Raw genomic sequence first — 111,374 nt, forward strand, 5'->3', positions numbered from 1 at the left:
AGAAGGGTCGGCTCTGGCTGAACGACGGGTCATGCATCCGTCTGCGGCCAGAGCGTTCGAACCATGTCTGGTCCTACGACTTCGTCGAAGCCCGGACCCGCGATGGAAGGAAGTTCCGCATGCTCAATCTCATCGACGAGTTCAGCCGGGAGTGCCTGGCAATCCGGGTCGACCGGAGGCTCCGATCGACCGACGTCATNCGATGGAAGGAAGTTCCGCATGCTCAATCTCATCGACGAGTTCAGCCGGGAGTGCCTGGCAATCCGGGTCGACCGGAGGCTCCGATCGACCGACGTCATCGACGTCTTGTCCGATCTCTTCATCCTGCGCGGCGTGCCGGATCATATACGGTCCGACAATGGCCCGGAGTTCATCGCCAAGGCGGTGAGGGAATGGATCGTCGCCGTCGGCGCACAGACCGCCTACATCGAGCCGGGGTCCCCCTGGGAGAACGGTTACTGTGAGAGCTTCAACTCCAAGCTCCGCGACGAACTGCTGAACGGGGAGATATTCTACAGCCTCGCTGAGGCGAAGATTATCATCGAGAGCTGGCGCCGCCACTACAACACCAAGCGCCCGCACTCATCACTGGGGTATCGCCCGCCAGCTCCCGAGGCCATCCAGTGGCCGGCTTCGCCATCCGGAGCCGCTTCGCCGGCCACCCCAGCTGTAGCGACAAGACACGTAATGCACTAAGATTGAAACCGGACCACCCGATAGGGGCAGGCCAAGAGCCGCAACTCCTCGCTAAAGAGCATCGCCAGTGGGCGATTGACGGGTTGCCGCCTGCCGTCACTACAACAGCACGTTCATCGACACGTTCATCGGCACGAACTACCCCAACCACCAGCTCCAACCGTAGGACTTCGTAGCCGAAGGGTTCGAGACTGCACGAAGACCGAAGCTAACAATTCATGAAGCCGCTTTGTACTTAACAGCCTACAATTCCTGTCGTTATACTCGAAGGTGGCGACAGTGGCTCTTGAAAACTCTTAAGCCCCCGCGCAAAAGGAATAGTATGAGTGGAATTGAAGATCTGGACGAAATGATTTTGAAATGCAGAGACCAAAAAGCTCGTGACTACATTAGCGAAGCTGTTGGGAACTACAGAGCAGGATCATACAGATCAGCCATTGTTGCGACATGGATCGCCGTCTGCTTCGACCTAATTGGAAAGCTCCGCGAACTTTCTCTAGCCGGTGATAGCGAAGCCGAGCGGCGCACACGCGATCTTGATGAAATCAACAGAACAGGAGAACTGCTACGCGGTTTAAAGTTTGAAAAAGACATAATCGAAATAGCTTTCAAAATGGAGATGATTTCATCAGTAGAAAAAGTAGATCTACTTCGGCTTCAGCATGATAGGAACAGGTGCGCACATCCATCGCTCAATTCGGAGGGCGAAAAGTATTCACCGCCTGCTGAGCTAGCCAGGCTTCACATTCATTCTGCCGTAAATCACCTTCTGATGCATGAACCTGCGCAAGGGAAGTTTGCGCTTGACCGTCTCTATGCGCAGATAAGGTCGGATTATTTTCCTACAGGTTACGATGAAACTCTTAAAATTTTACAGCATGGTCCCTTAAAGAAAGCGCGTCCGTCCCTACCGAGAAATCTGGCCACGGTCCTGTTGAAGGAGATGTTTAAGGAGCGAACAGATTATCTCCACAAAATAAAGACAATAAATTGCCTCAACGCAATCCATGCGATGCACTTTGAGGAGTTTACGAATGCCATGCACAGTCATTTATCGAAGCAAATAGAAAACATCCTAGACTCTGATCTGCACCATGCGTTCCATCCAATTTGTAAAGTTCAGAACTCGTGGCACGCCCTTGACTTCGCCCAGCGCGATAGACTGTGTCGATATGTCAAGAACCTCCCGCCGATTCACGTTGACGACCTGAACGAACTACTAGCCTTTTCTCCCTTGAAAGAAGCAGCCGCCACCCGGCTAGCAAGGATGAGCTTAGACGAGCTAGATAAAGCTTACTTTATTTGGCTACGCACGGAAGTTATGGATAGGTTGATCGAATTGTCTCTATATTCAAAAGATATCGAATCAGCAAATAAATCAATTCGTAATATATTAATTTACCAAAGTGACCTTACGGAATCGCAAATAGTTCGCTTATTAACTGCTATAAATGAGAATCAATTTCTCGTTGCCAGCGGTGAACTTGATAACCTCATCAAGTGCTTCAGGGATTCCAGCGCTATATCATTTACGCGTCTAGAAGCCACTCTGAGCGAAGTTGGGCTCGAACGTTATCTCGAAATTCCTTTCTAGGCCGAAATTTAGTGGGCATTAGAGAGACATCCTATACCTTGCCGCTAAGACGCTCTAAACATTGCAACCAAATTAGCATCCCGTTCGCAAGCACTTCATTGCACCTCCGAAGTTCCCTCTGCGTAAAACCTTGAAGGAGACGTACTCCTTGTCCACGGCGGGGCCTATGAGCGCCACCTCAATCTCCGTTGGCTGCCCAGCGCATCTGGCATTGATGATGAACCAGCGGCCCGCCGGACGTACTGCTCAGGAAGCAAGTCGAGCCTAGTGGCTGACACGGAGGTGGTATACAAAGCTTGACTTGAAAGAAAAATAATCCAATAAAAACAGATAAATGAAACCGAAATTACCGAGTTTAATCCTCTCTCACAGCACCAGTTTTCCCCACAAAACTGATCTGACCCAAGCTGCGGATTTCCGCGGCTTTTTTTGTTTCTGACATGATGAAAGGCGGGCCGGTTTCCCGGCCCGCCTTTCATCATGTCAAACGTTATCCGATCCGGTCAGTCCACGCGGCCCTTGGCCAGGGCGGATGGCGTCACCATCTTGCGCTGCCACAGGAACAGCGCGACCGCGACGGCCAGTCCGGCCACGTCGCTGACCCATCCGACGGCGATCATCGACAGAGCCGCCCCGATCAGCACGATCCGCATCCATCCGGCGGCATGGCCGAAGAAATAGCCGATGACCCCCGCCGACAGCAGGAACATCCCCAGAAGCGCGGTCATGGTGGCGTGGACGATGTCCAGCGTCTCGCCCTGCATCAAGAGCTCGTGCGACCCGAAGAACATGAAGGGGACGATGAAGGCGGCAAGGCCCAGCTTGAACGCCTCGACCGAGGTCTTCATCGGGTCCGACCCCGCAAGCCCCGCCCCCGCATAGGCGGCCAGCGCGACGGGCGGCGTGATGGCCGACATGACGGCATAGTAGAAGACGAAGAAATGCGCGACCAGCACCGGCACGCCCAGCTGGATCAGGCCCGGCGCCACGACCGCAGCCGCCACCGCATAGGCCGCCGTCGTGGGCATGCCCATCCCCAGGATGATCGAGATGCACATCGCAAAGAACATCGCCAGCAGCTGGTTCTGATCCGCGATCGTCAGCAGCAGCGCCGAAAAGCGCGCCCCCACCCCGGTCAGCGCGATGACGCCAACGATCACACCAGCGGCGGCACAGACGGCCACCATCTGGATCGACATCTTGGCGCCCATGTCCAGCGCCTTGAAGATCTGGCGGGGACCCATCTTGTGGGGCGTCAGCCAACTGACCATCGCGGCCGCGGCCATGCCCATCGCGCCCGCCCGGATCACCGAATAGCCCGCAAACAAGGTATAGATCAGGATGATGATCGGCAAAAACAGGTAAACCTGCTTGATCAGGTCACCGAAACGCGGCAGTTCCGACCGCGGCAGGCCCTTCATGTCCAGCTTGAGCGCCTGAAGATCGACCATGAAATAGACCGACACGAAATAGAGCAGCGCAGGGATGATCGCGGCGATGACGATGTCGGTATAGGGAATGCCCGTGACCTCGGCCATGATGAAGGCGCCCGCGCCCATGATCGGCGGCAGGATCTGCCCGCCCGAGGATGCCGTCGCCTCGATCGCGGCCGAGGATTTGGGGGAATAGCCGACCTTCTTCATCAGCGGGATGGTCAGCGATCCGGTCGACACGACGTTGCCCGCCGAGGTGCCGTTGATCATGCCCATCAGGCCCGATGCAAAAACGGCGACCTTGGCCGGACCGCCGCGTGCCTGGCCCGCGCAGGCAAAGGCGAAGTTCACGAAATAATCGCCCACGCGCGATGCCTGCAGGAAGGCCGCGAAGACGATGAACAGGATGATATAGGTCGAACTGACCGCGATCGGGTCGCCCAGCACGCCCTGGTCGGTAAAGATATAGGTGAAGAACCGCGTCGCGGTATAGCCGCGATGGTTCAGGAAACCGGGCAGCCAGGGCCCCAGGAAGCTGTAGGCGATGAAGACGCCGACGATGGCCACCAGCGCCAGCCCCGTCAGGCGGCGCGTCAGTTCCAGGATCAGCATCACGCCCGTGACGGCCGCCCACAGATCGCCCGGCTGCGCCATGCCCGTGCCCGCCCGCATCCGCAGGGCGCCGACGACGAACAGGATATAGCCCAGGACCGCGACCGAGGCGAAGCACAGCAGCAGGTCGCCCGCATAGATGCGCGCCCGATCGCGCGACGAAAAGCGCCAGCCCGCGACGATGGCGGCGACCGTGCCGATCGCCAGCGGTAGGCCATAGGTGGCGAAACCGAATGCCGGGGGACGGGCGACGCCGGCCACCCACCATGCCAGCCAGGCATAGGCGATGATGACAAAGCCGTATCCGATGCCCATGGCACCGACGCCAAGCAACGCCAGTTCGACCGGGCCACGCTTGGCGGTGGGCGCGGTTTCGTCGGTCTGCGTCAGGGCGGAATAGGTCAGAAAGCCGATGACCAGGCCGCCGCAGACATGGATCATGCGATAGGCCCATGTCTCGAGCGGATAGACGACCATGACGGCCAGGTGAAAGACGGTATAGGCGGCGCAGAGAACGGCGATGATCAGGCCCGCACGGGCGCGGGCGTCGCGTTGGTTGGGGGCCATCGGTTCATCATCGACGCCTTGCGCGATGACGGGGCCGTTCTGCGCCATATGGGCATCAGGTGCGGACATGGGGAACCTCGGGTCCGGCGGACGGCGAGATCAAGCCCCGCGGCCGGTCCGGAATGGGGGAAATGGAAAGGTGCCCCGACGCCACCTGCGGGCGTCGGGGCGGCGGGCATCAGCCGCGCAGGTCGTCGGGGATCTCGATCCCCTTTTCGTCGAAATACTTCACGGCGCCGGGGTGGAACGGCAGGAAGGTGTTCTTGTCGGCATTTTCCGGCAGCGTCTCGGCCGAGGTGGCGTGGATCTGCATCATCGCCGCGTTGTCCTCCATCACCAGCTTGGTGATTTCATAGGCCAGGCTCTCGGGCATGTCGGCATGGGCGATGGCAAAGTTCCACATCGCGACGGTGCCGTGACCTTCGGGGAAGCCCTGGTACATGCCGCCATCGACCTCGAAAGCGGCGACTTCGGGCATCGCCTCCAGGATCTTGCCGCGCTGTTCATCGGTGAAGCCGAAGATGTTGACCTCGTTTTCCGCGGCGATCTGGGCAAAGGCGGAGATCGGAACGCCCGCGGCAAAGGCGAAGGCGTCGATCAGGCCGTCCTTGACCTGGCCCGTCGCGTCATTCGCGCCCGAGAAGCTGATGGTGGGTTCCACGCCCAGCACCTCGAAGAAGCGCGGCCAATAGGTCGCCGCGGTGCCGCCTGCGGGGCCGACCGAAACGCGCTTGCCATCCATGTCCGCGACATCGGCCACGCCCGAGGATTTCAGCGCCACCGCCTCGAACGGGGTCTGGTACATCGGGAACAGTGCGCGCATCGACGAATGCTCGACGCCCGGCGCCAGTTCGCTGTTGCCCGACCAGGCCTCGTATGCGGGGCCCATGGTGACCAGGCCGACCTGGTGGTCGCCGGTTTCCACCAGCGTCGCGTTCTGGACCGGACCGCCCGTCACCTCGGCCGAGGCGTTGACGCCCAGCTTCTGGGTGATCATGCCGGCCAGACCGGTGCCATAGATGAAATAAGTGCCGCCCTGGCTGGCCGTGCCGATCGTCAGGCTGGAGGGCCAGTCGGCACGGTCCTCTTGCGCGAAGGCGGGCTGCAGGGTCAGGGCAGTGGTGGCCGCAAGGGCGGCAGCTGTCAGGAAACGCATCGAAATCCTCCCAGATTCTTGGCGAATGGCCGGATGACCGGCCCATAAGACGTGCGAACAGCTAACGGGCGCCATGCCCTTCGCGCAATGCCGCCATGCATCCGGCGCGGGATAAAACACCGCATCCGGGGGCGCGATGGGTGGAAACGGTAACATCACGCCCGCGCGATGGGTGGATTTCCCCCCACGTCACGCATCGCCATCGACATAATGGGTCTTGTCGATCCGGTATTTCTGCATTTTTTCGTACAGCGATTTGCGCGACAGCCCCAAGGATTCATAGACCGGCTTCAGCCGCCCCCCATGCGCCGCCAGCGTCGCCACGATCACGTCGCGTTCGAACATCGCGACCCGGTGGGCCAGCCGCATCTGGTCGGGGCTGCGATCCTCGGCGGGTTGCAGGGCAATGCCAAGCGCGTGCCGGTCGGCGGCGTTGCGCAATTCGCGGACATTGCCGGGCCAGGGACGCTCGACGATCTCGGCCAGCAGGTTCGGGGGGACGGCCACGGCGGGGCGGCGGTGGCGGGCGGCGGCTTCCTGCACCAGCTTGATGAACAGCAGCTGGATATCCTCGCGCCGTGCCGACAGGGGCGGCACGTTCAGCGTCACCACGTTCAGGCGATAAAGCAGGTCGGCGCGAAAGCGGCCCCGCGCGACCTCGTCGGCCAGGGGCTGGCGCGACGTCGCGATGAAGCGCACGTCCAGCACCCGGTCCTCGTTGGCACCAAGGGGAGAGATCACGCGATCCTGCACCACCCGCAGCAGCTTGCCCTGCACGTCCAAGGGCATCGACCCGATCTCGTCCAGCAGGATGGTGCCGCCGCGGGCATGTTCGAACTTGCCGTATCGCGGGCGCAACGCGCCGGGAAAGGCGCCCGCCTCATGGCCGAACAGCTCGCTCTCGATCAGCGAGGCCGGCAGCGAGGCACAGTCGATGGCGATGAAGGGCTTGCCCGCGCGGGGCGACAGGTCATGCAAGGCGCGGGCGACGACCTCCTTGCCGGTGCCGGTCTCGCCCTCGATCAGCACGTCGGCCTCGGTCGGACCGATGGTGCGCAACCGGCGGCGCAGGTCGATCATCACGTTCGACCGCCCCACCAGCCGCGTTTCCAGGTCGTCCACCTGCCCCGCCGCCGCCCGCAACACGCGGTTTTCCAGCACCACCCGGCGATAGCCCATGGCGCGGGCGGCAATTTCCGCCAGCTGCTGACCGTCAAAGGGCTTTTCGACAAAGTCATAGGCCCCTTCCCGCATCGCCCTGACCGCCAACTGGATGTCGCCATGCCCCGTCACCAAAATCACGGGGATGTCGGCATCAATGTCGCGGATGCGGCGCATCAGCGTCATGCCGTCCATGCCCGGCATGCGGATGTCGGTGATGACCACCCCGGCGAACCCGAAACCCACCCGGTCCAGCGCGGATTGGGCATCGGCCACGTCCTCGACCTGGAACCCCTCCAGGTCCAGGGCCTGGGCGGTGGACAGGCGCATCTCGGCCTCGTCGTCGATCAGCAGAATGCGACCCGCGCTCATGGCTCCTCCTGTTCCAGGGCGGGCAGGTCGATCACGAAACAGGCCCCCTGCCCGTCACGCACCAGCCGCAATTCACCCCCAAAATCCTTGATGATGTTGAACGAGATCGACAACCCCAGGCCCAGCCCGCTGCCGACGCCCTTGGTGGAAAAGAACGGGTCGAAGACGCGGTCGTCCAGCCCTTCGGGAACACCGGGGCCGTTGTCGCGGACGGTGACGCTGACCCGCCCTTCGCCCGCGCGCGCCGTGATGTCGATGCGCGCATCGGGCCGGTCGTCCAGCGCGTCCAGCGCATTCGACAGCAGGTTCACGATCACCTGTTGGAACCGCACCGGCCCCGCCATGACGCAAAGCGGCTGCGGCGGCAGGTCCAGGTTCAGCGCCACCTGCCGCTTGCCGATGCGCCAGGCGATCACCTCCAACGCGTCGCGCATGACATCGTGCAGATCCACGGGGCGCAGCTGGGCGTTGGGCTTGCGGGCGAAATTGCGCAGGGTGCGGCCGATTTCCGTCATGCGGTCGGTCAGGGACAGGATGCGGGCCAGGTTGGCGCGCGTGTCCTGGGGCCGGTCGCGGTCCAGATAGGTCACGGCATTGGCGGCGAAATTGCGCACTGCCCCCAAGGGCTGGTTCAGTTCATGCGACAGGGCCGCCGACATCTGCCCAAGGGCTGCCAGCTTGGCCGATTGCACCAGGTGGCGTTGGGTGCGGCGCAGCTCATCCTCGGTGGCGCGCCGTTCGGTGATCTCGGCGCTCAGGCGGTCGTTCAGCTGGGCCAATTCGCGGGTGCGGGCCTTGACGCGCCCTTCCAGTTGCGCCTGCGCCTCGGCCTGGATCGACAGGCGTTCGCGCAGGCGGGCGCGGCGCTGCACCCAGGCGATCACCCCCGCCAGCACCGCCCCCACGATCAACAACGCCGCCACGGCCCCCTGCAGTGCCTGCCTGCGGGCGGGGGCCGTGTCCAGCAGGACCTGCACCGTCCAGCCCGCCTCGGGCATGGTTTCCGACACGGACACGAATTCGCGCCGGTCATCGCCCGCCTCCAGCCGCAGCATCTGGTGCCCGCTGACCCGGCCGGTCCGGGCCAGTGGCAGCATGTCCAGCGGCTCGTCGTCATAGCGCCGGGTAGCGGCGATCCGCGCGCGGGCCTGCGCCCCCAACGCCCCCAGCGACCGGAACTGCCAGTCGCGTCGGCTGGCCAGAAAGACGATGCCTTCGCTGTCGGTCACGATCATCTCGTATTCGGCGGCGCGCCAGCTGTCCTCGATGGCATCGACATCGACCTTCAGCGCCAGCACGCCCAGGATGCGCCCGCGGTCGCGCACCGGCGCCGCAAAGTAATAGCCGCGCTTGCCCGATGTCGTGCCAAGCGCAAAGAACTGACCGCGCCCGCCCGCCAGCGCCTGCGTGAAATAGGGGCGATAGGCGAAACTCTGGCCGACGAAACTCAGGTCGCGGTCGAAATTGCTGGCCGCCACCGTCATGCCCTGCGCGTCCATGACATAGGCATCCGACAGCCCCATCAGCCGCGTGACATGGCGCAGATAGAGGTTCGCCGCCGCAACCTCGGCGGGGGCGGCATCGGGATGCAGGGCGTTCGACAGGACCGGCGCGCGCGCCAGCAGGTCGGGCAGGCGTTCGTGGCGGGCCAGTTCGCCGCGCAGGCCAGACACCGCCAGCCTCAGGATGTTCTCGCCCTGCGGGATGGTGGCCTTGATGTGCTGACCGGCCAGCCAGCTGCCGCCCTGCACCAGCAACGCCCAGGCCAGGATCAGCGCCAGCCCCAGCGCCGCAAGCCTGCGCCGCCCCAGCCGAGTTGCGGCCTGCCCCATGATCCCCCCCCTTGCATGCGCGGGCCATCTTTGTGCGGCGGGCGGGCGGGGGCAAGCCCCGGTCTTGTCACAGGGGGCGGCGCGTGGAACATTTGAAGGCCAAGAACAAGGCCGCGCCATGACCCAGACCATCACCCTGCCCGACCTGCTGGACCGACTTGCCGTACTGGCCCGGTCCGACCGACGCCAGCTTGTGGCACTGGTCGGGCCTCCGGGGGCGGGCAAAAGCCATGTCTCGGATGCCTTGGCGGCAGGTTTGGCCGAACAGGCGCCGGGGCGGGCCGCGATCCTGACGATGGACGGGTATCACCTGGATGACGGGCTGTTGGCGGCGCGGGGCGACCTGGCGCGCAAGGGGGCGCCCCATACCTTCGATCTGGACGGATTTTCGGTCATGCTGGACAGGCTGGCGGCCGATGACGGGCGGCCGGTGCTGGTGCCGGTCTTCGACCGCGCCCTTGAAATCTCGCGCGCGGGGGCGCGTCAGATCGACGCCGCAGCCCGGCTGATCGTGGTCGAGGGCAACTATCTGCTGCTGGATCGTCCGGGCTGGCGCGATCTGTCGCGGCATTTCGTGCTGACGGTCTTTCTGCAGGTCCCCCATCAGATCCTGCGCGACCGCCTGCTGGCCCGCTGGAAGGACCTGCCGCCCGAGGTGGCCCTGACCAAGGTCGAGGCGAACGACCTGCCGAACATGCGGCTTGTCTGCGCCGAAAGCCGTCCGGCCGATCTGGTCCTGGACAACACCTGAAGGCAGGCCGTCGACAAAGGGCCGCCCCCGCCGGGGACGGCCCATGGCCACGGGTATCGGCGATCAGCGCGCGGTTTCGCGCATGACCTCGCCCTCGGGGCTCAGCTGCAGCATGACCTCCTCGCCGTCGGGATTGGTGGCCGAAACGGCGGCACCCGGACCCTTGCGGCGGAATTTGCCAAGATCGGTATAGCCGGCCTCGGTCAGGCTGGTCGTGACGGCATCCATATCCATCGGGGCTTCGTCGCCCTTCATCATGCCGCGATCGTCGTGACGGGGGCCGCGGGCGTGGTCGCCGTGCTTGCCCTCATGCTTGCCGCCATGCTTTTCGCCATGCTTTTCGGGGCCGCCATGTTCGCCGGGACCGCCATGCCCACCGCGGCCCATGCGGTCGCCATGCATCCGGTGATCGCCGCGGTCATCGTCCCCCCGGCCAAAGCGCAGCAGGTTGCCGTCCATGTCGAACTGCGCGCGCAGATCCTCGCCATCTGCATCCTCGCCGCCGATCATCACGCGGTCGCTGTCCGACATGACGTGATCGATGACGGCGAACTGGGCGGCGATGTCGGAATCACGCACGGTCTGCGGCAGCAGCGTCGCGACGATGTCCTGCGGGACGGCGGTGTCGTCGGTGGCGATGCCGGTCAGCTTGCCCGTCAGGTCGAACATCAGATGCAGTTCTTCGCCGTCCTTGTCTTCGCCCTTCAGGCCCAGCATGTCGCCGCGGCTGTGCAGATCCTCGATCCGGGTCAGCAGGTCGAAGGCTTCGGCATTGCGGATCTCGGCGGGGACGGCAGCGTCCAGCACGGTGGCGGGAACGACCCCGTCATCGGCTTCGAACATCATCAGCGTGCCATCGCGGTCGAACAGCGCCTCGATCTCGGTGCCGTCGGCCATCTCGCCCTCATAGCGCGTCCGGCCGTCGCGGCCCATGTCGGTTTCCAGGTCCTGCAGGTCCAGGCCCTGCAGCAGGTCGGGCATCTGTTCGGCGGCCGGCGTGTCCTGTGCCTGGGCTGCGGACACCATGGTCAGCATGGGCGCGCCTGCGACCAGTGCGATCAGCGCGGCCGAGGATGCGAGTTTGCTCAGCGTCATGTCAGTCTCCTATCGTCTTCTTGCGACCGGCTGTTCCGGCCTTGGACGAATCACGTCTAGCAGGGGGTTGCCGAATGAAACGCCAACGCGCCATTTGGTTTCCATTTCTCTTTCCACCGTCATAATCCCCCGATGATCCGTGCCCTGACCCTTGTGATTCTGACCCTGTTGCCGGCGACGGCCCTGCCCCGGCCCGGGGTCGCGGATGACATGCATCCGCTTTGGGCATCCCCGCCGAAGGCCGACTTCCGACCCCTTCCCCCCCGGCAGGTGGTGCGGGTGGTGACAGGGCGCTATGTCGGGCGACCGATCGCCGTCGAACTGGTCCCGCCCTTCCCCCATGAACAGGACCGGGGCATAGAGCTGGTCTATCAGGTGCGCCTGCTGACCGAGGCGCGCGACCTGCTGGACATCCGGCTGGATGCCCGCCACGGGCGCTTTCTGGACGTGGCGGGCCACGGTCAATTGCAGGCAAGGCGCCCTGCCGCGAAACGATGAGGACGACCCCATGCGCGCTTTGATCGTCGAGGATGATCCGACGCTGGCCGAACAGCTGTCCCAGGCGATGATCGCCGCGGGCTTTGTCACCGACATGGCGCATGACGGCGAACAGGGTGAATTCCTGGGCGCGACCGAAACCTATGACGTGGCCATCCTGGATCTGGGCCTGCCCACCCTGTCGGGGATCGACGTCCTGACGCGCTGGCGCGACCAGGGGGTGGCGATGCCGGTCCTGATCCTGACCGCGCGCGGCGACTGGACCGACAAGGTGGCAGGCTTTCGCGCCGGTGCCGACGACTATGCCGTCAAACCCTTCCGCCTCGAGGAGGTCGTGCTGCGCGCGCAGGCCCTGATCCGTCGCGCGGCGGGCCATGCGCGGCCCATCATCCAGGCGGGCAAGCTGCGGCTGGACAGCCAGCTGGGCGTCATCACCCATGACGGATCGCCCCTGAAGCTGACCGCCTTCGAGGCGCGCATCCTGACCTATCTGATCCACCACCACGACCGCATCGTCAGCCGCACCGAACTCTCGGATCATCTCTACGAGGCCGAGACCGACCGCGATTTCAAATCCATCGAGGTGGTCATCGGCCGCCTGCGCCGAAAGGTCGGCGACGGCATCATCCAGACCCGGCGGGGCGAAGGCTATGTCCTGCGGACCGCTGCATGATGCAGTCGATCCGGGGACGCCTGCTGGCGCTGGCGGCGGCATGGCTGGGCGTGGCGCTGTTGGGGGCGTTCCTGCTGATATCGTCGCTGTTGCATGATTTCGTCACTGACCGCTTCGATGCCGAGGCCGCCGCCATCGCCGACAGCCTGATCGGAGAGCTGGAGGTCGAGGATGGACGCGTCGGCCTGGACGATACCCCCGTGGATGCGCGCTTCCGGCTGCCGCTCTCGGGCTGGTACTGGCAGGTCGAGGCGGGCGATGCGCTGGTCGAGCGGTCGGATTCGCTGCTGGACGGCCGGCTGTCGGGGCCTGCGGGCGACTTCACCGGGGGTGCGGGGCGCGACGCCGACGGCGCGGGCCTGCGCATCCTGCGCCGACAGGTGACGATCCCCGACAGCGACGCGCCCATCGCCATCACCGTCACCGCGCCGATGGCGCAGATCCGCGACAGCCTGCGTCACATCATCCGTCCCCTGGCCGCCGCGCTGGCAGTTCTGGGGCTGGGGCTGGCGGCGGCCAGCCTGATCCAGGTGACGGCGGGGCTGAAAAGCCTGGCGCGCCTGCGCGTCGATCTGGCCCGCGTGCGGGCAGGCGACGCGCCGCGCCTGGCCATGCCCGACGTCACCGAACTGCGCCCCTTGGCGTCCGAGATCAACGCCGCCTTGGACCAGAACGCCGTCCTGCTGTCCCGGTCCCGACAGCATCTGGGCAACCTGGCCCATTCGCTGAAGACGCCTCTGGCGGCGCTGTCGAACGACCTGCCTGCGGATCATGCGGGCCAGGCGCTGATCGCGCGGATGGACCGGCTGATCGGCTGGCACCTGCGCCGCGCGCGTCAGCAGGGCGGCCGCGTTCTGGGCCAGCAGACGCCCATCGCGCCGGTGATCGAGGACATCCTGCTGGTCCTGCGCTGGCCGATGCTGGACAAGGGCATCACCGCCCGCATCGACTGCCCGCCCGACGCCACCTTTCCCGCCGAACGGCAGGACCTGGAGGAGATGATCGGCAATCTGTGCGAAAACGCCGTCAAATGGGGGCGCAGCCGGATGCGGATCAGCGTCGTGATGGGCCCCATCCTGCGCCTGACGATCGCAGATGACGGCCCTGGCCTCGCCCCCGACCAGGCGCCCAAGGCGCTGGCGCGCGGCGGTCGGCTGGACGAACAGGGGCCGTCGGGCGCGGGGCTGGGGCTGGCCATCGTCGCCGATCTGGCGACGCTGCATGGGGGCGAACTGCGTCTGGAACGGTCGGAACTGGGCGGGCTTGCCGCCATCGTGGACCTGCCTGCCTGAAATATTTGCAAAGCCTGTGCGGCATAATTTTACCATTTGATAAAAAATCGGACCTGTGCCAGCCTGATTTGACCAACAGGTGAGCCAGGAGACGAAAATGTCCCAAGCAAGACTGTCGCCCGGTGTCGTACCGGGTCGACTGACCCCCGAACAGATGGCCGCGAATTTCGTCGATGTCGCGCCCCCCTTGGACCGGCACGAGGCGCATGTCGCCGCCGATCGATGCTATTTCTGCCATGACGCGCCCTGCATCACGGCCTGCCCGACCTTGATCGACATTCCGCTGTTCATCCGGCAGATCGCGACGGGCACGCCCGATGCCGCCGCCATGACCATCTTTCACGCCAACATCCTTGGCGGCATGTGCGCCCGCGTCTGTCCCACGGAAAACCTGTGCGAAGGCGCCTGCGTCCGGGAAACCGCCGAAGGCAAGCCCGTCCAGATCGGCGCGCTGCAGCGCTATGCCACCGATGGGCTGATGGCGCAGGAAAATCACCCCTTCACCCGCGCCGACGCCACCGGCAAGCGTGTCGCCGTGGTGGGTGCCGGACCCGCGGGCCTGTCGGCCGCGCATCGCCTGGCCGCCAAGGGCCATGACGTCACCATCTTCGAGGCCCGCCCCAAGCCCGGGGGGCTCAACGAATACGGCATCGCCAGCTACAAGGCCGTGGACGGCTTCGCCCAGGCCGAGGTCGACTGGCTGCTGGGCATCGGCGGCATCACCATCATGAACGACCACGCGCTTGGCCGACAGATCACGCTGGAAACCCTGCAGGCCGATTATGACGCGGTTTTTCTGGGCATGGGCCTGGGCGGCGTCAACGCCCTGCGCGCCACGGGCGAGGATCGCCAGCATGTCACCGACGCGGTCAGCTTCATCCGCGACCTGCGGCAGGCCAGCGATCTGGCCACCCTGCCTGTCGGGCGCGACGTGGTGGTGATCGGCGGCGGCATGACCGCGGTCGATGCGGCTGTTCAGGCAAAGCTGCTGGGGGCGGAAAACGTCACCATCGTCTATCGCCGCGGCCAGGACCGCATGGGCGCCAGCCGCCACGAACAGGACCACGCCACCGCATCCGGCGTGCGCCTGATCTGCAACGCCGCCCCCCTTGCCATCCACGGCAACGGCGCCGTCGCCGAGATCGAGTTCTGCTATACCGCCAGCGGCCCGGACGGGCTGACCCTGACCGAGGACCGCTTCCGCCTGAAGGCCGACCAAGTCTTTCGCGCCATCGGCCAGACCCTGGACGGCACGCCCGAGACGATCATGCTGGAGGGCGGCAAGATCGCCGTCACCGGCCCCGGTCGCACCAGCATCGGCGGTGTCTGGGCGGGCGGCGACTGCACGGCGGGTGGCGATGATCTGACGGTGACCGCCGTGGCCCAGGGCCGCGACGCCGCCGAAGACATCGACGCCCACCTGACCGGTCGCCCCGTCAGCATCCCGGGCTGAGGCCCTTCCCATTCGCGCATGAAAAAGGACGCTGAACATGGCAGATCTGCGCAGCAACTTCATCGGGATCAAATCCCCGAACCCGTTCTGGCTGGCCTCGGCGCCGCCGACCGACAAGGAATACAACGTCCGCCGCGCCTTCCAGGCAGGCTGGGGCGGCGTCGTGTGGAAGACGTTGGGGTCCGAAGGCCCGCCCGTCGTCAACGTCAACGGCCCACGATACGGCGTGATCCACGGCGCCGACCGCCGTGTTCTGGGCATCAACAACATCGAGCTGATCACCGATCGCCCGCTGGAGGTGAACCTGCGCGAGATCAAGTCGGTCAAGCGCGACTATCCCGACCGCGCGCTGATCATCAGCCTGATGGTGCCCTGCGACGAGGACAGCTGGCGCGACATCCTGACCCGGATCGAGGATACCGGCGCCGACGGGGTCGAGCTGAACTTCGGCTGTCCGCACGGCATGGCCGAACGCGGCATGGGCGCCGCCGTGGGCCAGGTGCCCGAATATATCGAAATGGTCACGCGGTGGGTGAAAAAGCACAGCCGCATGCCCTGCATCGTCAAGCTGACCCCGAACATCACCGACGTGACCAAGCCCGCCGAGGCCGCGAAACGCGGTGGCGCGGATGCGGTCAGCCTGATCAACACGATCAACTCGATCACCTCGGTCGATCTGGACCTGTTCGCGCCCCAGCCCACCATCGACGGCAAGGGCAGCCATGGCGGCTATTGCGGCCCGGCGGTGAAACCCATCGCGCTGAACATGGTGGCCGAGATCGCGCGCAACCCCGCCACCGCCGGCATTCCCATCAGCGGCATCGGCGGCGTCACCACCTGGCGCGACGCGGCGGAATTCATGGCGCTTGGGGCGGGCAACGTGCAGGTCTGCACGGCGGCGATGACCTATGGCTTCAAGGTCGTGCAGGAGATGATCAGCGGGCTGCACGATTATCTGGACAGCCATGACATGGAAATGTCGGACCTGATCGGGCGGGCGACGCCCAATGTCACCGACTGGCAGCACCTGAACCTGAACTATGTCACCAAGGCGGTGATCGACCAGGACGCCTGCATCAGCTGCGGCCGCTGCTATGCCGCCTGCGAGGATACCAGCCACCAGGCCATCGCCATGAAACCCGGTCGCGTCTTCGAGGTGATCGAGGAGGAATGCGTCGCCTGCAACCTGTGCGTCGATGTCTGCCCCGTCGAGGATTGCATCACCATGCGCGAACTGGACATCGGAGAGATGGACAAACGCACCGGCATCCCGCGCGGCGAATACGCCAACTGGACCACGCATCCGAACAACCCGATGGCAGCACGGGCCGCGGAATAAGAAAGGGGGGCAGATCGCCCCCCTTTTTCACAAGCCGTAGATGCCCTGGAACTTGTCTTCCAGATAGCTCAGCAGCGGTTCGGGGCTGATCGGCTGGCGCGCGGCCTCCTCGATCAGCTGCGCGGGCGGCAGCAGGCCGCCATGACGCTGGACGTTCTCGCGCAGCCATTCGGTGCCTTGCGAGGCGTCGCCCTGCGACAGGCCCGCATCCAGATCGGGCACGTCCTGCCGCATCGCCTGGTTCAGGCAGCCCGCATAGACATTGCCCAAGGCATAGGTCGGGAAATAGCCGAACAGGCCCACCGCCCAATGGACATCCTGCAGGACACCATTGGCAGGCCGGTCCACCGCCACGCCGAAATCGCGCAGGAAGCGGCTGTTCCACGCCTCGACCAGGTCCTCGGTGTCCAGCCGTCCCGAGATCAAGTCGCGTTCCAGGTCAAAGCGCAGCATGACGTGCAGGTTGTACTGGACCTCGTCGGCTTCGGTGCGGATGAAACCTGGGGTGACGCGGTTCACGGTGGCATGGAAGGCATCCGCATCGGCGATGTTCAGCCCGTCAAAGGCATGCGACATCCGGTCGAACAGCCAGCCGGTGAAGGCCCTGCCCCGCCCCATCTGGTTTTCATAGATGCGGCTTTGGCTTTCGTGTACGCCCATCGACACGCCGCGCCCCAGGGGCGTGAAGGCGTAATCGGGGTCGATCCCCTGTTCATAGCTGGAATGCCCGACCTCGTGGATCGTGGAATAGAGGCAGTTGAACGGGTCCGTTTCCACGACGCGCGTGGTGATGCGGCTGTCTTGCCAGCGGCCGCTGCTGAAGGGATGGACCGCCAGATCCATCCGCCCCCGCGACCAGTCATAGCCGAAGGCGCTGGCACAGCTGCGCGCCAGCCGCATCTGAGTTTCTTGGGGGAAATGTCCCGCCAGCGCCTGCGGCTGGCGTTCGGCCCCCAGCACGTCGTCGCGCAAGGCGACAAGGCGCGGGCGCATCTGGTCGAACAGGCTGGCCAGGCGGGCGCCGGTCATGCCGGGTTCGTAATCCTCCAGCAGGGCATCATAGAGATCACCGCCATCGGCCAGCGCGGCGGCTTCCTCGCGCTTCAGCATCAGGACCTGGTCCAGCGTCGGCAGGAAATCGGCGGGGGCGTCCTTGGCCCGTGCCTCGGCCCAGATGCCCTGCGCCAGGGATGTCAGCCGCGCCAGTTCGGATGCCAGCCGCGCCGGAATGCGGTTGGTGCGCGCGTAATCGCGGGCGATCAGGTCGATGGCGCGCTGGTCGGACGGGGTCACGGGTTCGGCCGCGTCCAGCCATTCGCCGATGCGCGGATCGGTGCGGCGTTCGTGCAGCACCTCCTCCATGGCGCCCATCTCCTCGGCGCGCTGTTCGGTGGCGCCGCGGGGCATCACGGTTTCCTGGTCCCAGCCCAGTCGTTCCGCGACCGAGGACAGCGCCTCGGTCTGGCGCTGGAAGGCAATCAGATCGTCAAGCGCGCTCATCGCAGGGTCCCCCTGATGGATGTTTCAATCGGATAGCGGGCGTGGTGACGCGCCCGAAGGATCAGCGAGAACAGCACCACCGCCCCGACCTGATGCGACAGCGCCAGGTCCAGCGGCGAGGCATGGATGACGTTCATGATGCCCAGGGCCACCTGCGCGGCCACCGCCACGATCATCACGGTAAAGGCGCCGCGCGTGACCTTGTGGGGCGATTTGCGCGACCGCATCCAGACGACGACCGCGAAGATGGCGACCAGATAGCCGGTCATGCGGTGGATGAACTGCACCAGCGCGGGGTTCTCGAAGAAGTTGCGCCACCCCAGCGTGCCGTCCCAGATGGCCGAGGGGATCCATTCCCCGCCCATGGTCGGCCAGCCGGTATAGGTGCGGCCCGCATCGATCCCCGCGACCAGCGCCCCGATCAGGATCTGCAGGAAGGTCAGGTGCAGCAGGCCCGTGGACATGCCGAACAGCTTGGCCTCGCCCGCGCGGCGGGCGCGGATCAGCTCGGCCTCGGATCGTGACAGTTGCAGGGCATACCACGCGATCAGGCCCAGGATGACGAAGGCGATGCCCAGATGGGTGGCCAGGCGATAGGAGGCCACGCGGGTCATCCCCTCGACCAGGCCGGAACTGACCATCCACCAGCCGATGGCACCCTGCAGACCGCCAAGCGCACCGACCGCCAGCAGGCGCGATTTCCAGCCCGCGGGGATGCGGCCCGTCGCCCAGAAGAACAGGAAGCCCACGGCCCAGACCAGCCCGATCAGGCGGCCCAGCAGGCGGTGCGACCATTCCCACAGATAGATGTACTGGAACTCGCTCAGCGACATGCCGGCGTTGACTTCGGTATATTGGGGGATCTGCTTGTAGGCCTCGAACTCGGACTGCCAATCGGCATGGTTCAGGGGCGGAAGGGTGCCGGTGACGGGCGCCCATTCGGTGATCGAGAGGCCGGAACCGGTCAGGCGGGTCGCGCCGCCCAGCGCGATCATGGCCAGGACCATCGCGAACAGCACCATCAGCCACAGCCGGATGGCGCGGCGCGCGCCCTTGGGACGGGCATCGATCATGCCGGTGGTCTGGACGGGACGGCGGGCGGTCGGTTCCGAGACTTCCTGGAAGACGGGGCGCTTGGCCATCGCTTGCTCCTTTGCGTCGGGCAGAGGTTAGGGGGCGCCTATCGGCGGGTCAATTGGCGCAGCACGCCGTGCAGCATCCGCACGTCGCCACGCGTCAGGTTCAGCCGCGACCACATGTTGCGCATGTTCAGGCGCATGGATGCGGCCTTGGTTTCGGGAAAGAAGAACCCGGCCTCGGACAGCTGTTCGTCATAATGGTCGCCCAGACGCTCGATCTCGATCCGGTCGGCCATGTCCTGTGCGTCGCTGCGCCGCAGGTGGGGATGGGGTTCGGGCGGCAGGATGTCGCGCCCGTATTCATAGCCCATCAGCAGCACCGCCTGCGCCAGGTTCAGCGACGGGAATTCCGGGTTGACCGGCACCGTCACGATGGCGTTCGCCCGGGCGATGTCGTCGTTTTCCAGACCCGTGCGCTCGGGGCCAAAAATGATGGCGCTGCGGCCCGGATGGCTGCGCGCCTGTTCCATCGCGGTGGCGGGCGTGTGGACGGGCTTGGTCAGTTCGCGCCCGCGCGCGGTGGTGGCATAGGCGTAATCGATGCCCTCCATCGCCTGCGCCAGCGTCGGATAGACCTTGGCCTGGTCCAGCACCCGCGCCGCTGCCCCCGAGGCCATCGCGACGGCCTTGGGATTGGGCCAACCGTCGCGCGGTTCGACCAGGCGCATCTCGGTAAAGCCGAAATTCAGCATGGCACGCGCGGCTGCGCCGATATTTTCACCCATTTGCGGGCGAACCAGAATAATGACGGGATGACGTTCGATTTGCATGGTCAGGCAGATAGTCCGTCTGGCGGCGCGCGGCAAGCTGCGCTATCTGCGACACAAAGGAGACACGCCATGACCGATGCCTCGCAACTGTATCTGATGACCCCTGCCGGCGCGCAGGCCCATGCCCTTGGCCCCATGCTGGCCGAGGTGATGGACCGTTTCGCGCCCTCCTGCCTGCGCATCCGCAGCGGCGGAGAGGAGGACGAGCTGGGCCGCCTTGCCGACATGGCGCGCGAGATCGCCCATGCCCGCGACGTGGCCGTGGTGATCGACGACCATGTCAAGCTGGCCCTGCGCCACGGGCTGGACGGGGTGCACCTGAACGACGGGGCGCGCAGCGTGCGCTATGCCCGCAAGGAACTGGGCGATGATGCCATCGTCGGCGCCTTCTGCGGCGCCTCGCGCCACGAGGGCATGAACGCCGCCGAAGCCGGGGCCGATTACGTGTCCTTCGGTCCGGTGGGCGATTCCGCGCTCTACAAGAACGAGGTCGTGGACCTGGAATTGTTCCAGTGGTGGTCCGAGATGATCGAGGTTCCCGTCGTGGCCGAAGGCGCCATCACCCGCGACCTGATCGCGCAGCTGTCGCCCATCAGCGACTTCATCGCGCTTGGCCCGGAAATCTGGACCCAGGACGACCCCATCGCGGCGCTGTCGCAGATCTGGGCCTGAGCCCGCCCGACCGGAACGGGGCTGCTAGCTGCCGCGCAGGCGGCTTTCGAACAGCAGCCCTTCCTCGTCCAGGATCGGATGCGCGACCGAGATGAAATGTGCGTTGATGCGCTTGAGGTCGCGCAGGATGTCCAGATGGACCGATGACGTCTCGCGCGTTTCCTCGACCCCCTCGCGCAGGCGGATCAGGTGGCGCTGCGAGGATTGGCGCTCCAGGTTCCTGATCTCGACCTTCAGCTCCATCAGGCGGCGCGCCAGTTCGCTGTCGCGCGTCATGAAGACGGTCTGGGCCAGCCGCAGCACCTCGAAGGTCTGCAGGAACATGGTGTCCAGTTCCTTGTAGCCCTCGTCGGAAAAACGCAGTTGCAGGCCGATCTTCTTGCGGACCTGCACGGCCAGCCCGCGGTCGATGATGTCGCCCACATGTTCCAGGTTGATGACGTAATCCAGGATGTTGATCGTGTGCCGGCGTTCGGCCTCGGTCGCGCCCCGCCCCAGACGCGACAGATAGGTCTTGACCTGCTGCTGTCGCAGATCGACGCGCTGTTCCAGCGCCACCACCTCCTCCAGCGGGGCGTCATCGCTCTTGCGAAAGGCGACGCGGGTCTGATCCAGCATCCGTTCGATGACGTCGCCGATGTCCAGCGCCTGGCGGCTGGCCCCGGCCAAGGCCATCTGCGGGGTTTCCAGCGCGGTCTCCTCCAGCCATTGGGGCGCGTCGTCGCCCTGCTGTTCCTGGTCGGGCAGCAGGCGGCGCAGGGACCGTGTCAGGGGGCGTGCCAGGGGCCAGACCAGCGCCGCCAGCAGCAGGTTGAACCCCAGATGCGCCATGACCGCCAGCCCGGCATAGGGCATGTCCATCAGCGCCTGCCCCGCCAGACCCGCGAATGGCAAGGCCAGCAACGCCCCGCCCGCCCGGACCGCCAGGTTGCCCACCGTCAGGCGCCGCGTGGCGGCCTTGGACTGCAGCGTGGCCAGCACGGGCGGAATGGCCCCGCCGATATTGGCCCCCAGCACCATCACCACCGCCAGCCCCGGCGGCAGGTCCAGCGACAGGACCAGCAGGACGGCGGCCAGCGATGACGAACACATCAGCGCCAATCCGGTCGCGAACAGCAATGCGACGGGCCAGGCCTGGTCCAGCAGAACGATGAAACCGGCCATCGCGGGGGCCGCGCGCAAAGGCTGCGTGGCCGCGCCCAGAAGCGACAGCGAGACCAGCATCAACGCGATCCCGATCAGCGCCCTGCCCGTCCCCGCCCATGTGGCATTGTCGCGCCGCGACATCACATAGCCCAGAAGCAGCAGGAAGGGGCTGATCGCCTCGATCCCCGCCGACACGATCAGCGCCGTCAGCGCCGTCCCGACATTCGCCCCCAAAAGGACGATCTGGGCCATGCGTCCACGGATCATGCCGCGATCGACGAAGGATGCGGTCAGCAAGGCGGTGGCGGTCGAACTTTGCAACCCAAGCGTCGCCACCAGCCCCGACAGAAAAGCCCGCCCCCCGGTCCGCGTCCCCAGCCCGATCGCCGTCTTGAGACGCAGGCCGAATGCCTTGGTGGCGCCATCGCGCACCAGGCCAAGGCCGAACAGCAACAGCGCCACCGCGCCGCCGATCTGGATGAATGCCAGCAAAGAAGCCACTGCGGAACCTTCCCGCCCCGCCGACATCCCGCGTCATCCGGAGCATTTCGGAAAAGCTTGCCGGTTTGCCCGCGCAGGTCAAGCCAAACCACGCCTTCCGCCCAAGGGACGCCGCGATCGCCGTCCTTTTTGGCCAGCCGGCCTGAGCAGGCAGGCGGCCCGATTTCCCCGATGCTGACAAGGCCAAAGCGCAGGGGAGTGCATAAAAGGCCGCAGGATCGGTCGGAATGGTGCCCCATAGACGCTTTGTCGCGGGCGCAGGCTCACCTCAGGGCAGACGGCAAAGGGATCAGCGCTTTTGGTCTGGGGCCGGGTCCAGCCATCGCTGCTCTAGCTCGCCCGCTTCTCCCGAAGTCCATGTTTGTGATGTTTCACGACGCCATATATCAGAAGCGCCACCGTTGCGATCCCGAAGCCGCAGGCGATCGGGCGCTCCAAGAAAATCATCGGATCGCCGCGCGAGATCAGCAAGGCGCGCCGCAGGTTCGTCTCGATCAGCGGGCCCAGCACGAAGCCGAGGAGCAGCAGTGCCGGACTGAAGGCGGCCTGGGTCAGCGCATAGCCGATGACGCCGATCCCGGCCACCATGACGATGTCGAAGGTCGAACCACGCACCGAGTAGACCCCAAGGCAGACGAAGATGATGATCGCGGGGTAAAGCCAGCGAAACGGGATGCGCAGCATCGCCACCCAGATCCCGATCAACGGCAGGTTCAGGACCAGCAGGAACAGGTTGCCGATCCCGAAGCTGATGACCAGGCCCCAGAACATGTCCGGGTGGGCCTCCAGCATCATCGGGCCGGGTTGGATGCCGTGGATCACCAACGCGCCCAGCATCAGCGCCATGATCGGATCGCCCGGGATGCCCAGGGTCAGCGTCGGGACGAAGGCGGTGATCGAGGCCGAATTGTTGGCGGCCTCGGGGCCGGCGACCCCTTCGATGGCGCCCTTGCCAAAGCGTTCGGGCTGGCGGGCGACTCGCCGTTCCAAGGCATAGCTGAGGAAGGAGGAGATGGTCGATCCGGTGCCCGGCAGCGCGCCAAAGAAGCCGCCAAGCGCGGTGCCGCGGGCGATGGGCGCCACCAGCCGGCGCAGATCGTCCCGCGTGGGCACCAGTTCCTGCAGGCTGACGCGGGCGGGCGGGCCGTCATGTTCGGCCTTGCGGATGTTGCCGATGATCTCGGCCAAGCCGAAAAGGCCCATCGCCAGCGCGACCAAGTTGATGCCGTCCAAAAGCTGGACCTGTCCGAAGGTGAAGCGTTGGGCGCCCGAATTCACGTCCGTGCCGACGCATCCCAGGATCACGCCCAGCACCACCATCGCCAGGCTCTTGGACAGCCGCCCCTCGCCGATCGTCGATGCCGCAACCAGGCCCAGCACCATCATCGCCGCGTAATCGGCCGCCCCGAAGCTGGTCGCCAGTTGGCTAAGCCCGCCCGCCAACAGCACCAGGATCACGATCCCCAGCATCGATCCCGCGAAGGACGAGATCATGGCCGTGAAAAGCGCGACGCCTGCCCGGCCCTGCTGGGCCATCGGATAGCCGTCCAGCGTGGTCACCGCCGATTGCGGCGTGCCCGGCAGGCGCAGCAGGATCGACGCGACCGCCCCGCCATATTGCGCCCCGTAATAGACCGCGGCCAACATGACCAGCGCCGCCTCGGACGAGATGTAATAGGTGATCGGCAGCAGCAGCGTGATCGCCGCCATCGCGCCGATGCCGGGCAGAACGCCGACCAGCGTGCCCAGAACCGCGCCCAGAAGGCTGTAGATCAACACCCCCGGCTGCAGCGCAACCGCCAGCCCGTGGACCAGGCCCTCCATCGTCGTCATCGCCATGCCCCCGGCCAGACAGGCAGCGACATGTTCAGCCCCTGCACGAAGACCAGCCAGACCAGCGCCGTCACCAAGACCGTCAGCGCCAGCCGCCAGCCAAGGCCCCGCCGCGGGGCGACGGCACTGGCGATCAGCACCGTCAGCGCCGTCGTCAGAAGGACGCCCAACCCGTCCAGCGCCAGGCCAAAGACCAGCAGCGCCGTGACGACGGCGATGGTCTCGGGCCAGGCGAAGGGGCGGCGTTGGCCGGGCCGGCCCATCGCCGGGATGGCGATCAGGGCGCCCAGCCCCGCAAGCAGCAGCCCAAGCGTCACCGGAAAGAAGCCCGGTCCCATTCGCCGCAGACTGCCCATGTCATAGCTGACCCAGGCATAGCCTGCGACGGCCAGCCCGGTCAGGGCCAGGATCACGCCCCAGCCAAGGTCATAGAGGTCGCGGCGCATCGGCGTTCGGCCCTATTGCGCTGCCTGCACCGTGTCGATCACGCCGCCCCAGAGCGCGGTGTCATCCGTGATCCGCTGCGCCAGATCCTTGGGCGTGCCGGGCTGTGCCTGCCAACCCATCGCCAACAGTCGCTCGCGCACCTTTTCATCGGCCAGAATGGTGTTCAGCTCGGCGTTCAGCCGCTCGATCACGGCCGGATCGGTGGCGGCCGGGGCAATGAACGCGTTCCACAGCTCGGCCCGGAAATCATCGGGCAGGCCTGCGGTTCCCGCGATCACCGGCACGTTCGGCACCTGGGCAAAGGGTTCCGCCGAAGTGACGCCCAGCATCTTCATCTTGCCCGCCTCAACCTGCGGCAGCGCCGCCGAGGGGGCCATGAACCCGCTGTCGATCTCTCCGCCAAGGATCGAGGTCGTGACCTCGGCATAGCTCTGGAAGGGAATGTGGAACAGCTGGACGCCAGTGGCGTCCGAGAACAGTTCCGCCGTCAGATGCGCGCCCGATCCCTCGCCGACCGAACCATAGCTGATCGCCTCGGGCTCGGCGGCGGCTTCGATGAAGCCGGCCAGATCGTCGGCCGGGAAATCGGCGCCCACGGCCAGGACCAGCGGGCTGGTCGCGATCAGCCCGACCGGGGCGATGTCGGCTGCCGGATCATAGCCCAGATCGGGGATCAGCCGCTGCGCCGTCGTCAACGGGCCATTGATGTTGATGCTGAAACTGTCGCCACCGCGTGCCAGCATCTGCTGGACCGCGATCACGCCGCCGGCGCCGGGGCGGTTCTCGACGACAACCGGCTGGCCCAGCGCCTCGGCCAGGGGTTCGGCCACAAGACGCGCAATGGTGTCGGGGGAAGAACCGGCGGGGAAGCCGACAAAGATATGCACCGGGCCCGCAGGCCAATCCTGCGCCATCGCGGCCGAGGATAGGGCGCATCCGGCAAGCAAGGCGGCGGCGACCGCTGCGCGGCGTGTCTGGCGATGGTTCATATGAGGCTCCCCCGAAGAATAATGCTCCGTTTGTTGCCTGTGCCGGCAGGGGCGTCAATGGGGGCGGCAGCGGACAGACGGATGTGGTGCCTCGATGCGCGCCGCACCGATCCTCGATCTGGCCCGAACGACCGGCGCGCACGATGCATGCGGAACCCCCGCTTCGGTCCCGCTCACATGGCCCGTTCCGCGGAGCAGGCGAGGCAGTTTCCCCAAGGCGCAGGACACCGCGAGGTCGCCCGGAATGCGTTTCCGCCTTGCGACAGGACGGATGCTTTGCCCAGCGCCCCGCGTTGCGCCTAAACTCGGGGAACCACCCCGAGGCCAGTGACGAGCGCGTCCCATGTCAGATCTGAAACTCGAAGCGGTACGGAATGCGGATGCCGCACGCCTGGCAGACCTGAGGGTCGAGGCCATGCGGCCAAGCCTGGAGGCCGCCGGAAGGTTCGATCCAGCCCGCGCCAGACGCCGGTTTCTGGATGCGTTCACCGCCAAGGACACAAGGATGATCCGGTGCGGTCGCGATCTGGCCGGGTTTATCGTCGTTCGAAGATGGCCCGATCATCTCTATCTGGATCACCTCTATCTTATCCTGTCGTTTCAAAGACGCGGGATCGGCGGCCACGTGATCAATGCGCTGAAACACGAGGCGCAAGCTCGGATGGTTCCCATTCGCCTCACGGCGCTGAGGGGCAGCCCCGCCAATGATTTCTACGCATCATGCGGGTTCCAGCTGCTGTCGTACGACAGCCAGGACAACCTCTATCAGTGGAACCCTGTGCTCGGCAGCTAGGTGTTGTGCGGGGCGATCTGCGGGACGCCCCCCTGACCGCCGATCCTATCGCCTGGCGAACATCGGCAGGATCAGGCCCCATTCGCTGGCCCAAGCAGGCCCGGTGGCCACGAAACCATGCTTCTTGCAGGCAGCGGTGGCTTGGGCATTGTCCGGGTGGCGATCCGTCGCGATTGCCGGGGTGCCATCGGCACTGATTTGGCAGCCGATGTGTCTGCCCCGTTCCGATGCCGGAACAACCAATGGCGGCCGTTAGAAACGGCCGCCAAAGGCGTCAGCGCGTGTCAGGGTCAGAACAGCAGCGGTGGAATGATCCCTTCGGGCAGGCGCAACGTCATGGCCCAGGTGATGCCGCTGATGAACCCGACCGCCCCCGCGGTCATCAGCACCGCCTGCACCGGTCGGGCCTTGCCGGCGACGATCAGGAATAGCGGGAAGAACAACGCCATCGCCGGCACGAAGCCGATCAGCCAGACCAGACCCACCAGGGCCGCAAAGACCGCCAGATGCATCTCGCGGCCCGACCAGGTCCCCGATACGGCGCCGCTGGCATCGTCGTCGTGGATCTCGGCGACGCGGCCGCGGCGGATGTTGAAGGCGACGCAGAGCGCACCGATCAGCGCCAGCACCCCGATGGTCATCGGAAACACCATTCCCAGAAAGCTGAGGTTGACGCTCTCGGCCAGGCAGAAGGCCGCGACCGCGACCAGCAGCCCCGCGAATGCCATCTGCCGCCCGCGCGTCTGCTGATCGGCCACGTCGCTGGCCCCCTCGCTCGAGACTTCGGCGCCGTAGCGCAGGCCCAGAAAGACCGACACGACGGTGATCAGCGCGATGATGATGACGCCCGGGCGCAGCAGCCAGTCCGATCCATAGAACTGCACGGCCTGGTACAGATAGCCCTCGGCCCCCGGTGCCAGCACGAATCCGATCAGCAGTGCCGGCCGCGGCCAGCCGAAACGGCGCATGTAGATGCCGACGGCGCCCATGATGATCAGCGCCACCAGATCCGCCATCGACCGCGAGGCCTGGAAGGCCGCGAACATGGCGATCATCACCATGAAGGGCGCCAGATAGACGAAGGGCACCTGCGTCAGACGCGCCACCTGCCGGGCCATCAGCACGCAAAGGCCCGCGCCCAGCACGTTGGCCAGGGCCAGCGACCAGATGATGGTATAGGTCAGGTCCAGCCGCGTCTCGACCATGGTCACGCCGGGCTGGATACCCAGCAGGACCATGCCGCCCAGAAACACAGCCATCGACCCCGAACCGGGCACGCCGAACAGCAAAGTGGGAACCAGCGCCCCGCCCTGGCAGGCGTTGTTGGCGCTTTCGGGGCGATGACGCCCCGCAAGTCGCCCTTGCCGAACCGGCTGCGATCCTTGCTGGTCTGGACGACATGGCTGTAGGCGATCCAGTCGACCACCGCCCCGCCCAGGCCCGGCAGCGCGCCGATGACGCAGCCAAGGCTGGCGCAGCGGGCGACCAGCCAGGGATGGCCAAAAACGTCGCGCACGCCGCGCATCCAGCCGCCGCCCAGGGGCGTGCTGTCGGAAATGGCCGTGCCGCGCTTCAGCAGGTCGATGATCTCGGGAATGGCAAAGAGGCCCATGGCCACGACGACCAGGGGCACCCCGTCATAGAGATAGTCGATGCCCAGGGTCATGCGCGCCTCGCCGGTGGCCGGCGCGGTGCCGATCGTGCCGATGACCAGCCCCAGACCCGCGGCGGCGATCCCCTTGGTCAGGCTGCGCCCCGACAGGACGGCCACCATCGACAGGCCGAACAGCGTCAGCATGAACAGCTCGGCCGAGGAAAAGGACAGGACCAGCGGTCGCGCCATCACGATGGCGACCGACAGGACCAGGGCTCCGATCAGCCCCCCGATCAGCGAACTGGTGAAGGCGGCCGACAGGGCGCGGGCCGCCTCTCCGCGCTTGGCCATGGGAAACCCGTCCAGCACGGTGGCCTGGCTGGCGCTGGACCCGGGGATCCCCATCATGACGGATGTGAAGGTGTCGCCGGTGGGAATGACGGCAACCATGCCGATCAGCATTCCCAGGGCGGCGGTCGGCTCCATCCCGTAAAGGAAGGGCAGCAGGATCGACATCCCGGCAATGCCGCCCAGTCCGGGCAGGATGCCCACGATCAGGCCCACAAGGACGCCTACGACCAGGAAGGTCAGGTGCCCGGCGGACATGACCTGGCCCAGTGCCGAAAGGGCAATATCGAACATCGTGGTTTTCTCCCCCCACTTGCAATGCGGCGGGGCCAGGCGGCCCCGCCGGTCGGTCAGAACCGGACGCCGTAATCCTCGGACAGCCAGGTCGTCAGGAATTCGCGGATGGCCGGATCGACGGTCAGCGCGGCCTGCAGCGCGGCATCGGCCTCGTCGCCGACCAGCTGGTCATAGACGCCGATCTCCTCGCCGGCGCGTTCGCGGAAATCCGGGGCCTCGACGATCTGGCGAGCGGCGTCGGCATAGGTGGCGACGACCTCGGCCGGGGCGTCCTTGGGCAGGACCACCATCTTCTGCAGGGAATAGCCCGCGATCATCAGCGCCTTCCAGGCCTCGAAGGCCTCGCCCTCGGGGGCCGTGCCCATGGCGTCGGTATAGAATTCGACGAAGGTCGGCAGGTCCGGGAAGGACGGATCACGGGTCACGTTGCCTTCGGCATCGACCACGCCCATCGAGAACAGCGGCACGGCCTTGCCGCTGTCGACCAGCGGCGCGACGCTGTTGAGATAGGCGGAACTGGTCTGGAAATCGATCCCGGCCTCGCCGCGTTCGAAGGCCAGTCGGCCCGCGCCGCGGCTTTCCATGCCAAAGACCGGACGGATGTTCAGCCCCATCATCTTCAGCGCCAGCAGCACCGGCATCTCCAGCGCGGTCGCGCCCTGGCTGGCAAAGCGGATCTCTTCGGCCTTGAGGGTCTCCAGACCTTCGGGGCCGGTGACGCCGTATTTCGGATCGGCATAGACGACGCCGCCGGTGGGCGATGCCAGGACCGCCGTCCAGTCGGCATAGTCATAGCGCACCCGCGGATCGCCCAGGATCGCGGGATATTGGGTCGAGGCCGAGGTGCCCAGGATGGACAGCCCGTCATCAGTGGCGCGGCTGGCGAACTGGTTCGCGCCGGTGATCGACCCGCCGCCGGGCACGTTCAGCACCACGACATTCGGCTGCCCCGGCAGGGCATGGGCCAGCTGCGGCGCAAAGAAGCGCGCCCAGACATCGGTGCCGCCACCGACGCCGAAGGGAATGGTCCATTCGACGGTCTCGCCGGAAAAATCCTGGGCCAGAAGGGTCTGGGGCAGGGAAAATGCGGCCACGGCGCTCAGCAACGCGGCCCGCAGGGGGTGGGTCAGGTGTCTCATATGGGTCTCCTCCTTGAATGGTGTGATGTCGGGGCGCTCAGGCGACCTGATCGCGCACGTGGACAAAACCGTCGAACAGCCGCCTGGCGGTCCGGATCACCATGGCGCGGGTGACGATGCCGGTGACAGGGTCCTGCTCGATCTCGACCGGTGTCTGCCCCGAGGGGTGCTCGATGACCAGCCGCCGCCGTCCGTCGGCATCCGGCTGCGGCAGCCGCGCCAGACGATGGGCCACGGTTCCGGGGGTGCAGCAGGCCGAGGCGATGCAGACGGCGCCGGTGATCGCCACCGCCGTATGGCAGGAATGGGGCATGAAATAGCGTGCGGTGATCGTGCCGTCGCCCGCAGGCGGGCCAAGCAGGATCGGCTTGGGGATGACCATCTGCGACACGTCCCCGAGGCCCATGCGACGCCCCGCCTCCTGGCGCAACCGCTCCAGCCGTTGCAGGAAGGCGCGGTCGGCGTCCAGTTCCGCCGGCGTTTCGCGGCCCGTCTTGCCAAGAGTGCCGGCGTCCAGCAGCATCGCCGCGACGGCCATGTCCAACAGCGTGACCTCGACGCCGTCGATCACATCGGCGGCCTTCCCCGTCGGCAGCAGCCTGCCTGTCTTGGACCCCGCCGCATCCAGGAACGCCATGCGCACCGGAGCCGCCGTGCCGGGCACGCCCGCGATGGCGGTGTCGCCTTCGTAATCGACCGTGCCGCCGGGGGTCTGCACGATCGCCTCGATCCGCTTGCCGGTGTTCACGTTGAAGATCGTCAGCCGCGTTTCGGGATCGGTGGCCGGGATCAGCCCCTGTTCGATGGCAAAGGGACCGACCGCCGCCAGCATGTTGCCGCAATTGGGCGCGGTATCGACCAGCGCGCGGTCGACATTCACCTGCGCGAACAGGTAATCGACATCCGCGTCGTCACGGGCGCTGCGGCCCACGATGGCCACCTTGCTGGTCAGGGGATTGCCGCCGCCGATGCCGTCGATCTGCAAAGGATGCCCCGAGCCCATCGCCGAGATCAGCATCGCATCCCGCGCCGCAACATCGTCCGGCAGATCGCTGGACAGGAAAAACGGCCCGCGCGAGGTGCCGCCGCGCATCAGGACGCAGGGAATTTTTTGCATGATCTTGGCCTTCTCGGACTGTCAGGGGCAAGTGCCCACGTCTTGGGCACAGGCTTGCCAGAGATGCCGGAATGTGTGAAATGCAATGATCGGAATAATTATTGCGTCATAAACATGAATATAGATCTGGAAGACCTGCGCGCCTTCGTGGCCACCGCCGAGATGCAAAGCTTTCGCGCCGCCGCCGACAGCATCCACCTGTCGCAGCCCGCCCTGACCCGCCGCATCCAGAAGCTGGAGTCGACCCTGGGCGTGCCCCTGCTGGAACGGACCACCCGTCGCGTGTCGCTGACCGCCGTGGGTCGTGATTTCCTGCCACGGGCGCGGCGCCTGCTGGACGATCTGGAAACCTCGTTGATGTCCGTGCGCGAGATTGCGGAACGCCGATCGGGGCTGGTCAGCATCGCCTGCATCCCGACGGCGGCCTATTATTTTCTGCCCGATGTCATCAGCGCCTTTTCCGCCGAATTTCCTGCGATCCGGTTTCGCATCCTGGATGCGGGCGCCAACGAAGTTCTGCAAAGCGTCCTGAACCGAGAGGTCGATTTCGGCATCACCCTGCTGGGCGCGGACGATCCCGAAGTGGCTTTCGACCCGCTGATCGAAGAGCCGTTCCTGCTGGCCTGCCGACGCGACCACGTGCTGGCGGGGCGGCCCTCGGTCAGCTGGGAGGAACTGGCCGATCATCGCTTTGTCACCGTGGGGCGGTCCAGCGGCAACCGCCTGATCATGGATCTAGCGCTGGCGAAGGCGAATGTCAGGCCCCGCCCATTCTTCGAGGTGCAGCACCTGTCCACCTCGCTTGGTCTGGTCGAGGCCGGGCTGGGGGTCGCCGCCCTGCCGCGCATGGCGCTGCCCGCCGGTCCGCATCACACGATCGCCACCGTTCCCCTGACCGCGCCCGATGTCACGCGAACCGTCGGCGTGGTCAGGGTTCCCGGTTCGCGCCGTTCGCCCGCGGCCGAGCAATTCTATGAAATGCTGCTCAACCGGTGGCGGTCCGGGGGGGTAAGATGATGCGAAGATCCAGCAAGCGGGGCGTATCGGCCGACAGCAAACTGCACCGACTGGGCAATCTGATGCAGCGATGCTTCAGCAGGCCAAAGAACGCCAGATCCCTCGCATCCCGGCACGACAAGACCGCCGAAAGCTCGATGGCTGACAACGAATAAGGACACTTACGGTAGCAGATGCATTGGCGCGTGTGCCGACCCGCTCACTGCAAGGCTACGCAGTCTCAGCAATCGATCTTCAGGCCATCCGGGACGCGGCGTCGATTGTCCATCGGCAAGCCGGCGTCCAGAATCATCTCCTCGGCCATCGAATCCGCATTGGGTCCGGCATCCATCAGATGCTGCCAGATATCCCGGACCGCCGGGGCGACGCGGCTCTCGTTCAGGGCACGGGCCGTGTGAAGCCAGACAGCGAGGCCGTCGCTGCTGTCATAGTCGCGCTTCTTGCGCAACGCGGTGATGCTGGCCTGTGCGCTCGACGCGAATTTGGCAACGGCCTCGGATGTCCACCGGGACATCTCATAGAGGTCGCGCCCCTCGGCCAGGTGGAAGGCGGCCCAGAAACGGGCGGCAGCAGCACGGCTTTCGACCTGATGCGGTTTCGCGTCGGCCAGCTTGTCGGCAACAGCCTGCGCCTCATCGACAAGGGCCGCCGTGGCCTTTTCCTTCTGCCATGTGCTGAACATCACGGTCCTTTCCGGATCTGCGGGGTGAAGTGGGGGGCGGCCTATTGCGACAGGTCCTCGACGATTTCGCCTCGGACGCCTTTCAACGGCTCATCCTCGTTGTGTCGAACAAGATATTCATAGGCGGCATCATGGGTATCGAAGACCATCGGGGCGTCTGTCGCGCTGAACGCACGCGCTTCGCGCGTCAGCTTCATGTGAGGTGCCTCACCCATGGCAATGACAAATCCTGGCATATGTTCTCTCCTCGGTGCAGAACCGGCGATATGGGGCATCGCCATCATGGCATCCTGTCTTCTGCAACGCGGACCAGGGCCGAAAGGACCCATCATGTCCGATCTTCACCTTTGCCGTGTCGTCCGCTTTCATCAGCTTGGTGGCCCCGAGGTGCTGCGGCTGGAAAACGAGGAACCGCTTAGCCCCAACCGCATGAGGTTCAGCTGCGGGCCGAGGCGATCGCCCTGAACCGCGTGGATGCGATGTTCCGATGGGGAACCTATCCGGAAAAACCGGCCTTTTCGGCCCGTTCGGGTTTCGAAGCGTCGGTGGCGCGCTTCGAGCCGCAGCCTTCTGGATGGGCTTCGTGACGACCTATGCCGCGCTTGTCGAACACTGCCCGCTCTCGGTGGGGCAATGGCTGCTGATCACCGCAGCCTCCAGCTCGGTCAGCCTGACAGTCATCCAGATCGCGCGCGGTCGTTGCGGCCGTCCGGAACTATCGTCATCCACGGCGCGCTCAGCCCCCAACCCACGCCCTTCCCGCTAAAGGTCGCGCTGCGCCACAGTCTGGCCCTGCCCCCTTGCGCGTCCGGCAGATCGACAATGGGTCACGACCGCCGCAGCAGGGCGCGATAGGCGTCGGGTGTCGTGGACATCTGCTCTTTGAAGACCCTTGTGAAATGGCTCTGGCTTGAAAATCCGCAGACTTGCGCGATCTCGACCAAAGGCGATTGCCCGGCCAACATCGTCTTTGCCCGGGCGATCCTTCGGCTGGTGATCCATCCATGAAGGGGCAGCCCGCGGGTCGCCTTGAACATGCGGTGCAGGTGAAACGGGGACAGATCGGTCAGGCAGGCGATGTCGGCCAGGCGGATCGGCTGGTCAAGATGCGCGTCGATCCAATCGTCGATGCGGTGCAGAAGACGTGCGGGCAGCCCACCCTTCAGGGCGATCTGGCGCGTGCCCAAACGTCCGACCATGTCCGCGACGGCCCCGTCGGCCATCAGCAGGTCCTGCCGCAAGGCGGCGTCGGCCAACCGCACAAGAGGGATGGCAAGGTCGGGGAGTTCGGCAAAGGTCAGCTCGGGCAGGTCCATCCGGCGCGCGTCGCAGTCGTGGATCAGCGCGAAAGCCGCGCGCAGCCGGTCGTCCGGAACATAGAAATGCACGAACCGGAAGGGCGTCGTGATTTCCCATTCGGAGTTCTGACCTTCGGGCATGATGCAGACCGTGCCGGGCCGCCCGGTCCGGGAACCGGCATCCAGCCGCCTCGTACCCGTGCCGCCGTGAAGATAGCAGCTGAAGACGTGACCGTGGGGGGCGGCATAGCTGATCCGGTCGTTGCTGTTTTCCCAGATCGCGACGCCGCTTGCCACGCCCATCGGCATGGCAGCCGTGTTGCGCGCGGCAGGAGAGCGGTCAAGAAAATCGCGGATGGTGGCCATGAGATCTTCTAGCGCCTGCCGCAAAGCCCCGCCATCCAGTCGATCCATTTCGCCGCAAGATCCTGCAACGGCAGACCGCGGGAAGCTGCTAAGCGGACCGTGAAGGAGCCTTCGGCATGAGCACACCATTCCTGTTTACCGCGACCGTCCTGATCTGGGGCACGACCTGGATCGCCATCGCAGCCCAGGTCGGCGAGGTCGCGATCACGGTCTCGATCTTCTACCGCTTCGCATTGGCGGGGGCGGTCATGCTGGCGGGGCTTGTCGTCCTGGGGCGGCTGCGCTGGCCGGCCCGCTGGCGATTTGTCGTGATGCAGGCGCTGTGCCTGTTCTGCCTGAACTTCATCGGCCTCTACATGGCGACGTCGCTGATCCCCTCGGGGCTGGTCTCGGTCATCTTTTCGCTGGCGTCGATCTTCAACGCCGTCAATGCGCGCTTGTTCTTCGGCGACCCGATCAGCGGGCGGATGGTGCTGGCAGGAGCCTTGGGCGTCGCAGGGCTGGCCCTGCTGTTCTGGAAAGACCTCGCCGTGACGGTCGATCTGGCGGCGCTGCGCGGCATCGGCTGGGCGGTGCTGGGAACCATGTTCTTCTCGCTTGGCAACATGGCGTCACGGCGCAACAGCAAGCTGGGCATCACGCCCGTCACGGCCAATGCATGGGGCATGGCGATCGGCGCGCTGTGCCTGCTGCTGATCGTCACGCTGACGGGGCAACCTCTGGGCCTGCCGGAACGGGGCAGCTACTGGATCGCACTGGCCTATCTTGCCGTGATCGGCTCGGTCACCGGGTTCACGACCTACCTGATGCTGGTGGCCCGGATCGGATCGGCCAAGGCAGGCTATGCGACCGTCCTGTTCCCGATCATCGCGCTCAGCGCCTCGACCCTGCTGGAGGGGTATCGATGGACGCCGCCGGCGGTCATGGGCGTGGCCCTTGCCTGTCTGGGCAACATCGTGATGTTCAGCCGGATCGGGCCTCGCTCTGCTCCGCGGGTGGATCAGCCTGCCTCTCGTCATCGGTCGCCAGAGAACAGCTGACTGGTCCCGCGTGGGCACAATGGAGGCTCGCCGAGGCCGGCGCCAAGGACCCCCTCATCAGCCGACATGCATCGGTCGACCGCCATGCGGGGTCGGTCCCCCTAGATGTCCACATAATTCCGCCACGGATGCGCTTCCTTGAAGCCAAGCACGTCGCGGATCTTGCGGTTGGACAGCGGGGCCTCGTCCCTGCCCATGGCCCGTGTGATCGGTGTATCGGGCGCATATTTCGCCAGGAACTCCGCCGTCGGCATGGTGGCGGTGATGGTATCGTTCACCGCGTTGAAGACCTGATAGCCAAGCCCGTCCTTCTGCAGGCAGAGATGCACGATCTCGCCCAGATCGCGCGCGTCGATATAGCTCCAGGCGTTGCGCTTTCGGCTCATCGGGTTGGCCAGGTATGCGGGAAAATCCGCGTATTCATCCGGCTCGACGACATTGCCGATGCGCAGGGCATAGACATCGGCGCCATAGCGCATCGCAAAGGCACGCCCGGTCTTTTCGTTGACCACCTTCGACAGGCCGTAACTGTCCATCGGATCGCTGTCGTAATCTTCTTCCAGCGGAAAGACATGATAATCCTTGTCGCCTTCCGCGAAACAGACGCCATAGGTGGTTTCCGAACTGGCAAAGATCACCTTGCGCACGCCCAGCTTCATCGCCGCTTCCAGCACGTTATAGGTGCCGACGGTGTTCTGCGCGAATGTGGTGTTGTCGGGGTGGATCATCACGCGCGGCACGGCGGCGAAATGCACGATGGCGTCAGGGGCCTTGGGCGGGGCGCCTTCGTCGAAGCCATCAAAGCCGAAATGCGTGGTGAAGGCGTTGAAGACCTGGCCGCTGTCGGTGATGTCCGCGATCAACGTGTTCACCCCGGGCAGGTCGAGCGGCTTCAGATCGACGTTCAGGATCCTGTAGCCTTTCTCCAGCAGATGCGGCACGGCATGGCGGCCGGCTTTGCCCGTTCCGCCGGTGAAGATGATGCGTTTGGTCATGTGTCTCTCCCTCTCCATGCACCCCGCGATGATAGGGCGTCTTCATGCGCTTGGGCCAGTCTTGACCGCATCTGTGCAGCATCGGTGGCAACAGGCAGCACGGCGGCACCACCCCCGGCAACAGCTGTAGCAAGTTGCCCTAAATGGGCCCCAAGCCGCCCGTCTCGACGGCGTTCAGAAAATTCTCGATCTCGCGGGTGCGACGTTCGAAAAGGGCGATTTCGGCGTTCAGGCCCAATTGCCAGGCGATGTCGGTCCGCGTCGGCGCGGCATCCAGATCCTGCATTCGCGCGGCCATGGCCCGGACGTCACGCTGATCGCGGGCCAAGCCCTGCTTGATGATGTCATCCGCCTGGTGGGCGGTCGAGACGGCAATTTCGCCCAGGGACAGCTCGGGGTGATACTGGACGCCCCAGAAGATGCCCCGCCCGTGGCGGATCTCGGCAGCCTCGATCGGCGTATCGGGGTTCGCGGCCAGGCTGAACCCGCCGGAAGGAAGGCGGGTCACCACGCTGGAATGCATGGCCGGTGCGGTCCATGTCGCGGGCCTGCCTTCCAACATCCGATGCCGCGCGCCCGCTTCGGTGCGGGTGATGTCCCGAGCAAAGGCAACCTCGGCGCCGGGACGGCGAGGTCCGGTTTCGCCCCCTGCCGCCACGGCCGCAATCTGCAGGCCCGCGCAGGATCCGAATGCGGGCACGCCCGCCTGGAATACACGCGCCATGAAATGGGCGGCGGCGCGGGCCTCGGCGCTGTCCTTGTGCATTTGAATGGGCGAGCCGGCGAAGACGATGCCCTTGTGACGTGCGATATCCGGACAGGCGTCATCGTCAAAGCAGGAGGCCGTTTCCAGTTCGATCCCGGGGCGCAGCCGGCGCAGGGCCGCGGCATAGCTTTCATGCGACGCCTGCCCGGCATAGCTGCGGCGCTCGTTCTGTTGGGCTGGCGTCTCGCTGGAGACGACAAGAGTGATCGAGGACAATGGTGGGCCTTTCCTGACGGGCACGTCATGGCACAACATCGTGCAGGTCGTTGCGTTCATCGGTGCGGCGATCGGCCACGCAATGTCCGGTATCAGTGCAACACCCTGCTGATGGGTCGCAAAGAATCCCCGCCCTACCGATGCACCGGCCCCGCACGGGGACCGATGATTGACCGTGGATCAGCAGAATGCCCTTTCAGATCCGATGACCGGCATAGGCTGTCGCGGCCAGATGGTCGGATTGTCGGCGCTGAGGACCAATGGTGGCGGTTGATCAGATCGGTCGTCGTGCCTGCCTTGGGGCACGACCCTGGGTCATATCCCTACAGGGCAAGGTTGAATGACGTCAGATCTGCAAGTTTTGGATCACGGCACGAGGGCGACCGCCGTCTTCCCAAAGAAAGGCCAGCGTGATCGGCAGGTGGAAGCGGCGCGGGCCGGCGGCGCCGGGGTTCAACCATAAGGTCGTCTGGGTCTCATCGATGCCAGGTTTATGCGAGTGGCCCGAGATCACGACATTCCACCCCTCGCTATCCGGATCGGCGCTCAGGGCCTTGCGGTCATGGATCATGTGAATGCGCAGGCCTCCGCTTGCCAGGCTGACCGTTTCGGGCAGGGTTTCGGCCCAGGGCCCGCGGTCGATATTGCCGCGGATCGCCGTCACCGGGGCGATGCGGGCCAGAACGTCAAGGTGGGAGGGGTTGCCGATATCACCCGCGTGCAGAATGCGATCGACGCCTTCCAGCGCCTCCAGCGCTTCGGGGCGAAGCAATCCGTGGGTGTCGGAGATGACGCCGATGCGCTCTCCAGATGATGGTTGGCGGAATGACGGCAAACTGCAACTCCTGTTGAATTCCTTGCGCCGGCGCTTCCTCGGCCATGAAGGCAGCGCCATGGTTCGTTTCGGCGGTATCGTCCTGCCAATCTGGGGCATGCCGCTCACCAAAACCAAGGCCGACTTCGACGCCGTGCCGAAGACGGAAACCGTGGCTGCAGGACTAACCGAAATCAGCTTTCGGCAAACCTGGCGCGGTTCGGCGACGACATTTTTCTCCTCCTCATGCGTTACATCCCAACGGAGATAGCGCAATTCCACCAGCACACAAAATACGCTGCATTGTTTCGGTTAAGGCAATCGTCAAGGTGATTTCTCAGCCGCCTCAGACCATATCGGCACCGGCCTCGGAAAGCACGTCATAGACGACCAGATCAAAGCCCAGACAATCCGATGTTTGACCTCAACGCGAGGCCCGCACCATGGATAGGGAGGTGGATGCTGGACGTGACGGGGGAGGTGATCCAACTGAGGATCACCAAGAATCGAGCCATGCAGCAGGGTGTTTGAACCGGCAGCGTCCGGCACAATATCATGCCAGCCGCACAGAGTCCGTTCTTGTCGCTGACGCAGCTCTGCGAACTGCCGATGTCGATTTCTGGCCGCCATTTGAACCGCGACAGTCTTCGCGCGACTTACCGCCTACACGTCAGGGACGCTCGGTTGTCGAATGACAGGGCACAAATCCACCCCCCAACTCGGCCGACAATCAGATGCGTAGCCTGCGCTTGTCAGACAGGTCATGAGAAATGACGGGCTTGAACGAAAAAGCCCAGTCAAGCACCAGGGCGGTGGCTTCAACACCCTGAGGGCACAGAGATGTGTCAGATGTGAAAAACCGTTCCATGCCCCCGCGGATGCCCACGACTGACAACATGCTTCGTCCAGCAAAAGCGGATCAGCAAAACAATTCCATCAGGAATTTTTAGTGGTGCCCGGAGACGGATTTGAACCGCCGACACGCGGATTTTCAATCCGCTGCTCTACCAACTGAGCTATCCGGGCCCCTTTGTGACGCAGCATGCCGCGTCGGGTGAGGCGTATTTACGAGGGGGCGCGGGGACTGTCCAGACCCAAAACCATCTTTTTTCAGTCGGGCCCGTTTTCGTCCGACGATACGTCGTCCAAGGGCGCGCCGGGGATCACATAGGACCCCCGCAGCCACTTGGCCAGATCCACATCCGCGCAGCGTTTCGAACAGAACGGGCGGTATTGCGGGACGCTTTCTTTGGAACAGATCGGGCAGGCCGCCATCATGCCTCTCCGCTGGCCGTGGCAAGGCGCGCCAGGGGCACGCGGTCGCGCTTGCGGTTCAGTTCGTAAAGCCCCATCGCGGTCCAGCCGACCAGCGTGGCTTCGGCCCCCGCGTTGCGGAAGGCTGCGCCCAGGACCTGGTCCAGCGTCGCGCGGTCGCGTTTGGGCATGGGGGCGAAATCGACGACGATCTGGCCGCCCAGGCCCCGCAGCGCCAGCTGGCGCGGCAATTCGCGGGCCAGCGCGATATTGACCTTCAGCCCCGCCGCACCGGAGCTGTCATTGCCGGTGTTCACATCGACCGCGACAAGGGCGCGGGTCTGTTCGATGAAGGCGTCGCCCTGACCCTGAAGGTCGATCCGCGCCGACAGCAGCGCATCGACGGCATCCAGAACGCCGCAGCGTTCAAAGCTGTCCTCGCCCTCCTCGATCGCGTCGGGGGCGGGTTCGGCCCAATCCATCCAGGCCTGTTCCCACGGGGTCGGCGCGTCCAGCAGCAGTTCGGGCTTGCCGGCGGTTTCGGCGCAGATGCCATCGGCCAAGTCCAGCAGCTCGGCCACCTCTTCGGCGATCTCCTGGTCGTCGGCAGTTTCGGCGGCGCTGCGCAGGATCAGGCCGTGGCTGCGATCACCCAAGGCCTGCTGCCCCAAGGCCTGCAATTCGTCGCGGCGATCCTCGATCCGGATCTGGCGCGAAACGTTCACCCCCGGCTTGCCCGGCGTCACCAGCACATGACGACCGCGGAAGATCAGGCGGGTAGTGACGGGGACGGCCTTGCCATCCTCGGCGACGCCTGCAACCTGGACCAGCAGCGGCTTGCCCTCGGCTACGCCCTTGCGGTCGCGCAGATAGCCGGTCTGGCCATCGGGCAGCTGCACGAAGATGCCGCCCTGCCCCTTCATCAGCCTGTCCGCCTGCGCCCGGCAGATGGCACCGGGTGCGAAGGGCGCGACGGCATCGGTGGCCACCAGCAGATCGACCAGCTGGCCATCCTCCATCAGGGCGGCGGCCTCCTGTCCAAAGATGTGACCCAGGACGACTTGGCGGCCTTTCATGAACGTGCTCCTTCGGGGCGGGGATGGATGCCGATCGCGGCCAGCATGGCGGCGGTTTCGGACAGGGGCAGGCCCACGACGGCCGAAAACGACCCCTGGATCCACGGGATGAAGGCCGCGGCCGCCCCCTGGATCGCATAGGCGCCCGCCTTGCCCCGCCAATCGCCCATATCAAGATAATCTTCCAGCGCCTGCGCATCCAGCGACCGCATCCGCACTTTGGTTTCCACCAGGCGTTCCGCGATCCGGTCGCCATGGCGCAGCGCCATCGAGGTCAGCACGACATGGCGCCGCCCCGACATCAGGCGCATGAATTCCCCGGCCTCGGCCCGGTCGGCGGGCTTGCCCAGGATGCGGCGCCCGACCAGGACGGTCGTGTCGCCGGTCAGGCAGGCTTCGTCGGCGTCAAGGGTGATGGCCTGCGCCTTTTCCACCGCCATGCGGCGGACATAGGCACGCGCCGCTTCCCCCGGGCGCGGTGTTTCATCGATATCGGCGGGGCGAAGCGCGTGCGGCGTGATGCCGATCTGCGCCAACAGTTCCAGTCGGCGCGGGCTTGCCGATCCCAGCACAAGCCGGGGTGGGCGCAGTTCGGCCATGAGGCGGCCTCCGTTGGTGGCATCAGCCGTCGCGATGGACGGCTTACTTGAAGCGGTAATTGATCCGCCCCTTGGTCAGGTCATAGGTGTTCATCTCAACCTGAACCTTGTCGCCCGCCAGAACGCGGATGCGGTTCTTGCGCATCTTGCCTGCCATATGTGCGATGATCTCATGGCCGTTTTCAAGCTCGACCCGGAATGTCGCATTAGGCAGGAGTTCTTTCACGACGCCGGGGAATTCGAGCATTTCTTCCTTGGCCATGGTCACTCCATACTTGGCATCCCGCAGGATTCGGGACCGCTGTTAGATGCGTCCGGAACGCGCAGATTTCAAGGCTAAAGCGTCATATCACCGGGCTTGACGGTGGATCGTTGCGTTTTCGACGGTGTCGCGGGCCGCCGCAAGAGCGGTTCCGGGCCGGAAAGGGTCCGGCCGGGCAAGATCCGCAGGCGGCTCGGGCATGGTCACGGATGGCATGGCGGGCGGCATTTCCGCGGTTGGGGACGCATCGCGGGCGCGCAGGCGGATGGCGTGGCACCCCTCCGCCTCGCCAAATTTGCCCGCCGCCAGGACCTGGCCATCGGCGGTTTCCAACCGGGCATCGGTCAGACAGGCGCGCGGCAGTTGCAGCACCCGTCCCGGCGCCAGCGCGCGCAGTTCCGCCAGCGAAACCTTGCGTCGGCACAAAACGCCCACCACCTCGACCGAGGCTTGCTGCATCGGCGCGCCCAAGGTTGGCTTGGCGACCGCGGGAACCGGTGCCGCGACCGGCACAGGGGCCGCGATCGGTTGCGGCTTGGGGGCGGTTTCCTTCTTCGCCTGCGGCAGAACCAGCAGCACCTGGCCCTCGCGCGTATCCGACCCGCCCATGCGCAGATCGAAGGTCAGGCTCCGCAGGGGCTTGTCCTCCAGCATCAGCGAAAGGGGGCGCGGATCGTCCAGCGCGGTCAGGAAGCGGTACCCGGCGATGCCCTGAAAGCCGTCCATGCCCTGCGTTTCCGCCGCCAGTTCGGTCAGCAGCATGTTGATGAAATCGGCGCAAAGCGTCGCGTCGCTGCGGGTCGGGCGACGGCGTTCCAGAATGCGTGCGGTGACGCGCCCAAGGGCCTGAACCTCGATTAGGCTGGCGACCGTCTGCGGACATAGCGTGATCGCGCCCAGGTTTTCCCCCGGCCCCTGCAGCATCACCACCAAGGGCAGTTCGGGCAGCATTTCAGGCAGTTCGGCCAGCGTCATCACGCCCTGTTCGACCTGGACCGACGGGATCGCCAGCCCGTAAAGCCGTTCGGCCGTGCGCCCGATGGCGGTGGCCGCCGCCTTGGCCGGGGTCTGGGGCGGGGCGGGCGGCAGGATGGGCGCACGAAGGGGCTCGGCCTGGCTGCGGCTGCGCAGCATCCGTCGCAGCACCCCGCCCGCCTGTTCACCCCTGTCATCGCTGCCTGCTTCTGCATTGGTCATGTCATGTCCGAATCACGCTGTCCCCTGGCCCTCACTCTGGCCCGTCAGGGTTGAGAAACGGTTAACCGGACCCCGGCCCGGCATCGGACCTGGCGGGGGGACGTTGCGGCAGCAAAATCCGGAAGGCCGCGCCCCCCTGCCCCGGCAGATAGGCGATGTCGCCGCCCAGGTTCAGCATGATCTCGCGGCAGATGGCCAGCCCCAGCCCCGCCCCCCCGGCACGCGCGGGGTCGTTCAGGCGGGCGAATTTCTCGAAGATCAGGGATTGGCGGCCGCTGTCGATGCCGCTGCCATTGTCGATCACGTCGATCACCGCCCCGCCCCCCTGCGGACGCTGGACACGGATGGTCAGGATGGGATGTTCGGCGTCGCAATATTTCCGCGCGTTGCTGATGACGTTGATCAGCACCTGCAGCAGGCGGTCGGCATCGGTGATCAGGCCCAGATGTTCGGATGGCAGGTCGCGATCGATCAGAAAGCCCCGTTCGGGTCGGGTGGCCGATGCCGCGGTGACGGCCCGCGTGATCAGGTCATGCAGGTTCACCACCGAAATCGTCAGCTGCGCCCGCCCGCTTTCCAGAACCGACAGGTCCAGCAGGTCGTCCAGCAGTCGCGTCAGGCGGCCCGCCTCCTGGTGGATGATGCCTGCAAAGCGCTGCCGGTCGGCATCCTCCAGCTGCGGGTCCATCAGGATCTCGGAAAAGGCCCGGACGGAGGTCATCGGCGTGCGCAATTCGTGGCTGATCTGGCTGAGGAACGCGTCCTTCTGGACCGACAGCGCGGTCAGCTTGTCATTGGCCTGATGCAGCTGGCGGGCGGTGCGGGCCAATTCGGCGCGGGCGGCCTCCAGGCGTTGGGTCTCCTCCTTGGCGCGCTGCGCTTCGTCGGCAACCTGCAGCAGGTCCGCCACCGTCAGGGCAACACCCCCCGCCACGCGGTCGATCATCGCATGGGCCGTCGCGGCCCCGATGGACCCCGCCAGCCGCCTCTCCAGCCCGGTCAGGAAACTGGGCGTCAGGTCGGGCAGATAGCCGGTCTTGCCCTGCGCCCGCGCCTCGGCCTGGAAATGGCGCAGGGCGGCGTCGGGACCCCAGATGCGACGGGCCATGGCCAGCAGCGGCTCGGCCCGGTCGTCGGCGCGGTTGGTGCGGCTGTGGCGCAGGGGTTCGATCGCGCTGACGAAGGAAAGGCCCTGGAACCGTTCGACCGGGTCGGGAAAGCCAAAGATCGACACCCCCACGAAGGCCAGCGTGTTCACCGCCAGCGACAGGGCAACGGCCACGGTCCAGGGGTCCATCCCCGGCAGCACCGGCAGATCGCCCCCCACCCCGACCGAGGGCAGAAAGATCAGCCCCATCCACAGCGCGAACCCTGCCCCGATCCCGGCATAGGCGCCCTTGCGGTTGGCGCCGCGCCACAACAGCCCGCCGACCATCGCGGGCAGGACCTGCGCCATGCCGCTGAACGCCACCAGCCCCATCGCGGCCAGCGCCGCAGCCCCGCCCGACGCCTGGTGATAGACCCAACCTGCCGCCACCACAGCCAGGATCGCCAGCCGCCGGGCGTTCAGGACAAAGCCGCGCAGATCGTCGGTATCCTCGCTGGCGGGAATGCGGCGAAGCGCCAGCCAGGCGGGGACCAGCCAGTGGTTCGACACCATCGTGGCCACCGCGATGGCGCAGACGACCACCATCGACGTCGCCGCCGAAAACCCGCCCAGAAAGACCAACAGCGCCAGCAGGTCCTGTCCCGCCGCCGCGGGAAGCGTCAGGACATAAAGGTCGGGATTGGCGCTGGCCGGCATCAGTTCGCGCCCCATCACGGCGATGGGCAGCACGAAAAGCGACATGGCGAACAGATAGGCCGGAAAGGCCCAGCCCGCGACATGCAGGCGTTCCTCGTCGGCGGCCTCGACGACCAGCACCTGGAACATTCGCGGCAGGGTCAGGATCGCGGCCCCCGACACGACGATCAGCGCCGTCCAGCGGTCTGGCTTCAGCAGCCATCCCTGCTGGACGCCGGGGTCCATGCTGGCGCGGTTGATGCGGGCCAGCATGTCCAACGGGCCGTCGGCCAGCCCCCAGATCACGAAGACGCCAAGGGCGATGAAGGCGGCCAGCTTGACGATCGCCTCCAGCGCGATGGCCGTGACGACCCCGTGGTGGCGTTCGTCGGCGGCCAGGTTGCGCGTGCCGAACAGGATGGTGAAGACTGCCAGCCCCGCCGCCACCCACAGCGCCGTGCCGCCAAGCGCGTCCGACCCGCCCATGCCGCGCGGATCGGTGGCAAAGACCTCGAACGACAGGCGCACCGATTGCAGCTGCAGGGCGACATAGGGCGTAGCCGCGATCACCGCGATCAGCGTCACCAGGGCGGCCAGCCGGTTCGACTTGCCGAAACGCGCCGACACCAGATCCGCGACCGAGGTGACGTGATGCATCCGCGCCACCCGCACCAACCGCCTGAGGCCCCACCAGGCGCCGCAAAAGACGATGGTCGGCCCCAGATAGATGGTCACGAACTCCAGCCCCGACCGCGAGGCATAGCCGACCGCCCCGTAAAAGGTCCAAGCCGAGCAATAGACCGACAACGACAGCGTATAGACCAGCGGATGGTCCAGCCAGCGCACCCGCCCCCGCGCCGCTGCGCGGTCGGCGGCATAGGCGACGGCGAACATCAGCGCCACATAGGCCAGGCAGGCGAGGACCAGACCCTCAAACGGCATCGGGGTCGCGGGTCCTGTCGCGGGGCGCATCGGCGGGGTGCAGGGGGTCCTGGCTGGCGCGCAGGGTCGCGGCCTCGGACCGCAGCAGGGCGCGGTGCAGCAGCCAGACCGCGACGATCAGCACCGCCCATGTGCCAAAGATCCAGACCGCCCCCGCCGCATAGGACAGGCTGACGGGCGACCACCAGACCGGCAGCAGCATCAGCAGCATCGCCAGCACCGGCAGGACCCGCGCCGCATCGCCCAGCCTGCGCCTGCGGAACGAGGCGCGTTCCAGGAACAGCGGGCGGTCGCCGGTCATCCCAGCATCCGGCGCACCAGCGCGCGCAGATCGGCATTGTCGAAGGGCTTGGACAGGATCTGGTCGGCCTGCGCGGCGGCGTCGCCCACTTGGCCCCGCGCGGTCAGCATCAGCACCGGCGTCGCGGCAAGGCCAGCGTCCGGGTCGGCGCGCAGATCGGCCAGCACCTCGGCCCCCGACCGGTTGGGCAGCATCAGGTCCAGAATCAGCACGCGGGGGCGGTGGTTGCGGATCGCCTCGATGGCGCCCGCCCCGTCGGCATGCAGGGCCACCCGCCATCCTTCGCGCGACAGGATGAAGCGCACCGCCTCGGCGATGTTGACCTCATCCTCGATCATCAGGATGTCCTGCTGCATCCGGCCCGCTCCTCCCCAGTTCAAGACGGCGGATAATGGGCCGGATCACAAGCCCGTGTCAAAGGTCCCGTTGGGTCGTTCCACCAGGACCGGTTGCGGGACCAGGATCGAGGGTTCCCGCCTTGCGGGGCAAGCCGCCCGCGAACAGATCCGGCAGGCCGGTCCGATGGCAAGGGCATCCGCCGCAATGGGGCCGTCGATGGGGGTGAACAGCATCTGGGCGGTGGTCAGCACCGGCCCGGTTACGCCCCCCGGCTGGCTGCGCGTCGCATGGCTGAGCGTGCGGAACCCGCGCCCGTCCGGCGTGACCACGTCACGCGACAGGGCCACCTGCGGCACCGCCAGCGCCTGATAGAGCGGCAGCAACCCGCAGCTGTCGCCCGGTCGCGGCAGCGGAAAGCCCGGCGCGGCGCGGCGCAGGGTCAGCGCCCCCGACCCGTCGCAGACCAGCAGGCCGGCCCCTTCAAAGCCCGCGGGCCGCAGATCGGCCAGACGGCGCATCACCAGGTCCAGCGGCATCTCCAGTCGCGCGGCCAGCCGCACTGGGTCGGCGCGGGCCTCGGGATTGGTCACGGCCTCGGCCAGGATCTGGTCGGGCAGGATGTCGCGATCGGCGTTCAGCCCGCTTTCCAGCCGCCGCGCCATCCCGCGCGCCGCGTCCGAGGCCAGTTCGGCGGCATCGGATGCGCCCGCGGCCAGCCAGGCCTCGACCTCTTCCTGGGGGGTGGCGGCGCTGCCCTCGGCCTCGAAGCTGTCCAGATAGGCGACCAGCGCCTGCGCGGTCAGGGACAGGCGCTGGCTGTCTTCGTGCAGGTTGCTGTGGAAGCGGCGGCGCCATTCGGGCGAAATCTCGCCCTCCTCGACCAGGATCGCGGCGGTCGAGCGGACAGCGGTGACCGCTGACAGCACCTCGTGCAGCGTGGTCAGCAGATAGGGGTCCTGCGTCATGCGGTCCGACAGGTCCACCAGCTGGCGTTCCAGCCCCCCGGCCCGCCGCGCATGCGCGATCAGCAGCTGGCCCCAGCCCGGAAACCGCGCCAGCAGCTCGGTCACCTGATCCAGTTCGGGGCTGAGACCCGCCGCGACGGGATGGGCGGCGGCCTCGCGCAGGGCCGCGATGCGGACTTCCTCGCGTCCTTCGGCCAGCTCCTCGGCGGGAACGTCCAGCTCCTCGGCTAGGCGCGCGACCAGATCGGCGCTGACGGGGCGGCGGTTGTGTTCGATCAAATTCAGATAGGCCGGCGAGATCCCGACCGCGCGCGCGATGTCGGCCTGCCTGCGCGACAGCGACAGGCGGCGTTCACGAATACGGGTGCCCGTCAGGACGGTCGGCGTGCTGCGTTCATTCATGAAACGGATGTTAGCACGACCCCATATCGCCGCGCATTATACTGCGACATCGTGTCGCCCAGCCAGATCCACAAAGAATTGCCACGCCACGCGCCCCGAACGCGACCCGCGCGTGGCCTGCCATTCGATCGCCTCGGCGCGCAGCTGATCGGGGTCGATGCGCAAGCCATAGGCCGCACAATATCCCGCGATCATCGCCAGATAATCGTCCTGGTCGCAGGGATGAAAGCCCAGCCACAGCCCGAAACGATCCGACAGGGATACCTTTTCCTCGACCGCCTCGCCGGGGTGGATGGCGCTGGCGCGTTCATTGTCGATCATGTCGCGCGGCATCAGGTGGCGACGGTTCGATGTCGCGTAAAGCAGGACGTTGGCCGGTCGCCCGCTGATCCCGCCATCCAGTACCGCCTTCAGCGATTTGTATTGCGTGTCGTCATGGCTGAAGGACAGGTCGTCGGCAAACAGCAGGAAATACCGCCCCGTCGCACGCCCCAGGATCGACAGCAGCCGCCCGACCGAGGACAGATCCTCGCGCGCGATCTCGACCAGCGAGAGCGGCAGGCCGCGGGCCACGCATTCCGCATGAACGGCCTTGACCAAAGACGATTTCCCCATCCCCCGCGCGCCCCACAGCAAGGCGTTATTCGCGCCATAGCCGCGCGCGAATTGCAGGGTGTTGGCCAGAAGCGTGGTCTTGGACCGCTCGATGCCGACCAGCTGGGCCAGATCGACCCGGTCGACGACCGGGACGGGCTGCAGGCGGTCGGGATCGGTGTGCCAGACAAAGGCATCCGCCTTGGTGAAGTCGGGCGATGGAACGGGCGGCGGGGCCAGCCGTTCCAGCGCATCCGCGATCCGGTCAAGCGGCGGACGGGTCACGCGTCATCCTCATCGTCCACCCACAGGCCCTGGGCGCGCAGTTCAGCCTCGCGCTTCCGCTCGATGCGGCGCACCAGCTGGATCGAGATCTCGTAGAGACCATAGACCACGGTGAACAGCACCACCTGCGAAATCACATCCGGCGGCGTTGCGATCGCGGCAAGAACCAGAATCGCCAGCACCGCGTAACGGCGCACCGATCCCAGCCCCGCGGCCGAAACCAGCCCCGCGCGCCCCATCAGGGTCAGCAGCACCGGCAGCTGGAAGCTGAGACCGAAAGCCAAAATGAACTTGGTCGTCAGCGACAGGTATTCATCGACAGAACCCTGGAAGACGATCGCCGCCAAGGGACTGTCGGCCGGAACCCCCGGCGGCACGGCGGCACCGTCATCGGGCAGCTTCAGCGGCCCCTGCTGGAAGCCCAGGAAGAAATCATAGGCCATCGGCAGGATGACGTAATAGGCAAAGGCCGCCCCGATAAAGAACATCACGGGCGAGGCCACCAGGAACGGCAGGAAGGCCGCCTTTTCATTGCGGTAAAGCCCCGGCGCCACGAAACGCCACATCTGATAGGCGATGATCGGGAAGGCCAGCACGAAGCCCCCCAACAACGAGATCCGCACCGCCACGAAGAAGCCTTCCTGCAGCTTCAGCAGGATCAGCCCGCATTCCTGGTTGCGGCTTTCCAGCGCGTGGCAAATGGGCTGCGTCAGGAAGTTGTAGATGGGGTTCCAGACCGTATAGCAGATCACCATCGCCGCGATGAAGGCGACCATCGACCAGATGATCCGGGTGCGCAGCTCGGCCAGATGCTCGATCAGCGGGGCCGAGCTGTCATCCGGATTGTCATCGGGTTGGGTCTTGCTGGCCAATTCAATCGTCTTTCATGTCAGAGCGGCGCACCGCGTGCAGCTGGCGCTGCGGCGCCTCGGACGCTGGCGCGGCCTGCGGTTCAACGCCGGGGGCGACGTCGGATTTGACGGCGGTTTGGACGTCGGACGCAGGCGCGGGGGCGGCCGGGTCGGGAACGGGCGCCATGGGCGCGCTTTTCTGGGGGGTGGGACGCTTGGGGTCCCATTTCTCGAACTTTTCGGTCGCGCGGTCCAGCGCGTCCAACCCAAGCGATTTCTTCGAGGCCAGGTTCTTGACGTCGCGCAGCGAATTCGCCGCCTCGTCCAGTCCGGACCCCTTGGCCGCATCCTCCATGGCCGAGGTGAATTCACGGGCCATGCCACGCGCACGGGCGGTCAGGCGCCCCAGCGTGTGGAACAGGTGCGGCAGATCCTTGGGACCGACCACGATCAGGGCGACGACGCCGATCAGCAGCAGTTCGGTCCAGCCGATGTCCAACATAGGGGACGTGCCTTTCCGGGCTTAGCTGCGGTCGGGGGTGTTCGGGGTCGTGGTCGTCCCTGCGGGCGTGGTGTGGCCTGCGGGCGTGGTGTGGCCTGCGGGCGTGGTCTGGCCTGCGGGCGTGGTGTGGGGCGTCACGTCGCGTGCGGTTTCGCCCGGAACGGCGCGGGGCGTGACGGGGCGTTCGGTCCCCTGTTCGTCGGCGGCCGATTCGATTTCGTCGGTGCCTTCCTTGATGCCCTTCTTGAACGAGGTGATGCCCTTGCCGACCTCACCCATCAGGGACGAGATCTTGCCGCGTCCGAACAGGACCAGGACGACGACCGCGATCAGAAGAAGGCCCGGAAGGCCGATATTGTTCAGCATGACAGACTCCAATGCAGGGTGGTCCGGCCACCCGCGCCCGATATTTAGGCCCATGGGCCAGGAATGCAAAGCCCTTTCGGGTCAGGTTGCGATACCGTTACATCACGCAAGCGCCACGGCGGCGCTTGGCAGCCGTGCCGCGCCGGGTGATAAGGGCGCATGGATATGGCCACTTACATCACCGCCTTCGTCACGCTTTTCGTGATCATCGACCCCATCGGCCTGGCGCCGATCTTCATCGCGCTGACGCTGGACATGGACGCGGCCCAACGGCGCCGCATCGGGCTGCGCGCGCTGTGCATCGCCGCGATCCTGCTGACGCTGTTCGGGCTGGCGGGCGATGCCATCCTGTCGGGCATCGGCATCTCGATTTCGGCCTTCCGCATCGCGGGGGGGCTGCTGCTGTTCCTGACCGCGCTGGACATGCTGTTCGAACGCCGCACCGAACGCCGCGAAGGCAAGGCCGACGAGGAGGAGATCGCCCACGATCCCACGCATGACCCTTCGGTCTTTCCGCTGGCCATGCCGCTGCTGGCGGGGCCGGGTGCGCTGGCCTCGATGATCCTGCTGGTGGGCCAGGGCGAAGGGGTGGCCCATGTGCTGATGGTCCATCTGGTGATGCTGTCGGTGCTGGCCATCGCGATGGTGCTGTTCATGCTGGCGACACCCCTGGCCCGCGGTCTGGGACGCACAGGGACGATGGTCGTCACGCGGCTTCTGGGCATGCTGCTGGCGGCGCTCTCGGTCCAGTTCGTCATCGACGGGCTGCAGGGATCGGGATTGTTCGGATGAGCCCCGACGACATCGCCCGGCTGGCCTTCTATGTGCTGCTGCTGGTGGTGATCGGCGGGGCGATGTTGTTCGAACTGTCGGGACGGGGCGGACGCACCCTGCGCCAGATGCTGGTCTGGGTGGTGATCTTTGCCGGCGTGGCGCTTGGGGCCGATTGGTACATGTCCGCCACCGCCCCCCGCCAGCAGGTCCTGGACGAAGGCACCCGGATCGAGATCCCCGCCGGCCAGGGCGGCCATTTCCACCTTCAGGCGGTGCTGAACGGCACGCCGCTGAACTTCATCGTCGATACCGGCGCGACGCATATCGCCCTCAGCCGCCGTGATGCCGCAGCCATCGGGCTGGACCCCGACCGCCTGAGCTTTGGCGGCGCGGCGGTCACCGCGAACGGGCGCGTCCGCACCGCCGCGGTGACCATCGACAGCTTCGCGATCGGCGACACTGTCGAGCGCGACATTCCGGCCGTGGTCATCGACAGCGAATTGCAGGATTCGCTGCTGGGCATGTCCTATCTGCGCCGTTTCACCACGATCAGCTTTCAGGGCGACACGCTGATCCTGGAACGCTAGGGCCCCCCGTTTCGCCTGTCGGCAGAACACGGCCTCAGGGCGCGGCGCGTTCCGGCCCGTCGTCCCGAACCTGTCTTTCGCAGGCACGGTCAAAGGTGATACCTGCCCCAATGTTCAATTGTATGTTCATAATGAAAAGGCTTATCCTTGGACGAAACTGGGGAAAAAATGGACAACGATCCACTGCTGGCGCACCTGCTGAATTCTGACCTCAAGGAATTGCTGTCGATCAGCCATATCGTGCTGGCCAACAGCCAGGTCACGAACCGCCATATCGAACGCCATTACGACATGCCGGTGCAGTGCTGGTCGACGCTCTATGTCGTCGTGCTGTCGCCGGGTCTGCGGGCGCGGGATGTGATGCGGGTCTTTCCTCGGCCCCAGAACACGGTCAGCCGCGCCGTCAACCTGCTGGAAAGCCGCGGCCTGATCGTGCAGCGCCCCTCATCCGAGGATGGACGCGCCAAACAGCTGTTCCCCACCACGAAGGGCATCGCCCTGTCCGAAGACATCCGCGTCGCCGCCCTGAAGCGGCAGGCCGAGATCTTTGGCGTGCTGACCGCGGATGAAAGGGCCACTTTGCTGACCCTTTGCCACAAGGTGGTGTCGAACCCCGGCCTCTACCGATCCGAGGCGATGCCCGACGGCGACTGATCCGCGACGATCCGCACCGGAATGCCCTTGCTGGCGGGCGTGTCCGAAACCATGTCGTGGCGGTCCAGCGGCGATAGCGGGTTCAGTTCGGGGAAATAACCGGCGATGCATCCGCGCGGCAGGTCATAGGGGATGACCCGCAGCCCCGCCACTTGGCGGGCATCGCCATCCGCACCGCGCAGGGTGATGCGTTCTTCGGCCTGGATGCCCAACTCCCGCATGTCCTCGGGTGACATCATCACCAGCATCCGGTCGCCCTCGATCCCGCGCAGACGGTCGGACATGCCATAGATGGTAGTGTTGAACTGGTCGTTCGACCGCAGGGTCATCAGGCGGAACAGGTCGGCCCCGTCGCCCAGGCCCGTGGCATCCAGATCGCGCGGCACGGTGAAATTGGCGCGGCCGGTATCGGTCTGCCAGTCGCGTTCCCGCGCGGGGTTGCCGCGATAGAACCCGCCGGGCTGGGTCATGCGGGTTTCGAAATCATGGAAGTCGTCGGGATAGGTCGCCTCGATCAGGGACCGGATGCGGGCGTAATCGGCGGTCCAGTCGGCCCAGGCCAGCTTGGGGTTCGCGTCAAGCGTCGCCTCTGCCAAGGCCGCGACGATCGCCACTTCGGATTTCAGATGCTCGGCCGCCGGGCTGCGCTTGCCGGTCGAGGCGTGGATATGGCTGAAGCTGTCCTCGATGGTGACCTGCTGGTTGACGCCGTCCTGCATGTCCTCCTCGGCCCGGACCAGGCAGGGCAAAATCCATGATGACTGGCCCGGCATCAGATGCGTGCGGTTCAGCCGGGTCGCGATATGCACGGTCAGCGGCATCCGCCCCCAGGCCTGCGCCACGCGATCCTGGTCGGGGACGGCACGGGCCAGGTTGCCCCCCAGCCCCACAAAGCCCTGCGCCCTGCCCTCCAGCAAGGCCCGCACGAAGGCGGTGGTGTTCCATCCCTCCTCGCTTGGCGGCTCGATGCCGAACAGGTCGCGCAGGGTGTCGTTGGGCACCAGTTCAGGCTTTTCGGTGATGCCGACGGTGCGCTGCCCCTGCACGTTCGAATGCCCGCGCACCGGCGAACAGCCCGCCCCCTTCCGCCCGATATTGCCGCGCAGCAGCAACAGGTTCACCAGGGCGCCGATGGCGTCCGATCCGTGGACATGCTGCGTCAGCCCCATGCCATAAACGCCGATCACGGCCTTGGACCGGGCATAGCAGACCGCCGTGTGCTGCATCTGCTGGCGGGTCAGGCCGCTGACCCGTTCCAGCCGGGTCCAATCGGTCGCCGCGACCCAGTCCATCCAGTCCTGCAGACCGTGGCAATGCCGGGTCAAGAAATCGTGGTCCAGAACGCCGCCTTCGGTCTCCTCCAGTTCCAGCACATGCTTGGCGATGCCGGTCAGCGCGGCGATGTCGCCGCCAGTGCGCACCTGCAGATAGCTGTCGGCGATTTCGGTCGGCGCGCCTACGGTCATCTGCAGCGGGCTTTGCGGATTGGCGAATTCCAGCAGGCCCTTTTCACGCAGCGGGTTCATCGCGACGATGTGGCAGCCACGCTTGGCGGCCTGCTGCAAGGGATGCAGCATGCGGGGGCTGTTGGTGCCGGGGTTCTGGCCGACATGCAGGATCATGTCGCAATGTTCGAAATCTTCCAGCACGCAGGTGCCGACGGGCGACCCGATCACCTGCTTCAACCCGACCGAGGTCGTCTCGTGGCACATGTTGGAGCTGTCGGGCAGGTTCGTGTGGCCATAGGACCGCGCGAACAGCGCATAGAGATAGGACGCCTCCAAGCCTGCCTTGCCGGATGCATAGAAGGTGACCTTTTTCGGGTCCAGCCGGCGCAGTTCCGCGCCGATCGCCTCGCAGGCCTCCTGCCAGGTGGTCTCGACATAGCGGTCCTGATCGGCGTCATAGCGCATCGGATGGGTCAGGCGCCCTTGGCGTTCCAGATCGTATTCGGACCAGGTGACCAATTCCGACACCGTGTGACGGGCAAAGAAATCCGGCCCGCAGCGCGCCGTGGTCAGATCCCACAGCGTCGCCTTGGCGCCGTTTTCGCAGAATTCCGCGGCATGGGGCTGGGCTGGCTTGCCCCAGGCGCAGGAACTGCACATCGTCCCGCCGGCCTTGTTCTGATGGGCCAGCGTTTCCAGCGCGCCCGGACCTGCCTTGGCCACGTGCCCGACGGCGGCCATTCCCTTGGCGGACCCCCATCCCCCGACCGGTCCATCATATTCGGCAATCCGGGGCAGGTCATCATGGCTCATGGGAAAGGTCCTTCGTCGCTGATGGTAAATGGGCGGCGGGACCTTCGCCCCGCCGCCCTTGGATCATTTCGCCGTCTGGAACGGGTCCGGCAGTTCCGCCAGCACCTTGTCGGGCGTCATCGGGAAGCTGCGCAACCGAACCCCGCAGGCGTTGTAGATCGCGTTCGAGATCGCGCCAGCCGCACCGCAGATGCCCAATTCGCCGACGCCCTTGGCCTGGATGGGCGATGCGACGGGGTCGCGTTCCTCGACGAAGATCACCTCCATCGGGGGAATGTCGCGATGGACGGGGACGTGATATTCGGCCAGGTCGTGGTTGACCAGGTGACCGTCGCGTTCATCGAAGGCCAGCTCCTCGGTCAGGGCGCTGCCGATGCCCCAGACCATGCCGCCCAGGCATTGCGACCGCGCGGTCTTTTCGTTCAGCACCCGGCCGATGCCAAAGGCACCGGTCATGCGGCGCAGGCGCGTTTCGCCGGTGAAGGCGTTGACCGCGACCTCGACGAAGAAGGCACCATAGGTCGCCTGCTGATGGCTGTTCGACGTCTTGCCCGGCTTGATCTGGCCGATCTTGGCGATGTCGCCCGTCAGCAAATCGGTGACGTCGCGCGGTTCGATCCCTTCGGCCCAGGCCTTGCCGTCCTGCAGCTGCAGGTCGTCGGGGCGACATTTCAGACGTCCCGCCAGAACCGAACGGATCGCCTCGCAGGCCCGGAAGACCGCCGAACCCGTCGAGGCCGCGCCGAAGCTGCCGCCCGACCCCGCACCCGACGGCAGGCTGCTATCACCCAGCTCGACCGTGGTGCGGTCGATGGGCTGGCCCAGCATCTCGGCCGCGATCTGGCCCAGGATGGCATAGCTGCCAGTGCCGATATCGGTCTGGTCGCTTTGCACCAGCACCGAGCCGTCGGCCCGCATCGTCACGCGCGCCTGCGCCGGCATGATCATGTTGACCCGCGCCGCCGAGGCCATGCCCGTGCCGATCCACCATTCGCCTTCGCGGCGCTGACAGGGTTTGCGGGCACCCTTGTCCCAGCCAAAGGCCTTGGCGCCCGCATCCAGCGCCTCGGCCAGCTTGCGCGAAGCATAGGGCGTATCTTCGCCCGGCACGGTCGCGGGGATGTTGCGCTTGCGCAGTTCGACCGGATCGATGTCCATCTTGCAGGCCAGTTCGTCCATGGCCGCTTCCAGCACCTGCATGCCCACGGCCTCGCCCGGTGCGCGCACCGAACCCGCCGTCACCCGGCAGATGCGGGCCAGTTCCACCGCAAGGCGGCGGTTTTCCCCGGCATAGAGGAATTGCGTCGCCTGCACGACCGGCTCGGCAAAGCTTTCCTCGGGCAGGTTGCTGACCCAAGCCTCGTGGCCCAGGGCCGACAGGCGACCCTTGGCATCGGCACCCAGACGCACGCGCTGCTTGCTTTCCGAACGGCGCATGATGATCTCGAAGACCTGCTGGCGGGACAGCACGACCCGCACCGGGCGGCCCAGATCGCGCGCGGCGACGGCTGCCGCGATGGCGTCATGCGAAATGCCCAGCTTGGAGCCGAAGCCGCCACCGACATAGGGCGACATGATCTTGACGTTGCGCGACGCCACGCCAAGGCTGTCGGACAGTTCCTTGATGTTATTGCGCAGCATCTGGAAGCTGCCCCACAGGGTCAGCTTGTCGCCATCCCATTCCGCGATCGAAGCGTGCGGTTCCATCGCGGCGCTGGCATGGCCGGGGGTGGTATAGGTCACGTCCAGCGTATGGGCCATCTGCGCCATCGTGGCTTCGATGTCGCCGCTTTCGATCGGCTCGGATCCCGGCTCGGTCTCCTGGCCTTCGGGGCTGAAGGGAACGGCGTCGGTTTCCTCGTAATCGATGCGCAGGGCCTTGGCGGCGGCGGTGGCCTGTTCAAAGGTCTCGGCCACGACCAGCGCCACGGGCTGCATCGGGAAATCGACGATCTGCACGTCCTGCTTGGGGGCCTCGGCGGCCATGCCCTGGGCCGCGCGGCGCAGCATGGCGTCCGCGGCATAGACGCCAAGCACGCCCGGCATGGCCAGAACCTCGTCGCGATGGATCGCGGTGACGCGACCCTGGCTGATGGTCGCGCCGACCAGAACCCCTTCGGCACAGTTGGGGCGCTGATATTCGGCGGCATAGGTGGCCTGGCCCGCGACCTTCAGGGGGCCCTCGGGGCGATCAAGGGGCTTGCCGATCACGCCTTGGCGGGTCTGGTCCAGCATGTTGCGCTGGTCTGGGCGGTCATATGTTCCGAACATCCGTCACACTCCCGTGGCTTCGGCCAGCACCGCCGCAAGGGTGCGGCGCGCCAGAGGGATCTTGAAATCGTTGGCACCATGGCCCTGCGCGTTTTCCAAGAGCAGGTCGGCGGCCTTGTCGAACAGCGCGGGCGACGGTGTCTCGCCGGTCAGCAGCTCCTCGATGCGGGGATCGTGCCAAGGCTTGTGGGCCAGGCTGCCGAAGGCCAGCTGCGCATGGGCGATGCGGCCCTGATCCGTCCGGATCACCGCAGCCACCGACACCAGCGCAAAGGCATAGGAGGCACGGTCGCGCACCTTGCGATAGATATGCTGGCCCTCGACGGGGGCCGGCAGGGTGACGCCGGTGATGACCTCGCCGGGTTGCAGGATGTTCTCATGCTGGGGGGCATCGCCCGGCAGCACATGGAAATCGCGGACGCGGACGGTGCGGGCATCGCCGCGACCGGCGATCACGACCTGCGCGTCCAGCGCCGACAGCGCCACCGCCATGTCGCCCGGATAGGTGGCGATGCAGGCATCCGAAGCGCCCAGAATGGCGTGGATGCGGTTGAAGCCGCCCTTGGCGGCACAGCCCGTCCCCGGTTCGCGCTTGTTGCAGGGCGACTGGTTGTCCATGAAGTAACCGCAACGGGTCCGCTGACACAGGTTGCCGCCCGTGGTGGCCTTGTTGCGCAACTGCGGGCTGGCACCCGCCAGGATCGCCTTGGCCAAAAGCGGCCAGTCCTTGCGGACGCGGTTGTCGGCCGCACAGTCGGAATTGGTGACCAACGCGCCGATGCGCAGCCCGTCGCCTTCGGGTTCGATCAGGTCCAGGCCGATGCGGTTGATGTCCAGCAGGGCGTCGGGGGTCTCGACCTCCAGCTTCATCAGGTCCAGCAGGTTCGTGCCCCCGGCGATCAGCTTGGCGTCGGAACCGACGGCATCGGGCAGATCGGCGGCGCGGGCATAGTCAAAGGCCTTCATGATGCCACCTCTTTGCCCATCGCGTCCTTGATGGCGGCGATGATGTTGTCATAAGCGCCACAGCGGCACAGGTTGCCGCTCATGCGTTCGCGCAGTTCGTCGTCGCTGGGGACAGGGTTCGAGGCGACGTCTTCCGTCAGCGCGCTTGGCCAGTCGGCCTTCAGCTCCTCGATCATGGCGGCGGCGGAACAGATCTGGCCGGGCGTGCAATAGCCGCACTGATAGCCGTCATGCTCGACGAAGGCCTTCTGCAGAGCCGACAGCTTGTCGGGCATGCCGATGCCTTCGATGGTGGTCACCTCGTCGCCGTCATGCATGACGGCAAGCGAAAGGCAGGAATTCACGCGGCGGCCATTGACGTGGACGGTGCAGGCCCCGCATTGGCCGTGATCGCAACCCTTCTTGGTTCCCGTCATGCCCAGTTCAAGGCGCAGGAAATCCAGAAGGGTGCGGCGCGGGTCGCCATTGTAATCGTGATAGGTGCCGTTGACGGCAATCCTGGCTGCGGGTGTGTGCGCCATGTTGGGCTCCTTGAACCGCTTTTGCTGGGTCAGGGGCAACGTGGCGCACAGCCTAGGGTTCCTTGGCCGACAGGTTAAAGATCGGGGTCCCTCTCGGCGCGCACGATCACGGACATTCCGGGGCGCAGCTTGTCCGCTCCGTCCTGGCCGTCATCGATGGACAGGCGCACCGGAAGGCGCTGCGCGATCTTGGTGAAATTGCCCGTCGCGTTCGTTCCCGACAGCAGGCTGTATTCCGATGCCGTCGCCGGCGAAAACGACTGGACCTTGCCGGTGAAGCGGCGGTCCTGCAGCGCGTCCACGGTAAAGCTGATCGTCTCGCCCTCGGTCAGGCCGGTCAGGTTCGTCTCACGGAAATTGGCGATGACCCACAGCTCGGTGCCGACATGGGACACCAGCGCGGTGCCCGGCGTGACGTATTGCCCCACCCTGACGGAAACCTGCCCCAGATGCCCGTCGGTGGGCGCGTGGATGATGGTGTTTTCCAGGTCGATGCGGGCCAGTTCGACCGCGGCTTCGGCGCTGGTGATGTCGGCACGGCGGGCATCCAGCGCTACCTTGGCCGATCGGATGGTCTCGGTCTGGACGTCCAGCTGCGCTTCGGCCTGGGCCTGGGCCGCCAGGGCCTGTTGCAGCGCCAGCTGGGCCTGGTCAGTCGAGGATTGCGAGGTCACGCCCCGGTCCAGCAGCCGACCCGAACGATCCGCCTCGGACCGTGCGGTTTCCAGGCCCGATGCGGCCGCCTCGACCGAGGCCTGGTTGGCGCGGGCCGATGCTTCGGATGACACGATGGTCTGTTCGGCCACCTTCAGTGCGGCATGGGCGGCCTGCAGCTGCGCCTCGGCCTGGGCCAGCTTCTGGCGGGGGATGCGGTCGTCGATGCGCGCGATCACGTCGCCCGCCTTGACGGTGTCGAAATCCTGCACCTCGACCGCGGCGACATAGCCCGAGACCTGCGGCGCGATCGTGGTGACCTTGCCGCGCAGATAGGCGTTCTGCGTCGTGGGCACCGAGGATTGGAACGGCGGCAGATGCCAGGCGAACAGCAACAGCATGACGCCCGCGATCCCAAGGACCAGGGCGATGGCAGTCGGCAGAAGGTTTTCTTTTTTCATGGTTTTGCCCCTGGAATGTCGGTTTGGGCCCGGCGGGCCATCAGGTCGCGCAGCAGATGCAGCAGCAGCATCGCCGCCGCGATCAGCGCCACGAAGGCGGTCAGAAGATAGGCGTCGTCATAGGCCCGGACCCAGGCTTCGGCCGATGCCGATTGCACGACCTGGCTGGTGGCCTGCGCGACGCGCGCGCCGGCATCGGAAATCTGGCCGGACAGCGATGCCGCGCCGCCTGCGATGGCCTGCATGGTCTGCGGATCGCTGGCGGTCAGCTGTTCGGTCAGGCTTTGCATGTGAAAGGCCTGCCGATGCGTGGTGAAGGTCGAGAACAGCCCCGACCCCAGCACCCCGCCAAGGGTCTGGGACGAGATGAAGATGATGACGAAGGACAGCAGGTATTGCGGCCCCTTGGCCAGCGCGATCAGCAGGCCCGACAGCATCGCGGGCGGAATGAACAGCATGCTGGCAAAGCTGACCAGCGCCTGCGACACGATCATCTGCATGGGCCGGGTCAGAGTGCTGGACTGGCTGTCCAGCCAGGACGCGAAGGCGATGATCAGCAGCGCGATCAGGTGGAACCACGGCACGCGGGTGGGCCGCATCCAGGCCACGCAGGCCAGGCCGCCCATCAGGCTGGCCAGGAAGATGATGGCGAACAGCGTCGTCATCTGATCGGGCGCGACGCCCAGCACCGCGAACATCTTGGGCGCACCGGCCGCCTGTTCGGACAGGATCAGGCGGAACAGGAACAGCGTCGCCGTCAGGTGCAGGATGGCGGGCGATGCCAGCCAGCGGATGTCCAGCAGCGGCGCCTTGCGGTTCAGTTCGGTGATGACGCCCAGGACAAGCGCGGTGAAGCCCAGGATCAGCATCCAGCCGATCCACGCCATGTCGGTCCAGTAGTAGATCGGTCCCATGACAAAGGCCGCGATCAGCCCGCCGAAACCGATGGTGATCAGCCCGAAGCTGAGGAAATCCATCCGCTCGATCACCTTCATGCGCGGGATCGGGCGCAGCGGCAGGAAGAACACCAGCATCAGCGACACCATCGCCAGCCCCAGCCCGGTCAGGTGCACCCAGAAGAAGCCCCCGTCCCCGATCAGCACCGGCGAGACGACGCGCGCGATGGTCGTGCCGCCCAGCAGCACCGTCAGCGCCATCGGCAGGCCCAGGCGCATCTTCCATTCCGGGGCCAGCGCCTCCAGCATGTAAAGAAAGCCCAGCGTGGACAGCGGGGCCGCCGCCGCCCCCGACAGCACCTGCACCACCAGAGCCGAGCGGAAATCGGTGATCCAGACCGAGGCGAAGGCCACGATCACATAGACGACGATCCCCAGTTCCGCGAAACGGCGCAGACCGTATTGAGTGCGCACCTTGATCAGCAGCACCGGCAGCGCCGCCCGCGGGATGGTATAGGCGATATAGAGCCAGGCCGATGTCGCCGTCGTCACCCCCAGATCGCCCGCGAGGGGCCCCAGGTTCGTCACGACAAAACCCTGCTGCAGCCCCTGCGACAGGGCGATGACCGCCGCCGCCAGCATATAGGCGACCGCCCAGCGGAACGGCAGCGGCGGATGACCGGCGGGCTGGGCGGCAGGTTGTGCGGACGCGGCAACCGCCTGCGCGTCGGGCTGGTCAGAGCTTGGCTGGGCGGAGGCTGGCTGGTCGGGGGCTGGCTGGTTGCTCATGTCCGGTCCAGATCCTGAATGTTCCGGGTGATCTGGTGCAGAACGCCGGTTGCCTGATCCAGATCCCTGTCGGGAATGCCCTTCAGGATCTCGCGGCGCAGGCGCATGGTGAACTCGACGATCTCGGCGTCGCGCCCGCGATCGGTCAGGAACAGCGCGTTCTTGCGGCCGTCCCCTTCCAAGGGCGCGCGCAGGATGAAGCCGTCCGCCACCAGCGCGTCGATCTGACGCTTGAGCGTCGGGGATTCGATGGCCAGATCGGCGGCCAGTTCGGTCTGGGTGATGCCTTCGTTCCGGGCCAGCGTCGTCAGGACCCGGGCGCGCGACAGCGTCAGCCCCATGTCCCGCGCCCGCCGGTCATAGGACCGGCGCATGTCGCGCATCAGGTGCAGGATCACGTCCAGGATCTGATGGGTCTGGTCTTCTTCGGGGCGGGGCACGGGATCTCCTGTCGCTGGTTGATTAGCCAGCTAAGTAGATTGCCCCACTCGGTCAACACCCGCGCCCCGAAAAAATTGCACGTCATGCAAATCGCGAATGGCCGGGTTGCGCGGCGGTCAGGCCACCAGCGCCTGTTCCTGGTTCCGGCGCGCGCTGTGCTGGGCGATCATCGCGCAGACCAGCAGCTGCGACATGTGATAGACCAGCACCGGCAACACGGTCGCCCCCACCGTTTCGGGCGGGAACAGCGCCGCCGCGATGGGCAGCCCCGACGCCAGGCTTTTGGTCGATCCGCAGAAGAACAGGACGGCGCGATCCTCTATTGGCAGGCGGAAGACGCGCCCTGCCCCGACCATCAGTCCGAAGATGATGGCCAGAAAGACCAGCATGACCGCGATCAGCGCCAGCAACGCCGCCGGAGGGATCGATGCCCAGAGCCCCGACACCGTCCCCGCGCTGAAGGCCGAATAGACGATCAGCAGGATCGCGCCCCGGTCCACGATCAGCGTCAGCGTCTTGCGCGACTTGACGAAGCCGCCGACCCAGGGACGCAGGATCTGCCCCGCCACGAAGGGCAGCAGGATCTGGCTGCCGATGCGCAGCACGGCGTCCAGGCTGACGCCTCCATCCCCGGCATGCAGCACCAGCGCCACCAGCGTGGGGGTCAGCACCACGCCGATCAGGTTCGACAGCGACGCCGCGCAGATGGCCGCCGGCACATTGCCCCCCGCCATGCTGACGAAGGCGATCGAGGATTGCACCGTCGAGGGCAGCACCGACAGGAACAGCAGCCCCATCGTCACCTGCGGCCCCAGCAGATCCCCGAAGACCGCCGCCATCAAGAGCCCGGTCAGCGGGAACATCAGATAGGTCGCAAGGAATGTCAGCCCCTGCAGCCGCCAGTTCAGCATCCCCGCCTTGACCGAAGAAGGGTCCAGCTTGGCGCCATAGAGGAAGAACAGCAGCGCCACCGCCCAATAGGTGACCTGCGACAGCGCATCCGCCGCGATGCCCTTGGCGGGCAGCAGCAGCCCCAGGAAGACGGTGCCCAGCAGCATCAGCATATAGCTGTCGATGCCGATCCGTTTCAGAAATCGTGTCATGCGGTGATCTCCTGTCCTCAGTATCCCAGGGCCATGCCATCCTTGCGGCTGTCGGACCCACCCTCCAGCAGGCCGGTATCGGCACGGATGCGGATCGCCTGCGCCCCGCCCATGGGCGATGTCAGCACATTGATGACATGGCCGCGCGCCGCCAGGTCGTCGCGCACCGCCTGCGGCAGCGTCGGTTCGACATTCAGCCGGCCTTCGGTCGCAAAGCTGCGCGGTTCGTCCATGGCCGCCTGCAGGTCCAGCCCGCGGTCGATCACCGCCGATAGGAAGGCCGCGTGCCCCGTCGCCTGATATTGCCCGCCCATCACGCCGAAGGGCATCACCGTGCGGCCGCCTTGGGTGACCATGCCGGGAATGATCGTGTGCATGGGGCGCTTGCCCGGCGCGATGGCGTTCGGATGGCCGGGGATCAGGCGGAAGGACGCGCCGCGGCTTTGGAACAGCACCCCCGTCGCGGGGTCCAACCGGGTCGAGCCGAAGCCGTGGAAGATCGAGTTGATGAACGAGATGGCGTTGCCTTGTTCATCCACCACGCACAGATAGATGGTGTCCTTGTGTTCGGGTTCGTCCCACAGGGCGGGCGGCATGGCGCGCGTCATGTCGATCCGCGCCCGCAGCGCCGCGATGGCGGGTTCCGACAGCAGGGTTTCGGCCAGCGCCGCGCAATGGTCCGGGTCGCCCAGCAATGCGTCGCGGTGGTGATAGGCCAGCTTGGTCGCCTCGGCCTGCAGGTGGATGCGGTCGGCGGGGGACATGGTCGCGATGTCGAAACCCTCGATGATCTTCAGGATCAGCAGGGCCGCCAGCCCCTGCCCGTTCGGCGGGCATTCATGGACATCAAACCCGCGATAGGATGCGCTGACCGGTTCGACCCATTCCGCCCCATCCGTGGCATCGGCGAAATCCTGTTCGCTGTGCAATCCGCCAAGGCTGCGCAGATGCGCCACCATCCGCGCCGCCGTCGGCCCCTGATAAAAGGCGCATGCGCCATGGGCGGCGATCTCCTCCAACCGGTCGGCCAGCAGGGGCTGGGCATGGCGCGACCCGGCAACGGGGGGCTTGCCATCCGGCAGGAACAGCGCCGCCGCATGGTCGTCACCCGCCACCTGCGCGGCGGCTTCGGCCCAGTCCTGGGCCACGCGCGGCGTCACCGGGTAACCGTTGCGGGCATGATCGATGGCCGGCGCGAACAGCTGCGCCAGTGGCAGCGAACCGTGATCGGCATGCAGGCGGCACCAGGCGGCGATAGCGCCGGGGATGGTCACCGCATGTGCGCTGTCCTGGGGGATGTGATCGGTCAGGCCCGCATCCTTCAGCGCATCGATCGTGGCGGCGGCGGGGGCGCGGCCCGATCCGTTCAGCGCCATGACCTTGCCACCCGCGGGCGCATAAAGCGCAAAGCAATCGCCCCCGATGCCGGTCATCAGCGGATCGACCACGGCCTGCACGGCGCTGGCGGCGATCGCGGCATCGACGGCGTTTCCACCCTGCGACAGCACCGCCAGCCCCGCAGCCGTCGCCAGCGGATGCGAGGTCGCCACCATTGCCTTGCCCGCATAGTTCGAGGGCCTGCGCCCCGAAAGGAAATCGAAACCGTGCATCTGGAACCTCATGGCATTGCGCTTGTCACTTGTATACATATCTTACGAACAGGAATACAATCAACGGAAGTCGCCATGACCGCCAAACGATCCGCCGACCAGATCCATGCCGCCCTGTCCGCGCAGATCGTCGCCGGACAGCTGCGCCCCGGCGACCCCTTGGGCGAAACCGTTCTGGCGGGCCGATTTTCCCTGTCGCGCACCCCGGTGCGCGAGGCGCTGCAGCGTCTTGCCGCCGAAGGGCTGGTCGAACGCGGCCCCCGTCGCGCCTTTGTCGTGCGGCAGATGACCCCCGAGGCGCTGCGCGATCTTTTCGAAGCCTTGGGCGAGATCGAGGCCCTGTGCGCGGGTCTGGCCGCGCAGCGCATGACCGCCATCGCCCGCGCGGAACTGGCCCGGACCATCGATCAGGACAGCGGCGACCATGCCGGCTATGCGGTGCTGAACGCACAATTCCACGACGCCCTGCGTCATGGTGCGGGCAACCGGGTGCTGGCCGGGATGCTGGACGACCTGAACCGCCGCAGCCTGCCGTGGCGCAACGCCCAGTTCCAGACCAGCGCCCGCCGGATGGAAAGCTCGCGCCGCGAACACCGCGCCATCCTGCAGGCCATCATGGCGCAGGATGGCGACCGCGCCGCCGGCCTGATGCGCGACCACATGGCAACGTCCCTGGCGGTGGTGCTGCGCATGATCGCCGAAAGACCCTGAAACCACCCCGGCCCCGCGACGTTCTGCATCTTTGCTCCGACCGAAAGGCCCCCTGCGTGACCCTGGAAACCGACCTGAACACCGCCACCCTGGCCGCAAAACAGGCCGGAGACCTGCTGCTGCGGCATTGGCATGACCGCGGCAGTCTGACGATCGACGAAAAGCGCCCCGGTGATTTCGTCTCGCAGGCCGATCACGGCGCCGAGGCGCTGCTGCGCGATCGCCTGCTCCAGCCCGGCGACGGCTGGCTGGGCGAGGAGACGGACCAGATCCAGGGCAGCCGCCGCTGGATCGTCGATCCCCTGGACGGCACCACGAATTTTCTGCGCGGGATCGATCAATGGGCGGTGTCGGTCGCGCTGGAACAGGACGGCAAGCTGGTCCTGGGCGTGGTCCACGACGCCTGCAGATCCCAGACCTTCAGCGCCATCGCAGGTGGCCCCTTGCTGCTGAACGGTCAGCCCGTCACGCAGCCACCCGTGCCCGCCTTCCACAATTGCCTGTTCGGCACCGGGCTGCCCTTTGGCAACATGCCCCATATCCCCGACCATGCGCAGGATCTGTGCCGGGTGCTGCCCCATTCGGCCGGGGTGCGGCGGATGGGCGCGGCGGCGCTGGATCTCGCCTATGTCGCGGCGGGGCGGCTCGACGGGTTCTGGGAACGCACCCTGCGCCCCTGGGATATCGCCGCCGGCCTAGTGCTGCTGCGCGCTGCCGCCTGCCAGGTCGAGGGATGGTCGCCGGGCGAGGCCCCCGAACGGACGGGCACCGTCATCACCGCGCGAACACCACATTTCGATCGCTTTGCCAAGCTGTTGCGCGACGGGTCCTAGAAAGCGGCGCCGTCGCGACAAACCGCCACATGGATTGACGGCGCGGGAACTTGGCACGATCCGGGACGTTCGCTTTTTCGTGACCACGTAACATTGATGACGGTAGATCATGCGCGCCTATGCTCCGTTCACCTTCGCAGATACGGCTGCGCAATCACCTGACCCGCTGGCACCCGACCTGTCGGAACGCGTTGCGCGGGTCGTCTCGGACCTTCGGTTGGGGTTGCCCGCGATCCTGACGCAAGGGGGCGACCACGCGATGATCCTGCCGGTCGAAACCCTAAGCCCCGCGCGCTTTGCCGCCCTGTCCGGGCATTGCCAGCTGGTCCTGACCGCCTATCGCGCCGCGGCCCTTGGCGTTCAGGAAACCGCGGGGGACGCATCGGTCATCCAATTGCCGCCGAAAGCCGACCTGGATTGGCTGAAGGCCGCCGCCGATCCGCGCCGTCCGTGGACGCAGCCCGCCCCCCAAAGCGCCGCGCAGGTGGCGGGTGACATCCATCATGCGGCCATCAGGCTGGTCAAGCGGGCCGAGCTGGTTCCGGCTGCCCTGGTCGTCACGGGGCCTTGGGTCAGTCAGAACGCCGCGCGCCACGGTTTCGGCACCCTGCCCGCCGCCGACGTGATCGCCCAGCTGGACGCGGCGCGCGACATGCATCCCGTCTCGGATGCGCGGGTGCCGATGGCTGCGGCGTCGGCGGGCCGGTTGCATGTCTTTCGCGCCCCCGATGGCGGGGCGGAACATTACGCCATTCAGGTCGGCACGCCCGATCCCGACCAGCCCGTTCTGGTGCGCCTGCATTCGGCCTGCTTCACCGGTGACGTGCTGGGCAGCCTGAAATGCGATTGCGGGCCGCAACTGCAGGCGGCCTTGGCCGCGATGAACGCAGCCGGCAGCGGCGTTCTGCTTTATCTGAACCAGGAGGGGCGCGGCATCGGGCTGGCCAACAAGATGCGGGCCTATGGCCTTCAGGATCAGGGTCTGGATACGGTCGAGGCCAACCACCATCTGGGATTTGCCGATGACGAACGCGATTTCCGCATCGGTGCCAGCCTGCTGCGCCAGATGGGCATCGATCAGGTGCGGCTGATGACCAACAATCCCGCCAAGATCGCCCGCCTGAGCAGCGACGGCATCAAGGTCGTCGAACGCGTGCCCCTGATGGTGGGCCGCGGCCCGGAAAATTCCCGCTATCTGGACATCAAGGCCAGCAAATCGGGACATATGATGTGAGCGGCGCAAACGGAATGTGGATCACCGCCCCCGACCGCGCCCAGATCCGCCCCGCCGACATGGGCGCGGGTTCGCTGGTCACGACCCTGTTCACGGGCATCAGCCGCGGGACCGAAAGGCTGGTTCTGTCGGGCACCATTCCCGACAGCGAACATGACCGCATGCGTGCGCCGTTCCAGCAGGGCGATTTCCCCTTTCCGGTCAAATACGGTTATTCCGCCGTCGGTCAGGCGACCGAAGGGGCGTATGCGGGGCGGGCGGTCTTTGCGCTCTACCCTCATCAAGACCAGTTCCGCCTGCCCGACGATGCGCTGATCCCCCTGCCCGATGCCCTGCCCCCGGAACGGGCGGTGCTGGCGGCGAACATGGAAACGGCGCTGAACATCCTGTGGGACAGCGGCGCGGGCGCGGGCGACCGGATCACCGTCATCGGGGCCGGGCTTGTCGGGCTGCTGGTCGCGCATCTGGCCGCGCGCCTGCCGGGGGCCGAGGTCACCGTGATCGACACCCAGACCGCCCGCGCAGATATCGCAACCCGCATGGGCGGCACCTTTGCCACGCCCGAGGACGCCCAGGCCGATCAGGACATCGTCATCCATACCAGTGCCAGCCAGGCGGGCCTGGTCCAGGCGCTGTCGCTTGCCGCCCCGCAGGCCACCATCACCGAGGCCAGCTGGCATGGCGCGGCCCAGATCGCGCTGCCCCTGGGGGGCGCGTTCCACAGCAGGCGCCTGCGCATCGTCAGTTCCCAGGTCGGATCCGTCCCGCCCGAACGCGCGCCGCGCTGGACGCTGCGCCGGCGGCTGAGCAAGGCGCTGGACCTGCTGGCGGACGACCGTCTTGACCACCTGATCTCGGGGGAAACGTCGTTCGACCGGGTCGCCGACGCCTATCCCGACATCCTGGCCGATCCGGCCACCCTCTGTCACCGCATCACCTATTGACCCCTACAGGAGCATCTATGTTCGCCGTCGAAGTCCGAGACCACATCATGATCGCCCATTCGCTGCCCTCGCCGACCTTCGGTCCGGCGCAGGGGATGCATGGCGCGACCTTCACAGTCGATGCCGCCTTCTTTGCCGAAACCCTGGACGACGAAGGGCTGGTCGTGGACATGGGCCTTGCCACCGAGGCCCTGGCCCAAGCCCTGTCCCCCCTGCGCTATCAGAACCTGGACGAGGTTCCGGCCTTCAAGGGCAAGTTCACCACGACCGAATTCCTGTGCCAGCAGATCTTCGACAGCCTTGCCAACGCCTCCCGCAGCGGTGGTCTGGGCAAGCATCCCGTCAAGCGCCTGCGCGTGACCCTGCATGAAAGCCATGTCGCGCGCGCCTGGTTCGAACAGGACATCTGACATGGGCTTTTCGCCGGAATGGCTGTCGCTGCGTGAACCCGTCGATCGGCAGGCCCGCGACGACGCGCTGATGCAGCGCGCGGTGCGGGCGGCGGGGCCGCGTCCCGTCATCATGGATCTGGGATGCGGCACGGGATCGACCCTGCGGGCCATGTCCGGTCACATCCCGGCGGGCGCGCAGTGGCATCTGGTCGACAATGACCCGGCCCTTCTGGCGATCGCCCGCGACCAGGTCCGGGATGCCCGGACCCATGTGCTGGATCTGGGCCAGCTGTCGGCCCTGCCCCTTGACGGGGTGACGCTGGTCACGGCGTCCGCGCTGCTGGACCTGATGCCCGCGCCGTGGGTCCGCGACCTGGCGCGGCTGTTGGCCGACCGGGGCATCGGCTTTTATGCGGCGCTGTCCTATGATGGCGTGATGACATGGGACCCGACCCTGCCGGGCGATGCCGAGGCGCGTTCGGCCTTCAACCGCCACCAGCGCGGCGACAAGGGCCTGGGTCCGGCGCTTGGTCCGGATGCGGGCAGCTTTGCCCGGTCCGCCTTCGCCGAGGCCGGCTTCGATACCGCCATTGCCGACAGCCCATGGAAGATCGGCGCGGAACACGCACGCATGCATGAACAGCTGGTCCAGGGCATCGCAGGGGCCGCGGGCGAACAGGGCATGGAACGGGCCGATGACTGGGCGCGCGACCGCATCGCCCAGGGCGGTCTTTGCACCATCGGCCACCAGGATCTGCTGGCATTGCCGTCACAGGACAGGAAGGACTGACCATGGAGGCCATCGAGGTTTCACGCCGTGTCTGGGAACGGCTTCTGGCGATCCGCGATGGCGCATCCTGCGCCTGCTGCGGCAGCTTTTCCGCCCCCGAACGCGCGGCGCTGCAGGTTTACGGTCCCATCGCGCGCCGCGATCTGAGGCCCATCACCGTCGCGCAGGTGGGACAGTCGCTGGACGGGCGCATCGCCACGGCCAGCGGGGATGCGCGCGACGTGTCAGGTCCCGACGGGCTGGCGCATCTGCATCGGCTGCGCGCGCTGGTGGACGGGGTGGTCATCGGCGTTCGCACGGCGCTGCATGACAATCCCCGCCTGACGGTGCGCCTGTGCGACGGCAGCAACCCGGCCCGCATCGTCATCGACCCCCGGGGCCGCCTGCCCGACGATGCGCCGGTCCTGACGAATTGCGGCGCGCGGCGGATCATCGTGCAGGCCGTCGACCGCCCCCGCCCTGCCGGGGTCGAGGTGCTGCCCCTGAGCGCCGATGACGGTCGCCTGGACCCCCGACAGATTCTGGAGGGGCTGCGCGGCATGGGGATCGGGCATCTGCTGATCGAAGGCGGCGGCCTGACCATCACCGGCTTTCTGGAGGCCGGGCTGCTGGACCTGCTGCAGGTTTCGGTCGCGCCCCTGATCATCGGGTCGGGACCGCAGGGACTGACCACCCGGACCGAGGTCCAGACCCTGTCCCAGGCCTATCGCCCCCAGACGCGGATCTTCGGCCTGGGCAGCGATATCGTCTTCGACTGCGCCTTGGGCGCGCAGGCCATCGCGGCGCAGGAACCCGTCCACCGACAGGGACACAGCGCCGCCTGCTAGGGTCTGCTTATTTCATCCGGGCCAAGACGCTGGCGACGATGGCGCCCGAGATATTGTGCCAGACGCTGAAGATCGCCGCCGGAACCGCGGCCACGGGCGAGAAATAGGCCGTGGCCAAGGCCGCCGCCAAGCCGGAATTCTGCATGCCGACCTCGATCGCGATGGCCTTGCGGCGCGTCAGGCTCAGCCCCGCCGCGCGGGCGGCCAGAAAGCCGATCGCATAGCCCAGTCCGTTATGCAGCACGACGACCGCCAGGATCATCAGCCCCGATTCCGCGATTGCCCCTTTCGAGGCCCCCACGACCGCCGCCACGATCAGCACGATCCCCGTGACGCTGACCAGGGGCAGCGCCGGAATGGCCCCACGCACCAGCCCCGGCACCAGCTTCTGCGCCAGAAAGCCAAGCGCCAGCGGCAGCAGCACCAGTTTCAGGATCGACACGAACATCGCCCAGGCATCCACCGGCAGGTATTCACTGGCCAGCATCAGCATCAGGAACGGCGTCACGATGGGCGCCAGCAGCGTGGTGACGCTGGTGCAGGCGACCGACAATGCCGTGTCGCCCTTGGCCAGATAGGTCATCACGTTCGACGATGTCCCACCGGGGCAGCAGCCGACCAGAATGACGCCCGCCGCAACCTCGGGCGACATCGGGATGATGCGGGTCAGGATCACCGCCAGCAGCGGCATGATCAGGAATTGCGACACGACCCCGATGCCCACATCGACGGGGCGGCGGAAGACTTCGGCGAAATCGCGGCCCGAAATGGTCAGGCCCATCCCGAACATGATGATCCCCAAGAGCGGCACGATCCACGGCGTCAGCTGACGGAAGGTTTCGGGCATCACGAAACCCAGCACCGCGAAAAGCAGGACCCAAAGCGCAAATGTATTGCCGACGAACTGTGAAAACCGTGCCAGAACCTTCAAATCACCCTCCTGTCGCGCATGAAACATGCGCCATCCGTTCGGGGCTGGCCTTAGCGGCGCGGTCCGGCGGGCACAACCGGCGATGCGAGCATTGCGGAATATTTTTCCAACTGCATGTGCCCCGCCCGCACCACCTTCGGACATGAAAAAACCGCGCGCCCGTTTCCGGGCGGCGCGGCATCACGTTCCAGCCGGGCGCTGAAATCAGATCTGGCGTTCGGGCAGCTGGACGACCAAGCCGTCCAGATCTTCGGTGACCTTGATCTGGCAGGTCAGACGCGAACGGGCGGGATCGGGCTGATAGGCGAAATCCAGCATGTCCTCCTCCATCGGGTCGCGGGGGGGCAGCTTGTCCAGCCATGTGGGATCGACATAGACATGGCAGGTCGAACAGGCGCAGGCGCCGCCGCAATCGGCATCGATGCCCGGAACGCCATTGTCGCGCGCGCCCTCCATCACGGTCATGCCGGGGCGGACCTCGACGTCGTGGCGGGTGCCGTTATGTTCGATATAGGTAATCTTCGCCATGTCGCTTGTTCCCTTGTTTCCCCGGCCGAGTTAGTCGCTCGGCGCTGATTTGAAAAGGGGCAGCCCCGAAGGACCGCCCCCTTGTCTTGTCATCGGACCGCAATCATTCGGCCGGTTCTTCGTCCTCCGACAGTGTCAGCGCCACGAACAGCGGCTCGCCCCCGCGGCGGATCAGCATCAGGACCGACTTGCGGCCCGCATCGCGCGCCTCGGCGACGCGGTCCTGCAGTTCCTTGATGGTGGTGACCTTCTGCTGGTTCACGTCGGTGATGACATCGCCCGGTGCCAGACCCTTGTCGGCGGCAGCGCCTTCGGGATCGACATCGGTGATCGCCACGCCCCTGGTGTCGCGCGACACGCCCAGTTCCTGCGCCATTTCGGGCGTCAGAGGCGTCAGGGACATGCCCAGCAGGTCGGTTTCGGTCGGTTCTTCGGTGGCCGTGCCGCCGCCGCCTTCGCCCTGGGCGGTTTCCCGGCGTCCCAAGGTCACGTCGATGATCTGGCTCTCGCCCTCGCGCACGATCTCGACCTGCACGGTATCGCCCGAGGGAGCCTCGGCGACGCGGCGCACCAGGCCGCGCGTATCCTCGACGGGCTGGCCGTCGAAGGCCACGATGACATCGCCGGTCTCGAGGCCCGCATCACGGGCGGGGCCTTCGGGCACGTCGGTGATCATCGCGCCGCCCTCGGCGTCCAGGTTCATCGCCTCGGCCATTTCTGGGGTGACGTCCTGGATCATGACGCCCAGCCAGCCGCGGCGGGTTTCGCCGAATTCGCGCAGCTGATCGACGACCTGCGACACGACATTCGACGCCATCGAAAAGCCGATCCCGATCGAGCCGCCATTGGGCGACAGGATGGCGGTGTTCACGCCGATCACCTCGCCGTTCAGGTTGAACAGCGGCCCGCCCGAGTTGCCGCGGTTGATGGCGGCGTCGGTCTGAAGATAGTCGTCATAGGTGCCCGACAATTCGCGATTGCGCGCCGACACGATCCCCGAACTGGCCGAGAAGCCCTGCCCCAGGGGGTTGCCAAGCGCCAGGACCCAATCCCCCACGCGGGCATCGTCGCTGTTTCCGAAGCCCACGAAGGGAATGGCCTTGTCGCTTTCGACCTTCAGCAGCGCCACGTCGGTGTTGGGGTCGGTGCCCACCACCTCGGCGGGCAGGGTTTCACCCGAATAGAACTCGATCTCGATCTGATCGGCGCCGTCGATGACATGGTTGTTCGTCACGATATAGCCGTCGGCCGAAATCACGAACCCGGACCCCAAGGCGTTGGACCGCTGCGGCGCGCGCTGCATCGGACCGCCTTCGGGGCCTTCGGGCATGCCCGGGAACCCGAATTCGCGGAACAGGTCGGAAAACGGACTGCCCTCGGGGAAGGCCGGCCCGCCGCGGGTCGGCTGTGACACGACCGAGGTGGTCGTGATGTTCACCACCGCCGGCGACACCTGTTCGGTCAGATCGGCAAAGCTGCCCGGCATGACCTGCGCGGTGTCGGCCTGGGCGGCATCCATGCCAAGGGGCTGGTTCTTTTCGGCCGCATCCTGCGCCTGCTGGCTGACTTGGGGCGACACGTCGTCATTGGCAGGTTCGGTCTGCTGCGCGCCTGCGTAACCAAGGCCCACGGCAAGGGCCAGCGCCGATGCGGTCATCAGATGGCGCGGAAATAGCGATTTCATGCTGAACGTCCTCATGTTTCGAAAGCAGCAGGGCAGCGCGTGACCGCGAAGCTGCGGCAGAAGTTGAACGCAATTCGACGGAAAGTTGCAAATAAATCACGCTCGCAGCCCGTGAACTGATCGTGATTTATGTTGCAGGAACGGGCGGAGGTTTCCCCCCGCCCGTCCGCTGTTCCATCAATTCGCCGGGGTGGTTTCCTGCGGATCAGCCTCCTCGGGGGCGGCTTCTTCGGGGGTGGCGTCAGGCGCTGGTTCGACTGCCGGAGCATCGTCCTGCGTCTCTGGCTGGTCGTCGGCCCCGTCCGCGGGCGCATCTTGGATCGGCGCCCCGGGGGCCACGATTTCGGATTGCTGCTGCGGCGGGGTCGCCAGGCTTTCGGGAACGGGGGTCAGGCGTACGCCCGCAGCCTCGCCCAGACGGTTTCCCTCGCGATCGGTGACCTCGGGGGTGACCAGATCCTCGTCCTCGGCCTCGGCTTCGGGCCGGGGCGCCGTGACGTTCTGCGCCGAATTGCCCGGCGGCACGGGGGTCGAGGCCGGGTTGGCGTTTTCGCCGCCATCATCGGACAGATAGGTGAAGAATTCGCTGTCCGGCTGGATCACCATCGAGCTGTTTTCCCCGCCAAGCGCCCGCTGATACGAGGTCAGCGACCGGGTGAAGGCAAAGAATTCCGGATCGCGGCCATAGGCGTCGGCATAGATCGCGTTGCGCTGCGCATCGGCCTCGCCTCGGACGATCTCGGCGCGGCGGCTGGCTTCCGAGGTCAGCTCGACCACCGTCCGGTCTGCTGCGGCGCGGACGCGCTGTGCGGCTTCGCCGCCGCGGGCGATCTCGTCTGCGGCCTCGCGCTGACGCTCGGCCCGCATCCGGCCATAGGTGGCGTTCAGGTTCTGCTCGGGCAGGTCGGTCCGGGTCAGGCGGACGTCGATGATTTCCACCCCAAGACCGCCCGAATTGCTGCGGGCCTCGTCGCGGATCTGGTTCATCAGCGTCGTGCGGTCATTCGACAGCACCGTGGTCGAGGGCACGGTCCCCAAGACGCCACGGATGGCATCGACCACGATCGGCTGCAGCCGCTGCTGCGCGGCCTGCACGCCGGCGGCGCCGACGGCCTGACGGAAGCGGACCGGATCGGTGATGCGCCAACGGGCAAAGGCGTCGACCACCAGGCGGCGGTCGTCCAGCGGCGTGACCTCCAGCGGGCTGGTCGGCAGGCCCAGGATGCGCCCGTCATATTTCACGACATTGTCGATGAAGGGCAGCTTGAACCCCAGACCCGGCGTTTCCTGCACGTCGACCACCCGGCCCAGACGCAGGACCAGCGCCTTTTCGCGTTCATCCACGATGAACAGCGACGATGCGGCCACGACCGCCACCACGACCAGTGCCGGGATGGCCAGAACCGAGAGAGCTTTCTTCGCGGATGCCATCAGTTCGTCCCTCCGGTGTTATTGGGTCGCAGCTGATCCAGCGGCAGATAGGGCACGACGCCCTGTCCGGACCCTTCGTTCAGGCCTTCGCCGATGATGATCTTGTTCACGCCACCCAGGACATCTTCCATCGTCTCCAGATACATCCGGCGACGGGTGACTTCGGGAGCGTTCACATATTCCTCATAGATCGAATTGAAGCGCGCGGCTTCACCGGCGGCATTGTTGACCGCCTGGGCGCGATAGCCTTCGGCCTGTTCCAGGGTCTGGGCCGCGTCACCGCGGGCCTGGGCCAGAACGCGGTTGGCATAGGCGTCGGCTTCCTTCTCCAGGCGGTCGCGTTCCTGCTGGGCCGCCTGAACCTCGCGGAAGGCGTCGATGACCTCCTCGGGGGGGTCGGCGCGGTCCAGGTTGACGCGGATGACGTTGATGCCCGACTGGTATTCGTCCAGCGTCGATTGCACGGCCTCGCGCAGGTCGGTGGCGATGGAACCGCGATCACGGTTCAGGATCGGCGCCAGTTCGCTGCGGGCGATGATGTCGCGCATGGCGGATTCGGCCACGGCGCGGATCGTGTCGGCGGGATCTGCCAGGTTGAACAGATACATCTCGGGGTCGCGGATGTTCCAGACGACCTGGTATTCCATGTCCACGATGTTCTGGTCGCGGGTCAGCATCAGCCCACTGTCCATGGGCCCGGCACGGCCCGTGCCGATCTCCGTGGTGCGTTCGTTGGTCACGGACACGACCTCGGCGGTGACGAAGGGCCAAGGGGCAAAATTCAGACCCTCGGTGCCGACGGCGACAGCGCGGCCGAACAGGAACTCGACGCTCTGCTCGTTGGTCTGCACCCGGTAGAAGCTGGAAAATGCCCACAATGCCACCGCCGCAAGGCCCGCGACGGCCAGCGTGCTGCGGTTCAGGCCGAAATTCGGACCCGAAGGACCGCGCCCGCCGCCATTGCCGGTGCCGCCGCCCGTGCCGCGACCGCCCATCAGGACGCGCAGGCGTTCCTGGCCCTTCTTCATCAGCTCGTCGATCTCGGGGCGTTGCGGATCGCCCTGACCGGGACGACGCGGCCCGTTGGGGGGCTGCTTGTCGCCCCATGGTCGGTTGGAAGGCCGCTTGCCGCGATCCTCGTCATCACCGCCGCCGTTTCCTCCGCCGCCTCCGCCCCAGGGGCCCTGATTAGCCATCCGATCGACCTTCTTTCGTTGTAAATTCCGCTAGTTGAAAACTGGGGCGCGCAGGGCAAATGTCAACCCTTGCAGCCCCCCGCCACTGCGGCAGAGGGCCGCGCCCCGCGCGAATGTCAGCCCGGCACGCCGTCATGACGCCGCGAGGGCTGGCGCATCGTCACCAGTTCCTCGGCGGCGGTGGGGTGCACGGCGATGGTGGCGTCGAACTGCGCCTTGGTCGCGCCCATGCCGATGGGGATCGCTGCCAGCTGGATCATCTCGCCGGCCTCGGGGCCGAAAATGTGACATCCCAGCACCTTGTCGGTTTTGGGATCGACCAGCAGCTTCATCATCATCCGCGCGTCGCTGCCCGCGAACATCGACCGCATGGGCCGGAACACGGTCGAATAGACATCCACCGGACCGTGCAGCACGGCCTCTTCCTCGGTCAGGCCGACGCTGCCCAGTTCATGGGGGCGCAGATAGACGGCGCTGGCAACGATGCTGTGATCGACGGTGCGGGGCTTGTTGCCAAAGACCGTGTCGGCAAAGCTGTGGCCTTCGCGGATGGCCACCGGCGTCAGGTTGACGCGGTTCGTGACGTCGCCCACGGCAAAGACCGACGGCACGCTGGTCTGCGACCATTCGTCCACCAGGATCGAACCGTCGGGACCGGTCCTGACCTCGGTGTTCTCCAGCCCCAGGCCCCAGCTATAGGGGTCGCGACCGGTGGCGAACATCACAGCGTCAAAGCGGTCGGTGCTGTCATCGTCAAAGGACACCGTGATGCCGTCGGCACCCTTGTCCAGCCGCGTGGGCGTGATCCCCAGCCGCAGATCGATACCCTGATGCGACAGCTGCAGCGTCGCCAGGTCGCGCGCCTCGCGGTCGAAGCCGCGCAGGACCGCATCGCCGCGATAGGCCTGGACCGTCTCGACGCCCAAGCCCGCCAGGATGGTCGCGAATTCGCAGGCGATGAAACCGCCGCCGACCAGCAGCACCCGCTTGGGCAGTTCCTCCATCAGGAACAGATCGTCCGAGATCATCGCGTGTTCCTCGCCGGGCACGCCGATCTTGGCGGGACGCCCGCCCGTCGCGATCAGGATATGCTTGGCGGTCTTGCGCGTGCCGTCGGCCAGTTCGACCGTGTGGTGATCGGCCAGCTTGGCGCGCTGGTCGTGGACCTCGACGCCCGCACGTTCCAGGCCGGCGCGATAGATCAGTTCCAGCCGGGTCAGTTCGGCATCCTGCTTTTCGCGATAGATCTCCCAGCTGAAATCGCCGGTTTTCGCATCGGGCCAGCCATAGCCCTGCATCTCGGCCTGCATGTTGCCGGCCTGCGATGCAAAGATCATCAGCTTCTTTGGGACGCAGCCGCGGATGACGCAGGTGCCGCCCAGGCGGCTTTCCTCGGCCAGGCCGACCTTTGCGCCATGTTCACCGGCCGCGATCCGCGCCGCGCGCACACCGCCCGAGCCGCCACCGATGACGAACAGATCATAGTCGAAAGTCACGCGTTCATTCTCCTTCGTGGGCCAGCATGTCGGCGTCGATATCGGCATCGCGGGCCAGTTCCACAACCGTGCCGTCGGCGCGGCCGATGATGGCCAGGTCGCAGGTGCCCAGGAACAGCCCGTGTTCGACGACGCCGGGGATGGCCGCCAGCGCGCGGGCCAGCGCGGGGGCATCGGGGATGACCTGCAGATGCAGGTCCAGAATATAGTTGCCTTCATCCGTGATCAGGGCGTCGCTGCCCTGCAGGCGCTGCAGGATGTCGTGTTCACCCAGATCCAGCCCCTCCAGCGCGCGGCGGATCAGCTTGCGGGTGGTCTCGAAGCCGAATTGCAGGACCTCGACCGGCAGGGGAAAGGCGCCGAGCGTTTCCACGACCTTGCCGGGATCGGCGATGACGACCATGCGGTCGCTGGCATAGGCGACGATCTTTTCGCGCAGATGCGCCGCCCCGCCGCCCTTGATCAGGTGCAGATCGGGGTCGACCTCGTCGGCGCCGTCGATGGTCATGTCCAGCCAGCCGATCTGGTCCAGCGTCTCGATCGCGATGCCCAGTTCGGTCGCCAGATCGGCCGTCGCCTTCGAGGTCGCCGCACAGCGCAACGTCAGGTTTTCGGCCTCCACGCGGGCGGCCAGTTCGCGCACCATGATGCTGGCGGTCGATCCGGTGCCCAGGCCCAGCCGCATTCCGTCCTCGACCAGGGCCACGGCGGCCTTGGCGGCGGCCAGCTTGGCCGGATCGACCTGCGATGTTTGCGACATGACGGTTCCCTCGTGGATGGATATGGCGCGCTTATAGGCCATGGCCCGCCAAAGCGCGAGGGGGGCGTTCAGCCGCGTGCCAGCCCTTCGGGCAGGATCACGGTGAAACGGCTGCCGTCTCCGCGCGTGCTTTCGATGCGCAGCCGACCCCGGTGGCGGTTGATGATATGCTTGACGATGGACAGGCCCAGACCCGTCCCGCCCTGCGCCCGCGCCCGATGCGTGTCCACGCGATAGAAACGTTCCGTCAGACGCGGCAGATGCTGTTCCTCGATCCCCTCGCCCTGGTCGGCGACGGTGACGGCCCAGCCCGGACCACGCAGCAGCGGCTCATGGGCGATGCGCGTCATGGTGATGCGGACCTCGGCGCCGCCGGCACCGTATTTGATGGCGTTCTCGATCAGGTTCTGGAAGACCTGCGTCAGCTGGTCGGCATCCCCAGGCAGGCGGACCGGGCCTTCCAGGCCTTCGGTGACGATCCGCAATCCGGCGGTCTCGGCGCGCGGCGTCATCATCGTCACGACACCCCGGATCACCCCGGCCAGATCGATCTGCTTGGAGGGGCGGCGGCGTTCCTCGGCCTGGACGCGGCTCAGCGACAGAAGGTCGCTGATCAGCCGGTTCATGCGGCCCGCCTCGCGCTCCATGATGTCCAGAAACCGGTCGCGGGCGCGGGCATCGTCGCGGGCGGGACCGCGCAGCGTCTCGATGAAGCCGATCATCGCGGTCAGGGGCGTCTTCAGTTCATGGCTGACATTGGCCACGAAATCGCGACGCATCTGTTCGGCCTCTTCGGCGACCGACCGGTCGACGACGGCGATCGTGGCCCCCCGCCCCATCCCCGACGGCAGGGGCGCGACCGTCACCTCGGCCAGGATGTCACGCCCGTCAGCACCGAATTGCGCGCGCAGGGTCACCACGCCCTCGGGCGGCGTCGGCAGGGCGGGATCGGGGGCTGGGGCGGGCATGGCGTCGGGGTTCAGGACCCAATCCACCGCCTGCACGACGCCCGGCTGGCGCAGCACCGTGACAAAGGGCCGGTTCACCAGATCCTTGCCGAACAGCGCCTGCGCCTGGCCGTTGACCGCCACCACCCGCGCGCCGTGATCGACGGCCAGCATGGGCACCGGCACCCCGTCCAGAAACCCCGTCATCCGCCGCCATGCACACATCAGTCGGCCGCCCGCAGCCCGTCGCGGAACCGCGCCGCATTGGCCCGGTAACGCGCCGCCGAAGCCCGCAGCGCCGCGATGGCATCCGGGTCCAGCATCCGGATCACCTTGCCCGGCGCACCCATGACCAGCGCGCCCGCCGGGATCTCTTTGCCCTCGGCGATCAGCGCGCCCGCCCCGATCAGCGCGCCCGCGCCGATGACGGCGCCGTTCAGGACCGTGGCCCCCATGCCGATCAACGACCCGTCCCCGATGGTGCAGCCATGCAGCATGGCGCGATGGCCGATGGTGCAGTCGCGCCCGATGACCAGCGGATGGCCGGGATCGGTATGCAGGCAGCACAAGTCCTGCACGTTGCTGCCGGTACCGACGCGGATCTCCTCGTTGTCGCCGCGCAGCACGGCCCCGAACCAGACCGAGGCCGCCTCCCCCAGCACAACGTTGCCGATGATCTGCGCATCGGGGGCGGCCCAAGCGGATGCCGCGATGCGCGGCGCGATGTCGTCCAGCGTCCAGTTCATCACAGGTCCTCGGCCATCAGGTTCTTGACGAAGCCGCCCAGGCCCGCCTGGCGGTCGCGGCGCAGGCGTTCGGCGGTCAGAATGGCGCGCAGATGCGTTTCCGTCCGGTCCAGATCATCATTGACCAGCACGTAATCGTATTCGGCCCAATGGCTGATCTCGTCCCGGCTTTTCAGCATGCGGCCCGCGATGACTTCCTCGCTGTCCTGGCCGCGGCTGCGCAGGCGCCGTTCCAGTTCCGGAAGCGAAGGCGGCAGGACGAAGATCGACACCACATGCCCGCCAAGCGCCGAAGCGCGGATCTGTTGCCCGCCCTGCCAATCGACGTCGAACAGCGTGTCGCGGCCGTCATTCATGGCCTTTTCGACGGGGCTGCGCGGGCTTCCATAGAAATTCCCGAAGACCTCGGCATGTTCCAGCATCTGGTCGGTTTCGACCAGGGTGCGGAACTGCTGACGCGAGGTGAAGAAGTAATGCACCCCGTCGATCTCGCCTTCGCGCGGGGGGCGCGTGGTGGCCGAGACCGAAAAGCTGAGCGTCGGGTCCCAATCCATCAACCGCCGCGCCAGCGTCGATTTCCCTGCCCCCGAGGGCGAGGACAGGATGATCATCAGGCCCGTGCGGTTCATCATCTTCGGGGTCCTTCGTTCATGTCTTGGCGCTTTGGCAAGGGCATGGCCCAAAGCGCGGGCATCGGTCAACCCCCGGATCGGTCCCCGGCAATGTCGCGGGCATTTGATGCAGATGCAACAATCCGGCTTAACCATCCGTTCATGAAAGGACTGTGCGAATTGCCCGCTTGCGGGTAATCATATGATGCAAACCGGGCGGCACAGGCAGTGCCCGGCAAACTGGTCAGAGGTCATCGGTGCCCGATCGCGACGACACGACGAACACGCCTGCGGGCAATGTCAGGCCGCTGGATGCGGGCCGCGTCCTGCATCTGCAGGATTACGAAACATGCAATCCCGAACGCATCCAGCGCGAGATGCGGCAATATTGGGACAGCCTGCGCATGGGTCGCGCGGTTCCCGCCCGCACGGATGTGGACCCGCGCGGCATCGCGCGGGCGCTGGATTATGCCTTCATCCTGGAACGCATCGCGCCGGGCGCAGGCCGCCTGCGTCTGGCCGGGCGTCATCTGATCGACCTGATGGGCATGGAGGTGCGCGGCATGCCGATCTGCGCCTTTCTGAACACCAGTTCGCGCGGGCGCTTTTCCGATGTTCTGGAAAGCGTCTTCAAGGCCCCGCAGATCGCGCATCTGACGCTGGCCGCGAAATCGGAATATGCGCGCCCCGAATTGCGGGCGCAGATGATGCTGTTGCCGCTGCGATCCGATCTGGGGGACGTGACGCGGGCGCTTGGCTGCCTGATCGCCACGGGCGATACCGGCGTGGCACCCCGGCGCTTCGATCTGGTCGAGGATGAGGTTTTGCCGGTGATCGACGGGGGCGCGACGCTTGCCCCCTCTCCCTCGGTCATGGGATTTGCCGAGGAACGCAAGGGTTTCGCCCCTGCCCCGACCCCGGCGCCAGCCGCCAGCACCCCCGAGGAACGCCGCGCCATGTTCAGGGTGATCACGCCCCGGACGCCTGACGACGACCGGGGCTGAGCCTTCAGGCCGGAACGACCTTGACTGCCCCGTTCTGGGCCGAGAGCGCGATTTCACCCGCCGCCAAGCGCAGCGCGTCATTGCCAAAGACGGTGGCCCGCCAGCCCTTCAACGCCGGCAGGTCGCGTTCGCCGGTGGCGATCGCGTCCAGATCGGCCGAGGAGGCGATCAGCTTGGGCGCGACGCCCGCCGCATCGGCCTTGGCCTTCAGCAGCACCCGCAGCAGGTCCGACAGCGCGGCATTGCCGGGCTTGCCCGGTTCCTCGCCCTTGGGCTGAGGCAGATCCTTGCTTTCCAACCCGGCCTTGACGGCGGCGATGATGCCGGCGGCGATGTCGCCCTTGCGCGCCTCGCGCAGCAGCAGGCGCGACTTGCCCAGATCGCCTTCGGATTGCGGCTTGGTCGAAGCCACCTCGATCATCGCGTCATCCTTGTAGACGCGGCTGCGCGGGATGTCGCGGGCCTGGGCATAGGCCTCGCGGAACTTGGCCAGCTCGCGCAGGATCGCCAGAAAGCGCGGCGAATTGGTGCGGGTGCGCACCTTCAGCCAAGCCTCCTCGGGGCGGGTGATATAGGTCTCGGGGTTTTCCAGAACCGCGACTTCCTCGGCGACCCAGGCATCGCGCCCGGTCTTGGCCAGTTCCGCCGCCAGATATTCATAGATGACGCGCAGATGGGTCACATCGGCCAGCGCATAGGCCTTCTGCGCATCCGACAAGGGCCGCAGCGACCAGTCGGTGAAGCGCGACGACTTGTCCAGGTTGGCGCGGGCGATCTTGCGCACCAGCGTTTCGTAACCGACCTGTTCGCCAAACCCGCAGACCATGGCTGCGACCTGCGTGTCGAACAGGGGCGTCGGAAAGATCTGCGCGTCGTGGAAGAAGATTTCCAGGTCCTGACGTGCGGCATGGAACACCTTGACCGTATCCTGATGACGGAACAGATCGTAAAGCGGCTCCAGCGACAGACCGTCGGCCAGCGGATCGACCAGCACGGCTTCGCCGCCCTCGGCCTTGGGGCCGCCTGCGGGCGGGACGGCCAGCTGGATCAGGCACAGCTTGGACCAATAGGTCCGCTCGCGCAGGAACTCGGTGTCGACGGTGACATAAGGGGCGGATTTGGCGGCCTCACAGAAGCGCGCAAGCTCTTCTGTGCGGGTGATCGTGGGGATGTCCTGGCTCATACGGCTCTTTCAGATGCGGCGGTTCGTCCGCCTTTCGGCCAGATTTACGCCCGGCCCGACAATTTGGAAACCCCCGTTCGTCGCGTGCCCGTTCGTCGCGTGATCGTCAGGCGGCTTCACTCCTCGGCATCGGCGGGGCGGGAACGCAGGGCTTCGGCGACGCCCGGTTCGCAGGCGGTGCCGGGCGCCATGGGAACGCCAGTGCGGAAGGCGGCGCGCCCGATCAGATGCGCCGCGACCGGGGCCGTCAACAGCACGAACAGGAAGGCGGCCATGGCACGGGCGAAAACGGTCGCCTCGTCGAAGGCAAGGCCCACGGCCAGCAGGATCATCCCCACCCCCAGCGTGCCCGCCTTGGTCGAGGCATGCATCCGGTTCAAAAGGTCGGGCAGCCGCAGGACGCCCAGACCCGCGCCAAGACAGAAGAAGCCGCCCCCCACGGTCAGCGCCGCGATGATCAGTTCCAGGATCATGCCTTTTCCTTTTCCTTGGCCTTTTGCAGGTCGATGGATTTCAGCGTGATGCGCCGCTCCAGATAGCGCGCCAGGCAGACGGTGGCCAGAAAGCCCACAAGCGCCAGCACGACGGCCACGTCCAGAAACGCCGCGCTGCCCGCCTGCAGGGCGGCAAGACCGCCAAAGGCGACCAGTTGGATGGTCATCAGGTCCAGCGCCACGATCCGGTCGGCCAGCGTCGGACCCTTGATCAGCCGGAACGCGGCCAGGATCACGCCGAGGATGACAAGGGCGAAGCCCAGCAGGATGACGTCGTCAAGAAGGCTCATGATGCTCACTCCGTTGCCTCGCGGACCCAGACCTCGAAATGGTCGCGGATCTGTGCGCGGATCGCCTCGGGGTCGTCGCCGAACATCGCATGAATATAGAGCGTCTTGCGATCATCGGAAACATCGAGGCTCAGCGTGCCCGGCGTCAGCGAGATGAAATTGGCCAGCATGGTGATCTGCAGGTCGGTGGTCACGTTCAGGGGGATGGCGATCAGTGCGGGCTTGCTGTTCTGGCCGGGGGTGAAGACGTCGCTGACCACGGAAAACGAGCTGACGACCAGTTCATAGATGAACATCACGACCAGCCGCGCCCAGTAATACAGCCGCCTGAAATAACCGCGCGACGACGGGAACAGCGGCCGGACCAGCCACATCGCCGCCAGGCCGATCACGAAGCCGGTCAGCAGACCCGACAGGGTCACGCCCCCGGTCAGCGCCACCCAGGCAAAGGCCAGGAACATGTTGATGGCAAAGAGGTTCACGGCTGCACCCCCAAAACGGTCTCGATATAGTCGCTGGGGTCAAGAAGCTGACCGGCGGCGGTTTCTGCGAACTGGACGAAAGGCTCGGGGAAGACGCCGATGATGCAGGTCATCGCGGCCAGCGCCGCGATGGGCAGCATCAGCGCCAGCCGATGGCCGACCGGGATGTCCGACAGGCGCGGCTGGATCCCGTCGGGATGGTCGGGCCAGAAGGCCGCCCCCCAGATCTTGGTCATCGAGAAGATCGTCAGCAGGCCGACCGCCAGCCCCAGGCCGCCGACGACCCACATGTCCAGGTCCAGCGCCGCCTTGACGACGATGAACTTGGCCCAGAAGCCCGACAGCGGCGGAAAGCCCGCCAGCGAGAATGCGGGGATCAGGAACAGGAAGGCCAGAAGCGGCGCATGGGCATAAAGCGCGCCGATGCGCGACAGCTCGGTCGAGCCGGCGATGCGCTTGGCGACACCGGCCACGAAGAACAGGTTCGCCTTCACGATGATGTGGTGCACCAGATAGAAGACCGCCCCCATCAGGCCAAGCGGCGTATAGATCGCCAGGCCCAGGATCATGTAGCCGATCTGGCTGATGATGTGGAAGGACAGGATGCGCCGGAAATCGTTCATGGCGGCCGCGCCAAGGACGCCCGTCACCATGGTGATGACCGACAGCCACAGAAGGATCGTGTGGGTAAAGCCCACATCCTGATCGAAGATCAGCGTGAAGGCGCGGATCAGCGCATAGACGCCCACCTTGGTCAACAGGCCCGCAAAGATCGCCGACACCGCGACGGGCGGCGTGTGATAGGATGCGGGCAGCCAGAAGAACAGCGGGAACATCGCCGCCTTGACCCCGAAGGCCACCATGAACATCACGGCAATGGTGGTCAGCAGGCCGGTGTTTTCCACCTCGCGCACGGCCAGGTGCAGGTCGGCCATGTTCAGCGTGCCGGTGATGCCGTAAAGGAGGCCGATGCCCGTCAGGAACATGATCGTCGAGATCAGGTTCAGCGTGACATACTTGATGCCGCCATCCAGCTGTTCGCGCGATCCGCCCAGAACCAGCAGGCCGAAGCTGGAGATCAGCATCACCTCGAACCAGACATAGAGGTTGAACAGATCGCCCGTCAGGAAGGCGCCGCAGACCCCCACCAGCAACACCTGCAGCAGGGCGTGAAAGCCCAGTTCCTCCAACCGCCGGGGGATTTCGGCGAAGGAATAGACCACGGTGGCGAGGCCGGTGATGGCGGTGATGACGACCATCACCGCGCTGAGGTAATCGGCGACCAGCGTGATCCCGAAGGGCGCCCGCCAGTTCGACATCTGCGCCGAGATCACGCCCTGGGGCAGCACGTTGGCCATCAACAGCCCGCTGGCCAGCAGCAGCATCGCCGTTCCCGCAAGCGAGATCCAGCGTCCGGCAGGCGAACGGCGGAACAGATAGGAGGCGACGGCGGTCATCATGGGAATGATGATCGGATAGACAAGAAGCCAGCTCATTGATGGGTTTCCTCGGGCTCGGCCAGGCGCATTTCGTCGCTGTTGACGGTGCCAAGGGTCTTGTAGGTGCGATAGACCAGCGCCAGCGTGAAGGCCAGAAGGCCAAAGCCGATGACGATGGCCGTCAGGACCAGCGCCTGCGGCAGCGCGTTGGCGACCGGCCCATCGGGGGCATAGGCGCCGTCCGCGATCAGGGGGGGCGCGCCCGCGGTCAGGCGACCGGCGGCAAAGATCACCAGGTTGACCGCGTTCGACAGCAGGACCAGCCCGAACAGAAAGCGCAGCACGTTGCGGTCCAGCATCAGATAGATGGATGTGGCCACGACGATGCCGATGGTGATTGCAAGCAGCAGTTCCATGATCAGATCTCCCTTTCCAGGGCGAAGACCAGGGTCAGGATGCCGCCAAAGACGGCCATGTAGACACCGATGTCGAAGACAAGCACCGAGGAGAGGGGGATCCCCTTTCCGCCATCCTCGGCGAAAAGGAAGAACCACTGGCCGGTGAAGAAGGGCTGGCCCGCCAGCCCTGCCGACAGGCCGGCAAGGCCCGCGACGCCGACACCCAGCATGGCCACGTTCGCGGGATCGACCTTCAGGGCGCGCGCCGCATCCTCGACCGAGGCCGCGAGGGCATAGAGGATGAAGGCCGTGGCCCCGATCAGCCCGCCGATGAAGCCGCCGCCGGGCAGGTTGTGGCCGCGCAGCAGCGCATAGACCGAAAAGACAAGCAGCAGCGCGACCAGAAGGCGCGTGGTCGTGGTCAGGATCAGCGACTGCATCTCAGGTCTCCCTCTCGTCTTGCGGAACGGCCTTGCGGGTGCCGCGCAGCAGCGCATAGGCGGCGATGGCCGCCATCGTCACCACGGTGATTTCGCCGAAGGTGTCCAGCGCGCGGAAATCGACCAGGATCACGTTGACGATGTTGCGGCCATGGGCCTCGGGATAGGACGCTTCCTCGAAGAAGGCGGTCAGGCGCGGATCGAAATCGCTGCCCAGGACCGAGATCATCAGGAAGGTGGTCACCAGCCCCACGCCGCCCGCGATGACGGCATGGCCGGTGCGGAAGGTCTTGGACGACCGGCGCGGCAGGTAAGGCAGGCGCAGCATGACAAGGCTGACCAGCACGACGACCAGAACCTCGACCAGCAGCTGGGTGATGGCGACGTCCGGGGCGGCGAAGATGATGAAGATCAGCGACACGCCGATGCCCACCACGCCCATCCCGGCAACGGCCGTCATCCGGCTGTGCGTCCAGACCACCAGAACCGAACCCACGGCGATCAGCGCCAGCACCGTCCACTGGACTGGATGCGCCTCGGCCTGCGCCAGGGCGAAATTGCCGTCGAAGGCGCCCTTGGCCAGATAGGTGCCCCCCACCAGCACGATGAAGGTCAGGAAGATCACCGACATATAGCGCTGCAGGCTGCCGGTCTGGATCAGGCCGGTCTGCCATGCGGCAAAGGCCTTGAAGCCGTCCAGCAGTCGGTCCCACCCCGCGTCGAAATCGATCGGATTGCGGGTTTCGAACCGGGTCAGCGCATTGCGGACCGGCACATGGACCAGATAGATCAGCAGGCCCGCCGCGAAGGTCGCCAGCGACAGGTACAGCGCCATGTTGAAGCCACCCCACAGGTGCAGGTGCAGATCCTCGTGCGGGCCATAGACGGCGCGGGCCGCGGGGCCGACGATGTACTGGCCCAGCAGGTCCGGCATCAGGCCGAAGGTCAGCGACAGCGCGCCCAGGACCAGGGGCCCCGCCAGCATCTGCCACGGGCCTTCATGCGCCTTGTGGGGCGTGTCGGCCAGCTGACCGCGGAAGGGCTTCAGCGCCACGATCCCGCCCGCCACGAACATCAGCGCGCTGGCGGCGAAGGTCATCGCCGTCACCCAGATCATGCCCTGATCCAGGCCCAGGCTGGCCTTGTACATGTATTCCTTGCCGACGAACCCGATCAGCGGCGGGATGCCCGCCATGCTGAGCGCGGCCAGCGCCGCCGCCAGCGCGGTCAACGGCATCGCGCGGCCCAGTCCCCGCAGTACCGTCGCATCGCGCGTGCCGGTCGCATGGTCCACGATGCCGATCATCAGGAACAGCGCAGCCTTGTAGAGCGAGTGCACCACCAGGAACAGCATCGCCGCCGAGATCGCGTAATGCGTGCCCGCGCCGATGAACATGGTCAGCGTGCCCAGCGCCATCAGCGTGGTATAGGCCAGCACCTGCTTGATGTCCGTCTGGCGCAGCGCCATGACCGAGGCGAAGACCGCCGTCACGCCGCCAAAGATGGTCAGCACCCAGAACCAGACATCGGTGCCGCCGAGCGCGGGATTCATCCGCGCCATCAGGAAGACGCCCGCCTTCACCATGGTGGCGCTGTGCAGATAGGCCGAAACCGGCGTCGGCGCGGCCATGGCATTGGGCAGCCAGAATTGGAACGGCACCTGCGCCGATTTGGTGAAGGCCCCCGCCAGGAACATCAGCAGGATCGCCAGATACCAGGGGTGGGCGCGGATCATGTCGCCTTGGGGCAGGATTTCCGACAGCTCATAGCTGCCGGCGATGTTGCCCAGAACGATGATGCCCGCCAGCAGGATCAGCCCCCCTGCCCCGGTGACCAGCAGCGCCTGCAGCGCCGAACGCCGCGACGCCGCCTTGTCGGCATTGAACCCGATCAGCAGGTAGGAGGAGATCGTCGTGACCTCCCAGAAGACGAAGACCGAGATCAGGTTGTCGGCCAGCACCAGGCCCAGCATCCCCACCATGAAGATCAGCAGATAGCTGACAAAGCGCGGATAATGCGGGTGATCGCCCAGATAGCGCGACGAATACAGCGTCACCGCCGTCCCGATCCCGGTGATCAGCAGCGCGAAGGTCATGCTGAGGCCGTCCAGAATCACCGACAGCCGGATGCCCAGCGACGGCACCCAGTCGATGCCCCGCATGACCGGTGCCTCGGCGATCTGCGGCAGCAGACCTGCGAAATAGATGAAGAGTGCCGCCGGGAACAGGATCGAGATCCAGCCGGCAGGTCCGCCCATGAAGCGGGGCACCTTGATATAGTCGTCAGCCATGTCTCGAACCTCTGTCGCGGCATGCGTTTGGCGCAGGGTCTAGCACCCTTTCCGGGGGGAAAACAGACGCCCGCGGACGCTAATCGTCGCACAATTCACGAAAATGACATGCGGGCGGGCGGGGTCGGGGATGAAATGCGCCGATGCCGGCAGGGCCGGTCTTGCCGCAGGGCAGGCTTGGTTTCAGTATGGCGCGCAAGCGCGACGGCCCGCCCATCGCGATTCGACAGACAGGAAAAGGATATCCCATGCAGCACGCCAAGACGCTTATCGACACCCGGAACCCGGCCATGCAGATCGGCCTGACCCTGGCGGCGGCGGCGCTGATCGCCCTGGGTGCCAAGGTGCAGGTCCCCTTCTGGCCGGTTCCGATGACCCTTCAGACGCTGGCGGTGCTGGTCATCGCGGCGGGGCTTGGCCCGCGCCTTGGCCTGGCGGCGATGGGGGCCTATATGGCGGCGGGCATCGCGGGGCTGCCGGTCTTTGCCGGATCGCCCGAACGCGGCCTGGGGCTGGCCTATCTGGCGGGCCCGACCACCGGCTTTCTGATCGGCATGGCGCTGGCCATGGTCGTGACCGGCGCACTGGCACGCGGTCGCGGCCTGGGGATGCAGGCCCTGGCGCTGATCGCGGGCACGATCGCCATCTATGTGCCCGGCCTGATCTGGCTGTCGGGCTTCGTGCCTTCGGACCGGCTGCTGGCGGTGGGCGTCGCCCCCTTCATCCTGGGCGACATGGTCAAGATCGTCCTGGGCACGATGGTGCTGCAGGCGGGGCTGCGCCTGCGCGGCTGAGGCCCACGCGACTGTCCGCAAAGACCGCGAACGGGGCCGTCATCGGCCCCGTTTTGCCATTCCGACCCTGCGTCATCCGGCGCATGGCGGGTTTGCACGGGGTATCGCAACAAGGGGGCGCCGTGCAGATTGGGCGCACCTGTTCCCAGACAAAGGCGCGCCCGCATGTCCGACCATGAACCGCTGCATTCCGACATCATCCGCCGGGTCGAGGAGAGCTTTGCCGCCCAGGGCCTGATGCGACATCTTGGCGTCGAGATCGCCTGCATCCGCCACGGAGAGGTGACGCTGCGCCTGCCCTTCCGGCCGGAACTGACCCAGCATCACGGCTTTTTCCACGCGGGCGCGACCTCGGCCCTGGCCGATACGGCGGGCGGCTTTGCCGGATATACTCAGTTTCCCCAAGGCAGCACTGTCCTGACCACGGAATTTAAGCTGAACCTGCTGGCACCGGCCAGGGGCGACTGGCTGCTGGCGGTGGGGCGCGTGATCAAGGCCGGGCGGACGCTGACCATCTGTCAGCTGGACGTGCATGCCCATCAGGGCGACGCGCGCACCCATGTGGCCACGGGGCTTCAGACGCTGATCTGCCTGCCCGCGGGCGGCCCCTCGTGACACCACCCCGCGCTTGGCGTAGACAGCGGCGAAATTGATGTGAACCGCGAAGGGTGGATAGATGGCACAGGCTAATATCGGGTTGATCGGATTGGGAACCATGGGGGCGGCGCTGGCGCTGAACATCGCCGAAAAGGGCTTTCCCATCGCCGTCTGGAACCGCACGACCGAGGTGACGCGCAAGTTTCACGCAACTGCGGGCGATCTGGCCGACAGCGTCATCCCGACCGAGAGACTGGCCGATTTCGTGGCCGCCATCACCCCGCCCCGCGCGATCATCCTGATGGTGCCCGCAGGCCCCGCCGTCGATGCCCAGCTGGAGGCGCTGACCCCGCTGCTGGATGCCGAGGACCTGGTGATCGACGCGGGCAATGCCGATTTCCACGACACGAACCGCCGCAGCGACGCGGGCCTGCCCTTCCATTTCCTAGGCATGGGCGTTTCGGGCGGCGAAGAAGGCGCCCGTCACGGTCCGGCCATCATGGGCGGCGGCGATGCGGCCGATTGGGACCGCGTGTCGCATGTCATGGACGCGATTTCGGCCAAGGCCGATGACGGCGAAGCCTGCGCCGCGCGCATGGGTGACGCGGGGGCGGGCCATTTCGTCAAGATGGTCCATAACGGCATCGAATATGCCGACATGCAGATGATCGCCGAGGTCTATGGCCTGATGCGCGACGGCATGGGCATGGATGCGGGCGCCATTTCCGATGTCTTCGCCGGCTGGAACGAGGGCGTGCTGTCCAGCTATCTGATCGAGATCTCGGCCAAGGTGACCGCCGCCGCCGACAAGCATACCGGCAAGCCCATGCCCGATGTCATCCTGGACCGCGCGGGCCAGAAGGGCACCGGCCGCTGGACCGCCATCGAAGCTCAGCACCTGTCCGCCCCCATTCCCGTGATCGAGGCCGCCGTCATGGCGCGCAACGTCTCGGCCCGGCTGGATGAACGCAAGGCCGGTCAGGACCGCTTTGGCGCCGCCCCCCAGCCCTGCGACATGGACCCATCGGCGCTGGAACAGGCGCTGATCGTCGGCAAGATCATGTGCTATGCGCAGGGCTTCACGATGATTTCGGGCGCGTCCGAACGCTTCGGCTGGACGCTGGACCTGCCCGAGATCGCCAAGGTCTGGCGCGCGGGCTGCATCATCCGGTCTTCGATGCTGAACGACATGGCGGATGCGCTGGCCGAAAACCCCGATCGCAACCTGATCCTGGCGCCGTTCTTTGCCGACCTGATCGAACAGGGCGTCCCCGCCCTGCGCCAGGTCGTGTCCCAAGGGATTGCCGCCGGACATGCCCTGCCCGCGCTGGCTTCGGGGCTGATGTGGTTCGACATGATGCGCACGGCGCGCGGCACGGCCAACATGCTGCAGGCACAGCGCGACTTCTTCGGCGCCCACGGGTTCGAACGCTTGGACGATGTTCAGGACACCCACGGCCCCTGGGGCAGCAACGCCTGACGTCCTGAAACGGGGATCAGCCGCGCGGGCGGCTGATCTCGCCCAATGTCAACACGGGCGAGGCATCGATGCCCTGCGCGTTCAGCATCGCGGCCACACGCTCCAATGCCGCGACCAGCATGGATTGTTCCCAGTCCTGCATGCTTTGAAAGCCCTTGACGAAATGCTGCTGCAGCGCGTCGGGGGCATCCTGTAACGCCTGCGCGCCCCCTTCGGTCAGGATCACGTGCAGCTGCCGCCGGTCGGTCATGGACCGTTCCCGCGATGTCAGGCCCAGCTTGTTCAGCTGATCGACCAGCGCCGTGACGGTGGCCTGGCTGACGCCCATGCGGCCCGCGAGCGCCGTGGGTGTCGCACGCTGCCCCTCGGCGGCGGCAAGGATCTGCAGCACGCGCAGCTTGGCCGGCGTCAACCGCGCCGATTGCGCCAGTTCACGTTCATACTGTTCGGTGGCCCTCAGAATGCGCCGCAGCGCGATCAGGGCGTCATCCGTTCGGGGATAGGGGGCGGGCTGCGTCATGGGGTCCATCATGCCATTCGGGTGGTCGGCAGGGCAATGCCGGGTGCTTTATCAGGTAAATAATTCACTTGACGAACGGGTTTCATCACGGGCCCGTGTCGAAAAGCAGGAATAAGCCTTTAAATCTAAGTTACTTAGCTGAAAAGGCCCAAATTTTCGCGATTCTCTTGCAACCAGAGGGCAAGTTCATTAGTTAGATCACCGAAGCAACTGAGGACCTAGTCGCCCATGCCCAAAGATGTGCAAGACATAGAACGCCCCCAGCAGTTGACGCTGCGCAAGCCCGACGCAACCGATGGCGCCGCCATCTGGGAGCTGGTGCGCAGCTGCAAGCCACTGGATGAAAATTCGATGTATTGCAATCTGGTGCAGGCCGAACATTTCCGCGACACTTGCGTGCTGGCGGAAATCGACGGCGACGTGGTTGGCTGGATTTCGGGTCACATGATCCCGAACGAAGACGCCCTTTTCGTCTGGCAGGTCGCAGTTGGCAAGAAAGCACGCGGTCTGGGACTGGGACGCAAGATGCTGACGCATCTGATCAACCGCGACGAATGCGCGGATGCCACCCGGATCAACACCACGATCACGCTGGACAATGACGCATCCTGGGGCCTGTTCCGCAGCTTTGCCCGCCACGCTGGCGGCAAGCTGAGCGATGACCCCCACTTCATGCGCCACCGGCATTTCGGCGGCCGCCACGCGACCGAGCACATGGTGACCATCACCCTGCCCTCGGATGACGCGCAGGCCAAGGCCGCCTGAGATCATTCAGATATCTAAGCAATTCAGAACGCATCTTGATGCGAAAGGATACCCTATGTCCAACGACATGATGACGACTGAGACCGACAAGACCATCTTCACCCGCCGCGAAAGCGAAGCGCGATCCTATTGCCGGGGCATTCCGAATGTCTTCACCTCGGCCAGCGGGTCGATCATGCGCGCCGAGGACGGCACCGAATATATCGACTTTCTGGCCGGCTGTTCGTCGCTGAACTATGGCCATAACGACCCGGACATGAAGGCCGCGCTGGTGGATCACATCACCAATGACGGCATCGCGCATGGCCTGGACCTGCACACGACCACCAAGGCGGACTTCCTTGGTGCTTTCGAAAAGCACATCTTGAAGCCGCGCGGCATGGATCATCGCGTGATGTTCATGGGCCCGACCGGCGCGAATGCCGTCGAAGCCGCCATGAAGATCGCCCGCAAATCGACGGGCCGCACCAACATCATCGCTTTCACCAACGGCTTTCATGGCGTGACCATGGGCGCCTTGGCCGCGACCGGCAACGGTTATCACCGCGGCGGCGCCGGCATGGATTCCAGCGGCGTGACGCGCATGCCCTATGACGACTATGCCGATGGCGTGGACAGCGCGGCCCTGCTGGACCAGATGCTGTCGGACGCTTCGGGCGGGATCGACGCACCGGCGGCGATCATGCTGGAGACGATCCAGGGCGAAGGCGGCCTGAACGCCGCATCGACCGAATTCGTCCAGAAACTGGCCGATATCGCCAAGCGCCATGGCGCCCTGCTGATCCTGGACGATATCCAGGCCGGTTGTGGCCGCAGTGGCAAGTTCTTCTCGTTCGAGGATATGGGTGTCGTGCCGGACCTGGTGCCGATGGCCAAGTCGATCTCGGGCTTTGGCCTGCCTTTGGCGATGGTTCTGGTGCGTCCGGAACATGACATCTTCGGGCCTGCCGAACATAACGGCACCTTCCGGGGCAACACCCATGCCTTCGTGACGGCCCGCGTCGCCATCGAGAAGTTCTGGTCCGACAAGGCCTTCGAGGCCGAGCTGGCCGAAAAGGCCGCGCTGATCGAGACCCGCCTGTCCCAGCTGGCCGACATGGTTCCCGGCGCCTATCTGAAGGGCCGCGGCCTGATGCGTGGCGTCGATGTGGGCACCGGCGAACTGGCCGCCGCCATCTGTGCGCGCGCCTTTGAAAAGGGCCTGATCATCGAAACTTCGGGGAACGAGGATCAGGTGGTCAAGGTGCTGGCCGCGCTGACCACGCCCACCGAAGTTTTCAACAAGGGCTTCGACATCCTGCTGGATGCAGCCCGCGACGTCCTTTCCACGACCAAGATTGCAGCGGAGTAACATCATGATTGTACGCGATTTCAACAAGCTCAAAGACACCGACCGTTCGGTTTCGGACGCCCAGTGGAATTCGGTCCGCATGCTGCTGGCCGATGACGGGATGGGGTTTTCCTTCCACATCACCACGCTGCACGCGGGGTCGGAACACCAGTTCCACTACAAGCATCATTTCGAAAGTGTGTTCTGCATGCAGGGCAAGGGCTCGATCACCGATCTCGGCACTGGCGAAACGCATGAGATCATGCCCGGCGTGATGTACGCGCTGAACCTGCACGACAAGCACATCCTGCGCGCGGAAGAGACGCTGGTCATGGCCTGCTGCTTCAACCCGCCCGTGACCGGGACCGAAGTCCACCGCGAAGACGGCAGCTATGCTCCTGCCGAAGAAACGGCGTAAGTCATGGCAGACCCGAACAACACTCACACCGTCGAAAAGATCGGTGGCACGTCGATGTCGCGGGTCCATGAATTGCGCGACACCCTGCTGATCGGGGACCGCACGGGGACCGACCTTTACGGTCGGATCTTCGTGGTCTCGGCCTTTGGCGGCATCACCAACCTGCTGCTGGAGCACAAGAAGTCGGGCAAGCCCGGCGTCTATGCGGCCTTCGCCAATGGCGATGGCGACCATGGCTGGCTGGAAGCGCTGGACCGCGTGGCCGATGCCATGATCGAGGCGCATCGCACGATCCTGGTCCATCCCGGCGATCTGGAACGCGCCGACGCCTTTGTGCGCGACCGCGTTTTGGGCGCCCGCAACTGCCTGATCGACCTGCAGCGCCTGTGCTCCTATGGTCATTTCCGCCTGTCCGAACACATGCTGCAGACCCGCGAACTGCTGTCGGGCCTGGGCGAGGCGCATTCCGCCTTTGTCACCACGCTGATGATCCAGCGGGCTGGCGTTCAGGCGCGTTTCGTCGACCTGTCGGGTTGGCGCGACGAAGGCGAAGTCAGCCTGGATGAACGCATCCTGGGGGCGATGGAAGGCGTCGATCCGCATTCCGAGATCCCGATCGTCACCGGCTATGCCCAGTGCCGCGAAGGTCTGATGCGCGAATTCGACCGTGGCTATTCCGAGGTGACCTTCTCGCGTCTGGCGGCCCTGACCGGCGCGCGCGAGGCGATCATCCACAAGGAATTCCACCTGTCTTCGGCGGATCCGAACCTTGTGGGCGCGGATGCCGTGCGCAAGCTGGGGCGCACCAATTACGACGTGGCCGACCAGCTGTCGAACCTGGGGATGGAGGCGATCCACCCCAAGGCCGCCAAGACGCTGCGCCAGTCCGGTGTTCCCCTGCGCGTGACCAACGCCTTCGAGCCGCATGACCCCGGCACGCTGATCGACGACCAGCCCGCCACCGAACCGGCGGTCGAGATCGTCACCGGTCTGGATGTCTTTGCGCTGGAACTGTTCGAACAGGACATGGTCGGGGCCAAGGGCTATGACGCCTTCATCCTCGAGGTGCTGACCCGTCACAAGGTGCGCATCGTCAGCAAGGTGTCGAACGCCAACACGATCACGCATTACGTCGACAGCAGCCTCAAGGTGCTGCGCCGGGTCGAAAAGGACCTGACGGAACGCTATCCTTCGGCGGATGTGTCATCGCGCGCGGTGGCCATGGCTTCGGCGGTCGGGCGCGATCTGAACGGCCTGGCGGTTCTCAGCCGCGGCCTGAACGCGCTGGCCGCGGCCGATCTGGAGGCGATCGGCGCGACCCAGGGCCCCCGCCCCGTGGATGTGCAGTTCATCGTCGAACGCGACGCGCTGGCCGGCGTCATCAAGGCGCTGCACCGCGCCCTGGTCGAAGATCAGGCCCAACCCGCCCAGAAGGCTGCCTGACCGCGATACCATCACCGAACCGAAAAGGGGCGATCCGCAAGGGTTGCCCCTTTTTCATGGCCGCATGGGCCGGATGCGGGGTCTTCGCCCCCTTGCAGCGCAGGCGCCCCCGTCCTATATCGGTCCTGTCCGGAGCAATTCGGACTATGGACATAAACGCGCTCGTAATAAGCGGATCGGACCCGGGGGCGGTACCCGGCGGCTCCACCAAGACACCCTTCATTGGGGGCGAATGGGGCCGAAACAGGATCGACGAACGTCTAAAGGGGTTATGCTTTGTCTCGGTGAGCTACTACCGTTATCGGTGCAAAACGTACAGTTGCCAATGACAACCGTGCTCCGGTCGCTCTGGCTGCGTAAGCAGTCCGAAAGATCGAAACCTAAGCCCTTGCGCCTAGCAGCGTAAGGCGGGGCCCGCAGGAGCCTGGCAACAGAATCCTGCACCTCATTCCCCACTCCTTAACGTGTTGTTTTCGCTCATTGTCTGGTTTCCAGTTTTGCAGCGTTTTACAGTTTGCGTTCACGGTATTCCCTGAGCACGGCTTTTGCCGCCGCTTTGCGGTCCTGATGGCGGCTGTATCGTTCGACCATTTCCACTGACATTCCGATGGTTGCGCTGATCTGTAGGGCGCTCATTCCGTCCTGTCGCAGCCTGATGACCGCATTGGCGCGTAGGCCGTGCCAGACGGCATCTTTCAACTCCGGGTGGTCGTCCCGCGCCGCGTTGAAGACTTTCCAGAGTTGGTTCGTGGTGACGGTTTTTCCGGCGTTCTTGCCTTGGTCTTGCAGCAGGAACGGACCAGGGCGCTTTTCCCACGTCGCCATTTCCCGTTCGAGTTCGGGAAAGATCGGACAGACAGGCTGCACGCCCGTTTTCTTTTGGCGCAGACTGATCGTGTCACCGTCCACATCGGTCCAGCCCAGCCGGATGATGTCGCTAGCCCTCTGCCCCGTATAGCGGGCTAGGAAGAACGCACGGCGCAGCATCCCCGTCAGGTTCTGCTCTGCCCATGCCAGCTGCTCAGCGTTCCAAGGCTTGTGACCACTGTTCGACTTGAACGTGCTTACCCCATGCGTCGGGTCGCTGCTCAGAAGCCCACGGGGACCGCGTGCCCATGAAGTCATGCTGCGAAGGGCATAGAGGATATTGTTCGCCCGCCCCGGCTTCACAGCCCCGATCTTGTCCATCAAAGCTTCCACATCAGCAGGACGCAAATCCTCGGCTGGCAGATTGCCCCACAGGCCGCGTATGACCTCCAGATAGGTCCGGTAGTAGTTTTGCGTAGAAGGTTGCAGCTTGCGGCGCAGACCGGGCCATGCGGCGATATATGCGTCTATCAGCGCGCCTATGGTGTTGGTCGGTGCTGGTGCCCCTTGCAGCTGCTGTATGGCGGCCCAGAACTCTGGCAGACGGGGATCGTCAGGAAGTTTGAGGCGCGGCCCGGCATGTTCCGTTCCGCGCCCCATTTGGAAGTAGTAGTAATCTTTGCCACGGGATCGAACGCGATGAACGCCCCGTGGCAGACTGATGTTAGGTGGCATTGCGCAGCGCCTCCATGAACGGGCTTGCTGGCATGTTCGCACCGGATACCAGATGCGCTTCGACCTCTGCCCAGCACCACCGCACCGATCCACCAATACGGCGGGGCTTGGGCAACAGGCCGCGCGCAACATAGCTGTCCACCGTCGATTTACTAAAACACAGTTCAGCTGCCAGTTCCTCTTTCGAGGGATAGGCCGGGGGACGATCGCCATATACCGCGCGGCGCTTCATCAGGCGGCCACCTTCGCCTGACGCGTTTCCCGCTCGATCTTAATCAAGTTGTCCAACTCTGCGCGGGTGACGTCCACTTGGCTGCGCAGTGCGTCGATCACGCCGAACATGCCATCCCTCGCCATGCGTTCCGAAGCACTGCCGCCGATCGACATGCTGTCGGTCAGGCACTCCAACGCCGCCGTGAGATTTTCCACCTTGCAGAGTTCGACGCAGACGCCATCCAGGTGCTTGTTCGTGATCATGCTGCATCCTCCATGTTTTGGGCAGCGTGCCATTCGGCTTCGTGCAGGCTGCTGGTCCGCTCAGCCTCTGCTTCGATGGTGACGATCAGGGACAGGATCGCGTTTGCGTGGGGGCTGGTGCATTGCAACAGTGGCGACTCGGCGGCCAGTTCATAAAGGGCCGTAGCGAGGCCATGCAGTCGGACCATCTGCGTCGCGGTTGCCTCATGGGCGTCTAGGGGTCCGGTCATTGTGCTTCCTCCTGCGCCTTGTAGAACGCTTCCAGCACAAGGCTGCGTTCGTCTCCCAGCCAGACCCAATCGATCGACATCCCGTAGTCGGCGCAATAGCGCAGGAATGAGGTCGAGAACGTCCGGTCGCTGTCCGGACCCTCGGTCATGTCCTCGAACGGGAACAGGGGTGCGCCGGTCCATTCAGCAAACAGGGCGAAGCGTTCCCTCACGCCTGAGGGGGTGCGATCGGCAGCGTTGCGTGTGGGGATATTGTTCAGTGTCGTCACTGTGCCCGCCCTCCGATCAATTTGGCCGTGGGGGTGATCAGCTTCGCCAGGGTGGAAAGCCCCTTCGGCGTCACGCGGGCTTGAGTAACAACCTTTTCGGTCCCATCGGGACGGGTATAGGTCGCCACGCGATGCTCCATCACACCCGATGCCAGCCTGGGCGCGTAAGCCACCCAATCGTCGGACTCAACGCGCTTGAAGATCCAGCCCTTGTCGTGCAGCCAGTCGAACATGTCCTTGCGACGGATACCCAAGGTCTTGGCAGCGTCCGTGATGCACAGGCTGCCTTCGGACTCACACAGCCTGTCATGCGCCTGCACCGTCTCCTGCATGGCCTCGATCTGCTTGGCCTGCTCTTGGTTAACCTCGATCAACTGGCTGGCGATCAGAGCCAATTGGCCCGGATTGCGCACGTCGATCGCAGTCGGTGCGCCCTGCCCTTCCAACTGCTCCAACCGCTTGACTACCTTGTAACGCAGATCGGCGCGGTATCCGGTGATCAGGGTAACGGTCAGGTCCTTCGGCAGGTTGAAGCAATCATACGTGTTGCCCTTCGCCGTTTTATACGTTCCTGAAAAATCAGGAGCGTGAAGCCCAATGTCCGAAAGCATTTTGCTGATGTCGGTCATCACGTTGTCATGGCGCTTCCCGCACAGTTCTGCGATTTCGCGGCTGGACATCGTGATGGTCGAGTTGTTGCCTGACAGCACAGCGAAGTTGCTATTCGGCACGGTTTGCTCCATATTCATGGGAACGTTCCTTTCGTGAGAGTTGGGATTGTTCAGAGCCGGGTTGGTGTTGGCGCACCGCTCGGCTTTCTTGATTTCATGCTCTGGCATCGGCATCTTCGAGACCCTCCGCTTCTGTGAGAGCTTTCTTGAGATGATAAATGATCTCAGAGTTCATGGATCTGCCATTGTCCGCAGCCATTGTTTTCACTCGATTGCGCATCCCTTGGGGCATCCGTAGTCCAAAGGGCGTATCCTGCTTGCGTGCATACATGTTTCACCACTTAGCTTCCAATGGAAGTTAGCTACCATTGGTCGGTATTTCCAGTCAACAGGAAATTAGCTACCAATGGCAATCATGTCTGACGAATCAAAGTACCCTACGCGCATCGCGCCATATGGCCTCCGGATGCCGCCCGATCTTAAGGAACGGGTGGAAGCGTCCGCTAAGGCAAACAATCGCAGTATGAACGCCGAGATAGTCGCTACGCTTGAGGAAAAGTACCCTGCACCACTTAAAGGCGCTGGAAAGCTCCTTCAAGAATGGTTTGATGAAATACTGAATATTCCGGATGAAGATAAAAGATATGAGGCATTTTCTTTAACATTTAACAAGCTCATTGAAAAAGTAGAAGATCTGCATAAGCAAGGCAGTATAAATGAAGATACGCGATCAAAAATTATAGAAAAAATTGAAAAAGCTGAAACTATCAATTCAAAGCGAGAGTGGGATTAAATAATTTATGATGCCACTAAATTCTAAAATTTAGAACGGCGCGTCGCTTTTTTCGCGCCTATGGTAAGCCTACGCTGGCTAGCAAGAATCATTCTAGGGAGGCTTAAAACTTGACGACGAACGAAGTGCTTGCTCTGATCATCACCCCCGTTGGCGGCCTCGCCATCGGCGCAGTCGTCTACTGGATCGCCACCCGCCACGATCGCGGCCACCGTCATCCGGCTGAGTGAGCAGATGAAATTGATTAATACATTCCGATGCCAAGATGACGATGGCGCCATATACGAAGTCGAAGAATATGCCGAAGTACAGGACGCTAGTCACATGCAGGGTGGCGGCCAAACCATCTACGGCATGAGGGAATACCGAACCAAGGATGGCCTCGGCCTTCGCCCTCTTGGCGGTGGTCGTTTCTACTGCCAAACACTTCTGAAAAACTTGCAGACCATTTAGTTGGGTTGATACTTTTCACCCACCCGATGGCTTAATCGACCATCCTCCACATTTTGCGCCGCCTCGCGCAACACCTCGACGGTTCGATCTTCGCCCTCGTTCACGACATACTGCAATGCTGCAAACGCCAGAAGGCGGCTAAGAGCGAACCGAACCGTGACGCCTTCTTCTACCATGCTTATCAATGCCGCTTGAAGATGTGCATCCACCTTGCTGATTGTCAGGAGGTCAGGGTCGTCGGTGTGGATATTAACGGACATGGGCATCTCCTGATTTTAGCTATTGAATGACCCCTAGTCTATACTGCGGTTGAGTTGCAGATATGACTAAAAGGTGCTGAGGATGAGTGTGAACCGTCGGAAGCCCTCGCATGCGCCTCTTTTCGCAAAGCGAAGTACAGCCGCAAAACTTCTCGATATGACGCCGGCCGAGTTTCAAAGGCTTGTTGATGGCGGCCACCTTCCTGGACCTGTGCGCCATGATCGGTGGGATGTGGAACGCCTATCCGCGATCATGAGGGGCGACGGTCTCGCGGATGATGCCGAGTTCGAAACCTGACAGCTAAGTAGGAATGGTTTAGCCTAACAAATTCATGCTGAGGACAAACGATATGGCATTGAGCTTAGAGCATCGTGCGGCACGCCTGATCGCATCTCTGAATAATCACGGCGTCGAAGTAGCTGGCCTTGTGATTGCGGACGGCGAGATCCGGGTAACATTCGGAGACCCGCCGCCATCAGCAATAGACCCATACGACCTAGTTGATTTTTGTCCCGCTCCCAAAGCTAAGGCCCGCTAGGTAATTCCTCTACCTACTACGCGTGACTTCCAGAATGGCAGTTCCCTGCATTCCATGGAGCTTCGTGAACAGGTAGACCGGGCCACCCTCACTGAAAGTAAGCTTTAGGTTCTGCACCATGGCGTGTGCAACGTCGCTGTATGATGCCTCAGGAACGTCAAATGTCTTGGGGTCATGCCCTTTCACGTTATCGACCTCGGCTGTTGTGCCATTGCTGAAATATACTGTCGTCATGGTCATACCCTTCACTCAATGAAATTGATCTTATCGTCTGTGAACGATGAAAGCATCAGCCCCCGGTCAGTGCGTCAAAGAGGCTAGCCGAAAGCGGGGTGCTGGATACCATCGGCGCGGGTTGCGCATCTGGGTTGCCCTGAACAACCCGCCGCGCGGCGTCACGCATCCACACGTCATCCAAGGCCATGATGATCTCGGCATGATGCGGGGGGATCGGGTTGCGCATCATCTGCGACCATGCGGCCAGGGCTTCCCATGTGATCGGGTTGGGGCCACTGGCGTGGTAGCTGCGCGATCTGGACAGCGCCAGGAACGCGGTCAGCAGTTCAGTGCCTGCATCGGGCACCCGAACCTTCTGCCCCTGTAGGCGGCCTTCCAGCGCCGCGCATAGCTGTTGCTTCAGTCGGTTCATCGTCCGCCCCTCCGCCTGCTACCAACCGCAAGGTAGATCTTGTCCTGGGTGATCCGCTCTTGTGCAGCCGTGGCCTTTGAGGCTGCATCATTGGCCCGCTTATCGACAAAGGCCGTCAGGTTGCCGTTCTTCTGATCGACCCCAACCGTTACATGCACCGCGACCTCTTGCTGGCCGCCGCCCTGCGACCCGCTCAGCATTTGCTGCGTCTGGTTGGCGTTGAAGTATCGGGCCGGTCCCGTGGCTTCCAGTTCGGGGCCTTTCTCACCGACGATGCGATAGCCGCCCTTGTGGTCGCCCCCCGTCGCGAAGCCGGGGATCTTCGGTGTCAGCAACCCGCCCAACCCACCGGCAACCCCGCCGATGCCGGGAAGGCTGAACACGGCATTCATCATCTGTACCTTGGCAATCTCCAGCAGCAGCTGCGCGACGGCATCCTTGGCCGACGTGGACCCGTCGATGACGGACCCGAACATATCTTCCAGCGCCCTGTGCCCGCGTTCGGACTGCTCCTTGATCTGCTCCATCTTCTGGGCCGCGCTCTCGGCGTTAAGCCCTGCCGTCATGTAGGCTTCGGCCAGCTTGTCGATCTCGGCTTCCAGCGCCGGGGTGATCTCCTTGCCCGCCTCCTGTGCCGCGGTCAGCAGCTCGGCCTTCTTCTGTGCGAACTCCAGAGCGTCCCCGTATTCACGCCCGGACGCTGCAACAGCTGTGAGGACCACAGCCTCGGCCTCCAGCGCCGCGATCCTGGCCCGCGTGTCCTCGACCTCCTTGGCAAAGTCATCCTGCTTGGGTTTTGCTTTGCTGCCGCCACCGCCACGCCTCGCACGGCCTCCGCCGCCGCCTGTGCTTGGCGTGCCGCCCGGTGGATGATCTGCAATGCTGACAGGCTCTGTCGGGACCGGCATCGGGGGCCGGGTGTATTCGGTGATCGGCGTGCCCGTTTCGGTGTTGTTGATGACCGCTGTGCCGTCCGGGCGCAGGCCCTCCACGTATCGGGGCAGGTTTGCAGCCGTCGCGCGCACCGCGTCCAGTTCAGCGCGGACCTCGCGCAGGCGGGCGATGGCCTCTGTGTTGTCGAAGCCCAGGGCCGTGTTGTTCTCGATCTGCGCCTGGAGGGTGCCCACCTCCTTTTCCAAGGCGGATATCTTGCCTTCAGCTTCGCGCACTTCAGGGCTCAGGAACTGCCCGTCCTCGGCAATGCCCATCATCTCGATCAGGTCCGCGAAGACCTGGGCATCGGCCATCTGCCTGATCCAGCCAGCAGCGGCGGCCTCGGCATTGCCGAAGGCTTCCACGATGCGCTGGATCTTTCCGACGAAGGCTGCCGCGTCAAAGCTGTCCAGCCCATCCGCCAGGTCGCCAATCGTCCGGGCCAGGCCAGAAGATGCGCCCGATGTCTTGTCGAACTCACCGATCACCGTCACCAGGCTGTTGCCGATCCGCGTCATGGCTTGGCCCACGGTGGTTTGCGACGTCTCGGCCTGTTCCCGCAGTTGCACCGACCCGACCTCGAAGGCCCGGAAGAACGCCGTGCTGGAAACCTCTCCATCGACCACCAGCTTGCGAAGCTCGGCCACAGACCCACCAGCCTCCTTCAAACCGCGCGCCACGGCTTGGGCGATGGTCGGGGTGCCTTCGAGGATCGAATTGAACTCCTCAGCCCGGACCACGCCGCCGCCCAGGGCCTGACTGAGTTGCAGCAGCGAACCGCTGGCAGCCGTCGCATCAGTGCCGGCCACCTTGAGCGCGACGGCAATCCCATCCGTGAAGCTGATCAGTTCGTCGCTTGTCACGCCCAGTTCGTTCTGGGTCAGGGCCAGCTTCGAATAAAGATCCACCAGCGAACCGATCGGGGCCGAGTTGCGCTGTGCGGATTGGAACAGCCGTTCATAGACGCGGGACAGCTCCGCACCATCCAGACCAGCCACGCGCAGGGCGTTCTGCATCTGGGTCGCAGCATCCGCGATCTGGCTATAGCGCCGAACGAGTTGCGCGGCAGCGGCAGCTGACAAACCGATGCCCAAGGCTTTGCCGAAAGATCCAATGGCGCCGGTTGTCGAGGCCAGGGCCTGATTGATTCGGGATGTCGAGCGGACCATGTCGCGCTCCATCTGCCGGGTTGCCGACCGCGACCCACGCTCCAACCCTTGATAGGTCTTCGTGCCGCGCTGTTCCGCCTGGCGCATCTTGCGCTCGAAGTCCGTGATGCGCGCTTCCAGCATCACCATCAGCCGTTCATCAGCACTCATCATAGCCTCCTAGACGGTCCACATGTCATCGTTGAACCAGGGTTGATTGGTGGTCATGCCGCCCTCATTGGCAGCCGCGCGCGCCACGGCCATCGCAGCGGCCACGGCTCCGTCGATCGACAGCCATTTCTTGGGCTTGGTGAACTTCACGACATGGCCGTGGTCGTTGCGCTTCACGACGACATTGGCGAAGCAATGGCGCAGGACCGGATTGCCGCCGTGGTGGAACTCGCCCCCCAGCAGTGCCCGCTCCAGCTCCATCGCCGCAGGCATCATCAGGGACGGCACCTGCCGGAAGTCCACCGCAGGCAGACCGGCATCGAGGATCTTGGGCTGGACCTGCCGCGCCATGTGCGGGTCGAAGTTGATTTCCTGCACGTTCAGGTCTTCGCAGAGTTCGACAATCTTGCTCTCGATCTCGCCGTAGTCGATCACGCTGCCCGCCGTGGCTGTGATCAGCCCGTCTTCCATCCATTGCTGATAGGGTGCCCCGGATTGATCGGCACGGCTCGACACGCCGTCCTCGTTCTCCAGCGGGCTGTCGCTGTTCCTGTCGATGGTATCCTGAGGGCAGAAGAACCACGCCTTGACGTGATAGCCCTCGGCCACGCGCCAACAGGCCACGATCACCGACAGGTCAACCGTCGATGACAGGTCAACAGCCAGCCAGCAGGGTTCGTCGCGCAGGGTGTCCAGGTCATAGTCCCGACCGCCCGCGTCATAGATATCCATGTCCACAAGCGGTTCGGTCGATGCATCCAGCCAGATGTTCAGCTTGAGCTGCTTGAAGCTCTGCCGATCACCGACGCTGCGCTGCGACCGCTTGGCGTGACGCCGGAAGCCTGCCAGCGACGGATAGCCATGCTGCAAGCCGGGGTTCACGCGATGCCAGAGGTCTTCGGCTTCCCAATCGTCGCGCCGGTCGGCCTCAAAGAGGATCGGCAGGATTGACGGGTCATCGACCTTTCCCCGCGCCACGTTCCGGGCGTCCTCGAAGAAGTCCCAGGCCAGGCTTTCCTGACCCCGGCCAGCGGTCGAGGCCACCACCAGAAGGCTGTCATCGATCTTTTCCAGTCCGGTGGTCAGGGCTTCCCAGAGGTCGCGGCCCTTCCAGATATGGATCTCATCGGCCAGCACGAAGCCGGGGGTGCGGCCATGTTGCGGCCCGCCATCGCCTGAGATGACTTCGAGATAAGACTGTTCCTTGCGGTAGATCAGCTTCTTGGGGGCGTTGTGCGCGTCATAGATGCCCACCGCAGACACAAGGCGCTTGTCCTCGCGGATGATGCCAGCCGCCTCACGGAAGCCGATACCGGCCTGTTTGCGATCGGCAGCGGCAAAGATCGCCTCGCCACCGGGTCGCCGTTCGGGGCCGATGGTGTGCAGCAGGGCAAGGGCAGCGGCCAGTGAGGTCTTGCGGTTCCCACGGGGCAGCAGCAGCGCGACGGTGTTGACCATGCGCGTGCCGTCCTCGTGGCGGGGACCATAGATGCGGCGCACGATACGTTCCTGCCAGGGATCAAGCTGGAAGGCCCGCGCGGGCAGGATGCTCTTGGGGTGGCGCAGGCTGCGCAGGAAGCGCACGGCCCGTTCGCCGTGGCCGTAGGGGTCGGCAATCTCGCTGCCGTCATAGATCCATCCGGGGAAGGTCGATGGTGTTACAGCCATGTTACACCTCCAGCGGGTTGGCGGTGTCGTCGCTGTCGCCTTCATCGCGGATCGCGGGCCGTGACCGGCTCACGGGGGTCAGGCCAAGTTCCGCGCCAAGCTGTCGGGCCGATGCCATCGCCTTGTCCTGCACCCGGATCAGTTTCAGCATCAGGTCGGGATCAGGATCAGTCTGGATCAATGTTTCCATCTGCCGGACGCGCCCGATCGAGATGCAATAGCTCTCCAGCCCGCCAAGGTCGGCATCGGTCAGGATGCGGCGATCGGTCAGGACCGGCATCACCCGGTCCCATTCGGTGCGGGCTTCCTCGGCCAGCCATTCGGGGGCCGCGATGCTTTCGGTCAGGGCATCGGCATCCTCGCGCAGTTCCGGCTTGGTCCCCTTCATGCCGCCACCCTCACGCAGCGCAGATCCAGACCCTTGCGGCGTCCGATCGGCGTCACCTGCTGGATGTTGAATGCCTCGCCCTGCCAGATCACCCGATCGGCGTTGCTCACACCTTCGATGAACCGGACCCGGAAGACCACGGCCTGTTCGTCGCTGGCACCAAAGCCGCGCATGAACTCTTCCGTGGTGGCGTCGATGCGCTCGGCCCGGATGGTCGCCAGATGCGTCCAGGCGGTTTCAGGGGTGCCGTATTCGTTCAGCGCCCCGGTGGCGCGTTCGATGCGGATGGTTTCGGTCAGCTTGCCCGATTTCATGGCGTCACCTCCGACAGCAGGATTTCGAGAGTCACGACGCCGTGGGAATGTTCGCCCTCCGGGTCGCGCAGGAACCGCATTCCGGCCACTTGCAGATCGGTGCAGTGCAGCCCCTCAGGCAGCGCCAGACGGCCAAGGCGCAATTCCGCACGGATGGCACCGGCCAGCGCCTTGACGCGCTCCAGCGACGGCTCACGCACCCACAGGTGCAGGGTGTGATAGATGCGCCAATGCGTGCGCTTGATGCTGGTCCCTTCATCGACCGACTGGCTTTCGCCCAAGATGATCGAGGGCATCGGCGCGGGCCGCTGGTTGGTGTCGAGGATGTGGGTCGCGGGGACCAGATCGATTACCCTCTGATTACCCACCAGGCGTTCGCGGATGGCCTTTTGCACTTCCAGTTCGGGGATCATTTCGCCTCCCTGATGGCTTTGCCGATCGCCCGCTTAATGCGACTCAGAGCGCGCTTTCGGCCCAAGCGAAACCCTGGCCAGAAAAACGGATGGGCAGGCACCTCACTACCGTTGAAGCCGTTCTTGTGTCCGTATTCGACCAGATGCGGATATCGCACGTCGGTGTTTCCCACGGTGATGGAAGCACTGTTGAAAGGCATCGTCATCGACCCGCCTGGCTGACTGTAAGGCGGTGTCGCTTCGCCCGGTCCGGTAACCGCGATGCTGGCTTTGAGCTTTCCGGATTTTTCCGGGGCCATGCTTCGCTGCAAGTCTGCAATTTCCCCGGCAGACTTCATCAACGCCGGTTCAATTGCCGCGCGTGCCGCCACGGGGATCGCCCTCATGCGCTTCTGAAATTTGGACAGGCCGCCATCACTCGCCATCAGAAGGTCCAATCGCGGTGTGCGTCGATGATGTCCTGCACGCCGAACGGCAGGGGTGCGCCACGATCGGCCACGGCCTCGCGGTTCTCATACCACCACGCGGTCAGTTGCAGGATGGCTTCGCGCAACTCGGCCGGCAGGGCATCGAACGTCTCGAAGCGGTCCCGCAGGCGATAGCCCAGCAGGCGCTCGATCATGCCTTGCGCGCCGTCCAGCTTGATCTGGATCAGCATGTCGTCTTCGTCCTGGTCGGCGGTCAGTGCCAGATGCGCCTTCACGTCCTTCAGGGTCAGAATGGAGTAATCAGGCATCGGTTCGCCCTTCGATAATTGCGTTGGCCGGGTGCAGATCGGCCTGCATCCGCATCACGCTGTTGGCGGCGTCGAAGACTTCCTCGAAGCGCATGACCAAGGCCATCCAGCGGCGTTCGTTCACGCCGTCGGCAAAGAGCAGGCGGAAGGGATAGGCGGCCTCTTGGGACGCATAGGCGCGGGCAAGGATCAGCTGGCCGGGGTCGGTCATGTCCAGGCCCATGACGATCTGCATGGTGGTCGGACGCCGCGGGCCTTTCGCGGCCATGTAGCCCATCTCGTTGCAGCCCATGTAGCTGGTGTCCTGCAACTCATAGCTGCCGCCAAGAACGCCGAACGCCTCTGCCTGCCCAATCTCGACCCATGCCAGACCAGATGGTGCCCCGCCGCGCGGACTGGTTTCCGGTGCATCTGCAATGAACAGGCGCGATCCAGCGACGGGGGACAGCATCAGCCGACAGCCGCGATCTTGACCACGTTGCTGTTGACCCACAGCGTGGTGTTCAGCTTCACCACGTTGTTGGCAGCGTCGAACTGTTCGACAGCGGTGCCGACCTGCGCGACGAACATGCGCTCCGAAGGGGTGCCACCAGCTGGGGCGTCATTCAGGACCACGCGGAAGGCAAAGTCGCCTTTGGCTTTCTCGCCCGCGATCAGGGCCAGCTGGCCTTCGTCTTCGGGATCGAGGCCGCAAACGATCTCCATCGTGCCCGCGTTGCGCGTGCCCTTGATGCGCCGGGTCCGGTTTCCCGCGATGCTGTCGAAGGTGATTTCAGCCGCGGCATCACCCACGGACCCCAGACCTTCGGTTTCTCCCACCTCGACCCAGGTTTGGCTGGCAAAGTCGGTATCCGTGAAGTCGGTGGATTTGGCTGCAAGGGGGCCGCCGATGTAGAGGCGCGACCCGTTGGTGGCGTAAACGGTCATTGTGTTTGATCTTTCATCAGGCGGCGCTCAAGCCGTTGCTTTGCGCCGGAGTGACAGGGGGTGCAGAGGGCGGCCCAGTTGGTCTTGTCCCAGAACAGGCGCTGGTCGCCCCTGTGCGGGGTCTTGTGATCGACCAGGGCAGCCCGTGCGCCGCAGGCGGTGCAGTAGGGATGCAGCCGCAGGAAGGCCGCGCGGGCGTTCTGCCATTCGCGGTTGTATCCTCGCTGGCTGCTGTTGGGCCGGGTCTTGTCGAAGCGGGCCTTGCGTTCAGCCGCGCGCTTGATCTGGCAGGGGCAGCGGGCACCCGAAGGCACCACACCGCCGCAGGAACAGATGCGAGGCGCGCGGACAGGCATCAGGCAGCCGGTCGGGTCAGGGGAACGAAGACAGCGGCACCGCCAGCGATGATGCTGGTCCCGCCTGCCTTGGTCAGCGATAGGCGAACGAACCGCTTCCAGCCGCGATAGCCCAAGCGATAGGTGCTGTCGGCAGCCAAGGTTGCGGGGGCGGTGTTGTCCATCTGATCAGCGGCAACCGCCGTCCAGCCGGACGTCCCGTTGTCGCTCTCTTGCAGGGTCAGGCCGAAGTCACCCGAACCCGCGACAGCGCCGGTATTGACCAGGAAGGCCACGCCGCCCGCGCCTTTCAGGTCGATGGCAGCGCCCTGGGTGGCCGAACCCTGAACCGCAGGGGCAAGGGCGGTGATGGCCGCGATGTTGGAATACAGATCACGCATGGTCATTGCTCCTTAGCTGGTCGCCATCTTGAGTTTGCGGAAGCGGGCCGGTTGCAGCACGGCACCACCGACGCGACGGGTCGCGTGCAGGCGGGTGATGCGTTCACGGGCGCGGCTGTAGGGATCGACCAGGACCGACATGCTCAGGCGGTCCACGATGCGATAAGCCTGGAAGTCGCCGTAAACGATCGGGTGCTGGTTCGAAGCGACGTCTTCCAGATCCACCATCTCGATCACCGGACGGCCAAGGATGGTTTCGGGCTGGCCCACCTGGATGGACGGCTGCCAGATGTATTGGCCTTGGCCATCCTTCAGGGTGCGAAGAACGCCCAGGGTGGTGCCGTTCATCGCCCATGCACCACGATTGCGATAAGCCGCAGGCAGGGAATACATCAGCTTGATCATCGCATCCGCCGACAGGTTGCTGGCGTGGCCGTTGGCAACTTCGGGGATGGCCGGATTGACCATGATGCCTTCGGGCTGATTGACGCCGGTGCCCCACAGGAACGCCTCAGCCTCTTTCTTGCCGAAGTCCTCGGCCAAGGCGGCGCGCACTTCGGTTTCGGCCTGGGGGGCGTCCTGCAGCAGGCGGTTCGAGATATCCACGAAGGTCGCCAGTTCGTGAACCTCGACCTCGCGCTGGCCGAACGTCAGCGTGCTTTCGTCATGGGGCTGCATCTCGCCAACCCAATTGGCGTTCGTGATATCGCCACGGGTCGGATAGATCACGCTGTCGGCTTGGGTGCCGCGCACGCTGGCATATTGGCGGATCGGGCTGAACTCGATCAGATCGCGGATGATCTCGGTGGACATTTCCGGGGGGGCCAGAAAGCCGCCCTGCGTGTCGCTGGACAGGTTCAGCGCCTTGCGGTCTTCGTCGGGCATCCGGTCGCCGTCGCGCAGATAGGTGGCGAATGCCTTGCGCTCGGCGGTGGCCTCGGCCTTGGTGTCGGTCGTGCCCTGGGGGCGGTTGGCCTTGGCTTCCAGCTGATCCAGGCGGGCCAGCAGCGCCGAATTGTCGGCCTTCTGTTCGATCGCCGTCATCTTGGCTTCGAGGGCCTCGATATCCAGCGTCTTGGTGTCGTCGGTCATGGCAAGTTCCTTTGAGGATGTGATGCGCGCGCCGGGATGCGCAGGCACCGCGACAAGCGAGATTTCCAGAAGATCGAGGGCAGCGATGTTGCGACCACCGCCCGCGCGCGGTGCCGCCTTCTTGGTGGTGAAGCCGATCGACAGACCGCCCACGGCCTTGGCGCGGATCAGGGCTTGCAGCTCACGCGCACGGGTCACGCCCTCGACCAGAAGCCGCCCCTTCACATGCAGGCCGTCTTCGCCTTCGGTGATTTCGTCCCAGACCCCCACCGCATCGCGCTGGTCATGGAAGGCCAGCATCGGGATCGGGGGCAGACTCTTGGCGAATGCGCCTTTCTCGATCACGTCGCCCACGCGGTCAGGGGTGCCGAAGGGCCACGCGATGCCCTCGACCGTGCCGCTGTCGTCAACCGTGATGGCGGCCTTGAACTCGATCTGACTCATGCGCGCTCACCCTTGAAAGCCGCACGGTCAGCCGCGAAGGCATCCACCTGCGCTTGCACCCATTGGCCGCCCTTCAGCAGACGAAGGACATTGGCGTGATTGAACGGAAGCGGCTTGCCATCTTCGAGGATGTGCCAACCCAGCACGCAGCGGGCCAGGTTGTTCAGACGGGCTTTTTCGGCATCCGCCGCACTGACCCGCCCATCGTGATCTGACATCTCGGCCAGTTCATCGGTAAGGGCCAGCCGCGCCCGGTGCTGCGTGGCGCTGTCAGGGCCAGCGATGCGCAGCGTGATACCGCAGGGCTTGCCGGTTAACGGATCGACCAGCTCGAAGTCGCGCCCCCGGTCCTGATCTTGCGCGTCGGCCAGGATGTCATTCAGCTGCATGGATGACCTCGATCTCGGTGCCTTGATCAACGAAGATCACGGGAACGCCGGGAAAGGCCGCTTCAACCTGGCTTCGGATGCCGCTGCGATCGGGGCGAGTGAGCATGCCCAGCTTGACCACCACGGCCAGCGGCTTGCCAGCGTTCGGGATCGTCTTGGTGCTGTCGATTGCATCAGGGTTCATTGGTCGGGTTCTCCAGTTGCGGGGACGGCGCTGATGTTGGGGTTCAAGAACTGGTCACCGCCGTCGCGGGGCGACAGACCAAGCCAATCTCGGCCCTCGTTCGGGTTGATGGTCTGGCTGGCAATGAGGCTGTTGATGACCGTGGCGCGGGTTGCCAGATCGGCGCGGGTCAGGTCGTCACGATCGAACCGCACAGCGAAGCGGCCACGCTCGGCATCGGTGAACAGCGCCCGGTTCAGCGCGCCCTCCAGCGCCCGCAGCCACGGCTCCAGGCAATAGCTCAGGAACTCGCGGCCCATCTGTTCGGTGTTGCTCCAGGTCGCCCGGTCCAACTCGAACAGCATCGAAGGCGGCACGCGGAAGGCGCGGGCGATTTCGAGGATCTGGAACTTGCGGTTCTCCAGGAACTGCGCGTCGGTCGAGGTAAAGGCGAACGCTTCGAACTCGGCACCATCGTAAAGGATCGCCGTTCGGCCTTGCCCGTCACCGCCTTCATGGGTCGCACGCCACGCGGCACGGGCCTTTTTCACGGAGTCCTCGGACATGGACTTGGGGAACTTCAAAGCCCCGCCAGGACGCGCGCCATTGGTGAACAGGTTGGACGCATGGCGGTCCAGCATCATCGCCGTGCCGATTGCCTCACGGGCCAGCGACAGGGGAGATTTGCCGAACGGACCGCGCAGGTGGATGACGTTCTGAGCAGCCTCGGCCTTGCCGTTGATGGTGTAGCTGGGTTCGCGCGTCATGGCGTCATAGGTCGCCTGGATCGCGCCGGGGGCCATCTGGATCACCTCGAAGGGCTTGCCGTTCA

General features: G+C 65.3%; 115 protein-coding genes, 1 tRNA gene, 1 other RNA gene and 5 pseudogenes (1 of these 122 only partly in view). 35 read left to right on the forward strand and 87 right to left on the reverse strand.

Features of this window, described 5'->3' with window-relative positions; translation table 11 throughout:
* From IE00_RS20485 to IE00_RS19630, 3 genes and pseudogenes are all read left to right on the forward strand, one after another.
* A pseudogene (locus IE00_RS20485) lies at positions 1-199 on the forward strand (DDE-type integrase/transposase/recombinase); the annotation flags it as partial.
* Between the two features lies 1 nt (position 200).
* Positions 201-696: pseudogene (locus tag IE00_RS00375) on the forward strand (integrase core domain-containing protein); the annotation flags it as partial.
* 322 nt (positions 697-1,018) lie between these two features.
* Positions 1,019-2,290: a hypothetical protein gene (locus tag IE00_RS19630; protein ID WP_072295091.1), complete on the forward strand. Its 1,272-nt coding sequence runs from the start codon at positions 1,019-1,021 to the stop codon at positions 2,288-2,290.
* Between the two features lie 503 nt (positions 2,291-2,793).
* Here the strand turns inward: IE00_RS19630 and IE00_RS00385 are convergent.
* The 4 genes from IE00_RS00385 to IE00_RS00400 all read right to left on the reverse strand — a co-directional run bounded on the left by IE00_RS00385 (position 2,794) and on the right by IE00_RS00400 (position 9,423).
* Positions 2,794-4,971 carry a TRAP transporter permease gene (locus IE00_RS00385; protein ID WP_072295092.1) on the reverse strand — a complete coding sequence of 726 codons (2,178 nt, stop codon included), beginning with the start codon at positions 4,969-4,971 and terminating at the stop codon, positions 2,794-2,796.
* Positions 4,972-5,080: 109 nt separating this feature from the next.
* Positions 5,081-6,058, reverse strand: a complete 978-nt coding sequence (locus tag IE00_RS00390) for a TAXI family TRAP transporter solute-binding subunit (RefSeq protein WP_072295093.1) — start codon at positions 6,056-6,058, stop codon at positions 5,081-5,083.
* A gap of 189 nt (positions 6,059-6,247) precedes the next feature.
* Entirely contained in the window at positions 6,248-7,591 is a 1,344-nt protein-coding gene (locus tag IE00_RS00395; protein ID WP_072295094.1) for a sigma-54 dependent transcriptional regulator, read from the reverse strand.
* Positions 7,588-9,423 (reverse strand): ATP-binding protein, encoded by a 1,836-nt coding sequence (locus IE00_RS00400; protein WP_072295095.1) that lies wholly within the window; start codon positions 9,421-9,423, stop codon positions 7,588-7,590. Before IE00_RS00400 ends, IE00_RS00395 begins: the two co-directional genes overlap by 4 nt.
* A gap of 118 nt (positions 9,424-9,541) precedes the next feature.
* Between IE00_RS00400 and IE00_RS00405 the strand changes: the two genes are divergently transcribed.
* Positions 9,542-10,174 carry a nucleoside/nucleotide kinase family protein gene (locus IE00_RS00405; RefSeq protein WP_072295096.1) on the forward strand — a complete coding sequence of 211 codons (633 nt, stop codon included), beginning with the start codon at positions 9,542-9,544 and terminating at the stop codon, positions 10,172-10,174.
* Positions 10,175-10,237: 63 nt separating this feature from the next.
* On the opposite strand, the gene IE00_RS00410 is transcribed toward IE00_RS00405, so the two are convergent.
* A complete protein-coding gene (locus tag IE00_RS00410) occupies positions 10,238-11,269 on the reverse strand; it encodes a hypothetical protein (RefSeq protein ID WP_072295097.1) in 1,032 nt (343 codons plus the stop codon).
* 132 nt (positions 11,270-11,401) lie between these two features.
* Between IE00_RS00410 and IE00_RS00415 the strand changes: the two genes are divergently transcribed.
* From IE00_RS00415 to preA, 5 genes are all read left to right on the forward strand, one after another.
* Positions 11,402-11,767, forward strand: a complete 366-nt coding sequence (locus IE00_RS00415) for a PepSY domain-containing protein (RefSeq protein WP_072295098.1) — start codon at positions 11,402-11,404, stop codon at positions 11,765-11,767.
* A 10-nt stretch (positions 11,768-11,777) separates the two neighbouring features.
* Positions 11,778-12,440: a response regulator transcription factor gene (locus IE00_RS00420; RefSeq protein WP_072295099.1), complete on the forward strand. Its 663-nt coding sequence runs from the start codon at positions 11,778-11,780 to the stop codon at positions 12,438-12,440.
* Positions 12,437-13,732 carry a sensor histidine kinase gene (locus tag IE00_RS00425; RefSeq protein ID WP_072295100.1) on the forward strand — a complete coding sequence of 432 codons (1,296 nt, stop codon included), beginning with the start codon at positions 12,437-12,439 and terminating at the stop codon, positions 13,730-13,732. The genes IE00_RS00420 and IE00_RS00425 overlap by 4 nt, the downstream gene beginning before the upstream one ends.
* 97 nt (positions 13,733-13,829) lie before the next feature.
* On the forward strand, positions 13,830-15,185 hold the full coding sequence (locus IE00_RS00430; protein ID WP_072295101.1) for an NAD(P)-dependent oxidoreductase: 1,356 nt from the start codon (positions 13,830-13,832) through the stop codon (positions 15,183-15,185).
* 37 nt (positions 15,186-15,222) lie between these two features.
* Positions 15,223-16,524: an NAD-dependent dihydropyrimidine dehydrogenase subunit PreA gene (gene preA / locus IE00_RS00435; protein ID WP_072295102.1), complete on the forward strand. Its 1,302-nt coding sequence runs from the start codon at positions 15,223-15,225 to the stop codon at positions 16,522-16,524.
* A gap of 27 nt (positions 16,525-16,551) precedes the next feature.
* Here the strand turns inward: preA and IE00_RS00440 are convergent, their stop codons facing one another.
* From IE00_RS00440 to IE00_RS00450, 3 genes are read right to left on the reverse strand one after another with little or no spacing between them, the layout of a single operon-like run.
* The gene (locus IE00_RS00440) at positions 16,552-18,024 is read right to left on the reverse strand and encodes a carboxypeptidase M32 (RefSeq protein WP_072295103.1); all 1,473 of its coding nucleotides are present in this window, start codon (positions 18,022-18,024) and stop codon (positions 16,552-16,554) included.
* Positions 18,021-19,166: a heme A synthase gene (gene ctaA, locus IE00_RS00445; protein WP_072295104.1), complete on the reverse strand. Its 1,146-nt coding sequence runs from the start codon at positions 19,164-19,166 to the stop codon at positions 18,021-18,023. Before ctaA ends, IE00_RS00440 begins: the two co-directional genes overlap by 4 nt.
* A gap of 38 nt (positions 19,167-19,204) precedes the next feature.
* The gene (locus IE00_RS00450; RefSeq protein WP_072295105.1) at positions 19,205-19,933 is read right to left on the reverse strand and encodes an RNA methyltransferase; all 729 of its coding nucleotides are present in this window, start codon (positions 19,931-19,933) and stop codon (positions 19,205-19,207) included.
* Between the two features lie 69 nt (positions 19,934-20,002).
* Here IE00_RS00450 and IE00_RS00455 point away from each other — a divergent pair, with 69 nt between their 5' ends.
* Positions 20,003-20,605 (forward strand): thiamine phosphate synthase, encoded by a 603-nt coding sequence (locus IE00_RS00455; protein ID WP_072295106.1) that lies wholly within the window; start codon positions 20,003-20,005, stop codon positions 20,603-20,605.
* 24 nt (positions 20,606-20,629) lie between these two features.
* On the opposite strand, the gene IE00_RS00460 is transcribed toward IE00_RS00455, so the two are convergent.
* The 4 genes from IE00_RS00460 to IE00_RS00475 all read right to left on the reverse strand — a co-directional run bounded on the left by IE00_RS00460 (position 20,630) and on the right by IE00_RS00475 (position 25,521).
* Positions 20,630-22,252, reverse strand: coding sequence for a Na/Pi cotransporter family protein (locus IE00_RS00460; protein WP_072295606.1), 1,623 nt, complete (start codon positions 22,250-22,252; stop codon positions 20,630-20,632).
* Between the two features lie 330 nt (positions 22,253-22,582).
* Positions 22,583-24,091 (reverse strand): tripartite tricarboxylate transporter permease, encoded by a 1,509-nt coding sequence (locus IE00_RS00465; protein ID WP_371328416.1) that lies wholly within the window; start codon positions 24,089-24,091, stop codon positions 22,583-22,585.
* Complete coding sequence (locus IE00_RS00470; protein WP_072295107.1) at positions 24,082-24,531, reverse strand: tripartite tricarboxylate transporter TctB family protein; 450 nt, start codon at positions 24,529-24,531, stop codon at positions 24,082-24,084. The genes IE00_RS00465 and IE00_RS00470 overlap by 10 nt, the downstream gene beginning before the upstream one ends.
* A 12-nt stretch (positions 24,532-24,543) precedes the next feature.
* A complete protein-coding gene (locus tag IE00_RS00475) occupies positions 24,544-25,521 on the reverse strand; it encodes a tripartite tricarboxylate transporter substrate binding protein (RefSeq protein WP_072295108.1) in 978 nt (325 codons plus the stop codon).
* Between the two features lie 343 nt (positions 25,522-25,864).
* On the opposite strand from IE00_RS00475, the gene IE00_RS00480 reads away from it, so the two are divergent.
* Entirely contained in the window at positions 25,865-26,314 is a 450-nt protein-coding gene (locus tag IE00_RS00480) for a GNAT family N-acetyltransferase (protein WP_240493753.1), read from the forward strand.
* A gap of 290 nt (positions 26,315-26,604) precedes the next feature.
* On the opposite strand, the pseudogene IE00_RS20825 reads toward IE00_RS00480, so the two are convergent.
* From IE00_RS20825 to IE00_RS00500, 3 genes and pseudogenes are all read right to left on the reverse strand, one after another.
* Positions 26,605-28,550, reverse strand: a pseudogene (locus IE00_RS20825) (tripartite tricarboxylate transporter permease).
* 56 nt (positions 28,551-28,606) lie between these two features.
* Complete coding sequence (locus IE00_RS00495) at positions 28,607-29,692, reverse strand: tripartite tricarboxylate transporter substrate binding protein (RefSeq protein WP_072295110.1); 1,086 nt, start codon at positions 29,690-29,692, stop codon at positions 28,607-28,609.
* A 37-nt stretch (positions 29,693-29,729) separates the two neighbouring features.
* Complete coding sequence (locus IE00_RS00500; RefSeq protein ID WP_072295111.1) at positions 29,730-30,809, reverse strand: 4-oxalomesaconate tautomerase; 1,080 nt, start codon at positions 30,807-30,809, stop codon at positions 29,730-29,732.
* Positions 30,810-30,923: 114 nt separating this feature from the next.
* On the opposite strand from IE00_RS00500, the gene IE00_RS00505 reads away from it, so the two are divergent.
* On the forward strand, positions 30,924-31,826 hold the full coding sequence (locus IE00_RS00505) for a LysR family transcriptional regulator (protein WP_072295112.1): 903 nt from the start codon (positions 30,924-30,926) through the stop codon (positions 31,824-31,826).
* 220 nt (positions 31,827-32,046) lie between these two features.
* Here IE00_RS00505 and IE00_RS00510 read toward each other — a convergent pair whose 3' ends face one another.
* Positions 32,047-32,508, reverse strand: a complete 462-nt coding sequence (locus IE00_RS00510; RefSeq protein ID WP_072295113.1) for a hypothetical protein — start codon at positions 32,506-32,508, stop codon at positions 32,047-32,049.
* 41 nt (positions 32,509-32,549) lie between these two features.
* On the reverse strand, positions 32,550-32,789 hold the full coding sequence (locus IE00_RS19635) for a hypothetical protein (RefSeq protein WP_139291269.1): 240 nt from the start codon (positions 32,787-32,789) through the stop codon (positions 32,550-32,552).
* Positions 32,790-32,838: 49 nt separating this feature from the next.
* Between IE00_RS19635 and IE00_RS20750 the strand changes: the two genes are divergently transcribed.
* Positions 32,839-32,973, forward strand: coding sequence for a hypothetical protein (locus IE00_RS20750; protein ID WP_256374790.1), 135 nt, complete (start codon positions 32,839-32,841; stop codon positions 32,971-32,973).
* Positions 32,974-33,335: 362 nt separating this feature from the next.
* Here the strand turns inward: IE00_RS20750 and IE00_RS00515 are convergent, their stop codons facing one another.
* Complete coding sequence (locus tag IE00_RS00515; RefSeq protein WP_083553940.1) at positions 33,336-34,172, reverse strand: helix-turn-helix domain-containing protein; 837 nt, start codon at positions 34,170-34,172, stop codon at positions 33,336-33,338.
* Positions 34,173-34,288: 116 nt separating this feature from the next.
* Here IE00_RS00515 and IE00_RS00520 point away from each other — a divergent pair, with 116 nt between their 5' ends.
* The gene (locus IE00_RS00520; RefSeq protein ID WP_072295115.1) at positions 34,289-35,212 is read left to right on the forward strand and encodes a DMT family transporter; all 924 of its coding nucleotides are present in this window, start codon (positions 34,289-34,291) and stop codon (positions 35,210-35,212) included.
* Between the two features lie 101 nt (positions 35,213-35,313).
* Here IE00_RS00520 and IE00_RS00525 read toward each other — a convergent pair whose 3' ends face one another.
* From IE00_RS00525 to IE00_RS20830, 17 genes and pseudogenes are all read right to left on the reverse strand, one after another.
* The gene (locus IE00_RS00525) at positions 35,314-36,207 is read right to left on the reverse strand and encodes an NAD(P)-dependent oxidoreductase (protein ID WP_072295116.1); all 894 of its coding nucleotides are present in this window, start codon (positions 36,205-36,207) and stop codon (positions 35,314-35,316) included.
* Positions 36,208-36,346: 139 nt separating this feature from the next.
* Positions 36,347-37,249 carry a type 1 glutamine amidotransferase gene (locus IE00_RS00530; RefSeq protein ID WP_083553942.1) on the reverse strand — a complete coding sequence of 301 codons (903 nt, stop codon included), beginning with the start codon at positions 37,247-37,249 and terminating at the stop codon, positions 36,347-36,349.
* Between the two features lie 286 nt (positions 37,250-37,535).
* A complete protein-coding gene (locus IE00_RS00535) occupies positions 37,536-38,291 on the reverse strand; it encodes a metallophosphoesterase family protein (protein WP_240493754.1) in 756 nt (251 codons plus the stop codon).
* Between the two features lie 662 nt (positions 38,292-38,953).
* A tRNA-Phe gene (locus IE00_RS00540) sits at positions 38,954-39,029 on the reverse strand.
* An 84-nt stretch (positions 39,030-39,113) separates the two neighbouring features.
* Entirely contained in the window at positions 39,114-39,278 is a 165-nt protein-coding gene (locus tag IE00_RS00545; RefSeq protein WP_072295119.1) for a DNA gyrase inhibitor YacG, read from the reverse strand.
* On the reverse strand, positions 39,278-40,333 hold the full coding sequence (locus tag IE00_RS00550) for a ribonuclease E/G (RefSeq protein WP_072295120.1): 1,056 nt from the start codon (positions 40,331-40,333) through the stop codon (positions 39,278-39,280). The genes IE00_RS00545 and IE00_RS00550 overlap by 1 nt, the downstream gene beginning before the upstream one ends.
* Positions 40,330-40,932 (reverse strand): nucleoside triphosphate pyrophosphatase, encoded by a 603-nt coding sequence (locus tag IE00_RS00555; RefSeq protein ID WP_072295121.1) that lies wholly within the window; start codon positions 40,930-40,932, stop codon positions 40,330-40,332. The genes IE00_RS00550 and IE00_RS00555 overlap by 4 nt, the downstream gene beginning before the upstream one ends.
* Positions 40,933-40,975: 43 nt before the next feature.
* Positions 40,976-41,194 carry a translation initiation factor IF-1 gene (gene infA / locus IE00_RS00560; RefSeq protein WP_010397442.1) on the reverse strand — a complete coding sequence of 73 codons (219 nt, stop codon included), beginning with the start codon at positions 41,192-41,194 and terminating at the stop codon, positions 40,976-40,978.
* An 87-nt stretch (positions 41,195-41,281) separates the two neighbouring features.
* Positions 41,282-42,391 carry a FliM/FliN family flagellar motor C-terminal domain-containing protein gene (locus IE00_RS00565; RefSeq protein WP_072295122.1) on the reverse strand — a complete coding sequence of 370 codons (1,110 nt, stop codon included), beginning with the start codon at positions 42,389-42,391 and terminating at the stop codon, positions 41,282-41,284.
* A 61-nt stretch (positions 42,392-42,452) separates the two neighbouring features.
* Positions 42,453-45,116 carry a sensor histidine kinase gene (locus IE00_RS00570; RefSeq protein WP_072295123.1) on the reverse strand — a complete coding sequence of 888 codons (2,664 nt, stop codon included), beginning with the start codon at positions 45,114-45,116 and terminating at the stop codon, positions 42,453-42,455.
* The gene (locus IE00_RS00575) at positions 45,106-45,417 is read right to left on the reverse strand and encodes a hypothetical protein (RefSeq protein WP_072295124.1); all 312 of its coding nucleotides are present in this window, start codon (positions 45,415-45,417) and stop codon (positions 45,106-45,108) included. Before IE00_RS00575 ends, IE00_RS00570 begins: the two co-directional genes overlap by 11 nt.
* Positions 45,414-45,773 (reverse strand): response regulator transcription factor, encoded by a 360-nt coding sequence (locus IE00_RS00580; protein WP_072295125.1) that lies wholly within the window; start codon positions 45,771-45,773, stop codon positions 45,414-45,416. Before IE00_RS00580 ends, IE00_RS00575 begins: the two co-directional genes overlap by 4 nt.
* Before the next feature lie 45 nt (positions 45,774-45,818).
* Complete coding sequence (locus IE00_RS00585) at positions 45,819-47,123, reverse strand: XRE family transcriptional regulator (RefSeq protein WP_072295126.1); 1,305 nt, start codon at positions 47,121-47,123, stop codon at positions 45,819-45,821.
* 36 nt (positions 47,124-47,159) lie between these two features.
* Positions 47,160-48,002 carry an ATP-binding protein gene (locus IE00_RS00590; protein ID WP_072295127.1) on the reverse strand — a complete coding sequence of 281 codons (843 nt, stop codon included), beginning with the start codon at positions 48,000-48,002 and terminating at the stop codon, positions 47,160-47,162.
* Positions 47,999-48,874: a twin-arginine translocase subunit TatC gene (tatC, locus tag IE00_RS00595; RefSeq protein ID WP_072295128.1), complete on the reverse strand. Its 876-nt coding sequence runs from the start codon at positions 48,872-48,874 to the stop codon at positions 47,999-48,001. The genes IE00_RS00590 and tatC overlap by 4 nt, the downstream gene beginning before the upstream one ends.
* 1 nt (position 48,875) lies before the next feature.
* Positions 48,876-49,355, reverse strand: coding sequence for a Sec-independent protein translocase protein TatB (tatB, locus tag IE00_RS00600; protein ID WP_072295129.1), 480 nt, complete (start codon positions 49,353-49,355; stop codon positions 48,876-48,878).
* A 123-nt stretch (positions 49,356-49,478) separates the two neighbouring features.
* Positions 49,479-49,721 (reverse strand): annotated as a pseudogene (locus IE00_RS20830) (twin-arginine translocase TatA/TatE family subunit); the annotation flags it as partial.
* 159 nt (positions 49,722-49,880) lie between these two features.
* Between IE00_RS20830 and IE00_RS00610 the strand changes: the two are divergent.
* The 3 genes from IE00_RS00610 (at position 49,881) to IE00_RS00620 (ending at position 51,736) form a co-directional block, all read left to right on the forward strand.
* Positions 49,881-50,513 carry a MarC family protein gene (locus IE00_RS00610; protein ID WP_072295130.1) on the forward strand — a complete coding sequence of 211 codons (633 nt, stop codon included), beginning with the start codon at positions 49,881-49,883 and terminating at the stop codon, positions 50,511-50,513.
* Positions 50,510-51,082, forward strand: coding sequence for a TIGR02281 family clan AA aspartic protease (locus tag IE00_RS00615; protein WP_072295131.1), 573 nt, complete (start codon positions 50,510-50,512; stop codon positions 51,080-51,082). The genes IE00_RS00610 and IE00_RS00615 overlap by 4 nt, the downstream gene beginning before the upstream one ends.
* A gap of 168 nt (positions 51,083-51,250) precedes the next feature.
* Positions 51,251-51,736, forward strand: a complete 486-nt coding sequence (locus IE00_RS00620; RefSeq protein WP_072295132.1) for a MarR family winged helix-turn-helix transcriptional regulator — start codon at positions 51,251-51,253, stop codon at positions 51,734-51,736.
* On the opposite strand, the gene IE00_RS00625 is transcribed toward IE00_RS00620, so the two are convergent.
* From IE00_RS00625 to ggt, 9 genes are all read right to left on the reverse strand, one after another.
* On the reverse strand, positions 51,703-53,997 hold the full coding sequence (locus tag IE00_RS00625) for an FdhF/YdeP family oxidoreductase (RefSeq protein ID WP_072295133.1): 2,295 nt from the start codon (positions 53,995-53,997) through the stop codon (positions 51,703-51,705). The two genes, IE00_RS00620 and IE00_RS00625, sit on opposite strands and share 34 nt — an antisense overlap.
* 63 nt (positions 53,998-54,060) lie before the next feature.
* Entirely contained in the window at positions 54,061-56,268 is a 2,208-nt protein-coding gene (locus IE00_RS00630) for a xanthine dehydrogenase family protein molybdopterin-binding subunit (protein ID WP_072295134.1), read from the reverse strand.
* Between the two features lie 3 nt (positions 56,269-56,271).
* The gene (locus tag IE00_RS00635; protein WP_072295135.1) at positions 56,272-57,234 is read right to left on the reverse strand and encodes a xanthine dehydrogenase family protein subunit M; all 963 of its coding nucleotides are present in this window, start codon (positions 57,232-57,234) and stop codon (positions 56,272-56,274) included.
* A complete protein-coding gene (locus IE00_RS00640) occupies positions 57,231-57,755 on the reverse strand; it encodes a 2Fe-2S iron-sulfur cluster-binding protein (RefSeq protein ID WP_072295611.1) in 525 nt (174 codons plus the stop codon). The genes IE00_RS00635 and IE00_RS00640 overlap by 4 nt, the downstream gene beginning before the upstream one ends.
* Before the next feature lie 74 nt (positions 57,756-57,829).
* Complete coding sequence (locus IE00_RS00645; protein WP_072295136.1) at positions 57,830-58,870, reverse strand: HlyD family secretion protein; 1,041 nt, start codon at positions 58,868-58,870, stop codon at positions 57,830-57,832.
* Positions 58,867-60,555 (reverse strand): MFS transporter, encoded by a 1,689-nt coding sequence (locus tag IE00_RS00650; protein WP_072295137.1) that lies wholly within the window; start codon positions 60,553-60,555, stop codon positions 58,867-58,869. The genes IE00_RS00645 and IE00_RS00650 overlap by 4 nt, the downstream gene beginning before the upstream one ends.
* A complete protein-coding gene (locus IE00_RS00655; RefSeq protein WP_240493755.1) occupies positions 60,552-60,995 on the reverse strand; it encodes a MarR family winged helix-turn-helix transcriptional regulator in 444 nt (147 codons plus the stop codon). Before IE00_RS00655 ends, IE00_RS00650 begins: the two co-directional genes overlap by 4 nt.
* 117 nt (positions 60,996-61,112) lie before the next feature.
* On the reverse strand, positions 61,113-62,099 hold the full coding sequence (locus tag IE00_RS00660) for a bile acid:sodium symporter family protein (protein ID WP_072295138.1): 987 nt from the start codon (positions 62,097-62,099) through the stop codon (positions 61,113-61,115).
* Between the two features lie 17 nt (positions 62,100-62,116).
* Complete coding sequence (gene ggt, locus IE00_RS00665) at positions 62,117-63,721, reverse strand: gamma-glutamyltransferase (RefSeq protein WP_240493756.1); 1,605 nt, start codon at positions 63,719-63,721, stop codon at positions 62,117-62,119.
* 63 nt (positions 63,722-63,784) lie between these two features.
* Here ggt and IE00_RS00670 point away from each other — a divergent pair, with 63 nt between their 5' ends.
* The 7 genes from IE00_RS00670 to IE00_RS00700 all read left to right on the forward strand — a co-directional run bounded on the left by IE00_RS00670 (position 63,785) and on the right by IE00_RS00700 (position 69,440).
* Positions 63,785-64,420: a GntR family transcriptional regulator gene (locus tag IE00_RS00670; RefSeq protein WP_072295140.1), complete on the forward strand. Its 636-nt coding sequence runs from the start codon at positions 63,785-63,787 to the stop codon at positions 64,418-64,420.
* A gap of 56 nt (positions 64,421-64,476) precedes the next feature.
* Complete coding sequence (locus IE00_RS00675) at positions 64,477-65,253, forward strand: inositol monophosphatase family protein (protein ID WP_072295141.1); 777 nt, start codon at positions 64,477-64,479, stop codon at positions 65,251-65,253.
* A 109-nt stretch (positions 65,254-65,362) separates the two neighbouring features.
* Positions 65,363-66,487 carry a GTP cyclohydrolase II gene (gene ribA, locus IE00_RS00680; protein WP_072295142.1) on the forward strand — a complete coding sequence of 375 codons (1,125 nt, stop codon included), beginning with the start codon at positions 65,363-65,365 and terminating at the stop codon, positions 66,485-66,487.
* A 14-nt stretch (positions 66,488-66,501) separates the two neighbouring features.
* Positions 66,502-67,431, forward strand: a complete 930-nt coding sequence (locus IE00_RS00685; RefSeq protein ID WP_072295143.1) for a zinc-binding alcohol dehydrogenase — start codon at positions 66,502-66,504, stop codon at positions 67,429-67,431.
* A gap of 17 nt (positions 67,432-67,448) precedes the next feature.
* Positions 67,449-67,841 carry a 6-carboxytetrahydropterin synthase gene (locus IE00_RS00690; RefSeq protein ID WP_072295144.1) on the forward strand — a complete coding sequence of 131 codons (393 nt, stop codon included), beginning with the start codon at positions 67,449-67,451 and terminating at the stop codon, positions 67,839-67,841.
* A 1-nt stretch (position 67,842) separates the two neighbouring features.
* Complete coding sequence (locus IE00_RS00695; protein WP_072295145.1) at positions 67,843-68,613, forward strand: trans-aconitate 2-methyltransferase; 771 nt, start codon at positions 67,843-67,845, stop codon at positions 68,611-68,613.
* Between the two features lie 2 nt (positions 68,614-68,615).
* Positions 68,616-69,440, forward strand: a complete 825-nt coding sequence (locus IE00_RS00700) for a RibD family protein (RefSeq protein WP_072295146.1) — start codon at positions 68,616-68,618, stop codon at positions 69,438-69,440.
* 7 nt (positions 69,441-69,447) lie between these two features.
* Here the strand turns inward: IE00_RS00700 and IE00_RS00705 are convergent, their stop codons facing one another.
* The 10 genes and pseudogenes from IE00_RS00705 to gmk form a co-directional block, all read right to left on the reverse strand.
* Positions 69,448-70,398 carry a bile acid:sodium symporter family protein gene (locus IE00_RS00705; protein WP_205949637.1) on the reverse strand — a complete coding sequence of 317 codons (951 nt, stop codon included), beginning with the start codon at positions 70,396-70,398 and terminating at the stop codon, positions 69,448-69,450.
* Between the two features lie 177 nt (positions 70,399-70,575).
* On the reverse strand, positions 70,576-70,899 hold the full coding sequence (locus IE00_RS00710) for a 2Fe-2S iron-sulfur cluster-binding protein (RefSeq protein WP_072295147.1): 324 nt from the start codon (positions 70,897-70,899) through the stop codon (positions 70,576-70,578).
* A gap of 103 nt (positions 70,900-71,002) precedes the next feature.
* Complete coding sequence (locus IE00_RS00715; RefSeq protein ID WP_240493776.1) at positions 71,003-72,418, reverse strand: DegQ family serine endoprotease; 1,416 nt, start codon at positions 72,416-72,418, stop codon at positions 71,003-71,005.
* Between the two features lie 722 nt (positions 72,419-73,140).
* Positions 73,141-74,014, reverse strand: a pseudogene (gene hflC, locus IE00_RS00720) (protease modulator HflC); the annotation flags it as partial.
* The gene (hflK, locus tag IE00_RS00725) at positions 74,014-75,210 is read right to left on the reverse strand and encodes an FtsH protease activity modulator HflK (protein ID WP_072295149.1); all 1,197 of its coding nucleotides are present in this window, start codon (positions 75,208-75,210) and stop codon (positions 74,014-74,016) included. The gene hflK and the pseudogene hflC, both read right to left, overlap by 1 nt.
* Positions 75,211-75,326: 116 nt before the next feature.
* The gene (gene gorA / locus IE00_RS00730) at positions 75,327-76,706 is read right to left on the reverse strand and encodes a glutathione-disulfide reductase (protein WP_072295150.1); all 1,380 of its coding nucleotides are present in this window, start codon (positions 76,704-76,706) and stop codon (positions 75,327-75,329) included.
* 4 nt (positions 76,707-76,710) lie between these two features.
* Positions 76,711-77,508, reverse strand: a complete 798-nt coding sequence (gene rpiA / locus IE00_RS00735; RefSeq protein ID WP_240493757.1) for a ribose-5-phosphate isomerase RpiA — start codon at positions 77,506-77,508, stop codon at positions 76,711-76,713.
* 26 nt (positions 77,509-77,534) lie between these two features.
* Positions 77,535-78,620, reverse strand: a complete 1,086-nt coding sequence (locus tag IE00_RS00740) for an ATP-binding protein (RefSeq protein WP_139291270.1) — start codon at positions 78,618-78,620, stop codon at positions 77,535-77,537.
* 17 nt (positions 78,621-78,637) lie between these two features.
* Positions 78,638-79,159, reverse strand: a complete 522-nt coding sequence (locus IE00_RS00745; RefSeq protein ID WP_072295152.1) for a gamma carbonic anhydrase family protein — start codon at positions 79,157-79,159, stop codon at positions 78,638-78,640.
* Positions 79,159-79,788 carry a guanylate kinase gene (gmk, locus tag IE00_RS00750; RefSeq protein ID WP_072295615.1) on the reverse strand — a complete coding sequence of 210 codons (630 nt, stop codon included), beginning with the start codon at positions 79,786-79,788 and terminating at the stop codon, positions 79,159-79,161. Before gmk ends, IE00_RS00745 begins: the two co-directional genes overlap by 1 nt.
* A gap of 239 nt (positions 79,789-80,027) precedes the next feature.
* On the opposite strand from gmk, the gene IE00_RS00755 reads away from it, so the two are divergent.
* Positions 80,028-80,774 carry a PAS domain-containing protein gene (locus IE00_RS00755; RefSeq protein ID WP_072295153.1) on the forward strand — a complete coding sequence of 249 codons (747 nt, stop codon included), beginning with the start codon at positions 80,028-80,030 and terminating at the stop codon, positions 80,772-80,774.
* A 4-nt stretch (positions 80,775-80,778) separates the two neighbouring features.
* On the opposite strand, the gene rnd is transcribed toward IE00_RS00755, so the two are convergent.
* The 8 genes from rnd to IE00_RS00795 all read right to left on the reverse strand — a co-directional run bounded on the left by rnd (position 80,779) and on the right by IE00_RS00795 (position 87,790).
* Positions 80,779-81,945, reverse strand: a complete 1,167-nt coding sequence (gene rnd, locus IE00_RS00760) for a ribonuclease D (RefSeq protein ID WP_072295616.1) — start codon at positions 81,943-81,945, stop codon at positions 80,779-80,781.
* 128 nt (positions 81,946-82,073) lie between these two features.
* Positions 82,074-82,430 (reverse strand): monovalent cation/H(+) antiporter subunit G, encoded by a 357-nt coding sequence (gene mnhG / locus IE00_RS00765; protein WP_072295154.1) that lies wholly within the window; start codon positions 82,428-82,430, stop codon positions 82,074-82,076.
* A complete protein-coding gene (locus IE00_RS00770; protein WP_072295155.1) occupies positions 82,427-82,741 on the reverse strand; it encodes a monovalent cation/H+ antiporter complex subunit F in 315 nt (104 codons plus the stop codon). Before IE00_RS00770 ends, mnhG begins: the two co-directional genes overlap by 4 nt.
* A 5-nt stretch (positions 82,742-82,746) precedes the next feature.
* Positions 82,747-83,223, reverse strand: a complete 477-nt coding sequence (locus IE00_RS00775; protein ID WP_083553948.1) for a Na+/H+ antiporter subunit E — start codon at positions 83,221-83,223, stop codon at positions 82,747-82,749.
* Positions 83,220-84,719 carry a Na+/H+ antiporter subunit D gene (locus IE00_RS00780; RefSeq protein ID WP_072295156.1) on the reverse strand — a complete coding sequence of 500 codons (1,500 nt, stop codon included), beginning with the start codon at positions 84,717-84,719 and terminating at the stop codon, positions 83,220-83,222. The genes IE00_RS00775 and IE00_RS00780 overlap by 4 nt, the downstream gene beginning before the upstream one ends.
* A complete protein-coding gene (locus IE00_RS00785; RefSeq protein ID WP_072295157.1) occupies positions 84,716-85,078 on the reverse strand; it encodes a Na+/H+ antiporter subunit C in 363 nt (120 codons plus the stop codon). The genes IE00_RS00780 and IE00_RS00785 overlap by 4 nt, the downstream gene beginning before the upstream one ends.
* 2 nt (positions 85,079-85,080) lie before the next feature.
* The gene (locus IE00_RS00790; RefSeq protein WP_072295158.1) at positions 85,081-85,500 is read right to left on the reverse strand and encodes an MnhB domain-containing protein; all 420 of its coding nucleotides are present in this window, start codon (positions 85,498-85,500) and stop codon (positions 85,081-85,083) included.
* A 1-nt stretch (position 85,501) separates the two neighbouring features.
* Positions 85,502-87,790, reverse strand: coding sequence for a putative monovalent cation/H+ antiporter subunit A (locus IE00_RS00795; RefSeq protein WP_072295159.1), 2,289 nt, complete (start codon positions 87,788-87,790; stop codon positions 85,502-85,504).
* Between the two features lie 248 nt (positions 87,791-88,038).
* Here IE00_RS00795 and IE00_RS00800 point away from each other — a divergent pair, with 248 nt between their 5' ends.
* From IE00_RS00800 to gndA, 3 genes are all read left to right on the forward strand, one after another.
* On the forward strand, positions 88,039-88,584 hold the full coding sequence (locus tag IE00_RS00800; protein WP_072295160.1) for a biotin transporter BioY: 546 nt from the start codon (positions 88,039-88,041) through the stop codon (positions 88,582-88,584).
* A gap of 165 nt (positions 88,585-88,749) precedes the next feature.
* On the forward strand, positions 88,750-89,199 hold the full coding sequence (locus tag IE00_RS00805) for a PaaI family thioesterase (RefSeq protein ID WP_072295161.1): 450 nt from the start codon (positions 88,750-88,752) through the stop codon (positions 89,197-89,199).
* 61 nt (positions 89,200-89,260) lie between these two features.
* Complete coding sequence (gndA, locus tag IE00_RS00810; RefSeq protein WP_072295162.1) at positions 89,261-90,661, forward strand: NADP-dependent phosphogluconate dehydrogenase; 1,401 nt, start codon at positions 89,261-89,263, stop codon at positions 90,659-90,661.
* A gap of 16 nt (positions 90,662-90,677) precedes the next feature.
* Here gndA and IE00_RS00815 read toward each other — a convergent pair whose 3' ends face one another.
* Positions 90,678-91,181 (reverse strand): MarR family winged helix-turn-helix transcriptional regulator, encoded by a 504-nt coding sequence (locus IE00_RS00815; RefSeq protein WP_072295618.1) that lies wholly within the window; start codon positions 91,179-91,181, stop codon positions 90,678-90,680.
* A 228-nt stretch (positions 91,182-91,409) separates the two neighbouring features.
* On the opposite strand from IE00_RS00815, the gene ectA reads away from it, so the two are divergent.
* The 5 genes from ectA (at position 91,410) to ssrA (ending at position 95,582) form a co-directional block, all read left to right on the forward strand.
* Positions 91,410-91,946 carry a diaminobutyrate acetyltransferase gene (gene ectA, locus IE00_RS00820; RefSeq protein WP_072295163.1) on the forward strand — a complete coding sequence of 179 codons (537 nt, stop codon included), beginning with the start codon at positions 91,410-91,412 and terminating at the stop codon, positions 91,944-91,946.
* 55 nt (positions 91,947-92,001) lie between these two features.
* On the forward strand, positions 92,002-93,297 hold the full coding sequence (gene ectB, locus IE00_RS00825; protein WP_240493758.1) for a diaminobutyrate--2-oxoglutarate transaminase: 1,296 nt from the start codon (positions 92,002-92,004) through the stop codon (positions 93,295-93,297).
* A 4-nt stretch (positions 93,298-93,301) separates the two neighbouring features.
* Complete coding sequence (locus tag IE00_RS00830; protein ID WP_072295164.1) at positions 93,302-93,694, forward strand: ectoine synthase; 393 nt, start codon at positions 93,302-93,304, stop codon at positions 93,692-93,694.
* Between the two features lie 3 nt (positions 93,695-93,697).
* Positions 93,698-95,137: an aspartate kinase gene (locus tag IE00_RS00835; protein ID WP_072295165.1), complete on the forward strand. Its 1,440-nt coding sequence runs from the start codon at positions 93,698-93,700 to the stop codon at positions 95,135-95,137.
* An 88-nt stretch (positions 95,138-95,225) separates the two neighbouring features.
* Positions 95,226-95,582: a transfer-messenger RNA gene (ssrA, locus tag IE00_RS00840) on the forward strand.
* 62 nt (positions 95,583-95,644) lie between these two features.
* Here ssrA and IE00_RS00845 read toward each other — a convergent pair.
* From IE00_RS00845 to IE00_RS19430, 7 genes are read right to left on the reverse strand one after another with little or no spacing between them, the layout of a single operon-like run.
* A complete protein-coding gene (locus IE00_RS00845) occupies positions 95,645-96,679 on the reverse strand; it encodes a tyrosine-type recombinase/integrase (RefSeq protein WP_170864064.1) in 1,035 nt (344 codons plus the stop codon).
* Entirely contained in the window at positions 96,669-96,911 is a 243-nt protein-coding gene (locus IE00_RS00850) for an AlpA family transcriptional regulator (protein WP_072295166.1), read from the reverse strand. The genes IE00_RS00845 and IE00_RS00850 overlap by 11 nt, the downstream gene beginning before the upstream one ends.
* Positions 96,911-97,156 (reverse strand): hypothetical protein, encoded by a 246-nt coding sequence (locus IE00_RS00855; RefSeq protein ID WP_072295167.1) that lies wholly within the window; start codon positions 97,154-97,156, stop codon positions 96,911-96,913. Before IE00_RS00855 ends, IE00_RS00850 begins: the two co-directional genes overlap by 1 nt.
* The gene (locus IE00_RS00860) at positions 97,153-97,386 is read right to left on the reverse strand and encodes a hypothetical protein (RefSeq protein WP_072295168.1); all 234 of its coding nucleotides are present in this window, start codon (positions 97,384-97,386) and stop codon (positions 97,153-97,155) included. The genes IE00_RS00855 and IE00_RS00860 overlap by 4 nt, the downstream gene beginning before the upstream one ends.
* Positions 97,383-97,655: a hypothetical protein gene (locus IE00_RS00865; RefSeq protein ID WP_072295169.1), complete on the reverse strand. Its 273-nt coding sequence runs from the start codon at positions 97,653-97,655 to the stop codon at positions 97,383-97,385. Before IE00_RS00865 ends, IE00_RS00860 begins: the two co-directional genes overlap by 4 nt.
* Positions 97,652-98,494, reverse strand: coding sequence for a phage regulatory protein/antirepressor Ant (locus IE00_RS00870; protein ID WP_170864065.1), 843 nt, complete (start codon positions 98,492-98,494; stop codon positions 97,652-97,654). Before IE00_RS00870 ends, IE00_RS00865 begins: the two co-directional genes overlap by 4 nt.
* Positions 98,481-98,657: an Arc family DNA-binding protein gene (locus tag IE00_RS19430; protein ID WP_083553952.1), complete on the reverse strand. Its 177-nt coding sequence runs from the start codon at positions 98,655-98,657 to the stop codon at positions 98,481-98,483. Before IE00_RS19430 ends, IE00_RS00870 begins: the two co-directional genes overlap by 14 nt.
* A gap of 84 nt (positions 98,658-98,741) precedes the next feature.
* On the opposite strand from IE00_RS19430, the gene IE00_RS00880 reads away from it, so the two are divergent.
* Positions 98,742-99,119, forward strand: a complete 378-nt coding sequence (locus IE00_RS00880; protein ID WP_139291294.1) for an Arc family DNA-binding protein — start codon at positions 98,742-98,744, stop codon at positions 99,117-99,119.
* 234 nt (positions 99,120-99,353) lie between these two features.
* Complete coding sequence (locus IE00_RS19640) at positions 99,354-99,572, forward strand: hypothetical protein (protein ID WP_139291271.1); 219 nt, start codon at positions 99,354-99,356, stop codon at positions 99,570-99,572.
* Here the strand turns inward: IE00_RS19640 and IE00_RS00885 are convergent.
* The 17 genes from IE00_RS00885 to IE00_RS00975 all read right to left on the reverse strand — a co-directional run.
* Entirely contained in the window at positions 99,569-99,832 is a 264-nt protein-coding gene (locus IE00_RS00885) for a hypothetical protein (RefSeq protein ID WP_072295171.1), read from the reverse strand. The genes IE00_RS19640 and IE00_RS00885 overlap by 4 nt on opposite strands.
* Positions 99,833-100,660: 828 nt before the next feature.
* Positions 100,661-101,020, reverse strand: a complete 360-nt coding sequence (locus IE00_RS00900; RefSeq protein WP_072295174.1) for a hypothetical protein — start codon at positions 101,018-101,020, stop codon at positions 100,661-100,663.
* Positions 101,017-103,272, reverse strand: coding sequence for a tape measure protein (locus IE00_RS00905; protein WP_072295175.1), 2,256 nt, complete (start codon positions 103,270-103,272; stop codon positions 101,017-101,019). Before IE00_RS00905 ends, IE00_RS00900 begins: the two co-directional genes overlap by 4 nt.
* 9 nt (positions 103,273-103,281) lie before the next feature.
* Positions 103,282-104,940: a terminase large subunit gene (locus IE00_RS00910; RefSeq protein ID WP_072295176.1), complete on the reverse strand. Its 1,659-nt coding sequence runs from the start codon at positions 104,938-104,940 to the stop codon at positions 103,282-103,284.
* Position 104,941: 1 nt separating this feature from the next.
* Complete coding sequence (locus IE00_RS00915; protein ID WP_072295177.1) at positions 104,942-105,328, reverse strand: phage terminase small subunit P27 family; 387 nt, start codon at positions 105,326-105,328, stop codon at positions 104,942-104,944.
* Positions 105,325-105,642: a phage head closure protein gene (locus IE00_RS00920; RefSeq protein ID WP_072295178.1), complete on the reverse strand. Its 318-nt coding sequence runs from the start codon at positions 105,640-105,642 to the stop codon at positions 105,325-105,327. The genes IE00_RS00915 and IE00_RS00920 overlap by 4 nt, the downstream gene beginning before the upstream one ends.
* Positions 105,639-106,055, reverse strand: a complete 417-nt coding sequence (locus tag IE00_RS00925; protein ID WP_072295179.1) for a DUF3168 domain-containing protein — start codon at positions 106,053-106,055, stop codon at positions 105,639-105,641. The genes IE00_RS00920 and IE00_RS00925 overlap by 4 nt, the downstream gene beginning before the upstream one ends.
* A complete protein-coding gene (locus IE00_RS00930) occupies positions 106,052-106,480 on the reverse strand; it encodes an HK97 gp10 family phage protein (protein ID WP_072295180.1) in 429 nt (142 codons plus the stop codon). The genes IE00_RS00925 and IE00_RS00930 overlap by 4 nt, the downstream gene beginning before the upstream one ends.
* The gene (locus tag IE00_RS00935; protein WP_072295181.1) at positions 106,480-106,791 is read right to left on the reverse strand and encodes a head-tail connector protein; all 312 of its coding nucleotides are present in this window, start codon (positions 106,789-106,791) and stop codon (positions 106,480-106,482) included. Before IE00_RS00935 ends, IE00_RS00930 begins: the two co-directional genes overlap by 1 nt.
* A complete protein-coding gene (locus IE00_RS00940) occupies positions 106,784-107,242 on the reverse strand; it encodes a hypothetical protein (RefSeq protein WP_072295182.1) in 459 nt (152 codons plus the stop codon). The genes IE00_RS00935 and IE00_RS00940 overlap by 8 nt, the downstream gene beginning before the upstream one ends.
* The gene (locus tag IE00_RS00945) at positions 107,242-107,718 is read right to left on the reverse strand and encodes a hypothetical protein (protein ID WP_072295183.1); all 477 of its coding nucleotides are present in this window, start codon (positions 107,716-107,718) and stop codon (positions 107,242-107,244) included. The genes IE00_RS00940 and IE00_RS00945 overlap by 1 nt, the downstream gene beginning before the upstream one ends.
* The gene (locus IE00_RS00950; RefSeq protein ID WP_072295184.1) at positions 107,715-108,074 is read right to left on the reverse strand and encodes an HNH endonuclease; all 360 of its coding nucleotides are present in this window, start codon (positions 108,072-108,074) and stop codon (positions 107,715-107,717) included. The genes IE00_RS00945 and IE00_RS00950 overlap by 4 nt, the downstream gene beginning before the upstream one ends.
* A complete protein-coding gene (locus IE00_RS00955; RefSeq protein WP_072295622.1) occupies positions 108,074-108,454 on the reverse strand; it encodes a hypothetical protein in 381 nt (126 codons plus the stop codon). Before IE00_RS00955 ends, IE00_RS00950 begins: the two co-directional genes overlap by 1 nt.
* 12 nt (positions 108,455-108,466) lie before the next feature.
* A complete protein-coding gene (locus IE00_RS00960; protein WP_072295185.1) occupies positions 108,467-109,990 on the reverse strand; it encodes a phage major capsid protein in 1,524 nt (507 codons plus the stop codon).
* On the reverse strand, positions 109,987-110,379 hold the full coding sequence (locus IE00_RS00965; RefSeq protein WP_072295186.1) for a hypothetical protein: 393 nt from the start codon (positions 110,377-110,379) through the stop codon (positions 109,987-109,989). Before IE00_RS00965 ends, IE00_RS00960 begins: the two co-directional genes overlap by 4 nt.
* The gene (locus IE00_RS00970; RefSeq protein WP_072295187.1) at positions 110,366-110,563 is read right to left on the reverse strand and encodes a hypothetical protein; all 198 of its coding nucleotides are present in this window, start codon (positions 110,561-110,563) and stop codon (positions 110,366-110,368) included. The genes IE00_RS00965 and IE00_RS00970 overlap by 14 nt, the downstream gene beginning before the upstream one ends.
* Positions 110,560-111,374 carry the 3' portion of a phage portal protein gene (locus IE00_RS00975; RefSeq protein WP_083553956.1) on the reverse strand. It continues 367 nt past the right edge of the window, so only the last 815 of its 1,182 coding nucleotides appear in the window; its start codon lies off the right edge, out of view; it ends in the stop codon at positions 110,560-110,562. Before IE00_RS00975 ends, IE00_RS00970 begins: the two co-directional genes overlap by 4 nt.

This window comes from Paracoccus sp. SM22M-07, from assembly GCF_001887735.1.
In the GTDB taxonomy this organism is placed as follows: Bacteria; Pseudomonadota; Alphaproteobacteria; order Rhodobacterales; family Rhodobacteraceae; genus Paracoccus.

Coding starts and splice junctions, on each gene's coding strand:
- IE00_RS00815 (WP_072295618.1), bottom strand. CDS start 91,181: ATGACGCAGCCCGCCCCCTATCCCCGAACGGATGACGCCCTGATCGCG.
- IE00_RS00510 (WP_072295113.1), bottom strand. CDS start 32,508: ATGTTCAGCACATGGCAGAAGGAAAAGGCCACGGCGGCCCTTGTCGAT.
- IE00_RS00830 (WP_072295164.1), top strand. CDS start 93,302: ATGATTGTACGCGATTTCAACAAGCTCAAAGACACCGACCGTTCGGTT.
- IE00_RS00495 (WP_072295110.1), bottom strand. CDS start 29,692: ATGAGACACCTGACCCACCCCCTGCGGGCCGCGTTGCTGAGCGCCGTG.
- IE00_RS00920 (WP_072295178.1), bottom strand. CDS start 105,642: ATGAAATCGGGCAAGCTGACCGAAACCATCCGCATCGAACGCGCCACC.
- IE00_RS19635 (WP_139291269.1), bottom strand. CDS start 32,789: ATGGCGATGCCCCATATCGCCGGTTCTGCACCGAGGAGAGAACATATG.
- IE00_RS00715 (WP_240493776.1), bottom strand. CDS start 72,418: ATGGATGCCGCCCAGGCCGACACCGCGCAGGTCATGCCGGGCAGCTTT.
- preA (WP_072295102.1), top strand. CDS start 15,223: ATGGCAGATCTGCGCAGCAACTTCATCGGGATCAAATCCCCGAACCCG.
- IE00_RS00745 (WP_072295152.1), bottom strand. CDS start 79,159: ATGAACTGGACGCTGGACGACATCGCGCCGCGCATCGCGGCATCCGCT.
- IE00_RS00480 (WP_240493753.1), top strand. CDS start 25,865: ATGTCAGATCTGAAACTCGAAGCGGTACGGAATGCGGATGCCGCACGC.
- IE00_RS00440 (WP_072295103.1), bottom strand. CDS start 18,024: ATGAGCGCGCTTGACGATCTGATTGCCTTCCAGCGCCAGACCGAGGCG.
- IE00_RS00835 (WP_072295165.1), top strand. CDS start 93,698: ATGGCAGACCCGAACAACACTCACACCGTCGAAAAGATCGGTGGCACG.
- IE00_RS00800 (WP_072295160.1), top strand. CDS start 88,039: ATGCAGCACGCCAAGACGCTTATCGACACCCGGAACCCGGCCATGCAG.
- IE00_RS00695 (WP_072295145.1), top strand. CDS start 67,843: ATGGGCTTTTCGCCGGAATGGCTGTCGCTGCGTGAACCCGTCGATCGG.
- IE00_RS00610 (WP_072295130.1), top strand. CDS start 49,881: ATGGATATGGCCACTTACATCACCGCCTTCGTCACGCTTTTCGTGATC.
- IE00_RS00630 (WP_072295134.1), bottom strand. CDS start 56,268: ATGTTCGGAACATATGACCGCCCAGACCAGCGCAACATGCTGGACCAG.
- IE00_RS00915 (WP_072295177.1), bottom strand. CDS start 105,328: ATGAAGGGGACCAAGCCGGAACTGCGCGAGGATGCCGATGCCCTGACC.
- tatB (WP_072295129.1), bottom strand. CDS start 49,355: ATGTTGGACATCGGCTGGACCGAACTGCTGCTGATCGGCGTCGTCGCC.
- IE00_RS00635 (WP_072295135.1), bottom strand. CDS start 57,234: ATGAAGGCCTTTGACTATGCCCGCGCCGCCGATCTGCCCGATGCCGTC.
- IE00_RS00795 (WP_072295159.1), bottom strand. CDS start 87,790: ATGGCTGACGACTATATCAAGGTGCCCCGCTTCATGGGCGGACCTGCC.
- IE00_RS00505 (WP_072295112.1), top strand. CDS start 30,924: ATGAATATAGATCTGGAAGACCTGCGCGCCTTCGTGGCCACCGCCGAG.
- IE00_RS00770 (WP_072295155.1), bottom strand. CDS start 82,741: ATGAGCCTTCTTGACGACGTCATCCTGCTGGGCTTCGCCCTTGTCATC.
- IE00_RS00465 (WP_371328416.1), bottom strand. CDS start 24,091: ATGGCGATGACGACGATGGAGGGCCTGGTCCACGGGCTGGCGGTTGCG.
- IE00_RS00940 (WP_072295182.1), bottom strand. CDS start 107,242: ATGCTGTCCCCCGTCGCTGGATCGCGCCTGTTCATTGCAGATGCACCG.
- ectA (WP_072295163.1), top strand. CDS start 91,410: ATGCCCAAAGATGTGCAAGACATAGAACGCCCCCAGCAGTTGACGCTG.
- IE00_RS00470 (WP_072295107.1), bottom strand. CDS start 24,531: ATGCGCCGCGACCTCTATGACCTTGGCTGGGGCGTGATCCTGGCCCTG.
- IE00_RS00575 (WP_072295124.1), bottom strand. CDS start 45,417: ATGACCGGCGACCGCCCGCTGTTCCTGGAACGCGCCTCGTTCCGCAGG.
- IE00_RS00850 (WP_072295166.1), bottom strand. CDS start 96,911: ATGAAGCGCCGCGCGGTATATGGCGATCGTCCCCCGGCCTATCCCTCG.
- ribA (WP_072295142.1), top strand. CDS start 65,363: ATGCGCGCCTATGCTCCGTTCACCTTCGCAGATACGGCTGCGCAATCA.
- IE00_RS00410 (WP_072295097.1), bottom strand. CDS start 11,269: ATGACGCTGAGCAAACTCGCATCCTCGGCCGCGCTGATCGCACTGGTC.
- mnhG (WP_072295154.1), bottom strand. CDS start 82,430: ATGATCCTGGAACTGATCATCGCGGCGCTGACCGTGGGGGGCGGCTTC.
- IE00_RS00545 (WP_072295119.1), bottom strand. CDS start 39,278: ATGGCGGCCTGCCCGATCTGTTCCAAAGAAAGCGTCCCGCAATACCGC.
- IE00_RS00705 (WP_205949637.1), bottom strand. CDS start 70,398: ATGTTTCATGCGCGACAGGAGGGTGATTTGAAGGTTCTGGCACGGTTT.
- IE00_RS00555 (WP_072295121.1), bottom strand. CDS start 40,932: ATGGCCGAACTGCGCCCACCCCGGCTTGTGCTGGGATCGGCAAGCCCG.
- IE00_RS00660 (WP_072295138.1), bottom strand. CDS start 62,099: ATGACACGATTTCTGAAACGGATCGGCATCGACAGCTATATGCTGATG.
- IE00_RS00640 (WP_072295611.1), bottom strand. CDS start 57,755: ATGGCGCACACACCCGCAGCCAGGATTGCCGTCAACGGCACCTATCAC.
- IE00_RS00420 (WP_072295099.1), top strand. CDS start 11,778: ATGCGCGCTTTGATCGTCGAGGATGATCCGACGCTGGCCGAACAGCTG.
- IE00_RS00645 (WP_072295136.1), bottom strand. CDS start 58,870: ATGAAAAAAGAAAACCTTCTGCCGACTGCCATCGCCCTGGTCCTTGGG.
- IE00_RS00870 (WP_170864065.1), bottom strand. CDS start 98,494: ATGCCAGAGCATGAAATCAAGAAAGCCGAGCGGTGCGCCAACACCAAC.
- IE00_RS00945 (WP_072295183.1), bottom strand. CDS start 107,718: ATGACCGTTTACGCCACCAACGGGTCGCGCCTCTACATCGGCGGCCCC.
- IE00_RS00620 (WP_072295132.1), top strand. CDS start 51,251: ATGGACAACGATCCACTGCTGGCGCACCTGCTGAATTCTGACCTCAAG.
- gndA (WP_072295162.1), top strand. CDS start 89,261: ATGGCACAGGCTAATATCGGGTTGATCGGATTGGGAACCATGGGGGCG.
- ectB (WP_240493758.1), top strand. CDS start 92,002: ATGTCCAACGACATGATGACGACTGAGACCGACAAGACCATCTTCACC.
- IE00_RS00845 (WP_170864064.1), bottom strand. CDS start 96,679: ATGCCACCTAACATCAGTCTGCCACGGGGCGTTCATCGCGTTCGATCC.
- IE00_RS00500 (WP_072295111.1), bottom strand. CDS start 30,809: ATGCAAAAAATTCCCTGCGTCCTGATGCGCGGCGGCACCTCGCGCGGG.
- IE00_RS00785 (WP_072295157.1), bottom strand. CDS start 85,078: ATGGAACTGCTGCTTGCAATCACCATCGGCATCGTCGTGGCCACATCC.
- IE00_RS00525 (WP_072295116.1), bottom strand. CDS start 36,207: ATGACCAAACGCATCATCTTCACCGGCGGAACGGGCAAAGCCGGCCGC.
- IE00_RS00425 (WP_072295100.1), top strand. CDS start 12,437: ATGATGCAGTCGATCCGGGGACGCCTGCTGGCGCTGGCGGCGGCATGG.
- IE00_RS00565 (WP_072295122.1), bottom strand. CDS start 42,391: ATGACCAATGCAGAAGCAGGCAGCGATGACAGGGGTGAACAGGCGGGC.
- IE00_RS00650 (WP_072295137.1), bottom strand. CDS start 60,555: ATGAGCAACCAGCCAGCCCCCGACCAGCCAGCCTCCGCCCAGCCAAGC.
- IE00_RS00520 (WP_072295115.1), top strand. CDS start 34,289: ATGAGCACACCATTCCTGTTTACCGCGACCGTCCTGATCTGGGGCACG.
- ctaA (WP_072295104.1), bottom strand. CDS start 19,166: ATGGCCAAGCGCCCCGTCTTCCAGGAAGTCTCGGAACCGACCGCCCGC.
- IE00_RS00585 (WP_072295126.1), bottom strand. CDS start 47,123: ATGAATGAACGCAGCACGCCGACCGTCCTGACGGGCACCCGTATTCGT.
- IE00_RS00955 (WP_072295622.1), bottom strand. CDS start 108,454: ATGCGTGATCTGTATTCCAACATCGCGGCCATCACCGCCCTTGCCCCT.
- IE00_RS00905 (WP_072295175.1), bottom strand. CDS start 103,272: ATGAGTGCTGATGAACGGCTGATGGTGATGCTGGAAGCGCGCATCACG.
- IE00_RS00580 (WP_072295125.1), bottom strand. CDS start 45,773: ATGCAGCAGGACATCCTGATGATCGAGGATGAGGTCAACATCGCCGAG.
- IE00_RS00615 (WP_072295131.1), top strand. CDS start 50,510: ATGAGCCCCGACGACATCGCCCGGCTGGCCTTCTATGTGCTGCTGCTG.
- IE00_RS00960 (WP_072295185.1), bottom strand. CDS start 109,990: ATGAGTCAGATCGAGTTCAAGGCCGCCATCACGGTTGACGACAGCGGC.
- IE00_RS00970 (WP_072295187.1), bottom strand. CDS start 110,563: ATGAACCCTGATGCAATCGACAGCACCAAGACGATCCCGAACGCTGGC.
- IE00_RS00390 (WP_072295093.1), bottom strand. CDS start 6,058: ATGCGTTTCCTGACAGCTGCCGCCCTTGCGGCCACCACTGCCCTGACC.
- IE00_RS00395 (WP_072295094.1), bottom strand. CDS start 7,591: ATGAGCGCGGGTCGCATTCTGCTGATCGACGACGAGGCCGAGATGCGC.
- IE00_RS19430 (WP_083553952.1), bottom strand. CDS start 98,657: ATGTATGCACGCAAGCAGGATACGCCCTTTGGACTACGGATGCCCCAA.
- gmk (WP_072295615.1), bottom strand. CDS start 79,788: ATGAACCGCACGGGCCTGATGATCATCCTGTCCTCGCCCTCGGGGGCA.
- IE00_RS00570 (WP_072295123.1), bottom strand. CDS start 45,116: ATGCCGTTTGAGGGTCTGGTCCTCGCCTGCCTGGCCTATGTGGCGCTG.
- infA (WP_010397442.1), bottom strand. CDS start 41,194: ATGGCCAAGGAAGAAATGCTCGAATTCCCCGGCGTCGTGAAAGAACTC.
- IE00_RS00450 (WP_072295105.1), bottom strand. CDS start 19,933: ATGCAAATCGAACGTCATCCCGTCATTATTCTGGTTCGCCCGCAAATG.
- IE00_RS20750 (WP_256374790.1), top strand. CDS start 32,839: ATGTCCGATCTTCACCTTTGCCGTGTCGTCCGCTTTCATCAGCTTGGT.
- IE00_RS00430 (WP_072295101.1), top strand. CDS start 13,830: ATGTCCCAAGCAAGACTGTCGCCCGGTGTCGTACCGGGTCGACTGACC.
- IE00_RS00740 (WP_139291270.1), bottom strand. CDS start 78,620: ATGACGGGGTTTCTGGACGGGGTGCCGGTGCCCATGCTGGCCGTCGAT.
- IE00_RS00625 (WP_072295133.1), bottom strand. CDS start 53,997: ATGAGCCATGATGACCTGCCCCGGATTGCCGAATATGATGGACCGGTC.
- IE00_RS00780 (WP_072295156.1), bottom strand. CDS start 84,719: ATGAGCTGGCTTCTTGTCTATCCGATCATCATTCCCATGATGACCGCC.
- ggt (WP_240493756.1), bottom strand. CDS start 63,721: ATGAGGTTCCAGATGCACGGTTTCGATTTCCTTTCGGGGCGCAGGCCC.
- IE00_RS00415 (WP_072295098.1), top strand. CDS start 11,402: ATGATCCGTGCCCTGACCCTTGTGATTCTGACCCTGTTGCCGGCGACG.
- IE00_RS00885 (WP_072295171.1), bottom strand. CDS start 99,832: ATGTCCGTTAATATCCACACCGACGACCCTGACCTCCTGACAATCAGC.
- IE00_RS00700 (WP_072295146.1), top strand. CDS start 68,616: ATGGAGGCCATCGAGGTTTCACGCCGTGTCTGGGAACGGCTTCTGGCG.
- IE00_RS00950 (WP_072295184.1), bottom strand. CDS start 108,074: ATGCCTGTCCGCGCGCCTCGCATCTGTTCCTGCGGCGGTGTGGTGCCT.
- IE00_RS00860 (WP_072295168.1), bottom strand. CDS start 97,386: ATGACCGGACCCCTAGACGCCCATGAGGCAACCGCGACGCAGATGGTC.
- IE00_RS00925 (WP_072295179.1), bottom strand. CDS start 106,055: ATGATCCCCGAACTGGAAGTGCAAAAGGCCATCCGCGAACGCCTGGTG.
- IE00_RS00455 (WP_072295106.1), top strand. CDS start 20,003: ATGACCGATGCCTCGCAACTGTATCTGATGACCCCTGCCGGCGCGCAG.
- IE00_RS00965 (WP_072295186.1), bottom strand. CDS start 110,379: ATGCAGCTGAATGACATCCTGGCCGACGCGCAAGATCAGGACCGGGGG.
- IE00_RS00805 (WP_072295161.1), top strand. CDS start 88,750: ATGTCCGACCATGAACCGCTGCATTCCGACATCATCCGCCGGGTCGAG.
- IE00_RS00685 (WP_072295143.1), top strand. CDS start 66,502: ATGTGGATCACCGCCCCCGACCGCGCCCAGATCCGCCCCGCCGACATG.
- IE00_RS00930 (WP_072295180.1), bottom strand. CDS start 106,480: ATGGCGAGTGATGGCGGCCTGTCCAAATTTCAGAAGCGCATGAGGGCG.
- hflK (WP_072295149.1), bottom strand. CDS start 75,210: ATGGCTAATCAGGGCCCCTGGGGCGGAGGCGGCGGAGGAAACGGCGGC.
- IE00_RS00515 (WP_083553940.1), bottom strand. CDS start 34,172: ATGGCCACCATCCGCGATTTTCTTGACCGCTCTCCTGCCGCGCGCAAC.
- IE00_RS00400 (WP_072295095.1), bottom strand. CDS start 9,423: ATGGGGCAGGCCGCAACTCGGCTGGGGCGGCGCAGGCTTGCGGCGCTG.
- IE00_RS00910 (WP_072295176.1), bottom strand. CDS start 104,940: ATGGCTGTAACACCATCGACCTTCCCCGGATGGATCTATGACGGCAGC.
- IE00_RS00670 (WP_072295140.1), top strand. CDS start 63,785: ATGACCGCCAAACGATCCGCCGACCAGATCCATGCCGCCCTGTCCGCG.
- IE00_RS00690 (WP_072295144.1), top strand. CDS start 67,449: ATGTTCGCCGTCGAAGTCCGAGACCACATCATGATCGCCCATTCGCTG.
- IE00_RS00855 (WP_072295167.1), bottom strand. CDS start 97,156: ATGATCACGAACAAGCACCTGGATGGCGTCTGCGTCGAACTCTGCAAG.
- IE00_RS00550 (WP_072295120.1), bottom strand. CDS start 40,333: ATGAAAGGCCGCCAAGTCGTCCTGGGTCACATCTTTGGACAGGAGGCC.
- IE00_RS00475 (WP_072295108.1), bottom strand. CDS start 25,521: ATGAACCATCGCCAGACACGCCGCGCAGCGGTCGCCGCCGCCTTGCTT.
- rpiA (WP_240493757.1), bottom strand. CDS start 77,508: ATGGCCTATAAGCGCGCCATATCCATCCACGAGGGAACCGTCATGTCG.
- IE00_RS00790 (WP_072295158.1), bottom strand. CDS start 85,500: ATGCAGTCGCTGATCCTGACCACGACCACGCGCCTTCTGGTCGCGCTG.
- IE00_RS00385 (WP_072295092.1), bottom strand. CDS start 4,971: ATGTCCGCACCTGATGCCCATATGGCGCAGAACGGCCCCGTCATCGCG.
- IE00_RS19640 (WP_139291271.1), top strand. CDS start 99,354: ATGAAATTGATTAATACATTCCGATGCCAAGATGACGATGGCGCCATA.
- IE00_RS19630 (WP_072295091.1), top strand. CDS start 1,019: ATGAGTGGAATTGAAGATCTGGACGAAATGATTTTGAAATGCAGAGAC.
- IE00_RS00710 (WP_072295147.1), bottom strand. CDS start 70,899: ATGGCGAAGATTACCTATATCGAACATAACGGCACCCGCCACGACGTC.
- IE00_RS00935 (WP_072295181.1), bottom strand. CDS start 106,791: ATGCCTGATTACTCCATTCTGACCCTGAAGGACGTGAAGGCGCATCTG.
- IE00_RS00900 (WP_072295174.1), bottom strand. CDS start 101,020: ATGAACCGACTGAAGCAACAGCTATGCGCGGCGCTGGAAGGCCGCCTA.
- IE00_RS00880 (WP_139291294.1), top strand. CDS start 98,742: ATGTCTGACGAATCAAAGTACCCTACGCGCATCGCGCCATATGGCCTC.
- IE00_RS00405 (WP_072295096.1), top strand. CDS start 9,542: ATGACCCAGACCATCACCCTGCCCGACCTGCTGGACCGACTTGCCGTA.
- IE00_RS00530 (WP_083553942.1), bottom strand. CDS start 37,249: ATGAACGCAACGACCTGCACGATGTTGTGCCATGACGTGCCCGTCAGG.